Here is a 115343-nt window from a genome sequence, read left to right on the forward strand (position 1 = left end):
GCTGATCAATGCCATCAATTACAAATGTCAGCGGCCCGGCTGACTTGGCCAGCCGCCGAAGCCTTACAAGGAGTTGATTAAATTGTTGTTCTGACACAGTGGTTTGCTTAGGCAGGACAGCGTCCAAAAGAAATATGCCTTGCTCATACAATTGGTAGCGCACTGAATCGGGTGAGTATCCGTGTGGACTCGTCGCCACCAGAAACACGGCGAGGCACGATTTTGGATTTTTCTCGACGTACTGGCCGAGGAAAACAGTCGCGCCACTTCCACTTTGTTCACCCTCAACAATCACAACGGAATTGCCGACGCGGAACATGGCTTGAACCGAGTCGATACAGTTGTCGCGATTCACCTCTTTTTCCAAGGGAAGCGGAAAATTTGAAATGCAGTCTTTTGGAGTAGTAAGTGTCATTGGTGAGGGTTGAGAAATTGAATAGAATTAGACGGCGCTGACGCGCGTGTTTTTTGGCGCGTACCATGGCCCATCCTCAAAAAAGGGCGGCAACACTTTTTTCGAAGAGTCAAAGGGGTCGGCGTCATTTGATTTCGGTCGGAATTAAAGGGGCCACACAATGACTCGTCGTGCGCGTCTTCTTTTGGACCACTTCAAGCCTATTCTGCGGCGCGGTGTATTTCTCTTGCGCCAGCGCCGCCACCCCTCGATGCCGCGAATCAACAGTGTAGGTGGGCAATTAACAAATAGCAAAGTAATTGCGCGGCCTAGGAAAGCTGCATATTTCTAGCATAAAAAGAGAAAACTCTATCACCGGCGCGCCTTTCCGGCATGAAACGGCCTGAACGGCCCGCCAGTTATAGAGTTTCGCGGCTCCCTCAAACGGATACTGCGTCCCACCTCCCGCGAATCTGACTCATCTATGTCGGCGTATGCCTGGCTCTCCTTGCGGCATTACGTCGCTTCCTGAATGTCGCCTTTGAATGTATTTCACGCGCCACGGCCGCTCCGCCGTGACAGGGACGCCGCCTGCGCGGGATCAAACGGCCGTGCGGAGGGATCGAAGGGCGGCGAGTTCTGCGTGGAGGGGCACGCGTTTGACCGCCCGCGCGTCGTCGGCTACATTCAGGACACATAAAAAAGGGAGTTTGAAATTCATAACCCCAGGCGGCTACATCTCGCACTCCTGCTCTCCCTGCTGCTTCACACGCTGCTGTTGAGCCTGACTTTCGGTGGCCAGGAACTTGGGCTGCCGGGCTTCGGCTTGCCCTGGCGGGAGCGACGGATCGAGGCGCCCGATCTGCACGTCTTGCTGGTGCCGCCGCACATCACTGCCGCGGAGCCGGCGGGTCCACCGGTCAAGGAGCCGTTGGTCCCGGCATCGATTGCGCTGCCGGTTGCCGGCGGGCCGGCCCTGCCGCCAGCCGTGCCGCCTGCGCCGGCCGTGGGCTGGAAGGCGGAAGCGGTCGTGCTGAAGGCGAAGGCCGAAGCCGAGGCCAAGCCGGTCGCAGAGGCCAAGCCAGCGCCAGAGACCGCGCCCGTTGCGGCGCCAGCGGCCGTTCCTGCAAAAACGCCTGTGCGCACCGAACCATCCGGTGACGCGGCGCCCACACCGATCCCTGAGCCGGTCGTGATCGCCACGGAGAAACCAGACGAGGCGACATTCGTCGTGCCTGTCCCGCCACCGGTGCCGGCGCCTGTGATCGCCGCCGCGCCGAGTGCGCTCATTACGCCATTCCCGGAGACCGTGATGCCGGCGCCGCGAGATACCAGCGAGGTCGTGCAGAAGAAAGCCGAACCGGAGCTGCGCGAGCGAGCCGTTGAAGTGCCCAGGCCCGAACCTCCCGAGCGCGAGGTGGAACGGCAACAAAAGCGACAGGCGGAACAGTTGGAGGCGGCGCGGGTTGAAACCGCGCGAGCTGAGGCTGCGCAACGGGAAGCCGCGCAACGCGAGGCCGCTCGTCAGGAAGCGGCCCGCGCCGAGGTCGCGCGAGTGGAGGCGGCGCGATTGGAAACTCGGCGCCAGGAGGCCGCGCGACAGGAGGCGGCGCAACGGGAGGCGCAGGCGGAGGCACAGCGCAAGGAAGCTGCACGATTGGAGGCCGCGCGAGTGGCAGCAGCAAAGCTGGAGGCGGAACGCCAGGAGGGCGCTCGTCAGGAGGCACGCGTGTCGAGGCCACGCGACTGGAAACGGAACGTCAGGAAGCCGCGCGACAGGCAGCGGCACGGAGCCAGCGCACGGGGCATTGGAAGGCGGCACGAATGGAAGCCGCGCGATTGGCCGCGGCAAAGCTGGAAGCGCAGCGTCAGGAAGGTGCCCGTCAGGAAGCCGCTCGCGCCGAGGCGGTGCGATTGGAGTACGCGATTGGAAACTGCGCGATTGGAGACCGCGCGACTGGAAGCGGCACGACTTGAGATCGAGCGTCTGGCCGCGGCACAGAAAGAGGCCGCGCGGCTCCTGGCGGAAAAAGAGGAGGACGCCAGACGGGAAGCGCGGCGTCAGGCGATGGGACGTGTGCTCAATGAAGAAGCCGCCCGCCGTGAAGCCGAGGCTGCCGCGCGTTCGCAATCCACGCTGCCCTACTCATTGAGCACCGCGCGTCGAGGCAGGCTATGGGGGCGGTCCGATGCCAACGTCGAACTCGTCCAGTATGCGGAGGCATGGGCCCGGAAGATCCAGTTCAATACGTCTGTCGACACGGTCCGCGAATTGGCGAAGCGGCCTCACACCGATCCCATGGTGACGGTCGCCCTCCGCAGCGACGGGACCGTCGAGTCCGTGACCTTTGTGCTCTCCAGTGGCGTAGCGGAAGTCGATGAAGCGATACGCCGCATCGTGCAAAGCCAGGCGCCCTATCATGCGTTCCCCCCGGGACTGACCCGCGAGTACGACGTGATCGAAGTCCGCCGGACATGGCACTTCGATACGGCTATTCGGTTGTACTGATTGGGTGGGGGCGGGCGTCGGGCGATTCAGTGCTATCTGGGGGCAGGCGACGTCTTCTTTTTTTCCGCCAATGAAGTGCACGCCGTCTGTAGCCGCCTTTCGTTTGGCATCCGCCGATGCCTTCTTGAGCTCATCCAGAATACGGGCGTCTTCCGTCTACGGCGGTACGACGCTATTTGTGCGAGTCCGTTGAGCGTTTTGCATTTATGTTTCGGGAGAATCAATCTTCTGGTAACGGAACGACGTGTAAAAGAGCAAACTCTAGCGCTGGCGCCATCATCCGGCCAATAATGCCCGGAAAGCCGCACCAATGCTAGAGTTTGGCTTCTCCGTCAAAAGGAAACCGCACGTCCACCTCCTGCCGGATCTGATCCATCCACGCCAGCGTCTGCCGCGTCTCTTTATGCGGCATCACGTCGCTTTCGATCTTGCCGGCGGCGATGCAGCGCATCGCTTCCTCGATCTCGCCTTCAAAACCATTCACCCGCCAGGGCCGCTCCACCGTGACCGGGGCGGCGCCGGTCTGCGCCAGCGTCGCGGCGGTGCCGCCCCAGAAATGCCGGTGAAGGGTGATGGTGCCGCGCTCACCGAAGATGCGGAACGCATCATCGCCGCTGCTATCGAGGCTGCACACAAACTGCGACGTGACGCCTTCCGGAAAAACGATGGTGGCGGCCATGCGATGGTCCACTCCGGTCGGGCCGATGACGGCGGAGGCGTGAATCTGCGTGGCCGGTGGGCAGTGGCCCAGCGCGGCCTCCATCACCCATCGCGTGACGGTGAGGTTGTAGATGCCGATATCCAGCAGCGCGCCGCCGGCCTGCGCGGGATCGAACAGCCGCGAGGCGGAATTGAACGGCGCGTCGAAACAGAAGTTCGATTGCATCGCGCGCACGGCGCCAATCGCGTTGCTTTGCAGCCACTGCCGCACCTGCGCATAAATCGGCAGGAACCGCGTCCACACCGCTTCCATCAGGAACACTTTGCGTTGCCGGCTGAGGGCGATCAGCCTGGCCGCCGTCAGCGCATCGGTCACCAGCGGCTTTTCGCACAGGACCGGCTTGCCCGCTTCCAGGCAGCGCCGTATCGCGTCGGCATGAAAGGCGTGTGGCGTGGCGATGTAGACGGCGTCCACAGCGGCGTCGTTCAGCACCGCGTCGATGTGGTCGCTGGCGCGGGGGTTGGTGTGCCCGGGCACGGCGCTGTCGCGGCACCACCGGTCGGCGAAGGCGCTCGCGCGTGCGAGGTCGCGGCCTTGTATGCGCGCGAGCGTGGCGCCGTCGATGTGCGTGACAGCGTCCGCGAATTTGTGGGCGATGGGCCCGGGGCCGATGATGGCCCAGCCGAAATTATTCATATTGCGTTCATCCCCTACCGGGAAATGAACTGCCTCAGCGTAACCGCTTTCAACATGTCGCCATCCTTGCAAACGTAGCAGCAATTCTCACAGCTGCGGACGCCCTTCCTGCCCGCGCCCCAAACGGCTTTACGCGGCGTCCACGCGCCGAAACAAAGCCGCTCTTCCGCCTCGCATTCGATCTTGAATTGTTTGCCCTTGCTGCCGGCGGTCAGGGCGTACGCCCTGCCAAAGCTGGGCCAGTGATGATTGCGGTCCCGCGAATAGAATTTCAGGTCAACATCGTATTCGGTGGCGTTATTGAACTTGAACGTCATCGACTCCGCGCTTGACGCCGCCGGGGCAATGCAGGCCAGCGCAAGCAATACGCAAGCAAGGCAATTGCGGCACATCGATACGCCGCACTTTGTGGTCAGCGCTTTCGCTGGTGTTTGCTGCAATGGTCACCTCCGTGGTGTGAATGTAATGGATGGCGGGTTCAGATACGAGTCAATGAAATGATAGACACCAATTTGATCTCCAATGCGACCAGCCGCTGCACGTGCGGCATGGATATGTTCCACACTTGCCATGGATCGTATCGCATTCGCAGACCGAGCCGAAGGGGTTCATGGTTCAGCGCCGCCGCTTCGGGACATTCAGGTACCAGCTGCCTGATGACACCGGCAGTTGGGCCGACTTGCAACTGAATTTGGCGTAGAACAGTTCCGGGTGCTTGCCATTGCGTTCTTCGGCGTATTTTGCGGCCGGGGTGGCCAGCGAGACACCGGGCGCGCAGCTGGAGCCGGCCTGATCGTAGGGGTACCAGTACGCCGTTTGGCGAATGCCATATTCGTCAAACGTCGCGGCGCCGAAGGGGGCGGGCGGCTTGTTGTCGAAATTCTTGATTGGCCCGTTAATCGTCACGTTGACGGTTTTGTCGTTGAAGTTCAGCTCGGCGATGCGCGCATCCGGCGGCAGATGCCGCTCGAGGAGCGTAAATACCTCCATCGGATTTCTCACCCAGTTGGTGGCGGATGGCAGCGCCTTGAGTAACGGGTATGCCTCAATGGCGAGGCCGGTCGGGTGATATCGAAAGAGGATGGGGAAGTCCTCTGTGTCGGGCCAGTCGGATTGCACACCACCGGTGCTGGTCCAGCGGCGTTCGACGCGTTTCAGGGTAGCCGGATTCTCGGCGACTTCGATCGCGCGCAGGCCGGTATCCGGTAGCGACGCGAAGTAATCAAACAGGTTGATTTCGCTCTCGATGTTGGGCGCCTGGTGTGCGGAAGCTGGCACATGCTTCTTCATCGTGCGCTCAAACCGTTGGCCCGCCGACACCGTATCGCCGTCGCAGCCGAAGTGGCGCATGGAAGCCTTATCCACGCCCTCCAGCACATACCAGTCCACACCATCTTTGTGCCACGCCACGGCCAGTGGTGCCTGGTCGTAATGCCACGCTTTCCAAAGCATACGGCAGTGCGCGACGGCCTGTGCCATCGGCATGCGCGACAGGTCGGTGAGAATGGACTGCTCCGTGGGAACGGTTTGCTCCTTCGCTTCGTTCCTGGCGTCGTAATGCCAAGCGACAAAGCCGACGACGCACGCCATCAGCGCGAGAAAGAGCATGATTTGTTTAAGCGATGTTTTTTTTGCCATACCGGATTTTGCCTCGATGCTTCGTTCTCCAAGTCATGACGAAATTATTCGGAACCAATGCGGTCGTCACGCTAAGGATAGCGCCATGACGGCCAGCGTGACTCGCTTTCTGAAAACCCCACGTCAATTGCATACCCTGTGCGGTGAGCCGCTGCATGCCTGGCCCGACCGCAACTTCAAATAGTGTCAACTTCTCAGGCAGTCACTCTCGCATTGCTTCGCCGGGATGTGGGATGGGCGGGGAGGGTTGGGCACCTTGCGCATTGCGACATCGGTGACAATCCAGGTAGTCCACTAACTTTACATGCGTCAAGAACAAGAGCGCATTTCTTCGTGCGCCATCACGTTGCTATCGACCTTGCCGGCGGTGATGCGGCGCCGTTCTCCCCCGGCGCGCAAATCCCCGGTAAAATCCCGCGAACGGTCGGCAGTTCACCCAGGCGTTGCCGCGCATTCCGATGCGAGCTAAACCTGCCATTCACCTCTCCAGGCCATGAACTTTCGTGCGTCCTGCTGCAAGCCGGCAACCCCAGCACCTTGAGTGACGCATGGGAGTCCTGTCATGAATGCATCACGTGAAATTGTGCCGCTCGTCGCGGCCGATATGTCGGTTTTCTGCAAGAACCTGCGCCAGCAACTCGCCACCGCCGGGCACGAAGCGCCCGGCCATCTCGCACTGCTGAATATGCTGGCCAAAAGCGCCGGTTATCGCAATTACCAGACGCTGAAAGCGCAGCCACCGGCCGTCACCACCGTCGCGCCCATACCCATTGCGCCCATTGCGCCCGCGGCACCCACGCATGCTCCCGCCGCACCGGCCCCATCTCCCGCGATCATGCTGCCGCGCGGCTCGACCGTGCCGCTACCCTTGCGGCGTTTGCTGACGTGCTTCGACACGCAAGGCAGATTGATGCGCTGGCCGAACAAATACGCCGCGCAGCAGACGGCGATCTGGGCGCTATGGTCGCGCCTTCCCGCGCAACGCGAGCTGAGCGAAAAACAGATCAACGATTATCTCCTCGCGTACCACACCTATGGCGATCCCGCCACGCTGCGACGCGAGCTGGTCAACGCAAAGCTGCTCTGGCGCACGGTGGATTGCCGCGTTTACCGGAAGGAATCGCGGCGGCCGAACGAGGAGACGCGGGCGTTTCTGGAATTGCTGTTTAGTCACAGCGCGTCGGTGCGGAGTTGAGTGGCTTCCGGCCCGGGCCCCCCCCCCCCCGCGGCCGCCCCCGCGGCGGGGCCCCGCCCCCCCGCGGGCCAGGGCGGGCCCCCCCCCCGGGCCCCCCAAAAAGACCGCCCCCGCGCGCCCCCCGCCGCGCCCCCCGCCGCCCCCCCCCGCCCCCCCCGGGCCCCCCCCCCCCGGCGGCGCGCGCCGGGCGCGCCGCCCCCAAGCGGGGCCCCCGGCGGCCGGCGCCCCCCGACCCCCGCGGCCCCCGGGCGCCCGCCCAAGGGGGCCCGCCGCGGGGCGCCGGGCGGGCCCGGCCCGCGGGGCCCCGGCCCCCCCGCGGGGCCCCCCCCCCCCGGCGGCGCGGGCCCCCCCCCGCCCCCCCCCCCGGTATACGCGGCGCCTTGTTGGTGCGTCGCGACGCTTTCTTTGCAGCCACTACTCTTAAGCTGTCGCGCCGGACTAAATCCGGGGCGACAGGTAACAATATTGTCAGTCCGATTTGGTTATCCCAATGCGGGCGCCGCCCGAAGCTGTTCCTGCAATCCCGTCACCGTGCCGGCATCCCCCCGCACCCGCAAGAACGCCCCTTCATTATCAGCACGCTCATCCAGCACTTCGCAGCTCGCAAAGATCTTTCCGCGTAGTTGTTGCGCCGACCACGGCAGGAATAATTCCGCCTCCACCAGATCTTTCTGGAAGAAAGCGCGGATCGAGGCATGCAGTTTCGCGACATCGCCTTCGCGCTTCGCGCTCATCACGATGCAGTCCGGATACTGCGCGCGCAATGCCGCTTCACGTTCGGCCTGTTCGATGTCCGCGTTTTCCTTTTTCATTTCCTTATCCCGACCGACCATGTCAATCTTGTTAAACACCCGAATCCGCGGCACCGCGCCGGCGCCGATTTCATCGAGCACCTTGTCGGTCACCGCGAGCTGCCGTTCAAAGCCGGGATCGCTCGCGTCGATGACGTGCAGCAGCAGCGAGGATTCGGAGGCTTCCTCCAGCGTGGATTTGAACGACGCAACCAGATCGTGCGGCAGGTTCTTGATGAAGCCGACCGTATCGCTGACGAGGATGCGCGGCACGGATTCAGGGAAGAGGGCGCGCACGGTGGTATCGAGCGTGGCAAAAAGTTTGTTGGCCACCAGTACTTCGCTGCCGGTGAGGGCGCGCATCAGCGTGGATTTGCCGGCATTGGTGTAGCCCACCAGCGCCACGCGGGCCAGTTGTTGGCCTGCCTGGCCGCCTTGCCCGGATTGGGACTGTCGCCGCGCACGCTGGGTTTGGCGCTCCACGTCCATCGCCGCGATCTCCACTTCCAGCTCGGCGATGCGGTTGCGGATTTTCTGGCGATCGAGCGCGCTATGCGATTCGCCCGCGCCACGGCCGCCGGTGCCGCTGCGCTGCCGGCCCTGCGGCCCCGCGATCTTGGCCGCCTCACGCAGCCGCGGCGACATATAGCCGAGCCGCGCGATCTCCACCTGGGCGCGCGCCGCACGCGAGCTGGCGTGACGGTGGAAGATTTCAAGGATGACCATGGTGCGGTCCATCACTTCGCAACCAACCTCAATTTCAAGATTGCGCGCCTGCGAAGGCGATATCTCGTGGTCGACCAGGATGATGTCGGCACGGCGGGTTTCCGGGTCGGCCTCGGATTGCGCCGCTGCCTTGGCGCGTGCAGCACCGCTTCTCGCCGCGCGGCCTTGCTTCGCATCTTGCACGTTCACCGGCGCCGGGGACTCTTGCGCATCATCTTCGCGTGCATCTTCGTTCGCACCGTCGTCCGCATCCGGGCTTTCATCATCGCCGGCCTCGCTGGCCTCCTCAACGCCCTCCACGAAACGGCGCATTTCCTGCCGCTTGCCGATGCCCAGGTAAGCCGCCGAATCGAATCGGGCGCGCTTCTGGATGAACGTGCCGACAACCACATAGCCCAGCGTCTTTGCCAGCTCGCGCAGTTCGGTCAGCGACGCTTCAAATTCGACATCGCTGACGCCGGTCAGGTGTACGGCCGCGACGACCGCGCGGAGGGGATGATTCCTGGTTTCAGTTTGCATTCGGAGAATTTCTGGCTTTGTTGAGAGTACGGAACGCAATCTGGAAATGAAACGCGCAGTTGCTGCCGCTAAGGAGAACAGCTTGATATTAACAGCGCATCGTCGTGGAGCGGGCTTACGTTCACGGGACGCCAACGGTCACCGATCATCCTTGGGGAAAAGTCTAGCACTGGCGGGTGTTTCCGGGAGATTTCGCGCGGAAAAGCGCGCGGATGCTGGGGTTTATGCAGCGGGAACCTGCGCCAATCCTCAAGAACCTGTCGCCCCGGACTAAATCCGGGGCGACAGCGGTATTTGAACCTTCTCCACCATTGCGAGTAAATGTTCGTCCTTGCCCGCACAGATTCCCCCGCTGCACGCCAGTCGCGCTCCACCTCCACGCGCACCGTGAAGACGCGAGCCGTCCATTGCGGTATTGTTGCGTTTCGTTTCGTTTCGTTGGGAGGGAGGCCAGATGAAACAAAATCGATCGACCCCCGCCGCGAGGCAGGCCGCGTCCCGGCCCGCGCGCGGCGCGGTGACGGATGAGACGGGCTGGGGTTTTCGCTGGCACGCGGGCCATTTCCGCACCGCCTTGTGGCTGGCAGTGGCCGCGATTGGCTTCGTGCTTGCCTTCGCGCTCAACAATGGCGCGACCGAGCAGTGGTATCTGCGCGACGGTTACGTCGCGACGCGCGCCACCATCGTAAAGGCGCCGTACTGGGCAGATGCGCTGGAACCGCAGCCGCGGGGCGAAGACGCATTCGCGGGCTGGCATGTCGACTTACGCGTGGGCGAATACCCGTTCACGCTTGCCGTCGCGCTCACCGACTTTGACCCGGACAAGAATTACCTCGATCAAAAAACATTGCCCGATGCGAACCGGTTCGCCGAGGGTTCCGTGCACCCGGTGTGGTTCTACGCGGACAGCAGCAAGAAAGAACCGGCAACTGTCGCGCTCACGCAAGGCGCGCCAGCGTTGGTGATCGGCCGTGCCGCGTTTCCGCGATTTCCGTCGCTTAATGAGGCGATCGAAAACAGTATCGAACTGCTGATTGCGCCGGCGCTGATGCTCGCGCTTGCCGCAATATATTTGCTGTTTTCGTTCGTCGGCAAGCGCGGCGGTGTTGGTGGCGATACCGCCGGCTCGACGTTCATGGCGCGCCTGTGGCGGGCAACATTAGCCGTGGTGGTGGCGTACGTGGTGTACCTGGTCAACAACGAGCATCCGCTGGCGGTATACGACGAGCGATACGTTCCCGCCGCAATTGAGATCACGCGCGCACCCTTCCACTACGACCGGCTGACCTACTACAGCGGCTACCGCGTGCTGTGGCGCACCTGGCAGGTCGAGGCAAAGCGCGTCGCGGCCGATGCGCAGGTATTCACCATCGACGTCGATGGGCTGGACCCGCGACGCACAACGTGGGCTTCGCGCCATTCACCGGATTTTTCCGCACTGCAGCCCGGCACCAAACTCGCCGTCTGGCAATCGAACTGGCATGGCTCGGGCCTGGACAATCTCGGCTCCACCAAACCCGTGCTCCTGTGGGATACCTTCCTTTCGCGCGAACGCTGGCCGGACAAATACACCTGGCGCCACTTCATCAGGGATAGCCCCGTCGCGGCGGCAGTCATGGCCACCGCTTTGCTGATGGCGCTGGTCTGGCTGCTTCCGCTGGGTGGGCGGCGCGCGTGACGTTCCGGCGCAATCGATCCTGTGAAAAGGAAGGCTTGGTTTATGGGGAAACCCCGGCGCCTGCCCCTTGGATTCCCGGTGATCGACGCAATCGATGTGGCGCCACTTATGGCGCCAGCGTCCTGCCGATGCGCGCTTTGATGGTCGCGATGTCGGCGGCCGCAATGGTGCCGGACAGGTTCAAGTCGTACCAGAAGGTGTCGCTGGCGGCAGCTTTGCCGCTGCGGGTCTTCAGGGCGGAAAGGTCAAGCGACGTGACGCCGAGCGAATTATTGACGTCGCCCACCAGGAAGCCGATCGAGGCTGTTGCGTTGGCGGCGCCATTTACGCCGGTGAGCGAAACCTTGACCCGCTGATTATCAGGAATCGCCGTGAGCGCGACAATGACGCTGTTGCCCGATGCGCTCGCGTTCGCGCTGCCCACCGGCGCCCCGGCGGCATTCACAGCCGTGACCGCTCCGGGCACGCGGATAGCTGATTCGAAGTCGAACACGATGTTGTGCCCGTCGCCGATCACGCGTGGCTCGACCGTCACCGAGCCGGCGATTGGCGTCGTCGCGTTGACCGGAAAATCGAACGTCCCCGCCGTGCCATGCGTCTTCCGCGAGAGTACCGCATGCAGAGTCGGCGGCACTTGTCTTACGGTGAACACATAGGCCGCCATCCGTCCGATGAGGGGTGAGGCCGTCGCGCCGCCACCGACCGAGCTTGATTCCGTTCCGTCCACGGCAAAGGCATAAAGGATATGGGTACCGGTGGTCAGGTTCGCGAGCGGCGCGGTGAATGGCCCGGTTCCCGACGCCTTTTGCCACGCACCCTGCCAGGTGTCCAGTTGGTAGTACACGGCCTGCACCGGTGGCGCGGTGGGCGCGTAGCTGCTGGTCGTCGTGATCGTGAACGCCGGCGAGGCGAGCGAGGTTTGATTTCCGGGTAATGCGCTGATCGCGGCAACGAGTGGCACCGGCGCCATGGCCGATTCGGTGATGGCCGTGACCACGGCGTCGTAATTATTCGCGATGTAGGTTTTCTGGCGCACCCGGTCGATCGCAATGCTGCGTGGCTCGTTGCCGGCCGCGATGATGCTCAGGAATGCGCTCGCGCCTTCAAACACGCTGATGTTGTCGCTGCCGCCGTTCGCCACGTATACCTTGTTGGTGACCGGGTTCACCGCGACATCGTGCGGGCCGGTTCCTGAATAAAGCGCGGTGACCGCGTTAGTGGCGCCGTCGATCATGACGATGCTGCCGCCACTGTCTTTGCCTGCGTAGATGCGATTGGTCACGGGATTCACCGCGATGCTGACCATCGATGTAAAACTGGGCGTGACGATGGGAAAGGTGGTGACGGCGTTGTTGCCGTCGATCACCGAGACCGAATAATCGGAATAGCAGGCGACATAGGCGCGGTTGGTGCGTTCGTTGATGGCGATTCCTTCCGGCGAGAAGCAGGTGTCGACGTTGGTGATCGTGTTCGTCATGCCATCGACCACGGTCACCGTGGTGTTCCACCGGTTGCTGACGTACACCCGGTCGGTGGCCTCATTGATCACCACGACGTGCGGGCTGGGTCCAGTAGCCAGCGTGGCAATGACGTTCTGCGTCGCGTCGTCGATCACCGATAGTGTCGAGTCGGTGTAGTTGGCCACGTAGACCCGGCCGGTCGCGGTATTGACCGCCACGCCGTGCGGGTTGTTGCCCACCGTCAGCGTGCTCGCGGTCCTGGTCGCGCCGTCGATCACGCTCACGGTGTTGGCGTCCGAGTTGGTCACGTAGATCCGGTTGGTGAGGTGGCTCACTGCCGCCGCGAACGGCGCGCCGCCCACGGGAATCCTGGTAACCGCGCCGGTGGTGCCATCGACGGCCGCGACATCATTGCCAAAGTAGTTCGTTGCGTACGCGTCGCCGGTCACCTGATTCACCGCGACGTACTGCGGGTTCGACCCGCTCACAACGGCCGCGACCGTGTTGTTGGCCGTGTCGATGACCGACACGCTGTTGTCGGACTGGTTCATCACGTAGGCGCGGTTGGTCGCGGGATTGACGCCGACGGCCGCCGGATAGTAGCCCACGTAGAGCTGATGGGCCGCGTCGGTATTCCCGTCCAGCACTGTCAGCACCCGGTTGGCGTTGCCGCCGCTTACATAGATCTCGTTGGCGGAAATGTTAATCCCCAGCGTGGTCGAGGGGTGGCCGAGCGAGAGCGCGCTCAGCGCGTTGGTCGAACCGTTCATCACCACCACATAGTTGGCGGACGGGTTGCCCGAGGTAGATCCGGTTGGTGACCGGGTTCACCAGCACCGCGGTCGGACCGCCGCCGCCGGGGACGGTGGTGGCCGTGTTGGTCGCGCCGTTGATGACGGTGGTGCCGCCGGCGCCGCATGCCACATAGATTTTGTTGGTGACCGGGTTGACGGCGATCGCCTCCGGATAGCTGGCTACCGCAACATTGGTGAACGTACGCGTCGCGCCGTCGATCACGCTCACGGAGCTTGGAGAGAAGTTGGCGGCATAGATCTTGTTGGTAACCGGGTTGACGGCGATTGCGCGTGGAGAGCGGCCCGTCGCGATCGTCGTGGTGGTGTTCGTCGCACCGTCAATTTCGGTCACGCTGTTGCTCATGTTTCCCACGTAGATCTTGTTGGTGACGGAGTTCACCGCGAGCGAATAAGGTTGCGTCCCCACCGCGACATTCGTGACCGAATTGTCCGCGCCGTCGATCACCGTCACGGTGTTGCTCCCGTTGTTGGCCACGTAAATACGGTTGGTGACGACGTTGATGGCGATCGCCGACATCCCGGTCCCGGCGGTCACGTTTGTCTTCGCGTGGGTCAAGCCGTCGATGACGACAATCGTGGAATTGACGGCGGGCATTACATAGATCTTGTTGGTCAGCGGATTGACCGCCACGGATCGCGGGAAAGCGACCGACATTATCGTGGCCACGCTGGACGCGAGCGCGACGGCCGGACAAATGCAGCACAGCAGAAACCCGGCGGCCCGGCCAAGAATTGCAAGACAACCATGCGCGCGCGATTTCATGTTGGATCCTTCCCGGTGACGGCGGCGCGGGCGCTCGTGGCCGGCGCGGCACCACCATGTCCACCGGTTGCCGGGAAACGGCGACCGGAATTGCCGCGCTCAGGCGGATGCGTCGCGAACCACACAACGCTTTCGCCCGCAAACGGACGAACAATTTGATTTTAGTGGTGACGCATGCACGGCCTTTTGAGATTCGTCAAGCAGGGGCGAGATTGCGGTGCATGACCGGTCATGCGCGGGTGTTTTGGTGGTTGCCGTGTCGAATCAAAATGATGTCGTGGCAAAAAGTCGCGGAGGCCGCGTCCTGTGACCCTGAGCGGTATGGCGCCTCAAAGTCCGCCATCGGCGAGCACCGCCAGCCGAAATGTCGCCAGAAGCCGCACCAGTGCTTGAGTTTTGTGGCCGCCAGCGACTCGTTGGCAGGCCGATGCAATGTACTTTTTCATGCGCTAAAATTCGCGTCCCGCGCTTGAGAAAACGCAAGCCCGTGCGTACCACGCACCGTTAAGATCAATTGCATCTCACGTCCGTCATTCTCCCGGCCTGTGTCAATTGAGCGCGATGGCAGTATCCTTTTTCGTGCGGAAAGAATCTGGAAAAAATGAATAAGCGCCATATTGTTGTGCTCGCTGCTTTCCTGGTCGCCGCGATGTTCTTTTTCGCGTTGGCGGCAAGCGCCGCGGTGCCCGTTTCCACCAGCGCAAATGGGATCCGCCATATGACCGGCGGGTAAGGGACAAGCGTAACTGGTGTCACAAAACTGCTTCTCGATTTGCTTTTGCGGTTTGCTGAAATCTGCGCGGCGTTTCACGTTCCTCGCCTGGCCCGTTACGGCGACTACCACTACTACTCCTGCAACCGGTCCCGCTTGGCCAGTGCCGGAAACCACCGCATCCATAGCGCGGCGACCAGCAACGTCCCGAATCCCCCCACCACGACCGAGCCGACCGGACCCAGCAGCGCCGCCGTGGCGCCTGACTCAAATTCACCCAGCTGGTTTGACGCGCCGATGAAAATGGAATTGACCGCGCTGACGCGGCCGCGCATCTCGTTGGGCGTATCGAGTTGCACCAGCGATTGCCGCACCACCACGCTCACCATGTCCGCCGCGCCGCTGACCGCGAGGGCGAGAAACGAAATGGCGAACACGGTCGAATATCCGAACACGATCATTGATACGCCGAACACTGCCACGGCGATGAACATGCGGCGACCGGCATTGCGCTGAATCGGCCAGCGGGTGAGGGTGATGGACATGAGTAACGCGCCCACCGCAGGCGCGCTGCGCAATACGCCGAGGCCCCATGGCCCGACATGCAGCACATCCTTCGCGAACATCGGCAGCAGTGCGACGGCGCCGCCCAGCAGCACCGCGAACAGATCGAGCGAAATGGCGCCGAGGATTTGCGGCCGCTGCCAGATGAAATGAAAGCCGGCGAACACGGTGGCCCAGGTCACGGGTGCGTCCGGGGGCTTCACATGCGTGTGGCGCACGCTCATGAACAGTACCGCCGCGACCGCGAACAGTACCGCGCAGACGATATAGACCACATGCGCCCCGGCGACGTAGATCACGCCGCCCAGCGCCGGCCCGCCGATGATCGCGACCTGCATGCCGCCGGCGCTGAAGGCCATCGCGCGCGGCAGCATGGCCGGCGGCACCAGCAGCGGTACCAATGATTGCTGTGCGGGCATCTGAAAGGCCTTTGCCATTCCCAGACCGACTGACAGGTACAGCAGCAGGTTGCGATCGGTCCAATGCCCGAGTTCTGCCATCGTCAGTACCAGCGCGATCACCGCCTCGGTGGCCATGCAAAGCGCCAGGATGCGCCCGCGATGCCCGTGGTCAGCGGCGTGCCCTGCCGGGAGCGTCAGCACCAGCGCGGGCAGGAATTGACACAAGCCCACCAGCCCAAGATCCCACGCGCTGTTGGTCAAGGTGTACATGTGCCAGCCGATGGCCACCATCAGCATCTGGTTGCCGGCGGCGCTCGTCAGCCGGCCAGACCAGAAGCGCATGAAGGCGGGGATGTGGTGCGGGGAGGTGGCAGGAGTGGTCATGGGGGAGTTCAACAACGGGCGACAGGGACTTTGGGTTTCGCAAGAACAAGGGGCTAGCACTGGCGCGCCTCGCAGGCCAAAAAGTCCCGGAACGCCGCACCAGTGCTTGAGTTTTCTGCGGCCGCTACAAGCTATTCGGGTCCACCCGCACCGAAGCATTATCCCCCACCACCGTCGTCCACTCGCGCACGCGCCAGGATTTGATCAAGCCGTTCAGCACATACGGATCGGCTTTCGCGAAATCTTCCGCAGCCTTTGGGGTATCGCCCTGAAATACCAGCACCGCTCCGTCGGCCGGATTGGCCAACGCTCCCGCCAGGATCAATTCACCGCGTTGGTGAGCGGCGGTGGCGTGGAGCAAGTGCACTTTACGAAAAGGTGCGCGGGCCGTGACGTAGTCGTCGACGGCGTCGTATATCAAGAGATAGTGCATGTTGGTCTCCGGGCGGGGTCAGGATGGTTGCAGGGTCGGGCGGCAGAATGTTCGTCCATGCGACGGGCCCTCAATCAATTCCACGTCCACGCCATAGAGCGTCTTGAGGCTGGCCGCCGTCATGACCTCACTCGGCCTGCCCAATGCCAGCACGTTGCCGTGATGCAACAGCAGCGCGCGGTCAGCACACTGCAGCGCGTGATCGGGATCGTGGGTACAGAAAAGCACGCTCTTGCCACTCGCTTTCAATCGCATGATTTCGTTCAGGATCAGCGTCTGGTTGCCGAAGTCGAGGCTGGCGGTGGGCTCGTCCATGATCAGCAACGGGGATTCCTGCGCGAGCGCGCGGGCGATGAGCGCGAGCTGGCGTTCGCCGCCGCTGACTTGCGTGAAGGATTTGTCCGCCAGATGGGCGATGCGCAATTCTTCGAGTGATGCGTCGGCGGCGGCGAAGTCCTTCGCGCCCGGCGCGGCGAACAACCCGAGATGCGCGGTGCGGCCCATCAGCACCACATCGCGTACGGTGAAGGCGAAATAGCTGTTGCCGGCCTGTGGGACATAGGCGATGAGTTTGGCGCGCTCGGCGGGCGTGCGGGCCTCGAGTGGCTGGCCGCCGAGCGTGATCGCGCCTGCGTGTGTGGGGAGCAGGCCGAGCAGGGTGCGGAACAGCGTGGTCTTGCCGCCGCCGTTCGGGCCGAGCACGCAGAGGGCTTCGCCGGCCTTTACAGCGAGATTGATGTCGCGACCGAGCGTGCGTCCGGGGTAGCCGTAGGCGAGGTCGCGAGCGTCGAGCAGTGTTTGTGTCGCGGTCACGGAGCTTCCTTCGCCCGCGAATGCGTGACCGCGAGCAGCCACAGGAACAGGGGTGTACCGATCAGCGCGGTCAATACGCCCGGGGGAATCTCGATTGCGGCCATGGTGCGGGCCAGCGTATCGACCGCCAAGAGGTAGCATGCGCCGAGCAGCAACGACAGTGGCAGCAAGCGCGCGAACTGGGGGCCGACCAGCAGGCGTGCGGCGTGTGGGATCAGCAAACCGATCCAGCCGATGATGCCGGAGATTGCCACCGCCGCCGCGGTGATCAGCGTGGCGCAGGTGACGATCACCAACCGCAGCAGTGAAACATTCACACCCAGCGCACGCGCCTCGTCGTCCGACAATGACAACAAATTCATGCGCCAGCGCAGCAGGAAAACCGGCGCCAGTCCCAGCAGCACCATCGGTGCCGCCACCCACAGGTCGGCCGGTGAAATCGAACTCAGGCTGCCAAGCAGCCAAAAGGTAATGGCGGGTAACTGGTTGTACGGATCGGCCAGGGTTTTCATCAGTGCGATGAACGAGCCGAACAAGGTGCCAACGACGACACCGGTGAGGATCAGCGCGAGGATCGGGTCGTGGCCGCGCACTGCATTGCCGATGAAATACACCAGCGCCACCGCCACCAGCCCGCCCGCAAAGGCGAAGCCCTGGATAGCGAGGATCGGCAAGGCGAGATAGATCGCCAGCACCGCGCCCAGCGCCGCGCCGCTGGAAACGCCGAGTATGTCGGGCGACACCAATGGGTTGCGAAACATGTTCTGGTAAACCGCGCCAGCGCCGGACAATGCGGCGCCAATCAGGATGGCGGCAAGTACGCGCGGGCCACGGATCTGGAAGATAACGGCGTCGTAGCTGGCGGGCAGGTTGTGTGTGCCCCCAGTAAGTTTGGCCCACAGGATGGTGAGCAATTCAACTGGACTGATCGAAAAGCGGCCGATGGAAAAGGCGACGAGCGTGAGCGCGATCAACAGGATGAAGGTGGCGAGGAGGAGGGTGGGGTGGCGGCTTTTCATTGCCAAAGAGTTTAGTGCACATGGCGCTTCAGTTGATTCGATCGTCCGATTAAGTGTACCGCCTGCCAGGTGGCGGCTGGTACGACAGGAGCCCGCTAGAATTGGAATCAAGAATCAATTGTCTGCCATCCATTTCGGCCGCTCCCCGAGTGAATCACGCATTCCACATCACTTTGCCCAGATCGCCAATATCGTATCCCGCCAGCGTTTTCGCATAGCGCTGGAAGACCGGCTTGTTCGCGAACTCCATCAGCGTCTGCCACGGCGCATCGAAATAGCTCGGCCGCAGCACAGCAATATCCAGGCGCTCAATGGTGAGCGGTATGAAGTCGAGGTGGAATTGCCGGGCCACGGCGCGCACCGCGAGGCCGGCATCGGCGCGCCCATCGAGAATCGCGGAGGCGATATCGGTCTCCGTTTGCGCCGTCGGTTGCACATACTTGAGTTGATCGGGATTGATACCTGCTTCGCCCAGCAATTGCAGAAATAGCAGGTAACTGCCGGCGCCCTGCTGGCGCAGAATTACGCGGATTTTCGGTTTCCGGAGGTCCGCCAGCTTGCCGATTTTCAGAGGATTTCCCGCCGCCACGACCAGTCCCTGTTCGCGCTTGGCCCATTCGAGCAGCACGCAATCCAGGTGCGAGAAGCGGTCCCGCGCCAACGCGACATTGCGATCCTCGCGCCGGCCCTCGACGCCGCCCGGTGCGGCGGGGATATGCATTGCCGCGGCGCACGCGCTGCCCGCGATCAAGCGATCCACGCCATCCATGCTGCCGTAGGTCATGGTCGCCAATCCGCAACGCGACTCGCGCACGGCCCATTCGAGCAGCGGGTCGCTGCTGCCCGCGATGACGGCCGGCGCGTTGCGCTGTGCGTTCAGGGCGCGCCGGCGGTGCTTTGCCGCACCCATTCGTCGACCAGCGTGCGTGGAAAGAGCAGCTTGCCGGATATGCGTGAATGCGGGATCTCAGCTTGCGCAACCATATCGTAAATCTTGCGTTCTTTCAGCCGCAGGTAATCCGCGACTTCCTTGGTGCTCATCAATTGGCGTACGGACATGTGTGGCTTCCTGTGCGCGGGACTGCAAGATTATGCATTTATTCCGGATGCCGGAATTCCTGCAAGTATGCCGGTAAAGTGGCGCCTCTGTACACGCGCGCGCAGGCGCCGCGCGGTTGGTTATCGTTGGCTCTTTTCGATTTCACAAACCCCACCTATCGACATGCAGGAAATTCCTCAAAGCCTCTCCCTCGCCTTCACCCTGATTGCGTCCTTTGACAGCACCCTGCTATCGATTGCGGGACTGTCATTGCGCGTGTCCGGCACGGCGGTGCTGGCGGCCTCCCTGCTGGCGTTACCGTTCGGCGCGTGGCTGGCAATGGCGCGATTTTCCGGGCGGCAAGGCGTGATCGCGTTGCTCAATGGCATGATGGGTTTGCCGCCAGTGGTAGTCGGTTTGCTGGTCTATCTCCTGCTGTCCCGCGCCGGCCCACTGGGCCCGTTGGGCATCCTTTTCACGCCGGCGGCCATGATGGTTGCGCAAGCTGTACTGATTTTTCCCATCATCGCCGCGCTGGTGCGGCAGGTCATCGAAGATGCGTGGGGCGAATACCGCGAACAACTGGTGTCGCTCAACGCCAGCCGCCTGCAGTGCATGCGCGCACTCCTGTGGGATACGCGATTCACATTGACGACGGCAGTGCTCGCCGGTTTTGGCCGTGCCATTGCCGAGGTCGGCGCGGTGATGATCGTCGGTGGCAACATTGATGGTGTCACCCGCGTCATGACAACCGCGATTGCGCTGGAAACCAGCAAGGGTGACTTGCCGCTCGCTCTGGCGTTGGGGGTGGTGCTGATTGCGCTGGTGGTCTTCATTAATATGGCTGCGCAGTTGACCAAGGCAACGGCGATGAAGAAATATGGATAACTTGAATACGGCCGCGATCGTGCCGCGAGTGCTTCCCCTGACCGTGGAAGGCTTGGGCTTCAGCGTGGGTGATGTATCCGTGCTGCGCGCAGTGTCATTCACCATCGTGCGCGGCTCGCGCAACATCGTCATGGGCCCGAACGGTGCCGGCAAAAGTGTCCTGTTGCGATTGCTGCACGGCCTGCTGGTGCCGACTTCGGGCAGCATGCATTGGGCGGAGCGCGATGCAGCGGCGGTGCGTCGCGCGCAGGCAATGGTGTTTCAGCGGCCGGTGATGCTACGCCGGTCGGTGCGCGAAAACCTCGAATTCGCGCTGCGAATTGCGGGATCGCCCGATAGTCGCGCGGCAGCCGAAGTCGCGCTGGATCGCGTCGGATTGTCGGGCCTTGCCGATCGCCCGGCGCGGCTGTGTTCAGGGGGCGAACAGCAGCGCGTCGCGCTCGCCCGCGCGTGGGCACTGCAACCGGAAGTGCTGTTCCTCGACGAGCCCACCGCGAGCCTTGATCCGGCTGCCACGCGCGCCATCGAAGAGACGATCGAGGCGATGCACGCACATGGCACGACCATCGTCATGACCACCCATAACCGTGGTCAGGCGAAGCGCATCGGGGATCGCGTGTTGTTCTTGCATCACGGCCGGCTGGTCGAGGACACGTCGGCCGGCGAATTTTTTCAGCAACCCCGGTCGCCCGAAGCGGCGGCCTTTCTACGAGGAGAACTACTATGGTGAAGTCGGCATGTATGCGGGCATTGGTTCGCGCAATCGGTACGGCAGTATTGGCGGGAGCGATATCCCTGCCGGTAATGGCGCAGGATAAATTCATCGTGGTTGCGTCCACGACGTCAACGCAGGATTCAGGGCTGTTCGGTCACATCCTGCCGCTGTTCAAGGCGAAGACGGGCATCGACGTACGCGTCGTCGCGCAAGGGACGGGACAGGCTTTGGCCACGGCAAAGAAGGGTGATGCCGACGTCGTGTTTGTGCACGATAAGGTAGCCGAAGCAAAATTTGTGGAAGAGGGCTTCGGCGTCGACCGGCGTGAAGTGATGTACAACGATTTCGTCATCGTCGGGCCGAAGGCCGATCCGGCAAAGACTACCGGCAAGGATGTGATTTCGGCACTGAAAAAAATCGAGGCCGCAAAATCGCCATTTACCTCCCGCGGCGACAAGAGCGGTACGCACGCCGCGGAGTTGCGTTACTGGAAGGCGGCCGATGTCGATCCACAGGTTGGGAAGGGCGCGTGGTATCGCGAAACTGGTTCGGGTATGGGGCCGACGTTAAATACGGCGAGTGCGATGAATGCGTACGCGTTCACGGACCGCGGCACCTGGCTCTCATTCAAGAATCGCGGCGAGCTAACGGTACTGGTCGAGGGCGATACCAAGCTGTTCAATCAATATGGCGTCATGCTGGTCAATCCCAACAAGCATCCGCACGTGAAGAAAGAGTTGGGCATGCAATTTATCGACTGGATCACGTCGCCTGAAGGCCAGACGGCGATTGCTGCTTACAAGATTGAAGGGCAGCAGTTGTTCTTCCCAAACTATGTTGCGCTGAAGAAAGCGGCATGATGCGCACGCCGCTTCTCATCGCCATGGCGGTGAGCCTGTCCTCGCTGCTGGCTGTTTTACCCGTCACTTCCGCGGCCGGGCAAATCAGTGTCTACGCGGCGGGGAGCTTGCGTGGGCCATTGACGGAGGCTGCCCAGTCATACGAGCAGGCCAGTGGCGTGAAAGTCGCCCTGGTGTTTGGTGCGTCGGGGCTGCTGAAGGAGCGGATCGAGAAGGGTGAAACCGCTGACGTATTCGCGTCGGCGAATACCGAACATCCGCAAGCGTTGGCGGCAAGTGGCCGAATGGCAGCACCAGTGACCTTTACCCGCAATCGGATGTGCGCGCTGGCAGCGCCAACAATCGAAGTTACTTCCGCGACGCTTCTTGACCGAATGCTTCAGAGCGGTGTCAAGCTGGGCACCTCCACACCCAAGGCAGATCCCGCCGGCGATTATGCATGGAAGATATTTGAGAAGGCCGAAAAGGTTGTACCGGGCGCCTTTGCGAACCTCAGCACGAAGGCGCTGAAACTCACCGGCGGGCCGGACTCGCCGCCGCCCCCCAAAGACCGCAGCGGCTACGGAGAACTGGTGGCCACCGGCAAGGCCGATATCTTTTTGCTGTATTGCACCAGTGCGCTACAGGCCGTCAAGGAGCAACCACAACTCAGGCAGGTCGCATTGCCGCATTCGCTTGCTGTATCAGCCGACTACGGTGTCGCGATTGCCAAGAATGCCGGTTCCGGTGCACAAGGTTTTGTCGACTACCTCGTTTCAAACGCTGGCCAGAAATCTTTTGCACGATTCGGCTTTGCGCGCGTTGCGGGTTCGCACCTGACCATTCAGCTGCCATCCGGGCAGGCGCGCGAACTTTCGTACGCTGATATTCAAAAGCTGGAACCTTTCAACGTTTCCGCAAAGGCGCATGGCAAATCGCATGAATGGCAAGGGACCAAACTGATTACCTTGCTTGAAAGCGCCGGGTTCAAGTTCGAGAAGCCGTCCGGAGGCGGCGCATCGGTTCGCCAGTACCTCATTCTGGAAGCGGACGACGGCTATAAAGTGGTATTTGCGATGGGTGAACTCGATCCCATCATCACGACTTCACCACCGATGGTGGCATGGCGCCAGGATGGCAAGCCGCTGAGTGCGGATGAGGCGCCACTACGCCTGATCGTTGCCGGGGACCCGCGCGGGGCGCGACAGGTGCGAAAGATTTCCCGCATCACCGTTGGACAGACTGATTGACCGGCTGGTATTGAAACCAGTGAGTTAGCGGCGAGACGAAGGCCGAAAAAGCGTTGGCCTTCGTCGCGCTGCACTAAAGGTAGACCATGCCGATCAGTTTTCCTGCGGCGATGGTCATCACTAGCGCGAGCATCGCGATCAGCCAGCGATTGGTTAATTTGTTGAGACCCAGCCAGGTGCCGATCAAGGCGCCAACGACGGTTGCGACGATTAGCGGTGCGGCAGCATAGGGAATGGTCGCGAAAGAGAATGATCCATTGATCAATCCACCTGCCAGTCCAGCGACAGAATTCGCCATGATGAACGGGGCGGAAATACCCGCAGTGGCCTTGGGGCCCGCCCAACCCATCAGCAGCACGATTGGGCTTAGAAAAATGCCGCCTCCGGTCCCTGTAAGGCCGGATAGCATGCCAATGGCGGCGCCAATAAAAGGCGATACCCGAGGAGGAATCGCCACCGGAACTTCTCTGCTCTTTTCGGGATTCGTGAATGCCCGCCACCCCAGATAGGCGGCCGCGGACAACAGCACGATTCCAACCAGCGCTTGATAAACGTGCAACGGCAACTTGATGCCGCCGCCGAGAAACGCCAGCGGAATTGAGCCGAGCAGAAATGGCGCGACGACTTTCGCATCGACGTGACGCGCCTGGCGAAATCGCCAGGTCGTGAATGCTGCGACGACGATGTTCAACGTCAATGCCGTCGGCCGCATCGCCTCGGGCGCCACGCCCACCAGTGCCATTGCGGCCAGATAGCCGGATGCGCCAGCGTGACCGACTGAGCTGTATAGCATCGCAACCACGACGAAAATGGCAGCGAGTTGGAGAATCTGTAGTTCAGTCACAAGGAGGGCGACGACAAGCGGCGCGTTGAAATGGAAAGCGTAATATACCGGTGGCTATAACGCTCTGCAAATCTGTTCGCGCGTACGAATACTTCCGTTTTATTTGCGGGGTTTGTCGGCGAGCAGCGTGACGAGGGTCGTCAGTTCGCCGCGGATCGCGGCGTCAGTGCGCTTTTCCATTGAGCGAAAGTGCACCAATACCTTCGTGCCAAATTCTGTGAGGCGCGCGCCGCCGCCGCCGCCACCGCCCGTCGCCGTATCGACCAGCGGCTCCTTGAAGCAGCGGTTCATGGTATCAACCAGATTCCACGCCCGCTTGTAGGACATCTTCAATTGCCGGGCTGCGGCCGAGATTGAACCCGTCGCGCGAATGGCCTCCAGCAAGTCTGCCTTGCCGGGACCGATGGCGATCTCGTCGCCAAAATAGATACGAAATTTTGCGGACGCAATCTTGTGCGCCGCCATGGTGAATCTACTTCGCGGCGCCCAGCATCTGCTGCAGCTCGCCGGATTGATACATTTCTCTCATGATATCGGCACCACCGACAAATTCGCCGTTGATGTAGAGCTGTGGAATCGTCGGCCAGTTGGCGTATTCCTTGATGCCCTGGCGGACGTCGGCATCCTGCAGCACGTCGACGGTGAATGGCGCTTCTACCCCGCATGCTTTGAGCATTTGTGTCGCGGATGCGGAGAAGCCGCACATGGGAAATTGTGGCGAGCCCTTCATGTAAAGCACGACGGGGTGGGAAGTGACAGTTGCTTTTATTTGGTCTTGCACGTCCATGGGTTGCTCCAGTGAGAATTCGGTTATCGACATTCTAGCGAATTTGGCCGCCCGCCACGCGCGGAATACCTGCCAAATCCCTATATGAAATGAGGTTATCGAAGCCGGCTTTCAAGAGCAGGGTGCGGCATTCGTCGGCTTGGTCGTATCCGTGTTCCAGCAACAACCAGCCATAAGGAACAAGGTGGGCGGCAGCGCCGGCAATGATGGTGCGAATCGAATCGAGACCGTCCGTGCTTCCGTCCGTCAGGGCCGCTTGCGGTTCAAAACGCAGGTCACCTTGCACTAGGTGAATGTCGTTGCCGGCGACGTAGGGCGGATTTGATACGATGAGGTCGAACTTGCGGCCTGACAGTTCTGCGTACCAATTGCTTACGATGAAATCGACCATGGTGCCGAGTTTCTTCGCATTGAGGCGCGCCGTGTCCAACGCAGCAGGCGAAATATCTGTGGCGGTGACGGCAATGCCACCTTGACCATCTGGGAGTGTCAACGCCAGCGCAATCGAAATGGCGATCGCTCCGCTGCCGGTTCCCAAATCCAAAACGCCAGCACTGGGGCGGCTTTCCAGCCATTTATTCCCTGAAATGCGCGCCAGTGCTTGTTCTACGAGAAGTTCCGTTTCCGGACGGGGAATCAGTGTTTCAGGGGACACATGGAAATCTCGGCCATAGAATTCACGCGTGCCCAGCACGTATGCCATCGGTTCGCCGGACGCGCGGCGTGCGATCCATCCGCGCAGGATTTCTTCTTCGTCAACACTTAGCGTGCGCTCCGTATGCGCGATGACGTAGGCGCGTGTGGTACCAAGCGCTGCCGCGATGAGCATTTCCGCTTCGCGCTTGGCGATGGCGCGTTGCGCGAGAAACGTGCTGATGGACGTAGACAAGGTGAGTTGACCGGGCCGAGTCTGGATATGACCCGTCAAGCGCTCGTCGCCAGCGCCGCCAGCAGTTCTGCCTGATGTTCGGCGATCAACGCGTTGGTCAGTTCCGTCAAATCGCCATCCATGATGTTGTCGATCTTGTAGAGCGTCAGGTTGATGCGATGATCAGTGACGCGGCCCTGCGGAAAATTGTAGGTGCGGATGCGCTCGGAGCGGTCGCCTGAGCCAATCAGTAGTTTGCGTTCAGCTGCTTCCTTGGCGTTGGCTTCGCGAGTCTGTTTGTCCTTGATGCGCGCCGCCAGCACCCGCCACGCCTGTTCCTTGTTCTTGTGCTGCGAACGGCCGTCCTGGCATTCGACCACGATTCCGGTGGGGATGTGTGTGAGGCGCACCGCGGAATCGGTCTTGTTGATGTGCTGCCCGCCAGCGCCGGACGCGCGAAAGGTATCGACACGTACGTCGGAGGGATTGATCAGGATGTCGCTGACATCATCGGCTTCCGCCATGATCGCGACGGTCGCGGCCGAGGTATGAATGCGCCCCTGCGTTTCGGTGGCCGGCACCCGCTGCACGCGATGGCCGCCGGATTCGAATTTGAGGCGCGAATAGGCGCCCTGGCCGACGATGCGCGCGATGACTTCCTTGTATCCGCCGACTTCGCCCTGTGATTCCGATATGATTTCGACCTGCCAGCGCTGACGCTCGGCATAGCGGGTGTACATGCGAAACAGGTCGCCAGCGAACAAGGCCGACTCGTCGCCGCCGGTACCGCCACGAATTTCGATAAAGATGTTCTTGTCGTCGTTCGGGTCTTTCGGCAGCAATAGTTTCTGCAGTTCGACTTCCAGCGCGTCCAGCCGCGCCTTGCCGGCCTTGATTTCTTCGTCCGCAAACTCGCGCATTTCGGGATCGGCTGCCATTTCCTGGGCTGCGGCAATATCGGCCTCGGATTTCTGATAGTCCTTGAACAGTGCCACGACCGGTGACAGATCCGAGTGTTCGCGGGTGATCTTGCGATAGCTGTCCATGTCATTGACGACATTGGGGTCGGCCAGAAACCGGTCGAGTTCAATCAGGCGTTCGGCAAGTGAGGAAAGTTTTTTTTCGATGGATGGTTTCATGGGCGATACGGATTTGGTATTCGGACGCTTCAGGAGCGACGCACGCAAAAAATGTGGTCGACGGTGGAACGGGCGGCGTGGCGATTGGCAAGAAAACCAAGGTCACTGCAGATACCGGAGGATAGCTACGTCTCTTCCTGGTCCGGGTACAGTTTGCGCAAGGCGTCGGCGAGCGCCTCCCGTTCGGCACCGGTCGATCGATTCAGTGCCGCGAGTGGATGATGCAGGAATTTATTGGTCAGCCCGTGGGCCAGCATTTCGATGACCTTCGCAGGGTCTTCTCCGCGCGCCAGTAATTTGCCGGCACGTTCCAGTTCCAGCTTCCGGTATTGCTCAACCTTGCCGCGCAGTTGCTGGATCACCGGTACCGTTGCGCGTGAAGAGAGCCATGCCATGTATTCGGCCGTGCGGATTTCGATGATGGCGTCGGCTTCCTTGACCGCGCTCTCACGCTTCTCGCTGTTTTGCTGGATAACCTTGCCAAGGCTATCGAGCGTATAGAGAAACACATCGTCGAGGCCACCAACCTCGGCCTCAATGTCGCGAGGCACGGCCAAGTCAACCATGAACATCGGTTTGTGACGACGTTGCTTTAACGCACTTTCTATCATGCCCTTGCCGATAATCGGCAGTGTCGATGCCGTGGAACTGATGACCACATCGAATTCATGGATGCGCTCAGGCAACTGCTGGAGCGTGATTGCGGTGGCATTGAAGCGTCCGGCAAGTTCCCGGCCGCGGTCGAGTGAACGATTGGCGACCACCACCGAGCGTGGTGAGTGTGCAGTGAAGTGGGTGGCCGCAAGTTCGATCATTTCGCCGACGCCGATCAAGAGCAGCCTGGTGTCGCGCAGGTCACCAAATAATTGCTGCGCAAGCTTCAGTGCCGCCGCCGCCATGCTGACTGACGTCGCGCCGATTGCGGTATCCGTACGTACCTGCTTGGCGACTTTGAAGGTATCCTGGAACAACCGGTCCAATGCGCCGCCGAGCATGCCGGCTTCAGCGGCCACTTTCACCGCGAGCTTTACTTGGCCGAGAATTTGCGGTTCGCCCAATATCATGGAGTCCAGACCGCTTGCGACCCGAAACACGTGGCGCGCCACGTCCGCCTCGGCCAGATGATAGAGGTGGGGCCTGAGGTCGGTGCCCAACGCGCCGGGCAATGCGGCAAGCCACTCGCCGGCGCGTTCGGTCGCGGTGCCATTTGCCGCGCGGACATAGATTTCGGTGCGATTGCAAGTCGATACCATTGCAATTTCGTCGGCCGCCGTTTCGGCTTTCAGCGCCTCCAGTGCCGGACGTTGCGCTTCGAGCGGAAACGCAACGCGCTCGCGCACCTCGATGGGTGCGGTGCGGTGGTTGAGTCCGATAGCGTAAAGCGGCATGAACGAGGGCTTTGCAGTTAAATTGCAGGGGCAAAAGACCGCCGATTATAACAGCCACCCTTTTTGCATTCTGCGGGCAAGACCGAACTCGGGTTCGCCCGGTTTCGCGCAATTGTCGCCACTGCCTTCTTGCGACGACAATAAATTCTCTCCCTGTTCCACCATGAATATTTGTGTTGGTCCATCGCATCACCAACATGTGCGCATGTATCCATGGCAAGTGGGATTTGCTACTCTTATGACCCGCTGTTGCCATGTCGCAAATTTTCGGAGTTGACCATGCGAAATATTCAAATTGCCCGTGCATTGATGGCGGTTTTAGGGGTTCTGTCCACAAACCCGGCGGCTGCGGTGACGGAGTGCTCCCCGTTACTCGATCATCGTTTTCAGAGTCTTCAGGGTAAGCCCGTGGATTTATGCCAGTACCGAGGCAAGGTCCTGTTAGTGGTCAATACCGCGAGTTATTGCGGCTATACCGATCAATACAAGGGACTTCAAGCCCTGCACGACCGATATCAGGAGCGTGGATTGGTTGTCCTGGGCTTTCCGGCAAACGACTTTGGGAAACAGGAACCTGGCACCAATGTCGATGTAGCGGATTTTTGTGAACGCACCTACAAGGTGAAGTTTCCGATGATTGAGAAGACATCTGTCGTGGGGGCGCAGGCGAATCCCTTTTATGAAGCGCTATTCAAGGCGACAGGTGAGCGGCCGAAATGGAATTTTCACAAATATCTGGTGGCGGCTGACGGCAAGACCGTGAAAAGCTTTGCCAGCAACGTGGCTCCCGAATCTCCCCAAATTCAGGTGGAAATGGACAAGCTTATTTCGGCAAAATAGCTGATTCTTTACAAAGCGTTAGCGTACGTGCATGATGTAGTTTCTTGAAATCAATGTTAGGCTGTTTCAGATCATGTCCGCTGTTGCCGCAACATCATCCAGTCCACTGAGCCGCGCATTGGTGCAACAGGGTCGGCTCGTCCAGGGTGACGCGAATTCGATCCAAGCAGAAGCCACTAGAGCGGGCGTCACGTTTATCGAACAACTGGCCGCGTCGAAGAAGATTTCAGCCCGGGACGTTGCATTGTTCGCCGCCCAGACTTTCGGGGTGCCATTGCTGGATTTGAGCGCAGTCGACCAGGATCTATTGCCGGTCACGCTGGTGGACAACAAACTCGTTGGCAGCAAACGGGTGATTCCGTTGCAAAAACGCGGCCATCGCCTGTTTCTGGGCATGTCGGATCCCACGAATGAACAACTGCTTTCCGAGCTGAAGTTTGCAACAGGGTTGACGGTTGAGCCGGTCGTCGTTGAAGAAGACAAACTCGCGGCGCTCATCAAGAGATTCGGTGAAAGTGCCGCCAAGTCGCTGGATATGATGATGGGCGACGATATGTCGCTCGACAATATTGACCTGGGCGCGGGAGACGAGGCTCAGGGTGACTCGACGGCCGGTGCGCCCGATGAAATTGATGACGCGCCGGTGGTCAAGTACGTACATAAGGTTTTGATTGATGCCATAAACGGGGGCGCATCCGACATACATTTTGAGCCCTACGAGAAGTTCTACCGCATTCGCTATCGTACAGATGGCATTCTTGCTGATGTCGCGCAGCCGCCACTAGCGATCAAGGAGAAAATTGCTTCCCGCATCAAGGTGATTTCCAGGCTCGATATCGCGGAAAAGCGCGTGCCGCAGGATGGCAGGATGAAACTCCGGCTGTCCCCCACGCGCGCAATCGATTTCCGGGTGTCGACCCTACCGACGATTTACGGCGAGAAGATTTGCATGCGGATTCTCGATCCGTCGAGCGCGACGCTCGGCATCGAAGCGCTGGGCTATGAGCCTGAGCAGAAGGCCGCGCTTATGCAAGCCATCAGCCGGCCCTACGGAATGGTGCTGGTGACGGGTCCAACCGGGTCGGGTAAGACAGTCTCGCTCTACACTTGCCTCAATATCTTAAACAAACCAGGAATTAACATCTCGACGGCAGAAGATCCCTGTGAAATCAATTTGCCGGGCATCAACCAGGTGAATATAAACGACCGTGCCGGACTAACCTTTGCCGCCGCGTTGAAGGCGTTTTTGCGCCAGGATCCGGACATCATCATGGTTGGCGAAATTCGCGATCTTGAGACCGGTGAAATTGCGATCAAGGCCGCCCAGACCGGCCACATGGTACTGTCAACGCTGCACACCAACGACGCGCCTTCAACGCTCACTCGGCTGATGAACATGGGGGTTGCCCCATTCAATATTGCGACGAGCGTGATTCTGATCACTGCCCAGCGCTTGGCGAGGCGGCTCTGCTCTTGCAAGCGGCCTATCGAAATACCGAGGGAGGCACTGTTGCGGGCGGGTTATCTGGAAAGTGAGTTGGATGGCACTTGGCAGCCATACGGCCATGTAGGGTGTGACATATGCAAGAATACCGGGTACAAGGGGCGGGTCGGCATCTACGAGGTCATGCCGATTACTGACGAAATGCAGCGAATCATCATGAAGAATGGCACTGCAATCGATATCGCCGATCAGGCCAGGAAGGAAGGCGTGTATGACTTGCGCCGGTCAGGTTTGCGGAAAGTAAGGGCAGGCCTGACTTCGCTGGAAGAAATCGAAGCGGTCACAAATGAGTAGCGCCGTTGATGTTCATGTTTGAATTTAAGGAGTAGCTCATGGCTACCACAGCAGCTTCAGCGAAAGAATCCCGGGACGTCAAAGTCTACATTTTTACCTGGGAAGGCAAGGATCGGTCCGGGAAAAATATCAAGGGCGAAATGCGGGCATCGGGTGAGAATATCGTCATCGCAACCCTGCGCCGGCAGGGTATTGCCAATCCAAGGGTCAAGAAACAGTCCCGCGGTGGCGGCAAGAAAATCACCGATCAGGACATCACTTTTTTCTCGCGGCAGCTGGCGACAATGATGAAGGCGGGCGTGCCGCTTCTGCAGTCTTTCGATATCGTGGCCAAAGGCCACAGCAATCCATCGGTCACGCGACTGTTGTTGGACATCAAGACGGAAGTCGAGACCGGCAGCAGCCTGGCCCAGGCGTTCCGCAAATATCCGTTGTACTTTGACAATCTGTTCTGCAACCTGGTTGCGGCGGGCGAACAGGCCGGTATTCTTGATACCTTGCTTGATCGGCTGGCCACCTACAAGGAAAAAATCCTCGCCATCAAGGGCAAGATCAAGAAGGCACTCTTCTACCCCATGGCGATCCTGGTGGTGGCGTTCATTGTCACCGCGGTCATCATGATTTTTGTGATTCCGCAGTTCAAGTTGCTCTTCACCAGTTTCGGCGCCGACCTTCCTGCACCGACGCAGATAGTGATGAAAATGTCCGAAGGATTCGTCAAGTATTGGTACATTATTTTTGGCGGGCTGGGTGGTGGAATATGGTTGTTTTTCAACACTTGGCGGCGCTCCGAAAAAATGCAATTCTTCATGGACCGATTGATGCTGAAAATACCGGTTTTTGGCGATCTGATCCGAAAGGCAACTATTGCCCGTTGGACGCGTACCCTCTCGACGATGTTTGCCGCGGGCGTTCCACTGGTTGAAGCGCTGGATTCCGTTGCGGGGGCGGCGGGCAACAGGGTGTACTACAACGCAACCAAGAAGATTCAACAGGAAGTGTCCACCGGTTCCAGTTTGACGGTGTCGATGCAGAATAGCGGCGTGTTTCCGAACATGGTGCTGCAGATGTGCGCGATCGGCGAGGAATCAGGGTCGCTGGATGGCATGTTAAGCAAGGTTGCCGATTTTTTCGAACGTGAAGTCGATGATGCGGTGGACGCGCTGTCGAGTTTGATGGAACCCATGATCATGGTTGTGCTGGGTGTGGTAATCGGCGGCCTTGTTATCGCGATGTACCTGCCGATCTTTAAAATGGGTCAAGCTGTCGCCTGACGAATCCAATCTTTTTCTGAGAAGAACAACAATAGATGGATGTTATTGACGCGTTTCGTGCGCAGCCGTGGTTCTTTGTTGGCACAGTGCTGGTCATCGGCATGATGGTAGGGAGTTTCCTGAATGTCGTGATTCATCGCTTGCCAAAGATGATGGAGAACGACTGGCGCCAGCAATGTGTCGAGTTCCTTCATCCCGAGGCCGCCGAAACGGCGGCCGAAGCTCCCAAGCCGCGATACAACCTGGTCATCCCACGATCAGCCTGCCCATCATGCGGCCACCAGATTTCGGCGATCGAAAACGTGCCGATCTTCAGTTATATGTTCCTGCGCGGCAAGTGCTCGGCCTGCAAAGCCCCGATTAGTATCCGTTACCCGGTCGTCGAACTGTTGACAGGGCTCGCGACTGCTTACGCCGCGTGGCGCTTCGGCGTCACGTGGACGACTGCATTTGCCATCTTGTACATTTGGGCGCTGGTGGCTTTGACTTTCATCGATGCAGACACAACCCTCCTGCCGGACGACATTACGCTGCCGCTACTTTGGCTCGGATTGCTCGTCAATCTTGGCGGCATGTTCGCTGACGCACAGTCGGCGGTAGTCGGTGCGGTCGCTGGCTATCTCATTCTCTGGATTGTCTATTGGGGTTTCAAGCTGCTGACAGGCAAGGAGGGGATGGGTTATGGCGATTTCAAATTATTGGCGGCGATCGGCGCATGGCTGGGATGGCAGATGTTGCCATTGGTTATTTTGCTCTCGGCGGTTGTTGGCACGGTTGTCGGTATCGCCGGAATACTGCTGCGCGGCCGCGAACGAGGGGCGAAATTGCCATTTGGGCCCTATCTCGCCGCCGCTGGGTTCATTGCGCTCTTCTGGGGCCAGAAACTGAATATGTGGTATCTGGGGCGCATGCCGACATGAACTCATGCCGACACCAAGTTACATCGTCGCGTTGACCGGGGGTATCGGATCGGGCAAATCCGTCGTTGCGGAACTGTTCGGCCAGCGTGGCGTGCATTGTGTGGACACTGATGCCATTGCCCATGCACTCACGGGGCCAGGTGGCCGCGCGCTGACGCCAATACGCAAGTCATTCGGCAGCTCGGTATTCACCGCCGCCGGTGCGTTTGACAGGGCGCTCATGCGTACTCGTGTCTTTGAAGATGCCGGCGCCCGCTCGGCGCTTGAAGAACTTCTTCACCCGATGATCCGTGAAGAAGTTGGCATGGCGCTGGTGTCGGAGGCAGCGTCGCGCGCGCCATACGTAATACTCGAAGTGCCATTGCTGTTTGAAACGATGGCCTATCGGCGCCTGGTCCGGCTGGCGCTGGCGGTGGATTGTCCGGTCGAGTTGCAGCGGATACGGGTGATGCAGCGCTCTGGTCTGGCGCGGCCAATGGTGGACCAAATAATCGCTTCGCAAGTTTCCCGATCATTGCGCCTGCAACTTGCGGATAACGTGATCTCGAATTCCGGAGACCCGTCGAAACTACCCCGCCAGGTGGAGTTCCTGCATGAGCACTACGAAAAGAGGGCAAGAATGGAAAGGTAGCCAGTGGCGAAAGCGGTGAGATTTGTAAACTCGCCGTCAATCGGTCACAATTCGCCGAGCCCATTGACCCACCCAGCGCGTGATTACATACGAATATCCACTCAATGAAAGAGTCCGCACCTTGTTGCGGCTGGAGGATTTGTTTGATCGCGTGGATTTTTTTGTGGCGCAAGAATCGCCACTGGACCATCAGGCGGGCTTGCTAAGTATTTTCGAGATCCTGGAAGTAGCCAGCCGTGGCGACTTGAAATCGGATTTGCTCCAGGAGCTGGACAGGCAGCGGCTGTTTCTCGAAGCATTGAGGAACAATCCGGCAATTTCCGAAGAAAAACTCGACTCGGTTGTGGGAGAAATTGAGCGCACTTTCGCGGATCTGCTGGCGTCATCGGGAAAGACCGGACAACATTTGCGCGAAAATGAATGGCTGATGACGATCAAACAGCGCGCCTCGATTCCAGGTGGCACCTGTGAATTTGATCTGCCGTCGTATCATCACTGGCTGCACCGGGCCAACTCTGAGCGGCGTGCAGACTTGGAGGCTTGGCTTGGCCCGTTGAATCCCATTGCGGCAGCGCTGAGAATTGTATTGCGGGTGTTGCGGGAAAGCGGCAAATCCGTGCCCCTCATTGCGTACAGCGGCGCGTTTCAGCAAATGCCGATGGAGCGTTCCGCGCACATGTTGCGGGTAACGCTGGTGCGTGATATGCCATGTGTACCGGAAATCAGCGCCAACAAATATGCGCTGAACATTCGCTTCATTCTTCCGGGCAGCGTCCAGCGTACCAAGCTGTATGAGTCAGACGTCGAATTCAACCTTACCTACTGTAATCTCTAGTCATGCTCCCTAAACGAGTGCGTTGTCCCCAGTGCGGGGCGATGGCGGAATACAAGTTGGATAATCCGTCCCGCCCATTCTGTAGCGAGCGATGCAAGCTCATAGACCTGGGCGCTTGGGCTGAAGAGCGATATTCGATTCCTGGCGCCGGGGCGCTGGCCGACGCGAGCGACCCTTTTCGAGCCGCCGATATTGACAAACCAGCCGACGATCCGCCCCTGTCGGTCGCTTTGAATCAGCGACTCGATTCGTAAATGCGGCAATGCGGATGTCTGCAGACGGGACTTTTCTTGTCACACCCAACCGGACTGCGATAAAATCGGCGTTTTGCCAAATCCGCCCTTGACCCTGGGAAGCGTTGTCTGTATTTGTGGGCGGCCAAGAAACCAATTGCAATCCTGTTGAAGAAATCCCGCTTCTTTTGAAGTGGAAAGGTTGCCGTTGGTTGCAAGATTGATGCCGAATGGTTGTTGGATGAGCAACCAATGGTGCAGTCTCGCGAGTTACCGAGGGCATTTGGGGTCAGGCAGGTCGGGGTGATTGCGTGGTAATTTGGGTACCACGGGTCGAACAATGCATGGGACGCTGCAAACAGAAATGTGGGCAGACTTTTGATATAAATCGCGGGCGATAAGCATGCAAAAAACTAGAATTTCACCGTTGCAACAACTCATGTCCATAGGCAACGCGCTATTGCTTTTGGTTCTGGCGCTTCCCGCATGGGCGAGTTATGACGTGAATATACCGCCGCCAGCAACGCCAGTTGCTTCGCAGATCTATGGATTGCACATGTACATTCTGTGGATTTGTGCGGTCATTTTTGTGATTGTGTTTAGCGCGATGTTTTATTCGATTTTCAAATTCCGTAAATCGAAGGGAGCGAAACCAGACGTCAATTTTCATGAAAGTACACTGATCGAGATCATCTGGACGATTATTCCATTCGTGATTCTGATCGCGATTGCAATTCCGGCGACTCGAACGGTGCTGGACATGAAAGATACGTCAAATCCCGATATGACGATCAAGATCACCGGCTTTCAGTGGGGCTGGCGCTATGACTACAGCGCCGATGACATGGGTTTTTACTCCAATCTTCTAACCCCATGGAGCCAGATTGGGCAGCCGAATGTCGAGGCAACTGAAAAGAAGGGCGACGACTACCTGGTGGAAGTCGATAACCCACTCGTAGTTCCAGTTGGCAAACGCATTCGCTTGCTCGTGACCTCAAACGATGTGATTCATGGCTGGTATGTTCCGCAACTCGGCGTTAATCAATACGGTATTCCCGGTTTTATCAAGGACGTGTGGTTCACCGCAGAAAAGGTTGGTACTTATCGTGGTCAGTGTAGCCAGATATGTGGGAAGCTCCATGGATACATGCCGATTGCCGTCGTCGTGAAGTCCGAGGCGGACTACGCAAAATGGGTTGAGGAAGCCAAAGGTAAGTGGAGTAACAAGGCGGCTGCGCCGGTCGTGGCGGTGGCCCCCGTGGAAGATGTGAGCAAGAAGTTCACGATGGCTGAACTGAAGTCCCAGGGCGAAAAAGTCTATGCTGCAAACTGTGTGGCTTGTCACCAGCCGAGCGGCAAAGGTATGCCGCCTGCATTTCCACCACTAGCGGGCTCCAAGGTGGTACTGGCATCCGCCGATCAGCAGATCAATATTGTGCTGAATGGAAGGCCGAATACCGCGATGGTGTCATTTGCGCGGCTTTCAAACACGGAACTGGCATCGGTAATTACGTACACCAAGAATTCGTTTGGCAACAGTACCGGAACACTCGTGCAGCCAGCTGATGTCAAGGCCGCGCGAAAATAAATTGTTGGCCACAAAACCACACATCATCCCATTTCTTAAAACGGCATAGCCGCTTAGAGATAGATTAGTCAGGAGATCGCCATGGCGAACGCAGCGATACACGCACCAGGAAGCGCCCCGATGCACGGGGACGATCACGCGCATGAACATCACGATCATAAAGGGCCGTGGACGCGCATTTTCACCACTACAAACCACAAAGATATTGGGAGTATGTATCTGTGGTTCGGGTTCCTGATGTTTTTCGTCGGTGGCGCGATGGCGCTCGGCATTCGAGCGGAATTATTTCGTCCCGGACTCCAATGGATGCAGCCAGAGTTGTTTAATTCGCTTACAACCGTCCATGCGCTGGTAATGATTTTCGGCGGCGTAATGCCGGCATTTGTTGGGTTTGCAAATTGGCTGATACCGATGCAGATCGGTGCGGCGGACATGGCGTTTCCGCGAATGAACAACTGGAGTTTCTGGATCATGATTCCGGCCGCCGTGCTTCTTATGGCGTCCTTCTTTGTGCCTGGCGGCGCTGCGGCATCCGGTTGGACGCTCTACCCGCCATTGGTTACGCAGGGCGGCATGGGTACCGACATGACGATTCTGGCCATACATCTGCTTGGCGCTTCGTCGATCATGGGTTCGATCAACATTATTACGACCATCCTCAACCTTCGCGCGCCCGGTATGACATTGATGAAAATGCCATTGTTCTGCTGGACATGGCTCATTACCGCGTATTTGCTGATCGCAACCATGCCTGTGTTGGCGGGCGCGGTCACCATGCTCCTTACTGACCGTCATTTCGGCACTAGCTTTTTCAATGCGGCCGGCGGCGGCGACCCGACCATGTTCATGCACATTTTCTGGTTTTTCGGGCACCCCGAAGTGTATATCCTGATCCTGCCGGCGTTTGGCATCGTCTCGCAGATCATCCCCGCGTTTTCGCGCAAGCCGCTATTTGGCTATGCGTCGATGGTGTATGCAACTGCTGCGATCGCGATTCTGTCGTTCATCGTATGGGGACATCACATGTTCACGGTGGGGATGCCGGCTGCGGGCCAGCTTTTCTTCATGTTTGCAACGATGCTGATCGCGGTGCCGACAGGCGTGAAAATTTTCAACTGGATTTCGACCATGTGGCGCGGATCGCTGACGTTTGAAACGCCCATGCTGTTCTGCATTGGTTTCCTGTGCATGTTCACGCTGGGCGGATTCTCCGGGTTGGTGCTAGCGATTGCCGCGGTCGATATCACCTTGCATAACACCTACTACGTGGTAGCGCATTTTCATTACGTGTTGTTTCCCGGGGCCATCTGGGGCCTTACCGCGGGCGTTTATTTCTGGCTGCCAAAATTCACCGGCAAGATGTACAACGAGACCCTGGGAAAATGGCATTTCTGGATATCGGCGATCGCCTTCAACATTACCTTTTTTCCCCAACACTTCCTGGGATTGGCTGGAATGCCACGGCGCATCCCTGACTACGCATTGCAATATGCCGAATGGAACATGATTTCGACTATTGGCGCATTTCTCCTTGGCTTCAGCCAGCTGATTTTCCTGTACAACGTGGTGACCACTATCCGTTCGGGCGAGAAGGCGAAAGACAAGCAGTGGGAGGGGGCGGATTCACTGGAATGGACGCATCTTCCCAGTCCAGTGCCCTACCACACGTTTGAAACGGCGCCCGTCATCAAGTAGCTATCATACGAACATGACCGAAGACAAATTTTCAGCAGGTGACGTGCCGGCGCGAAATACGCGGGGGAAATATGTCACGCTGGTCGTGTTGCTGCTATGGGTGGCTGCTGTATTGACGTTTACGTTTCTGAAGTTTTCCGGTGCCGTCAAATGAGCGAACATGCCATTGAAAGTCCGTTGCGCCGGGAGCAGCGTGAAAATGCGCGCGTAACGCTGAAAAAATTGCTGTTGATCGTTCCCGTGATGCTGGTGTTTTGTGCATCGATGGTGCCGCTGTATCGCCAGATTTGCGAGGTGTTGGGAATTACCGCGACGAAGGCGGTTGCGCAGAATACGCAGGTGGATACGGGGCGGACTGTTATGGTTGAGTTTGACTCGAATGTGAACCAGCATTTCGGCTGGCGCTTCGAGGCGGTCGAGAAGCGATTGGAGATTCATCCGGGCGCGGTGGTGACGATAAATTATCGCGTGACCAACACACTTCCGCATGCAACCACAGGGCGAGCCGTCCCCAGTTTTGGTCCATTGGAGGCGGGACTGTATTTCAACAAGATTGCTTGCTTCTGTTTCAGCAACCAGACGTTGCAGGCGGGTGAGACGCGCGATATGCCGGTGACATTTTTTGTTGACCCGAAGTTACCAAAGGATATTGGAGCGATCGCGCTTTCATATACATTTTTTGATGTGACCGACGAGCAGAAGAAATCCTGATGTGGGATACGCTCAAGGCGGTGATGTGGGGTTTTTTGGGCATTCGTAGCAGCAAGGGCTATGAGAACGATCAAAAGAAACTGAAAATTCATCATGTGATCGCAGCCGGTTTTTTTGCGCGTTAATTTTTGTGGTGAGTTTGTTTTTCCTGGTGAGAATGCTCACCGCCAAGTAAAGGGAGTTTCAATTGAGCACTGTGACTGGCGGATATTATTTTGCCCCACCCTCTAAATGGCCCGTAGTCGGTTCGACGGCGCTGTTTTTTTTCGCCTCCGGGTTGGTACTCTGGATGAACCAGATACAGCCTTGGGGAAATATCTCACTTCTGGTGGGGTTCTCTATCCTCGTGTACATGCTGTTTGGATGGTTCGGGGTCGTCATTCACGAAAGTGAAGGCGGCCTGTATAACAAGCAGGTGGATACCTCCTATCGCTGGAGCATGAGCTGGTTCATCTTTTCAGAGGTCATGTTTTTCGCGGCGTTCTTTGGCGCTTTGTTTTATGCCCGGACATTTTCAGTGCCATGGCTGGGTGAGATCGATAATTCGTTGATCTGGCAAGGCTATGATGGAAAATGGCCGACTGTCGGTCCCTACCTGGAAAGGGATCCCGCCTTTGCATTCGCCTCGATGAGTGCCTGGGGCATACCGCTGCTGAACACGGCGCTGCTACTGTCTTCAGGCGCCACGGTCACTTGGGCGCACCACGCATTGAAGGCCGGTCATCGTGGACAGTTGATTCTGGGATTATTCCTGACGGTGGCACTTGGGTTCACCTTCCTGGGTTTCCAGATTTACGAGTATGTTCACGCTTACAGTGAATTGAATCTTAAGCTTACGTCGGGCGTGTTTGGGTCGACATTTTTCATGTTGACTGGATTCCATGGGTTCCACGTGACTTTGGGCGCCGTCATGCTGACGGTCATTTTGTTCCGTTGCATGAAAGGGCATTTCAAGCCGGACCATCATTTCGGTTTTGAGGCGGTGGCTTGGTATTGGCATTTTGTGGACGTGGTTTGGCTGGGGTTGTTTCTCTTCGTTTACGTGCTCGTCTAGAGCGATCCAGAATTGATCGTGAAAAAGGCCGCACAAATTGTGCGGCCTTTTTTGTTTGGCAGGACTTTGGCCGCTACTTCCCGGGTATCCATCCCATGAAATAACCGGCAATCACGATCAGAAAGATAGTGACGGAGAGCGCGACGCGAATCGTCAGCGCAATCACGGTGCGTCGCGATTGCCCCTTGTCCCGATACATGAAATAGAGGCCGCTGAACAGGCTCAGAACGACCAGAAACAGCAGTATCACCAGAGTTATTTTCATTGCTTTACTTGCGCAAGAGCGGAATCACCCCTGTGCAGAACGGTCAAAGTTGTCCAATCAGTAGTCTACTGCGTCTGCCCTTCATTACCGATGAATTTCTCCTTTCCAAGGCTGCGCTTCAAGCCAACTCTCGTGCCGACGCTGGCTGCGTTGGCAATGGTCTTTGTGACGGGATATCTGGGACATTGGCAGCAGGAGCGAGCCGCCGAGAAGCGTGCGTTGCAGCGTGAATATGACATCCGCAACGCTCAGCCTCCGCTAAGGCTTGATACCCGCACGCGTGACCGGGCAATGCGCTACCGCCAGGCGGTGGCAGAGGGCGAGTGGCATGCGCCAGGGCAAATTTATGTCGACAATCAGGTAAAGCATGAAGTGGCTGGCTTCCACGTGATCACACCCCTGAAACTGCAGGGCGTTGAAGGCTACGTTCTGGTCAATCGAGGCTGGATCGCGCGTGGGCCGAATTACCCATTGCCACCTGTTGCGGCTGTTCCTGCCGGGCGCGTCGCGGTCATCGGGCAGTTGACCATACCTTCCGATCGCTTCATGGAGTTGTCAACGAATTCCATCCAGGGGCCGGTATGGCAGAATCTGACCATTGAACGTTACCGCGCCGCGACGGAGCTTGATGTATTGCCTTTCGTCCTGCTTGCCCACGATGCGCCCCCGCCAATGGAGCCAATTGTCGAGCGTCCTGATGCGCGAGCAGACAAGCACGTCGAGTACATGTTGACCTGGTATTCGCTTGCCGCAACAGTCGTTGTCCTTTGGCTGGTACTGAATACAAAGCGTGCGGCGTCCAATATTGCGGGGGCATTTGAAGATGCGGTAAGCCCCAGCGCATCGTCGAACTGGAAAGAACACAACCCATGACCCAACGCACAAAATTTCTGTTGCTTGTCGCTCTGTTCATCGTCCCGACAATTGCGTCGTTTATTGCGTTCTATTTTTTTCCGCCAAGCAAGACGACAAACTACGGCACGCTGATATCGCCTGTCATCGTCTTTCCGCAGGCGCCAACGATCAGACTGGATGCAGGCAAGGATCCGCTCGTACCCAGTCTTCGCGGGAAATGGCTGATGATTACCCGCGATAGCGGGCTTTGCCAGGCGGCATGCCAGAAAAAACTCTACGCGATGCGACAGGCTCGGCTGATTCTCGGTCGCGATCAGGATCGTGTGTTGCGCGTTGTGCTGGTAGATGACGATGTACCACCAGCTTTGTCGCTACAGAATACTTACGAAGGAACGCTCTGGATATCTGCCAAGTCGCACCCCTGGCTTGTTGCATTGCCAAGTTCACCGGAGGATGCGTCGGGCAGAGGTTCCATTTACGCGGTTGACACGCTGGGCAATTTATTTATGCGCTACACCGGCGACCCAGATATCAAGCGATTGTCAAATGACATACAGCGTGTGCTCAAGGCATCACAGATTGGCTGACCATGACGTAAGCAGGCAACTGGCCCAACGGTATAATGGTGCCGCCGATGCATTGACGATGCGCAAGTGTTGTCTATCAATTCACAAACGACCAAGTACGGACCCGTCATCAAATGTCTCAACAAATAGCCTCCCTTCCTCAGCGTGGTGTGATGGTTCAGTTTCTCGAGCTGACGAAACCGCGTGTCAATGCGCTCATTGTTTTTACGGCGATCATTGGAATGATGCTTGCCCACCCGGTAGGAATAGAGTGGGACTTGCCGCTGATGCTCATCGCAACGGTTGGCATCTCATTGGTTGCTGGCGCGGCGGCGGCGTTTAACTGCCTGGTCGAGCAACAGATTGACCAGAAGATGGCGCGTACGCGCGCACGGCCAACAGCAGCCGGTTCGATTTCAACTTGGCAGGTTTTGGCGCTTGCCGGTATTGTTGGTGGCGCCGGACTTCTCGTCCTGTACCGATATGTGAATCCGCTCACCATGTGGTTGACCCTTGCCACATTCGTCGGATATGCGATCGTTTACACCGTCATTCTCAAACCGGCAACGCCGCAAAATATCGTCATCGGTGGTGCATCCGGTGCCATGCCGCCAATTCTGGGCTGGGCTGCGGTGGCGGGCGTCGTGGATCCACATGCGCTCTTGCTGTTCCTGATAATTTTCGCGTGGACGCCGCCGCACTTCTGGGCCCTGGCGTTATATCGCAAGAATGAATACGCCAAGGCGGGCGTGCCAATGCTTCCGGTGACACACGGTGATGACTTTACCAAGTTGCACCTGTTGCTCTACACGTTTTTGCTGGCAGCAGTCACTTTGCTGCCGTTTGCGGTAGGCATGAGCGGCTGGATCTATCTGGTGTCCATCGTGATCCTCAATGGATACTTTCTCAATTTCGCCATCAAGCTCTATCGTGATTACAGTGATGCGCTGGCGAGGAGAACGTTTGCTTTTTCGATACTCTATTTGTCACTCCTGTTTGCCGCGCTGCTCATCGATCATTACGCCGCGCTGGTACTGCAATGAAACTTCTTCACGGTGCGCTTGCCGCCTTGCTAGTGGCGCTTTTGCTGGCCGCCTGCGAAAGCAAGCCGGTATTCAATTCTCTTGACGTTGCCGGCATTCAAGGCTACGGCAGCGATTTCCGGTTGATCGACCACACCGGAAAGCCGCGCACCATGGCGGATTTTCGCGGCAAGGTCGTGGTGATGTTTTTTGGCTATACGCAATGCCCGGATGTGTGTCCCACCACATTGTCGGATATGCGTCAGGTGATGGAAAAACTGGGGAAAGATGCGGCGCACATGCAGGTGCTGTTCGTGACGGTGGACCCAAAGCGCGATACGCAAGAATTGCTTTCGAAGTATGTGCCCGCGTTCAATCCAACATTTATCGGGCTGTACGGAGATCAAGCGGCGACCGACAAAGTCGCCAAGGATTTCAAAATCGTGCATCAGATTCAGGAGGGCAAGACGCCCGAAAGTTACACGATTGCACACACCGCGGCATCGCTGGTCTTCGATCCAAAGGGGCAGCTTCGGCTCTTTGTCAGTTATGGCATGGATGTCAACAAGCTGACCGCGGATATCAAGCTTCTGATGAAAGGAACTACCTAATGGCGATTCAGCGTTTTCACGTCGGTGCGCGGTTGTCGGAAATGGCGATCCACAATGGCACTATTTATCTGGCGGGTCAGGTTGCGGGCGATCCTTCGCAGGACATTACGGGACAAACCCGGCAAGTTCTGGCGGCCATCGACAAGTTGCTAGCGGAAGCCGGCAGTGACAAAACAAACATACTGTCGACGACAATTTATATCACCGACATGGACGATTTTCCCGCGATGAACGCCATATGGGATACATGGGTTGTTCCCGGTGCGACACCGCCGCGCGCAACCGTCAAGGCGCAACTCGCCAAGCCGGCTTACAAGGTCGAGATTCAGGTTATCGCGGCTCAGCCTTGATCAGCATCAGCCGGTTAACGGGAGGCGGAAAGCGCCGCGTTGTTGGCCTGGCCCACAATCGATGCCGTTGCCATCAGGTCATCCAATAATGCCATGGAGGCCTTGCCGGAGACTTTGTAGGGATCAAGCGACGCACATTCCGAGTACTTGAGCAGCAGCGACGGATTGATGCGCTCGAGGTTCACCAGACCCATGGACCAGCAGGCGAATTTTCGTTCGCTGATTTCTTCATAGGAAAGTACCACCACGTCTTTGTGGCGGGTATCAGCGGAGATATGGTTGTAGAGCGCGTTGACCTGCATGCGTCCGCCCTCCAGCGCCTGCAGGAAAATGCGTCCACTTGAGCAGAGGACGCCGGTGATGCCGCTCTCCGGATTATTGACCTTGGACTGCGACAGGATCTTGTGCAGTTCTTCCTGCGAGACATCGTCGGTTGCCCGGCTTGCATACAACAAACGCACCAGCATGTTGTTCTCCATTTTCCAGGTAATGAATTAATCATTCTTCTTGCTGAGCAGTGACAAGAACTCGCGCCGCAGATTGGGGTCCTTGAGGAACGAGCCGCGCATCATGCTATTGGTCATGCGCGAGTCGGCATCTTTCACGCCACGCCAGTGCATGCAAAAGTGGTCCGCCTCGATCACAATCGCCAGGCCATCCGGCTTGACCTTGTCTTGCAGAATATTGGCAAGCTGGGATACCGCCTCTTCCTGAATCTGTGGCCGGCTCATCACCCAGTCACAGATGCGCGCGTATTTGGACAGGCCGATCAGATTGGAATGTCCGTTGGGCATGATGCCAATCCACACTTTGCCGATAATGGGGCAAAGGTGATGCGAACAGGCGCTGCGCACGGTGATGGGGCCGACGATCATTAGTTCATTGAGTTGCTCGACATTCGGAAACTCGGTCACGGCGGGCATCGGCTGATAACGGCCCTTGAAGACTTCGGTCAGATACATCTTCGCCACCCGGCGGGCGGTTTCCTGGGTGTTGTGATCGCTTTCGGTGTCAATGACCAAACTCTTCAGCACTTCGGCCATTTTTGCCTCGACCTCGGCATGAAGCGCATCGACTTCGCCTTCCTTAAGATAGGCGGAAATATTGTCATTGGCGTGATAGCGTTGGTTGGCGCGTATCAGGCGCGAGCGAATGCGCGTCGATACGGGATGAATGCTGTCGTCCTCGTCACTTCGAAACAAAGGGGTGGGAATGGTGGACATGTTGTTCCTTTTGGCATTGAGCGGTGTCGCGGCCATCTCTGATATCAGTTTAGTCGCCATGGGTTAAGTCCGCCAGCGCTGCGTCAGTCCACCAAACACGAAGGGCCGCGATGTTTCCACATGGCGGCCCTCGCAATTGGCATGGATGAATCAGCGGAGCGTGTCGTAGTCCTTCAACGCGAGCTTCATCTTTTGCATCGCCTTTGCTTCAATTTGACGGATACGCTCGGCGGAAACACCGAATTCGTCGGCGAGTTCGTGCAATGTCTTCTCTTCACCCTCATTGAGCCAGCGTGTCTGGATGATCCGACGGCTGCGATCATCGAGACTTTCCAGTGCGGCATGCATGCCATCGGTCGCGGCAGCCTGCTTTTGCATTACCACGAGCTGTTCGGAAGGATCAACGGTGGCATCCTGAAGATACGCAATCGGGCTGACCCAGTTGCTTTCTTCATCATCGTTGCCAGGTTCAAGTGAAATTTCCTGACCGGACAAACGTTTTTCCATCTCGGTGACGTCGGTCTCTTTCACGTTCAGCACCCGCGCGACTTCCTTGACCTCTTTCGGCGAAAGCGTGCCGAAATTGGGCTTCATGCTGCGCAGGTTGAAAAACAGTTTGCGTTGCGCTTTGGTGGTCGCTACTTTCACGATGCGCCAGTTTTTCAGAATGTACTCGTGAATTTCAGCCTTGATCCAGTGCACCGCGAACGACACCAGGCGCACGCCGCGATCCGGGTCGAAGCGCTTCACGGCCTTCATCAGCCCGATGTTGCCTTCCTGGATCAGGTCCGCGTGCGGCAAGCCGTAGCCGGTGTAATTGCGTGCGATGGAAACGACCAGGCGCAAATGCGACATCACCATCTCGGAGGCAGCCGATAAATCCCCGCGCGTTGCCAGCGCGACGCCGAGCTCATGCTCGCGTTCCGGCGTGAGCAGGGGAATGCGATTGACGGTGGAAATGTAGTTCTCAATACTTCCGACCGAAAGCACGGGCAAATTCATCGTCATTGTTGCAGTGTTCATCAGATCCTCCACCAATCCCGAGTATACGGGTCAAGTTAATTTTAGCACTCCTGATCTCAGAGTGCCAATGCGAAAAAAGGTTCCAATGCTCCCGTCTCGGCGAGCAGGGAATTCGCAAGAATTCTTTTAACTTATTGAATAGTATTGATTTTTATAAAAACTCAACGTGCCCTTCTTAAACGCCATAAATATGGGGCTGAAAAGACAAATTCCAAACACAAGCACTGGCGCGGCCTTCTGGCCAATAATCCCTGAAAAGGCGCGTCAGTATTAGACTTTACCGAATTTTTGTAACCTGCTGCGCAAGAAGAATGTGCCCGCATTTCGGCGACCACCGCACAACCCCGCTTCCTCCACGCCGCCGGCGCATTGGCGTTCGGGGGCATCATTCGCATGGTGTCGCTACCGGGAAGTCGCTCCCGTCGTGCCGCGCGAGCGGTATAGTGAAGCACCAAATTGCGCACTGGCCTGCTCGGTCGAGCAAGCCATTGGAAATCGATTCTGAGGCGGCCACGCGGAAAAATAGCGCCCTACAAAAATAAGCGGAGATATTCATGATTCTTCTCAATCCACAACACCTCGCTCGCCATTATCCCGATCAACGCTCCCGCGAAATCATGGAGAAAACCGTCGCGTTCTTTGAAAAACGCGGGCTGACCAAATTAAAGGCGGATTTTCATGCCGCCACCTGGTACGACGATTTCCTGAATTTCGTGAAGGACGAACGCATCTTCGCCTCAATGATGACGCCCGCCGAGCAAGGCGCTGAGGGTGAACAGGCCGTGTGGGATACGTGGCGGGTATGTGGCTTTGCCGAGATTCTGGGGTTCTACGGGCTTCCCTACTGGTATGCGTATCAGGTCTCGGTGCTCGGCATTGGCCCGATCTGGATGAGCAAGAACAAGGTCGCGCAGGCAAAGGCCAAGCGATTGCTCGACGAAGGCAATATCTTTGCCTTTGGCCTTTCCGAAAAAGAACATGGCGCCGATATCTATTCCTCCGACATGATTGTCACGCCGGTCGGCGACGGCACCTATACCGCCACGGGCGGCAAGTATTACATCGGCAACGGCAACAAGGCCCGCATGGTTTCTACATTCGGCAAGATGGCCGGTAGCGGCGAGTATGTTTTCTTCGTCGCCGATTCGCAGCACCCGAAGTATGAGCTCATCAAAAACGTCGTCCATAGCCAGAACTACGTCGCCGAGTACCGCTTGAATGCGTATCCCTTGGGCGAAGATGACATCCTGCACCGCGGTGACGACGCCTGGAACGCCGCGCTCAACACGGTCAATCTGGGCAAGTACAACCTGGGCTGGGCCTCCATCGGGATCTGTACGCACGCCTTCTATGAGGCCTTCGATCACGCCGCCAATCGCCGCTTGTACAACATGACAGTGACCGATTTTCCCCACGTGCGGCAACTTTTTACCGATGCCTATGCGCGCCTTGTCGCCATGAAGCTGTTCGCGTTGCGGGCAGCCGATTACATGAAATCCGCCTCGGCGGAAGACCGGCGCTACCTGCTGTTCAATCCGATCGTCAAAATGAAAGTCACCACGCAGGGCGAGGAAGTCATCAATCTTCTCTGGGATGTCATCGCCGCCAAAGGGTTCGAGAAAGACCAGTACTTTGCGATGGCCGCCGTTGAAATACGCGGCCTGCCCAAGCTCGAAGGCACGGTGCACGTCAACATGGCCCTGATCATCAAGTTCATGGCGAACTATTTCTTTTCCCCTGCCGCGTATCCGGAAATACCGAAACGCGACGATGGCGCAAACGACAGCTTCATGTTTGATCAAGGTCCCACAAAGGGGCTGGGCGGCATCAAGTTCCACGATTACCGGATCGCGTATGACAGCGTTGAATTGGCCAATCTGACCGTCTTCAAGGAACAGATCGCGCTGTTCAAGGAAATGTCGATGCAGGCGCCACCGACAAAGGAACAGGCCAAGGACATCGACTTCCTGCTCACCGCAGGCGAAATGTTCACGCTCGTCGTATATGGCCAGCTGATCCTGGAAAACGCGAAAATTTATGGCGTCGAAAGTGAGTTGCTCGACCAGATATTCGATTTCATGGTGCGCGACTTTTCCAAGTTCGCCTTGCAGCTTTACTCGAAGCCCAGCAGCACCGAGGCGCAGATGGCGCACTGCATGAAGATGATCAAGAAGCCCGTCGTCAACAACGCGCGCTACGAAAAGGTATGGTCCGCGCATGTCGGCAAGATGAAAGCGCAATACAAGATGCCCGATTAGCCGGGCGTCCGATAGAGCACTAGCATTGGCGGGCATTTCGGGGCCCTTTATGCCTGAAAGGCCCGCCAAATGGCGATCTGCGCGTCAATGTGCTGGGAAATTCATCATTCAATTGCGGATACGATAGTGACGCTGCCCAGCGTCGCGATCACACGACGTCTGCGAAATATTCGACCACGGCCCATTTGATTTTCGATGACGCATCCCAGACCACCGAATGAAAAACCGGATCCCGTACAAATAAGCTTCTTTCGTAGGCAGGCTGTAATGCAATTCGCGAACTCGCTCCCGCACCTGCTCCAGAGTTTTTGTCGATTGCCGCGAGCGAAGGACGTTGCTAGACTGCCGCTTGTTAACGACGTACGGTCGAAATGCAGAATTTGCGTGACTGACGGAAATCGGGAAAGTGTTATGGCCGTACATAGATACGGCTTACGGGCGGAAGCAGTTGATTGCAAGTGTATTTTCCGCATTTTTTTGGGAATGATAGGGAGCAGCGCGGAACGGTATGCGGACGCGGTGCTCCCTAGATTGAGCAACAATGGAGACCCAAAGCGTCACTGTGGTCTGGTGGTTCTTGCTGATGCCGGTGGCGGCATATTTATTGGTCATTGAGCTTTGCTTGGCTTGCCGGGCGGTTGAACGGTATTGACCTGAGAAGCACGGTTCGCACAGCCTCGGCGCTACCAATGCAGGTCGCGTGCTAGGCCGCCCATGGTTCGTTTTCGTTTTCGCCCTCGACGTGGCAAAGGGATGGGGGCCCGTGTTTATTGTTGATCGGGCGCTTGGCTCCGGCGGCGACACGTTACTTATTTTGTTCGTCGGTGCGTCGGCGGTTCTCGGCCACGTATTCACTTGCTTCCACCGGTTTAGGGGCGGTAAGGCAGTGGCGACATCACTTGGTGTGCTGATCGCATTATTGCCATTGGTTGCTGCCATCAGCTTTGCGCTCTGGCTGGTAGTTTTGGTGGCTCAGTGGGCCGTGCCTGGCCGTAGCCGCAGCGATTCTGTCGGTCCGGCCTCAGTGGTCGCCGCTGTCGCAGCGCCCATCATCCACCTTGGGGTCGCCGAGAGTCCGTGGGACAGTCCAGCGCTGCCGTTCACGGTCTTCGTCTTTCTTCTCTCGATATTGGTCGTGCTAAAGCATCGAAGCAATATCGCCAAGCTGCTCGGGCGGACTTAGTTTCAACCTTCAAGTACAACACACATAGTGAATAAACCGCCTAACAATTCGGTCAAACGGACAGCCGTAAGCTTCGCTATGGGTTCCTCGCCTGCGGCTCGGCTGCCGCTTACCTCAAACGTCAGTCGTCAGCATTTGCCATATGCATACATAATATATACAATGGCTCATGCGGTTTCAATTTGATCCAACCAAGGCAGCATCGAACCTCAAGAAACACGGCGTCTCATTGCCCGATGCTGAAGGTGTTCGCCGATCCGCTTGCTGCACCGCGCTGATCCGGACTCTGAGGGCGAAGAACGATTTATCGCCTTGGGCCTCGGTAACGCCGGGCACGTGTTGGTTATGAACTACACGTTACGAGGCAATGAGATTCGTCCCATTTCCGCGCGACGTGCCACCCGCCGAGAGGTGAAAGCATATGCGAGCTGAATACGACTTTTCAAAGGCAGAGCGGAAAGCGCTCATTCCCAGTAAAGGCAAGACACGAATTTCAATCTTCATCGATAACGCAGTGCTTGACGCGTTTCGCTCGAAGGCTGAAAACGCTGGGGTTGGCTATCAAACGATGATGAACGACGCGTTGAAACAATTTCTTTCTGAGTCGGGTCGTCCATTACCGAGACATCGCTTCGTCAGATACTGCAAGAGGTGTTGCCTACTTCTCAAAAACGGCTCACAACTCGTTCAGCGGGGACGCCGCAAAAGCGCGCCGCCCGTTAGCTCGGACGTCAGTCGTCTCAAACACGGACCACGCGGAGGAGCGCAATGACAATCGACACACTTTCCACTTGGCATGAGCTGGTGGAATCACGAAACGCGAAGGGCCTCACCACGCTGCTCGCTGACGATGTCGTCTTCCACTCGCCCGTCGTCCATACGCCGCAGGTCGGAAAGGCAATCACCGTTCAGTACCTTTCTGCCGCGTTCCACGTGTTTTTCAACGAGTCCTTCAAGTACATCAGAGAAGTTGTCGGTCCTGCCGATGCCGTGCTGGAGTTCCAGGTAGAAATTGATGGCATCACCGTCAACGGTGTTGACATGCTCAAGTGGGACGGCGACGGAAGAATCGTTGATTTCAAGGTGCTGATTCGGCCACTCAAGGCAATTAATTTGATCCATCAAAAGATGGCGGCAATGCTTCAAGCCAGGCAGTGAGGAAGATCCAGACGCCTAGCCCTTCCGTCGAGAGAACGTCATAAGCAACTTCGCTTGCTTGCGGCCGCGCCAAAGGTCAAATGTTGAGGCTGTTGGAAACCTTGAAATGCCAAAATCACCAGGAATTAAATCAATGCGTTGCGAAGCATTTTTTCTGGACAAAAGACTTTTCCTGCAGTCTCGTTAGGCATGAATGGAAACATACGCCGCCAGACTCTTGAAACTAGTGGTCGACAAGTGCCAAAAGGGCCCTTTCAGCGAAATTCGATTCATCTCGGGGATGAGCCCCGCCTTCGTAGACAAGGAGGGCCCTCATTTTCTCGAATTCGCATACCTGTCCAGGGAACTGGTCAGCGAGATTCATCTGTTGTGCCTTTTGCTGGCGGATGAGACGGTGCCGGATTCCGAAGCGTCGAGCACGTACACCTTCGCATTGCGGCGCCTGGGTCGAGTTCTATGCAAATACCAACGTCGTGGCAACGTCGCGAGCCTAATCCTGGTGCGCGACGCGGATGCCAGCCGAAACTGTCGAGGCGATCCGCCCGACAAAGCGCCCTTCGCTCCGAGCCGAGGCGAAGCCGGATTTGAAGCGGAAGCGGGATTGATGCTTACACGTGGCTAAAGACTGCTCGCTCCGGTCGTGGGCCGTGCCAATAGTGGTGCGCCCCAAATTTTGGGCGTTAGATGCTATCTGGAGCTGCGAGCCATGAGATTGTTGATCCCTATTACTTTCCTTCTGATGGCTATCGCGGCATGCACTTCTGTTTGGTTCGTGAGCGTACTCAAGCCGACCAGTATCGGTGCGTTCGTGTTTTTCGCCGCCTGGCTAATTTCTCCTTACGCAATGATGAGTGCGGCGCTGAGTTTTTTGCGGCCGAGAGGCAAACCATCTTTTCATTGGTATGTTGTCGCAGGCATAGTTTCCATTGGTGGCGTTCTCTTTCTGGCGGACGTCATTCTTTGGCACCCCGATGCGCAGGGCGCGATTGCCGTGTTGATGACGCCAATACTCCAGGGTGGCGCGTTGATTCTTCTGTTACCTGTTGTCTGGTGGGCGACGCGAAACTCGCGCCGGTAACCCGTCAATCGGGCGGATAGTTTCCGGCCTACGGCGCCCTGTGGCCGCGCATGTCCATTGCAAGGCGTCACATACTTAAGTTTCGATCCATCAACGCAGTACGGAGATTCATATGCGATCTGTCACCCTCTTCCTGTTCCTCATGCTCCCGGCAATCGCACTGTCCGCAGGCCGCGCAACGGATCCGGCGGTGCAAAAACTGCGAGACGACGCAAGTGCCACTTCTTCAAGGCACTAACGGGTCTGGCCGCCTCGAATTCGCGCAACGGGACTTTCCAGCCGCGGAAAAGGGCTTTGGCGATAGAGAGTTCGGCTGCTGATCAGAGGCTACGCGCGGACTTCGCCTCAGCAGGGCGTCCTCAACGCCAGACGGGGAGGGGTTACAAGCAGTAAATCTGGCCCAAAACTCCAGCACTGGCGCGCCTCAACAAGCATTTATCGCCTGGAAGCCGCGCCAGTGCTGGAGTTTCGGCGGGATTTGGATCCGCATGCGGATCGCATGCGAGATGGCCGCCGCATGCAGGGGGCAGTGCGACGCGCAAGGCTCGCTGTGTATTCGCTAGCGGCGCGTTCGGCGCAAATACAGCCACACCGAGAGAAATGAGCCCAGCCAACCCATTGCCGCCGACATCAGGACGACGCCCGTGGCCTGCTCGAGCGTGGGTGACTGTAGCGCGAATTCGGAGCCGTACGATGCCGTCAGGGCGTGCACCTCAGTGCCCGCCCACACGATGAAACCCATCACAACCGCGACCGCCACCAATCCCGCGAACAGGCCTTGCAGCGCGCCAAAGTAGAGAAATGGACGCCGGATAAATCGACGCGTCGCACCGATCAACTGGCTGACTTCGATCTCATCTTTTTGGGTGAGTATCTGAAGGCGAATGGTATTGCCCGTTACAAAAACGACCGCCAGGGCAAGTATCAATCCGAGCAACATCATCAGCCGTTCGGCGAACGAGGCAAAGCGTTTCAGTTTTTGCGCCCACTCGAAATCCATCACGACGTGCTCGACCTTGGGCATGACGGATATCTCGCGCCGCATTTCCGCCAGCGCTTCCGGCTCGCTGGACTTTGGCTGGATGCTGAACGCGTGCGGCAACGGATTGGTTTCGAGATTGGTGAGCAGCTCGGCAAAACTGGCAATGCGTTTCATTTCCGCCAGCGCGGCGTCCCGCGAGATAAAGCGGACGGAACGCACGTTTGGGCCAGCTCGGAGCCGTTGTTCCACGTCGCGCGCGTTGGCTTCCGTGGCCCCAAGGACAAGATAGACATTCACATTGGGGTCGGTGTTGACGCGGCTGGCGGCGGCGGTGACATTGGTGAATACGGTGTACAGGCCCAGCGGCAGCGTGATGGCAATGGCGATGACGAATACCGACAACAGGGTGCCGATCGGATGCGAAATCAAGCGCTTCACGGCGCGTTCGCAGGCATGCGCATGCGCGATGATCCAGGCGTTCATGACGCCAGCTTTCCCGCATCCAGCAAGATGCGCCGGCAATCGAGTCGCGCGAGCCCAAGTTCATCGTGCGTTGAAAGCAACACGGTGACGCCGACCTGATTGAATGACTTGAAAAGATCGATGATGGTTTCCGCATAGTCATGATCAAGGTTGCCGGTCGGTTCATCGGCAATCAGGATTGAGGGCCGGTTGACGATGGCGCGGGCAATACACAGACGCTGTTGTTCGCCGCCGGAAAGTGTGATCGGATTGGATTTTTCGCGATTGAGCAGGCTCACTTTGTCCAGTGCCGCGCGCACCCGCTTGCCAATCTCGACGCGCGGAAATGCGGCGATGGAAAGCGGCAGCGCGACGTTTTCAAACACGCTGCGGTCGAACAACAATTTGTGATCCTGGAATACCAGGCCAAGGCTTCGACGCATGACGGCAAGTCCGGCATCCCGCAGTTGGCTGACATTCTGGCCGTTCACCATCACGCTTCCCTGCGATGCGTATTCAATCCCCGCCACCAGTTTCAGCAATGTGGATTTTCCCGCGCCTGAGCGGCCGGTCACGGCGACCATTTCGCCTTTTTCGATCGTGAGTGAAATTCCCTTCAGGGCCTCAAACCCGTTCGGATAGCGCTTGACCGTGTTCGAAAAAGAAATCATTTGAACAGGGCGCCGACGAATTCATCCGCGCGAAACGGCTGCAGATCATCGATGCCCTCGCCAACACCGATAAACCGTACCGGGATCGGACGCGACGCGCGCTCGGCGGCGAGTGCGGCGATCATGCCGCCTTTCGCGGTTCCATCCAGCTTTGTCACCACGAGGCCCGTAAGCTGCAATGCGTCGTCGAAGGCTTTTACTTGCTGCAATGCGTTTTGCCCGGTATTGGCATCCAGTACCAGCAATGACTCGTGTGGAGCACTCGGGATCAGCTTTGGCGATAACTCGCTTCACTTTCCGGATTTCTTCCATCAAATGTAATTGCGTGGGCAATCGCCCGGCGGTGTCGGCGATGATGATATCGATTCCCCGCGCCTTGGCCGACTGGATCGCGTCAAAAATGACCGCCGCGGCATCGCCGCCTTCCTGTGCCACAACGCTGATGTTGTTGCGCTCGCCCCAGGCCAGCAACTGTTCGCGGGCGGCAGCGCGAAAAGTGTCACCCGCCGCCAGCAGGACGCTCTTGCCCTCCGCCTGAAAATATTTCGCGAGTTTGCCAATGGTGGTGGTCTTTCCCGCGCCGTTGACACCGGTGATCATGATGACAAACGGTTTCGCGATGGTTGTGTCAAGCGCGGCTTCAAGTGGTCGCACGAGCCTGACCAGCGCCCTTTCGAATTCGGCTTTCAGTACTGCGCCGTCAGTAATCTTCTTTGCTTTGGCCGCCTGCCGTAAATCGCCAATAAGTTGACTGGCGGCGCGTACACCGACATCGGCGCTGATCAGGGCGCTTTCCAGTTCCTCAAACAGCGACTCGTCCACCTGGCTGTGACGCGAAAACAGGTCGGCAACATCAGTATTCAGCACCGCGCGGGTCTTGGACAGACCCGATTTGAGCCGCGATAGCCAGCCCGACTGTTTTTCGCTGTCCGGCGTTGGCTTGGGAGTTGGCTGACTTTTTGAACCGAAAATGCTGAACAAGTGAAAACTCTGGGAGAATTTGAGGATGACTCTGCATTTTAAGCCAAGCCATGGGCGCAAACCGGACAAGCGCAAGCCGAATGATGCGAACCGTATTCGCATTATTGGCGGTGAGTGGCGCAGTCGCGTGATCGAATTTCCCGACGCCGAAGGTTTGCGCCCGACGGCGAACCGGGTGCGCGAAACGCTTTTCAACTGGCTGGGCCAGACACTGCACGGCAAGCGTTGTCTCGATCTTTTCTCCGGCAGTGGTGCGCTCGGTTTTGAGGCGGCCTCACGAGGCGCTTCCGAGGTGGTAATGGTTGAGAACAATCGCGTCGCAATACTGGCGCTGAAAAAAAACCAGGAGAAGCTGGGTGCGTTGCAGTGCCATGTAATTCCGCAAGGCGCATCGGAATTCCTGGCGAGGAATCAGGGGAAGTTCGACATCGTTTTCCTGGATCCCCCATTTGATTCCGGCCTGATGGCGGCCTTGCTGGGAAAGCTTGAAGTGCATCTTTCCGAACGGGCAGTCGTTTATGCGGAATGGGGCGAGTCGATCGCGGGCGTGCTATCGGCCATCCCGGCCTGCACATGGCAACTCGTCAAACACGGCAAAGCCGGTGCTGTACACTTTGGTTTACTGTCCATCGTCAAAGGCGCCCCATGATCAGAGCGGTTTATCCCGGAACGTTCGACCCCCTCACCAACGGACATGAGGATCTGGTTGCGCGTGCGGCCAAGATATTTGGTGAAGTGGTCGTCGGTGTCGCCCACAGCCCGGGGAAGCGGCCTTTTTTCACATTGGAGGAGCGGGTTGGCCTTGCAAGGGAAATACTCGCCCATTATCCAAACGTGCGTGTGATGGGCTTTTCAGGATTGCTATCAGAGTTTCTGAAAAACCAGGATGCGAGCGTTATTTTGCGCGGACTTCGCGCGGTCTCTGATTTCGAGTACGAGTTTCAAATGGCCGGCATGAACCGGCGGCTGCTACCCGGTGTCGAAACCATGTTCCTGACACCGTCCGACAAATACATGTTCATCTCAGCGACCATCGTCCGCGAAATCGCGACGCTGGGTGGTGATGTGAGTGAATTTGTGCACCCGCTGACCGCCAGGGCGCTGCAAGGCAAGGTCGGGAATTAGGTCGTGGCGCTAAAGATCACTGACCAGTGCATCAATTGCGATGTATGCGAGCCGGAGTGTCCAAACGAGGCCATTTCGCAGGGCACCGAGATCTATGAAATTGATCCCCTGAAATGTACCGAATGCGTCGGACATTTCGATACACCGCAGTGCCGTGAAGTGTGCCCGGTGGATTGCATTCCGCTGGATGCCGATCATGTTGAGACAAAAGACCAGCTCCTCGCAAAATTCATCAAACTCACGCAACAAAAGGCGGCTTAACCCTTTTGGTCCGCCGCGTCCTGGGCACGGCTTTTTCCCGTGAAACGCTCAAGTCCCGCGCGGGCGTCGGCCAGTGCAGCGTGCTTGCGTTTTGCGACGTCGAGATGTGCCTGGATCTCGGCAATCCTTTCGGCCAGATCGAGTTCCGCCGACTTGAATTTTTCCACATTTGCCGAGTGCCCAAGGGTCTGATTCTTTAGCGCTTCCAGGGGCCTTTCGACCGAAACATACAAGCCGCGCACCCATGTCGCGGATTCGCGGCTGGCGATCTCGAATATGTGCAACACGCGGCTAGCGATCAGTTCATCGAACTGCTCGGCGAGAGCGCTGCCACGTCGCAGAAGGAGATTGCTGGTCTTGGTGAACTCGGCCTCCGCCTTGTCCTGCGCCTTCTGCAATTCAGAGTAGAAGCGCTGGGTGGCAAAAGGATGAACGTCATAAAGCATCAAATGAAAATCCTGGCGCATGCGCTCGCCAATTCGACTGTACAGACTGCGAACTTCATCGATCTTGGATTCCAGCGCAACCAGCTTTGCGCGGGTGACGGAGAAGTACTGCTTGATAATGTCGTACGTTTTGCCAGGCGACACATTTGATACAAGTGCCCGCCGCGTGCTGGCTGCGTCCAGCTTGGCGGACGTCACGTCGACAATCGTCGACAAATTTTCCGCCAGCATCGAATGCACACTCTTGATGCTCTTCAGTTCGCGCATTGCCGCTTCAAGGTGGTCGTGTTTCAAATTCGTTTGTGAACTGACCGACGCCGCAAGCTTTTCATTCTTTTCGCGCAGGAGGGAAAGGTTTTGCAGGTTCTCGAGCGTCTCGAAACGATCACTGTCGAGCGTTTCCTGCGCTGTTTCGAGCGCAGCCGAAAGCATGGCCACGATATCGGAATACATTCCCACCTGACGGTCCCTGGGCAGATTCGTTGCCAGACCACGCTCAAGTTGATACAGACGACTGCGGATGGCCATGTCGGTATCGTTGGCGAGCTTTCCATGAAGCGCCAGGCGCGCGGAAACAGGAATGACGCGAATTGGATCGATGCGCAGCAGGTCCGCCACATCGCGAACGCGGTGATCGAGTTCGAGCAGCCGGGCATGGTTGGCCTCAACCGGTCCAAGGGTTTCGTCAATCCTGAGCTCGTCGATCTTGTTCAGGACAATAATCCGCAATTGTGTTGACCCTTCCTTTTCGCGATCGCGAAAATGGCGCGCATTGCCAAGGTGATCGCGCCAGATTTCGAGGTCAGGCTTCGTCACACCCGCAGTAACGTCCAGTACAAGAATCAGCGCATCGGCGCTGGGGACGCGCTGGCGAGCCAGCTCCGGCTCCGAAATGAGTGCCGCAAGACCCGGCGTATCGATGATCACCAGGCCGGCATCGAGCAACGGGTGTGGGTAATTGATGATCGCATGGCGCCACCGTGGGACATCCACCAGGGTCGCGTTGTTGTCCCCGGCGGGAACCGCGACGCCTTCGCCGTGCAGGCCCCACGCAACCGCGTCCGACAGGGAAATACGCTTGGTTTCCGACAGCGCCGCTAACGCCCGCGCGGTCGAATCCGGACTGTCCGCATCGAAAGGGACCGAGTGCCACAGGTCATTGTCTTTTAGCAGGTCGTCAAAGCGCTTGGGACTTTCGCGGGTCTCGATGGGTAGCAGCCTCACGCTGGTTTGCATGTCGCGATCAAATCGCAGCTCCGTTACGCAGCGCGTTCCTTTGCCGGGTCCCGAAGGCAGGAGCTGGCGCCCGAGGTCGGTGAAGAAAAGGCTATTGATTAACTCGGATTTTCCTCGCGCAACTTCGGCGATAAACGCGACGGTCACTTTCTGACTGGCAACTTGCGCGAGTGCACCGCTCAATGCCGCCTCCGTGTCCTGCGTCAGAAAGTCATGCATGCGCAGGAAATCGGTCACGGCGACGATTTGGGATGAAAGCCGCGCCCGCCACGACTGCAATTCGGCAAGTCTTTCAGTGATGGCGTGCATATGATCCACGATGATCGAGATTGGCGCCGGGCTGGGTCAGTCCACTGCGGAAAACCCTGCCTGCAGGTGCAGCCGTTGTGGATGGCGGCGAGACATTTTTCTGCCTGACAATGTGGATAGCCGCGTTGCGCATTCGACTATTCTACGTCTGACAGGCGGGGCAATAATAGGTCGAACGCTGCCCTTGGCGAATCGCGCGTATTGGCGTCTTGCATATGCGGCACGGCTGTCCCTCGCGGTCGTACACAAATGCGTTGACCTGAAAGTAACCTAGCTCCCCGTTGGCCTGCACATAGTCGCGCAAGGAGGAGCCACCCGCGCGGATCGCTTTGGCAAGAGTCTGCTTGACGGCATCAACAAGTCGTTCTGCGCGAGCCATTGAAATCTTTCCCGCCGCGCGTCTGGGGTGAATGCCGGCGAGGAAAAGCGATTCGGAAGCATAAATATTGCCGACGCCGACGACAACGTGACTATTCATAATGAATTCCTTGATGCTTACCGAGCGACCACGCGCAGCACTCCACAGTTGGGTTGCGTTGAACTCTGGTGCAAGCGGTTCGGGCCCCAGCGAGTCCAGCAGAGGGTGTGTGACATTTCTGCCAGGAATCCAAATCATTGCACCAAAACGCCGCGGGTCGGTATAGCGGATTGCGATTCCGCTGTCGAAGTTGAAGTCGACGTGATCGTGTTTTTCAGGCAATTGAAGCGCTGCCACCACTCGCAATGAGCCAGACATGCTCAGGTGACTCAGCACGTAACCGGATCCGCAATCCCAAATGAGATATTTGCCGCGTCGCAAGACGTCCTGCACCGTGCATCCCTTGAGCCGTCTGGCAAAGTCGGCCGGCACCGGCCAGCGCAGCCGCCGGTCGCGGACAACAACCCTGGAAATTCGCTGGCCCAGCACATAAGGGAGCAGGCCGAGACGGGTGGTTTCGACTTCTGGCAGTTCTGGCATGGACTGTTTTTTGTGAATGTCGTCGCGGAAAGCTCGATTGTAGGGGCAGCCCAGGTAATGTTGAAAGTCAGCGAACTTGTGCGCGACATTCCCATCATAGTGATTGTCGCGATGACCCGCTCGCACATCGGGTTACGCGCCAATTGAACATCCGCTCAATGCAGTGGGTTCCTCGCCGCAAGACCCAAGTCAAAAGGCAAGTGAAAATCCGGCGTTATACAGTTACGTGACGGATCAATATCGGATTATGATGATCGGTCGGAAGCGGGAGCGAAATGTCGTTGCGAAGCGAAGGCCATCTGGCGCATTTTGAAGGCAAGGAAATGAAAGAGGAAACAAAGAAGCGCCGTACATCTATATCGGGGATGGCCGGCATGTTTTTGGCGGCCGGCCTGCATTCAAGCGTCGGCTGGGCGCAACCGGTCACGTCTGATCCGTCAAAAAAGCAGGACGCACCCACGGCAAAAGTCGTTTTAGATTCGGGGTTGACCGATCAAATTCTTTATCAGTACCTGATTTCCGAGATTGCCGGTCAGCGCGGGCGCCCTGGACTGGCATTGCGCGGCTTGACCGACCTTGCCCAAAAAACGCGCGATCCCCGGCTTGCGCGGCGCGCGGTGGAAGTCGCATTCCAGTCGCGGGAGCTGGCGTTGGCACTCGATGCAACCACGCTCTGGCTTGAGCTGGAACCGAGTTCACCGGTGGCACGACAGGCGTTGGCGGCGCTTGTCGGCTCGCAGGGTACGCTTGATTCCGCCAAAACCAGTATTGCGGCGCTGCTCGCTCAACCGGGGAAGACGGCGGCTGTTTTGATGCAACTGAATCCACTGCTCGCTCGCTTCGCGGACAAGTCTGCCGTTGCGGAAGCGGTGACAGCTTTATCCGCTCCCCATCTGAAAATGCCCGAGGCGCATTTCTCGATTGCATTGTCGCGGCTTGCGGCAAAGGACAATGTCAGGGCGCTGGTTTCGATTGACGAGGCATTGCAGGGTCGAGCGGATTGGGCGCAGGCAGCCATATTGAAGTCGCACATTCTTCGCGAAAATTCAGAAGAAAAGTCAGTTGAGTATCTGGCGCAATTCCTGGCGACGTATCCAGACGCGAATGATGTTCGCCTCACCTATGCCCGATCGCTCGTCGCCCAGAAAAGCTACTTGACGGCACGCGAACAGTTTCGCATTGCGGCGAAGAAACAGCCCGCCGACGCCGAGATTCCATATGCCATCGGCCTGCTTTCACAGCAGATTGAAGATTTCGCCGACGCGGAGCTTCAGTTCAAGCGCGTGCTGGAGCTCATGCCGCGTGATGTCAACCCGGTTTATTTCAATCTCGGCGCCGTTGCCGAAGGGCAGAAACGTCCGGATGCCGCCCTTGAGTGGTATCGCAAGATTGCCATGGGTGAGTACTTTGTTACCGGGCAGCTCAAGATTTCCCATATTCTTGCCAAGCGCGACGGCATGGACGCAGGACGCAAGCATTTGCACGATGCGCAAGTGACACAAGGTGACTCGCCGGAGATACGCATTCAGTTGATCCTTGCGGAGGCACAATTGCTGCGGGACTCAAAGGCATTGCCGGCAGCGTTCAAGCTGCTGTCGGAAGCGATTGAGAAAAATCCAGGCACTGCCGACCTTTTGTATGACCGTGCCATGGTCGCTGAAAAAATTGACAAGCTTGATGTAATGGAAGCTGATTTGCGGCAAGTGATCGAATTGAAACCTGAACATGCCCACGCATACAACGCATTAGGCTATACGTTTGCCGAACGCAACCATCGGCTCGCGGAGGCATACGAATTGGTGCAGAAAGCGCTAACTTTTGCGCCTGACGATCCATTTATTCAGGATAGCCTGGGATGGGTGCAATTTCGTCTTGGCAAACTGGACGACGCGCTGAAAACACTTAAAGCCGCGTACCAGGTGCGCCGCGATCCGGAAATTGCCGCGCATCTGGGGGAGATACTGTGGGCCAATGGAGATCGCGAAGAGGCATTGAAAATCTGGCGTGCATCGCTACTGGAAAATCCGGATAACGAAATGCTGGTCTCGGTGATGAAGAAATTCAGGCCGTGAGCCAGGAACAGGAGCTCGTTGCGTATATGCGGCGCCTCGAATTTCTTCGGCGCCGTTTTTGTGTGGGCATGCTGCCTGCGATCATCGTGGCGTCGTTGTTACCCGGCTGCGCGGCAATTGATCCAATGCCCGCGACATCGGCGGCACCCGCACTGGCAACAGGCCTGTTGCCAGCCAAGTACTTCACTTTGCGTGGACGCATCAGCGTACGGGTGGGAGACAAAATCGAATCCGCGCAAATCCGCTGGACGAAGACGCCCGACGAGGAGCGCCTGGAAGTGTTTACGCCCTTTGGGAGCCAGGTTGCGGAGCTGGTTAGAAGCGACGGCGGCGGCGTAACGCTAAGGCGAGAACACGAGATCACGACAGCTGAATCGATTGCGGAACTGACCTCCTCCTTGTTGGGTGTGGCGCTGGATATGGATGCGATTGCCATCTGGACGCAAGGTATTGGGCTAAAAGAAAACGAGTCGATCGAGCGACGATTCGGCAACGGGGCGGCGTGGCAGGTAACGGTTGAACGTTTACAAAATCGTGGGATTCACCGGTATGCGTCACGCCTGTCCGCGATAAGTGGTGACACCGTCGTCCGGTTGGTGATTGACGAGTGGCGGTCCGAATGAAGCAACGTGCATTTAGCACATTGGCCCCGGCCAAATTGAATCTTTTCTTGCACGTTGTCGGGCGGCGCGCTGACGGCTATCACCTGCTTCAATCGGCGTTCACCTTGCTCGATTTTGGAGACACGCTGCAATTCGATCCGCGTGAAGACGGTCTGATTCGCCGCGTTTCCATGCTTCCTGGCGTCGCGGAAGACGAGGATTTGGTTGTTCGTGCGGCAAGATTGCTCCAGCGCGAGTCAGGCACCCGCTTCGGCGCGGATATATCCGTCAAGAAGCTGATCCCCATGGGCGGTGGGCTCGGTGGAGGCAGTTCTAATGCCGCCTCAACACTTTTGGCGTTGAACCAGCTTTGGCGCTTGAACTTGCCTCGCAAGCGTTTGCAGGATATGGCGTTATCGCTTGGGGCGGATGTGCCGTTCTTTGTCTTTGGACGCAACGCCTGGGTAGAGGGTATTGGCGAATCACTGCAGGCGTTGGAATTACCGGTGTGGTGGTACGTCGTTTTGACACCGAATACGCAGGTACCGACCTCTTTTGTCTTTGGCCGTCCGGAATTGACAAGAAACACGATTCCGCTCAAAATAGCGGACTTTTCGGCGAGTGGGCTTGCGGATATGCGTAATGATCTGCAACCCATTGTTATGAAAGCATTTCCAGCAGTTTCAACCAGTGTTCAGGCACTGGCGGCGGTCAGCCAAAAATCGATTTTTGGCGCCCGCATGACAGGTTCAGGGGCGTGTGTGTTTGCCGCTTTCGAACGGGAGTTGGATGCGAGGGACGCGTTTCAGCAGTTGCAGCCGGAATACCAAGGATTTGTTGCGCAGGGATTGAGGAAGCATCCACTGGGTGACTAATGTTTTTGGGGAGTCGCCAAGTGGTAAGGCACCGGATTTTGATTCCGGCATTCGTAGGTTCGATCCCTACCTCCCCAGCCAGTACACACTTGTCGTGGCGGTCGACGATGTAATTCGATCAGGGTTTGGCCGAAACGATTCGTGTAGTGACCTTTGTTCCAATCGTGAGGATGAGGCGCTACCGTGGCTTTAGACAATTTAACGATTTTTACCGGCAGTGCGAATCCGAAGCTCGCGAAAGAGGTCGCGCGCCAAATGGGCGCGCAACTGGGCCGGGCCAAAATTGGCAAGTTCAGTGATGGCGAGGTAATGGTCGAAATCATGGAGAACGTTCGTGGCAAGGACGTTTTCATATTGCAATCAACTTGTGCGCCGACCAACGACCACTTGATGGAAATCATGGTGATGGCCGATGCCTTGAAGCGCGCCTCGGCGGCACGAATTACCGCCGCGATGCCGTATTTTGGATATGCCAGGCAGGACCGGCGTCCGCGCAGTGCGCGGGTCGCGATTACGGCCAAAGTCGTGGCGAACATGTTGGTGGGTGTCGGTGTTGACCGCGTGTTGACCATGGATCTGCATGCGGACCAGATCCAGGGATTCTTCGATATTCCGGTCGATAATATTTATGCGACGCCGATATTGCTGGGGGACATCTGGAAGCTCGATTATCCGGATCTCATCGTGGTGTCGCCGGATGTGGGCGGTGTGGTGCGGGCAAGAGCCATTGCCAAGCAGTTGGACGCGGAACTGGCGATTATCGACAAACGGCGCCCACGGGCAAACGTGTCGATGGTGATGAATATCATCGGAGATGTGGAAGGGCGCTCATGCGTCATCATGGACGACATTGTGGATACGGCCGGTACATTGACCGAGGCGGCGAAAGCCCTGAAGGAGCGCGGCGCGGCGCGGGTCATTTCCTACTGTACGCACCCGGTGCTGTCGGGTCCGGCCATTGATCGTATCGAGAATTCGGTGATCGATGAGCTGGTGGTGACGGATACGATCCCGTTGAAGCCGGAAGCGCTTGCATGCAAGAAGATCAGGCAGATTGGCACGGCGGAGTTGATTGCCGAGACGATTAGAAGGATTACAGAGGGCAGCTCGGTAAGTTCTCTGTTTACGGAGTAGGTATGTGTGTCATCGGATTCCCGCACATGGGGGAGTCCTTGGGCACTTTTGAAACAAACCATCTGGTCGCGGGTGGTTTATGACTTGGAGTACAACATGAAAATCGCAATCAAAGCAGAAACGCGCAAAGTACAGGGCACGGGTGCGAGCCGCCGCCTGCGTCGCGCGGACAAGGTGCCGGGAATCGTATACGGCGGCGGCAAGGATGCCACCGTGATCGAACTCGACCACAACAATCTTTATCACAAGCTGAAGCTAGAAGCGTTCCATGCATCCATTCTGGAGATGGACCTTGATGGCAAGACCGAGCAGGTGTTGCTCCGTGACGTGCAAATGCACGCGTGGAAGCAAAACGTGCTGCACGTGGACTTCCAGCGCGTCGCCGCCGACAAGAAGATCCAGATGAAAGTGCCGCTGCACTTCGTCAACGCCGACATCGCGCCTGGCGTGAAGGTCTCCGGCGGCATCGTGTCGCACATCCTTAACGATCTCAATATTTCCTGCCTGCCGAAAGACCTGCCGGAATTTATTGAGGTCGATTTGAAAGACCTGGCGGCGGGGCACTCGCTTCACCTTTCCAACATCAAAATGCCGGCGGGCGTGGAATCGGTTGCACTGATTCGTGGCGATGATCCATCGGTTGCAACCATTATTATTCCGCGCGCTGTTGCGGCAGAGGAAGTGTCCGTCGCAGCAGTATCGGCAGCTGAAGTACCGGCCGCCAACCAAAAAGCTAAAGAGGAGGAGGCTCCCAAGAAAGACGACAAGGCTGGCGGAAAAGACAAGAAATAGTCCCCACATTGTCGCGTTGTATATTCGAATGCCCGCGATCCCTGATTGCGGGCATTTTTATTTTCACTGCGACGAAAGCAAAAATCTGCTTTCGTCAACGTTAGTCAGGTATCAATCGGTGGCGGAGCCACGCAATTGATGTCGGAAACTCCCGAAACATGAGCGTACCGATCAAACTGGTCGTCGGTCTTGGCAATCCCGGCCGCGAATATGTAGAGACCCGCCATAACGCCGGTTTTTGGTGGGTGGAGGCGCTTGCACGCGAGTACGGTGCAGCATTCAAGAAAGAGGGCAAGTTTTATGGTGAAGTCGCCAAACTTGGCACAGTCTGGCTGTTGAAACCACTTACCTTCATGAACAGGTCTGGACAGGCCGTTGGAGCGCTGGCCAAGTTTTATCAGATTCAACCGGAAGAAATTCTCGTCGCCCACGATGAAATGGATCTGCCGCCGGGCGGGCTGAAAATAAAGACCGGTGGCGCCGCCGGCAGTAATGGCGTGAAGGACATCGTTTCTCACTTGGGTACACGTGATTTCTGGCGCCTGCGCATCGGTATCGGCCATCCGCGTGAGTTGGCTTTAAGGCTGGGCGGCGACATGTCGCAGGCGGAGGTCGTCGATTACGTACTGCATCGCCCCGACAAAGACGATGCCCGTGCCATTGAAGACGCCATGCAACGCGCCACCGGCGCATGGACAATGATCGCCGATGGCGATATGGAGGGTGCAATGCTGAAACTGCACACCAAAGAAAAACCCGCGAAGGCGGAAAAAATTCCTGACATGAAAGAATCGAAATGAAGTGTGGAATAGTAGGACTACCCAACGTTGGCAAATCGACCACGTTTAACGCGCTGACCAAAGCCGGCATTGCTGCCGAGAACTATCCGTTCTGCACCATCGAGCCAAACATTGGTATCGTCGAAGTGCCTGACCTCCGTTTGGGCCAACTGTCCGGGTTGGTGAAACCCTTGAAGGAAATCCCGGCGATTGTCGAGTTCGTCGACATTGCTGGCCTGGTCGCCGGTGCTTCAAAAGGCGAAGGGCTTGGCAACCAGTTTCTGGCCAATATTCGTGAAACCGACGCGATTTCACATGTCGTACGTTGTTTTGATGATCCGAACGTGATTCACGTTTCCGGCAAGGTAGATCCATTGTCAGATATCGGTGTCATCGACACCGAGTTAGCGCTCGCGGACATGGCATCCGTTGAGAAGGCATTGCACAAAGCGCAGAAAAATTCCCGCGCCGGCGACAAGGAGGCGATCAAGCTGGTCGCACTGCTCGAGCCGATGATGAAGCACCTTAATCAGGGCGAAGCGGTGCGCAGCATGGGACTCGACGCCGACCAGATGGCGCTGATCAAGCCGCTAAGCCTGATCACGGCAAAGCCAGTCTTGTACGTCGCAAACGTCATCGAAGGCGGCTTCGAGAACAATCCCATGCTCAACGCCGTAAAGGCGCATGCGGCCAAGGAAAATTCGCCGGTGGTCGCCATCTGCGCGAAGATTGAAGCCGAGATTGCCGATATGCCGGATGAGGACAAGAAAGTATTCCTTGAAGACATCGGCATGACCGAGCCGGGCCTAGACCGGATGATTCGCGCCGCATACACCTTGCTCGGGCTGGAAACCTACTTCACGGCGGGCGAAAAGGAAGTGCGCGCCTGGACCATCCACAAAGGTTCCACCGCGCCGCAGGCGGCGGGTGTGATTCACACCGATTTTGAAAAAGGCTTCATCCGCGCCGAAGTCATCGCGTTTGACGACTACGTGAAATTGGGTGGCGAAGCGAAAGCGAAGGAAGCGGGGAAGATGCGCGTGGAAGGAAAAGACTACATCGTCAAGGACGGCGATGTGATGCATTTTCGGTTTAACGTCTAGCCCGCATATCAACATGTAAACCGCCATTTGGCGCGGTGTTACAAGGCAAAACGGCCTGTAAGCCTCGCCAGCGCTAGAGATTGCTTATCAGATCTCGACTTGCGTTCCCAGCTCCACCACCCGATTGGTCGGAATCCGGAAGTAGTCCGATGCCTTGGTGGCAAGGTGGGTCATCCATACAAACAGATGTTCGCGCCACAAGGCCATGCTGCCCTTGGGGGTGGCGATCAGTGTTTCACGGTTGACGAAGAAGCTGGTTTCCATCATGTCGAATTCCATATGTTGCAGGCAGCAATCGTTCAACATTACGGGGATGTTCGGCGTTTCCTTGAAGCCATAGTGCGCGCTGATGGTGTAAAAACCGTGCCCAAGATTTTCAATCCAGATGTAGTCTTCGTGCGGAACGCGCGGAATATCTTCGATGACGATCGCCAAAACCACCACGCGCCCGTGCAGAACTTTGTTGTGCTTCAGGTTGTGTAGCAGGGCGTTTGGCACGCCGCTCGGATTGGTTGTCATGAAGATGCCCGTCCCTTCCACGCGTGGGGTGTCGGATATAGCCATGGAGTCAACGAACAGCTTCATCGGCATGGCGCCATCGTTGACCTTGCGGCGCACGATTTCGCGTCCGCGCCGCCATGTGCTCATGATGGTGAACATGGCGACGCCAATCACCAGTGGGAACCAGCCGCCCTCAGCGATCTTGGTAAGGGTTGCGGACAGGAACATGAAGTCGTTGGCGAGAATGCCGATGACCAGTGCGCCCGCAAACCATCGGTTCCATTTCCAGATATAGATCATCACGACCCAAAGCAGCAAGGTGTCGATGGTCATGGTGAGCATGACGGCAATACCGTATGCGGCGGCGAGATTGGTGGAGTTCTTGAAGATAAGCACCAGCGCGATGATACCAAGCAGGAGACCCCAATTGATGAAGGGAACATAGATCTGTCCCGCTTCTCTCTCGTTGGTGTACTCGATCCTGAACCGCGGCAAGTAGCCCAGCAGGATCGCCTGCTTGGTGAGGCTGAACGCACCGGAAATGACTGCCTGCGACGCAATGATGGCGGCGGCGGTGGCGAGCACGATCATCGGAATGAGCGCCCAGTTCGGGGCCATCAGGTAGAGCGGGTTCCTGATGGCGGTCGGGTCCGCCAAGATCAGTGCTCCTTGTCCAAGATAGTTGAGCAGCAAGGCGGGCCATACCAGTGTGAACCAGGCGAGACGTATCGGTTTACGGCCAAAGTGTCCCATGTCGGCGTACAGCGCCTCGCCACCCGTCACACAGAGGACAACGGCGCCCAGCGTAATCCACGCCGCAACTTTGTGGTCAATAAAAAATTGCCAGCTATACCAGGGGTTCAGCGCAGTGAGAATTGACGGGTTCTTGACGATCTGCAGAATACCGAGAAGGGCCAGCACGGCGAACCAAAGCGCCATCGTGGGGCCAAAAAAACGCCCCACCGCCGCGGTACCATGACGCTGGATGGCGAACAATCCGAACATGATGCCGATGGAAATCGGCATCACAAATTTATCCAGCGCCGGCGTGACAATATGCAATCCCTCGACGGCGGAAAGGACCGACATTGCTGGAGTGATGATGGCGTCGCCATAGAACATCGACGCCCCAAACATGCCCAGTGCAACCACCCACCAATGCCGGCGTGTTCCCTTGCGAAAGCTGCGTTGCGCTAATGCGGTCAAGGCAAGAATTCCGCCTTCGCCTTTGTTATCGGCGCGCATCATGAAGGCCAGATACTTGACCGTCACCAGCGCCATCATCGCCCAGAACATCACGGACAGAATCCCGAAAACAGTTGCCTGTGTGAGAGGAATGCCGTGGTTGGGATGAAACGATTCCTTTAGCGCGTAGAGCGGACTGGTGCCGATATCGCCAAACACGACGCCAATGGCGCCAATAGTCAGCGCACCGAGTTTTTTATTGGGGTTGTCCATGGGGAAATTGCCGAGACATGCACGCTTGCGGCTGCGTGGCATTGTTAGCGCGGAACGCGCGGTCGGCAGGAATTTTTTCTCTGGTCGCTAGGGGGCGGGCAGGGCTTGATTGCGTTGGGGTAGTGGATGCCTTTGACCCACCGTTATTTGCTGGCGGGAAGCATAACCCTATTTTTGCTGCACCGCAACGTAATGGAGGGGCATACACACAACTCATTGTTTTTAAATGGTTAGTGTGAAAGTTAACCCTTCGAAAAGGCTGGCACCTCGCCCGGCGTTTGCGGATTGTGCAGCAGCTTCTGAATGTCCACCTGAGGCGCCTGCCGTCGCAGTAACGCCTCAAATTCGTCAATGTTCCTGTCGCTCACCCGGTAGCCCGCGTCGTTGTTGCATACCGCACCAAGCATGTGCCGGTTGATTGCGGGATTGAAGTGGTAAATATCCGTGTACAAATCGAGATTTTCAACGATCTTGCGATCCCATTGCAGATCGAAAACGCGTGCATTCGGCAAAGCGGCCACTCGCTGAAAAACAAAGCGCTTGAACTCCAGCGACACGTCAAGTTGTCCGCGCTGGGCGAAATCCGCCCAAACCACAATCGAGTAGGGTGGGAAGACAAGATTGAACTCGGTGCCAGGGTGCTTTTCAATGAGTGTCGCGATGTTGCGATCAAAGCTTGCATGCATCCGCTCGATCGTTCGAGGGCCTTGTTTGAAGCGCTTGTTGATATTGGCGGGATCAATGTCCTTTAGCGCGCGCGTCCGTGAAAACGTCACCTCCTCATCCCAGCTCCACGCGCGATTCGGATTCGTTGAGTAATTGCCGATGCGCACACCCTGCAGAATGGATAGCGTGCGCATCGTGACCTGCCCGCTGATCAGATAACGGAAATCATTCAGCGGATTCTGGTCGTATAAATAGAGCGGCAACGGGTCCGTGATCTCGGGCAGACTGGATTCGATGGGCGGCGCAAAGGAGTTGAAATCAAGGGTCATCACGACGCGCTTCGGGGCGCGATGCCGAAGCGCAACTTCAAGCATCTTGCGTTGTTCAAATCCCGAAATGGCAGAGGTCGCGAGGTTGATTGATTTCGCGCCGCACAGGCGGTTGACCTCGACGAGGTCGTAGTTTTCCATGAGAGACGAGCCCGTGATGACGAAATCGTAGTCTGCATTCTTGGCAAGGCCGGGATTGATGTAGCGCTGCAGTGCGCGCGGAAAACGCGCCTGTTCGGCGGTCGCCAGACGATACTGCTGAAAGGGATCGACCTTCCAGTTCAGGAATGCGACCGCCGCCAATGAGGTAATTGCCAACGCAAGCGTGCCCAGGATGAAAGTGACTGAACGCCGGGAATCGACCATGGTGCTAGAAATTGAAGTAAAGAAACTGGGTGACCTGTCCGAGCGTCAACATTCCCAGTGTCAGGAGCAATCCGGCCCAAATCAAGTCACGCTTGGTGGCAGCGAATTGCGTCGAAAGCTGATCACTATTTCTTGGTAACAACGCCAGACACGCCGCCGCTACCAGGAAAATACTGATTGACGGCGATGCGTAGGGCAGGCCGATCGAGGTCGTCGACGGCCACAGGCCACTCAGTAGCTCATTCCAGTTCACGCCAACCGGCAATAGTTTGTGCAGCATGTGCAACGCATCGGTCAGCGATGGCGCGCGAAAAAAAACCCAGGTGACATGTACGAAAGCAAAAGTGAGCAATATCGCCGGAAATCTGTGAAGGCGAAATCCGGCGCGTTGCCACCAGCGGAAACCCACGAGCGCCGCGCCATGCAGTCCGCCCCAAACGACAAACGTCCAACCTGCCCCATGCCACAAGCCTCCGAGCAGGAATGTTGCCATGACATTCATGGCAATACGCGTGTCGCTCGCCTTGTTGCCGCCCAGGGGAATATAGAGATAGTCACGCAGGAATCGCGACAGCGTGATGTGCCAGCGCCGCCAGAAATCCTGGATATCCGTGGCGAGATACGGGGAACTGAAATTAACCGGCAAGCGGATGTTGAACATGAGCGCCGCGCCTAACGCCATGTCCGTGTACCCGGAGAAATCGAAGTAAATTTGAAACGTGTAGGCAAGCGTGGTTATCCAGGCATCGGCGAATCCGAGCGCATCGATATTTGCGTAGCCTGCGCTCGCAGACGCGCCGAGCGGGTCGGCGAGCAAAACTTTTTTGCCGAATCCCAGGGCAAGCAGGAATAGTCCGCGAGCGAAATTTTTGGCATTGAAGAATCGATTCGACGCTTCCGCAAACTGCGGCATCATTTCCTTGTGATGCAGGATGGGGCCGGCCAGCAGATGCGGAAAGAAGGTAACGAACAGCGCGTAGTGAACAGGATTGGTTTCACGCACCTCGCCACGCGCGGTATCGACCAGATATGCGATCTGTGTGAAGGTAAAGAAACTGATGCCCAGCGGCAGCGCGATTTGCGGAACCGCAAATGTCCAGCCGGATACATCCGCTACGAGACCCAGCGCAAAGTGTGTGTACTTGAAAGCCGCAAGCAGCAACAAATTGCCGGCGATCCCCAGCCACAGCAAGCGATTTTTGTTCTTGGATGAAGCCATAATCCGGCGCCCCACCCAAAAATTGAACGCCATGCTGCCCAGCACGACAGGCAGATGCCACGGGTTCCACCAGGCATAGAAAAACAGCGACATGGCGACCAGCCACGCAAGTGCGATATTCGAAGATCGACGCAGCGCGAAATAGCCGGCAAGCGCAAGCGGCAGGAACGCGAACAAATATCCGTAGCTATTGAAAAGCATGCGCAATTTTCCGGTTCAGCCCTTGTTGAGTCAACGCCTCGCCGCGGCGCAATGCGGAATCGGCGATGCGGCATTTAGTGAACATTTGTGACAAGGTTAGATGAAAAAGCCGCCTGAGCGTATCATCTCGGGTTGTCCATCGCCTGTTTTCCCATATGAATGTTTGTGGCCTGTTGCGACGCATCTCCCCGATAACGGCACTCACGATCCTTGTGTCGCTGGCAACGGGCGTACTTGCGCTGGAATCGCCCCGTTACCAGCAGCCACCACAAGCGGTGATTGAGATGGTCGATGCGCCACTCATCCCGCAAACCCTGCTGGCGCCCAACCGGGAGTGGCTGATGCTTCTTGAACGGCCTGCGCTGCCGTCGGTTGCCGATCTTGCACAACCGGAGCTGCGTTTGGCCGGCCTGCGCATCAATCCGCGCACCAACGATCAGAGCCGTTCCGCACATGCAATCGCCATCAAGCTGATCAAGCTGGCCGACCGTAGTGAAAAAATAGTGAGTGGTTTGCCGCTTGGCGCACGCATCGGCGATGCGCTTTGGTCGCCGGATGCAAAGCGGGTTGCTTTTACGGTGGTGCGTGACAACGGCATTGAGTTGATGGTAGCCGATGTCGGCAATGGCGCAGTCGCCAGACGGGTAACCGACCGGATGCTAAACGGCGTCCTCGGACGGCCGATGGGTTGGCATAGCGATTCAAAGTCGCTTATCGTAAATCTGCTGCCGGTTGCACGCGGCGCCCCGCCCAAACTTGCTGCCGTGCCATCCGGTCCGGCCGTCCAGGAGAATATCGGCAGGCGCAACCCTGTACGCACTTATCAGGACTTGCTTCGTTCGCGGCACGATGAGGCACTGTTCGAGTATTACGCGACAGGCGAGCTCGTCAATGTCACGCTCGATGGAAAGATCACGTCCCTGGCGTCCGGGATGATTCGGTCGTTCCAGCCGTCGCCCGACGCGGAATATGTGCTGGTGCAGACTGTCCGGCGGCCATTTTCGTATGTTGTTCCCGTATCCCAGTTTCCGCTGAGAACCGAAATCCGCGATGCGCGCGAAACCGATGCGGGGAAGTCCGTCAAAGTGATGTCCGATCTGGCGCTTTCCGAAGAGGAAGAACCGGACGCCGATGCGGTTCGCAAAGGGCCGCGCCAATACATTTGGCGCGGCGATGCGCCTGCCACCATTGCCTGGGTTCAACCAATCGATGGACGCAAGGGCGCCCTGGGTGACCAATTGCTGGCGCTGGCGGCGCCATTCGATGGAGACTCGCAATTGCTTGCGCGCATGGAGCTGCGATTCCAGACCATCTATTGGGGTCGGGACGATGTGGCGATCGTCGTCGAATCAGCCCGCAAGACCCGCCGCACGATGGTGTGGCGCGTATTTCCCGGCGACGCCGCGCGCGCACCGGTGAAATTGTTTGATCGCCTGTCGGAGGATCGATATGGTGACCCGGGTACTCCATTAACCGAAGTCAACGAGCGAGGCAGTCGGGTCCTGAATTTCACGCCGGGCGGCAAAGCGATCTATCTGACGGGAAATGGCGCGTCTCCGGAAGGTGATCGTCCGTTTATCGATCGATTTGATCTGGATAGTCGTGAGGCAAAGCGGCTCTACCGATCGGAGGCGCCAAACTATGATGTGCCAATGGCGCTATTTGATACCGATGGCGGGACGCGGCTGCTGATGCAGCGGGAAAGCCTGACCGAGGCACCCAATATCTATTTGCGAGATCTGGCGAATGGTGCAATGCAGCCGGTTACACGTTTTGCGACGCCGAGGAATCCCATCGCCAACGTCAGCAAGGAACTTATCCGTTACAAGCGCAAGGATGGCGTTGAACTATCCGGCACGCTCTATCTCCCGCAAAACCACAAGAAAGGCGACGATCCCTTGCCGCTGGTCATGTGGGCCTATCCGCGTGAATTCCGCTCGTTCGAGGCGGCGGGGCAACTCGCCACGTCTCCGCATCGCTTCCTGCGTCCCGGCTTCAGCGGACCCTTGCCGTTCCTCGCGCTCGGCTATGCGGTGCTGGACAATCCGCAAATGTCCATCATCGGCGAGAATGGCAAAGAGCCCAATGACGCCTATTTGCCGCAGTTGATCGCCAGCGCCGAAGCTGCCATCGATGAAGTGGTGCGCCGCGGAGTGGCAGATCGTAGCCGGATTGCCATCGGCGGACATTCCTATGGCGCATTCATGGTCGCCAATCTTCTGGCACACACCCGGCTATTCGCGGCGGGCATCGCCGAAAGCGGCGCCTACAACCGTACGCTGACACCGTTTGGATTCCAGAACGAAGATCGAAATTTCTGGAAGGCGCGCGATGTGTACAACCAAATGTCACCGTTCAATTTTGCCGACCGGATCAAAACACCGCTGCTGTTGATCCACGGTGAAGCTGATTCGGATGCAGGAACCTTTCCGCTGCAAAGCGAACGACTTTTTCAGGCGATTCGCGGGCTGGGCGGCACCGTACGATTGGTGATGTTGCCCTATGAAGACCATGGCTACCGCGCGCGCGAATCGGTACTGCATCGATTGTGGGAGTCGCAGAGGTGGTTGGACAAATATGTGAAGAATGGTGGCAAGCCGGGATAGTCAAGATGCCAAACACAAGCACTGGCGCGCATTTCGGCGGTATTTTGCCTGAAGAAGCGCTACCATGCTGGAGTTTACCTTTTTTGTGCATGGCGAAACTTGACGGAATACCCGCTTCAAGCCATAATTCGCGCCCCTTCAGAGCGATATTTGCGTCTAGGGGAAAAAGGCCAATTAGCTCAGCCGGTTAGAGCAACGGAATCATAATCCGCAGGTCCCCCGTTCGAATCGGGGATTGGCCACCAGGACACTCCAAAGGGCCGCTGAACGCGGCCCTTTGTTCGTTTGTCTATTTCGGTTTCAACAACCTGCCCGGGTTATTCCCCGCCTCCAGGAGAAGATGATGTCCGTACCCAATACTCCCAAGAAGGTTTTCATCAAGACTTTCGGCTGCCAGATGAACGAGTACGACTCGGACAAGATGGCCGATGTGCTCAACGCATTTGAGGGGTATGAAAAGACCCTGACGCCGGACGATGCGGACGTGATTCTCTACAACTCCTGCTCCGTGCGCGAAAAGGCCTCGGAAAAACTGTTCAGTGACCTTGGGCGTATTCGAGAATTGAAGGCTGTTAATCCGGATCTGCTGATCGGGGTCGGCGGCTGCGTGGCCTCGCAGGAAGGGGATGCGATCGTCAAGCGTGCGCCCTACGTCGATCTGGTGTTTGGCCCGCAGACCCTGCACCGATTGCCGGCGATGATTCAGGCCAGACGGCAAGGCGGGCAATCGCAGGTGGATATCTCGTTTCCGGAAGTTGAAAAATTTGATCACATGCCGCCTTCGCGCGTGGAAGGCGTGACCGCATTTGTATCCATCATGGAAGGTTGCTCCAAGTACTGCAGTTTTTGCGTGGTGCCCTACACGCGCGGCGAGGAGATTTCGCGATCGTTCGAAAGCGTCATGGCAGACATTCACGAACTTACCGGAAAGGGTGTTAAGGAAGTCACGCTGCTGGGACAAAATGTGAATGCATACGCCGGTGAAATGCCGGATGGCGAACGAGCAGATTTCGCGTTGCTTCTCTCCGCCGTGCACGCCATTCCGGAAATCGAACGTATTCGCTATACGACCTCGCACCCGCTGGAATTCACCCAGCGTCTGATCGACGCCTACGCAAAATTGCCAAAATTGGTGTCCCAAGTCCATCTGCCGGTGCAGTCGGGATCGGACAAAGTGCTGGCGGCGATGAAACGAAATTACACGGTGATGGAATACAAGTCGATCATCCGGCGCTTGCGTGCGGTGCGTCCGGATATTTCCATCTCAAGCGATTTCATTGTCGGTTTCCCCGGTGAAACCGATGACGATTTTGAGCGCACAATAAAGCTGATCGAAGAGGTGCAGTTCGATGGCTCCTTTTCGTTCATATATTCACGTCGCCCGGGAACGCCTGCCGCCAGCCTGCTCGACGAGACGCCTTACGAAGTCAAACTGAAGCGATTGCATCGCATGCAAAAACTGCTGGACAGCCAGTTGCACGGTATTTCAAACGCCATGATCGGCACGACCCAGCGCGTGTTGGTCGAAGGTGCTTCACGCAAGGATGCGGATGAGTTGATGGGGCGTACGGACAATAACCGCGTGGTGAATTTTCCGGTTAGTGGCAAGAATGCTGAACGCCTGATCGGACGATTTGTCGAGGTGACGATTGCCGGCGTGAGTCATTACACGTTGCGTGGCGACATGGTTACAACCGAAACGGTCCCGGCCTGACACGATGAAGAAGACCCCATCGCTGGAGTTTTCATTCACGCCGGTCGACAACCGGCGCCTCGCCTCACTATGCGGTGCGCTCGACGCAAATATCCGGCAGATTGAAGCGGCACTGGACGTGACGGTCGCACGGCGCGGTGAGAGATTCTTGCTAAGTGGTGAGCGGGAGCGAATCGAACTGGCCGCCAAAGTACTCAATCGTTTCTACGCCAAGGCGCACAACGATCTGACCGTGGAGGAAATCCAGTTGGGCATTGTCGAAATGAGCCATGCCCGCGACAGCAAGGCGGTCAAGGTTGCCGTTGCCCTGCCTGACGAAGAGATTGCCTTGCACACCCGCCGTGCAGATTTGCGCGCGCGAACCGACCATCAGGCGCAATACATCAAGCTGATACAAACGCACGACATCACCTTCGGCGTTGGCCCCGCCGGAACCGGCAAGACTTATCTTGCCGTGGCATGCGCCGTGGATGCGTTTGAACGCGACCTGGTGAAGCGCATTGTGCTCACGCGACCAGCGGTGGAGGCGGGCGAAAAGCTGGGGTTCTTGCCCGGCGACTTGTCGCAAAAGGTCGACCCATACCTTCGCCCGCTGTACGACGCGCTGTATGAACTGCTTGGGTTCGACAAGGTCAATCGAATGTTTGAGCGCCAGCAGATCGAGGTCGCGCCACTCGCGTTCATGCGAGGCCGCACGCTCAATCATTCTTTCATTATTCTTGACGAAGCGCAGAATACGACGCCCGAACAGATGAAAATGTTTTTGACACGCATCGGCTTCGGCACCAAGGCTGTCATTACCGGCGATGTCACGCAAGTTGACCTCAAGCACGGCACAACAAGCGGGCTGATCGATGCGCGCAATGTGCTTTACGGCATTCGCGGCATCGGCTTCACCATCTTTCAGGCCAACGATGTTGTACGGCATCCGCTGGTGCAGTCGATCGTGACCGCGTACGAAGCGCATCACCGCAATATTCGTTGAGTTTGCCGACGCACGCCACGCCCGAGTGAGTTCCCGCATCAAAATCGATGTGCAAATCGTGAGCCGGCTTCGCGGCATACCTGTTGCCCCGCATTTCCGCAAATGGCTGAAAGTGGCTATACCGGCTTCCGCCGAGTTGACGCTACGCGTGGTAAATGCCGCTGAAGGTCGGCGCCTCAACAACACTTTTCGCGGCAAGGATTATGCGACCAACGTGCTGACATTCGTCTATCACGAGGCAGATGCGAAAACACTGTTAGGCGATATTGTTCTGTGCGCGCCAGTGGTCGCCCGCGAAGCACGCGAACAAGGCAAATTGCTCGACGCACACTACGCGCATATGTCCGTGCACGGTGCATTGCATCTGGCGGGTATGGATCATGAAACCGCGCGCGATGCCAAGATCATGGAAGCTAGGGAAATCGGGATTCTGAAGAAACTCAGCTTTGGCAACCCCTATGCCTGACCCGGGCTTCATGAGGGGGTCGCACGATTGTGTTAAATTGAAATTCTCGCGACAACCCCACCAGCTAAATGGATGATTCCCCCAAACGCTCATTGCTTGAGCGCCTTTCTTCAATGCTCCTGAGAGAGCCGGAAGACCGCGGCCAGTTGGTCGAACTGCTTCACGGCGCGTTTGAAAATAACCTGCTCGATGCCGAAGCACTGTCAATGATCGAAGGCGTGATGCAGGTGTCGGAAATGCATGCACGCGATGTCATGATTCCCCGATCGCAGATGGACATGATCGATGTGGAAGAGAGCCCGGCAGCATTCATTCCGTTTGTGATTGAAACGGCCCACTCGCGCTTTCCCGTATATGAAAACGGCAAAGACAATGTGATCGGTATCCTGCTTGCAAAAGATCTGTTGCGATACTACGCGAACGCCGAAGAATTTGACGTGCGTGACATGTTGCGGCCGGCGGTGTTCGCGCCTGAATCGAAACGCCTGAACATACTTTTGCGCGACTTCAAAGCGAATCGCAATCACATCGCAATGGTGGTGGATGAGTATGGCGGCGTGGCCGGATTAGTGACGATCGAAGACGTTCTGGAGCAGATCGTCGGCGACATCGAGGACGAGTTTGATTTCGACGAAACCGAAGACAATATCCTGCCCGACAAGTCGGGCCGCTTTCGCGTCAAGGCGGTCACTGAAATTGCCGATTTCAATGAGGCGTTTGACACCAAGTTTTCAGATGAGGATTTCGATACGGTCGGTGGCCTGGTGATAAACCGCTTCGGCCGCGTACCCAAGCGCGGCGAGTCAGTCACGTTTGACGGTTTCAAGTTCGCCGTGTTACGTGCGGACAGTCGAAAGGTCCATTCCTTGCTGATCGAGCGCCTGGGCGCGTCGGTCCCCGGAACAGAAGAGGCCGACGCGGACAAAAAGGTCGCATGACGGTTCGTGGCAATCCGGCAGAGTGGTTTCCGTCTGGCGTCGTCTTTCAACTCTTGTTGGCACTGGTGAGCGGCGCCGTTGGCGTACTCGCGTTTGCGCCTTTTTATTTGTGGCCATTGGCGCTGTTGTCGCTCTGGGTGCTGTTCGCGATGTGGTATCGCAATTCAACCGTGTGGCGTGCCTTTTTACTGGGTTTTTACTGGGGCCTTGGTTTATTCGCGGCCGGCGTCTCGTGGATATACGTGAGTCTGCACGTATACGGCAACATGCCCGCCTTCCTGGCGGGATTGGCGACGCTGCTCTTTTGCGCTTATCTTGCGCTGTATCCCGCGCTGGCGGGCGCCCTGTATCGTTGGCTGGTGTCGCGCCTTAATCTGACTGCGCCCGTTGCGTTGCTGATCCTGATGCCCGCGTGCTTTGTTATGCTCGAATACCTTCGCGGCTGGGTGGTGTCCGGATTTCCGTGGCTCTCGATCGGATATTCGCAAACCCCCGGGGGGGGCATTCCGGCGCCATTGGCGGGTTTTGCGGCGATAGTTGGCGTGTATGGCATTTCGTGGTTGCTGGCAGTTTCGGTATCCGCATTATTGCTGGCAGGTAGGTTCTGCGCGTCGCGGTCTAAATCGGCACACATTGCTGTCGCGGTATCACTGCTAGGCGCTTGGGGTGCCGGATTCCTGTTGCTGGAAATTTCGTGGAGTGCGCCATCAGGCGCGCCTTTGAAAGTGGCTCTGTTACAGGGAAATATCGAGCAGAACCTGAAATGGCGCGATGATCAGCGCTCGCCGACGTTGGCAAGCTACCATCAACTAGTTACGGGATCTCAGGCAAAGCTGATTGTGATGCCGGAAACGGCGTTGCCGGATTTGCTCGACAGAATTCCGGCGGAGTATGTTGAGTCCCTCCGGCAACATGCGGTACAAGGCGGCGCCGATGTTTTGATGGGCGTGCCGATTGTCGAGCGTCCCGCCGGAGACGGCGCGCAATATCATCTGGCAAATAGCGCGGTATCCATCGGCACATCACCTTCACAGCGCTACGACAAACAGCATCTTGTCGCCTTCGGTGAGTTTGTGCCGCCGTACTTTGCGTGGGTATACCGTTGGTTGCAGATACCGCTTTCCGACTTCAGCCCAAGGACGGGCGATTCCCGGCCAATGCAGATTGCCGGCCACAAGGTCGCCATCAATATCTGCTACGAGGACACATTCGGTCGCGAGATTGCCAGGCAGTTGCCCGAGGCCGAATTGTTGCTGAATATCTCCAACATGGCCTGGTTTGGTGCATCGCTTGCCGCGGATCAGCACGCCCAGATGTCGCAGATGCGGTCACTGGAGACAGCGCGCTGGATGCTGCGCGCCACGAACACCGGGGCAACGGCAGCCATCAATGAAAAAGGGCGAATCGTGCGGGCGCTGCCGCCTTTCACGCGGGGCGCACTTGAAGTTGATGCGCAGCCGTTTACGGGAACGACACCGTACAGCCGGTGGCGCGACACGCCCGTCCTGCTAATCCTCGCGACTTGTTTGCTAATGACAAGTCTGTTTCGCCGGCGCAGTTCCGTCCTCGAAAGATAGTCGAATCAGATTGGACGCGCGCGAATAAAGAATTGCCAAGTGCACAACTCCGCCAGCTCTTTCTGAGTGAGGCGTTCCAGTGATATTCGTCCCAGGCGAACGTTGATTTCCGATTTGCCCTGGTGCTGCGCATAGAACGGCTCAAATCTCGGATCGAGAAAATAGTTGACATGTTCCAGGCGATAGCCAGTCTGCTTGAGAAACGCGTCGATTTCGCGTAGCGTGAAAAACCGGATATGGGTGATGTCCAGCAGGCCCTTTTCCGCATAGGTCCATAAACCGTCGTCGAGCAATTCTTTCAAGAGGCCAAGGTTGCGGGTATTGGGGAGGCTGAGAATGATTTGCGCATCCTTTGACAGATAAGGCTTCAGGCCAGTCATCACATGCCACGGGTCGTACATGTGCTCAAGTACGTCCGCGGCCACAACGGTATCCACGCTGCCCGGTGCAATGCCTTCCACTTCGAGATTGAAATCCTCAAATTTGCCGCACAGCACCTGGTCGAGATTTTGCAAGGCCAGCTTGGCGGTGGCTTCGTTGGGTTCAATACCGATGGTTCGACATGCGGGATTTCTTGCCTTGACCGCGTGGCCAAGCAACCCCGACGCGCAGCCAACATCCAGTAATGTACGAGGTGGATGCGCGAGGACCTCCAGCAACGCAGGATTGAAATGATGCTGATAGATGTGCCCGTCGGTATGTTTGACATCCAGACAGGTCTGCCACGCAAACTGGGGCTCGGACGAGGCGGGCGTTACCGGTGATGCAGGAGGAGCGATGGATGACATGGGATCAAAAGGAAATTCTGGCGTTGAATTGAGTTGCCCACTCTTTGTTTAAGAGAGGTGAACCACGTAAAATCGGGTCTTTAGCTTAACATTCCCGGCAGTTTTCATGATCACCTTTCAAGAAGTTATCCTTAAGCTTCAGGACTACTGGAATCAGCAGGGCTGTGCCTTGTTGCAACCGTACGACATGGAAGTCGGTGCTGGCACCTCGCATACCGCTACTTTCCTGCGCTCCCTCGGCCCTGAACCGTGGCGCGCCGCGTATGTGCAGCCATCACGGCGCCCCAAGGATGGCCGTTACGGCGAGAATCCCAATCGGCTCCAGCACTATTATCAGTATCAGGTGGTGTTGAAGCCCTCTCCACCAAATATTCTTGATCTCTACTTGGGCTCCTTGTCTGCGCTGGGTCTGGATCTGCAAAAAAACGACGTGCGCTTTGTCGAGGATGATTGGGAAAATCCGACGTTGGGCGCCTGGGGACTAGGCTGGGAAGTGTGGCTGAACGGCATGGAAGTCACGCAATTCACTTACTTCCAGCAGGTTGGCGGCATTGAATGCAAGCCCATCACCGGCGAAATCACGTATGGCCTGGAGCGCCTGGCGATGTATTTGCAGAATAAAGAAAATGTCTACGACCTGATATGGACCACGTGGAAAGAGCATGGAGTTGAGCGCGTGCTCACATACGGCGATGTCTATCACCAGAACGAGGTCGAACAATCGACCTACAACTTCGAACATGCCGATGCGGTGTCTTTGCTGCGTCATTTTGACGACTACGAAGCTAACGCGAAGCGCCTGATGGACGCGCAGTTGGCGTTGCCTGCTTACGAACAGGTACTGAAAGCCGCGCATACGTTCAACATGCTTGATGCACGCGGCGCCATCTCTGTCACCGAACGCGCAGCCTACATCGGACGCATCCGCAATCTGGCGAGGAGCGTCGCGCAGAGCTATTACGAATCGCGCGAGCGGTTGGGATTTCCGATGCTGCATGTACCCAAGCAGGGGGCCGCATGAGTACCGCAACCCTGTTGGTGGAGTTGTTCACCGAGGAGCTTCCGCCCAAAGTGTTGAAGAGGCTGGGTGATGCATTCGCGTCCGTCATTCAACTTGGTCTGGCTAAACGCGGCATGCTGGAAGCCGACGCGATTGCGACCATGTTTGCGACACCGCGTCGTCTCGCCGTGCGGATTACCGGCGTGCATGATGTTGGTGCTGATCAAGTCTTTACCGAAAAGCTCATGCCGGTAGCCGTCGGCGTGGATAGGGACGGCAATGCCACGCCCGCGTTACTGAAAAAGCTTGCGGCAAAATCGCTGGGACATGTTCCGCCCGAGGATTTGCTGCGCGAAAGTGACGGCAAGGTCGATCAACTGGTTTATCGCGGCAAGGCAAAAGGGCAATCGCTGCAGGCGGCGCTGCAAAACGCGCTGGAAGAGGCCATCACGGCATTGCCCGTGCCGAAGGTGATGAGCTATCAGCTCGCCGATGGTGTTACCACGGTGCAATTCGTGCGGCCCGCGCATGGACTGGTCGCGCTGCATGGTGCTGAGGTGATTCCCGTACACGCTCTCGGTCTTGACGCGGGTCGAACGACCCATGGTCACCGCTTCCAGGGGGCAGCCGATATTGAGCTGCAGCACGCGGACGAATATGAATCGCGTCTGGAGACTGAAGGTGGCGTGATCGCCGGTTTCGATCAACGGCGCAAAGAAATCCATCGCATGCTGCGCGAACGCGCCGACCAGCAACTCACCACGTTGGGCGACTACGACGACTATCAAGCGCTGCTCGACGAAGTGTCCGCGCTGGTGGAAATGCCGACCGTGTACGTCGGCGAATTCGAACGCGAGTTTCTTGACGTGCCGGCCGAGTGCCTGATCCTCACCATGAAACTCAACCAGAAGTACTTTCCGCTGTTTCTTAACGAAGGTGGGCTATCCAGCCGATTCCTGATTGTCTCCAACATGCGGCTCGACGATCCGCATACCGTTATCGAAGGCAACCAGCGCGTGGTGCGACCGAGGTTGGCGGATGCGCGATTCTTTTTTGAAACAGATAAGAAAACAAAACTCATCGATCGCATGCCAAAGCTTGCGAGCGTGGTGTATCACAATAGATTGGGATCACAAGGCGAGCGTGTCGAACATGTGCGGGCCATTGCCAAGGCAATTGCTCTATTGATAAGCAATGACCATGTATTCATCAATCACGTCGATCATGCCGCTCACCTTGCCAAGTCCGACCTTGTGTCAGATATGGTTGGGGAATTCCCTGAGCTGCAAGGCACGATGGGCAAGTACTACGCATTAAATGAAGGTTTTTCGCCCGAAGTCGCCGAGGCGATTGAAGATCACTACAAACCCCGCTTTGCGGGAGACTCATTACCGCGAAGCGATGTCGGTGTAATTGTCGCGCTTGCGGACAAATTTGCGACGCTCGCGGGCATGTTTAGTATTGGGCAATTTCCAAGTGGCGACAAGGACCCATTTGCACTGCGACGCCATGCAATTGGAGCGGTCCGAATTTTGGTGGAAAAGCAATTGCCAATAGATATCTCTAAATTGGTAGGTGTCGTGGTTCAGCAGTTTGGATCGGCAATATTTACACAAGGTGTGATGCCAACCGTCACTCCTATGAATTCGGCTATGGCCGCGTCTGGCATGCGAGTACAACCAGACACAGCAGCAAATTTGACCGAGTTTATTTTCGAGCGCTTTGCAGTCATGCTGAAAGAGCAAGGCTATACCTCGTTGGAAGTCGAAGCAGTGTTGTCACTAAAGCCAGAGCGCCTCGCGAATGTGCCAAGTTGTCTGGAGGCTGTCCGAGCATTCACTGCATTGCCCGAAGCGACGTCGCTCGCCGCCGCCAACAAGCGCATCGGCAATATCCTAAAAAAATCTGACCTGCAATTGTGACGTGGACGCAAACTTGTTTGGTGGAGCCGGCCCAGCGCGTGCCTTTTCGACGCCATTCAGGGAGGTGCAGTTTGCAATGTATTTCGCCGCAGGCGACTACACCAGTGCATTGAAATCACTGGCGCCCTTGAAAGGCCCTGTCGATGCGTTCTTTGACGGCGTGATGGTTAATGTCGTTGAAGACGTTCGTGAAATTGGCGCGCTGGGGAAATCGCCTCGCACTGCTGAATGACTTGCATGTACTGATGAACAAAGTCGCCGATTTGTCCAAACTCGCTGCATGAGTAGTTCACGTAGAATAAAACCATGAACGCGCCCGTCAAACTGGTAATTCTGGATCGCGATGGCGTTATTAATGTCGACAGCGACCATTTCATCAAATCGCCCGCCGAATGGAAGCCGATTGCCGGTGCCATCGAGGCGATCGCGCGCCTGAACCAGAACGGCTACCGGGTAGTTGTTGCCACCAATCAATCCGGTATCGGTCGTGGCCTGTTTGATATGGCGACACTCAATGCCATCAATGACAAGATGATGGGGCTGGTATTTCGGGCCGGCGGGCGCATCGATGCGATCTTCTTTTGTCCCTGTACCGCGGAACAGCACTGTCATTGCCGGAAGCCGGATACCGGCATGTTTGAAGACATTGCCGCCCGTTACCAGATGGGCCTTAGCGGCGCGCCATGCATAGGCGACTCGCTACGTGATCTCGAGGCGGGGGCAAAGGCTGGATGCGCCCCGGTGCTGGTGCTCACGGGCAAGGGAAAAAAAACCCGTGACAAGGGCGATTTACCACCCGGTACCCGCGTGTTTGCCGACCTCTCCGCCGCCGCGGACGCACTCATCGCGGACTCGTTTCGCGCCACGGGCTGATCCGTTATTGATCAATCAAACAATCATGATATTTCTCCGCTCGCTATCTTTCTTTATCCTGGTCGTACTCAACACCATTGCCTTTGGCATTTACGTGGTGCCGATGATATTCATCAACTACAACGCCGGTTACGATGGCGCCAAAGCTTGGGGCTCCGCCGTGTTGTGGCTGGCAAAGAATGTCTGCGGCATCGACTACACGGTGCGTGGCGCTGAGAACATTCCGAGTCAACCGTGCGTATCCATGGCCAAGCATCAGTCTGCATGGGAAACCGTGTTCATTCTCTCGTTTCTGCCGCGCGCCGTCTGGATCATCAAGCGCGAGCTGGTGTGGCTGCCGGTCGTGGGTTGGGTGCTCTATGCCTTGCAGTCGATCGCGATCGATCGAAAAAGCGGCAAGCGCGCGGTTGACCAGATTGAGGAACAAGGACGCGAACGCATCAGCCGGGGCTTATGGGTTTCGTTGTTCCCGGAAGGCACCCGAATCGCGCCAGGGAAGCGTGGAAAATACGGCATTGGCGGCGCGTGGCTGGCTGCGAAGACCGGAACTCCCGTCCTGCCGATTGCGCACAATGCCGGCGAATGCTGGCGACGCTACGCCTTCCTGAAGTATCCCGGCAAGGTCACCGTCAGCATTGGGCCGCCGATCATCACGGTGGACCGCACGCCGGGAGAGGTGATTGCCGACGTGGAGAATTGGATCGAAGCGGAAATGCTCACGTTACCACCCGCATGTTCCAGTTAAAGGATGGCAGGCGACCGTGCGCATTTTCTTCAAGCTAAAAAAAGCGCCGATCGTGCTACCTGAAGAATCAGAGCGCAGCATTGCGCTGGCCGGTCATCGCGTCGACTACAAACTGGTGCGCCGGCGTGGACGGCGTGGTGTTGGTCTCAAGGTAGACGGCACCGGTATGACGGTCGCGGCATCACTGACGACGCCAATTGGCAGCATCGAAGAGATGATCGGCAAGAATTCGCATTGGGTGCTGAAAAAACTCGACGAGTGGTCGCATCGCAGAATTCAGCCGCAACGTTGGGAAACCGGCGCAAAAGTATATTTTATTGGCGAATCGCTGACTTTGATGATCGATGAAGGGGCGACGCGATCAAGTGTTGAACAATCGATGGGTCATCTTTTTGTCAGATTGGCAAAGGCCGATCCGGCGGCAATCGAGAAGGCCGCCTTGGCATGGTACAAAAGGCAGGCCTTACCGCATCTTGCGCAACGCGCATTCTTCTTCTCCAAGCTGCACGGCCTCACGCCGCCGCGCGTGTTCCTTTCCGGCGCCAACAGCCGCTGGGGTAGTTGCAATTCGCGGCGCGAAGTGCGCTTCTCATGGCGTTTGATCAAGGCGCGACCGGCGCTCATCGACTATGTCGTTTGTCACGAGCTGGCGCACCTGCGACACATGGATCATTCGTCTGCATTCTGGACGGAAGTGGAACGGATGTGCCCCGACTATCGGGTCCTGAAGTCTGAGCTGGATTCGAGCGATCACAAGTTTCGAGCGTTCTGAGGGAACTACCATGCAACTACTGCACACCATGATTCGCGTGGTCAATCTCGACAAATCGATTGACTTCTACACCAATGTGCTCGGCATGAAATTGCTGCGCCGCAGAGATTACCCAGACGGAAAATTCACGCTTGCGTTTGTGGGATATGGTGATGAATCGCAGGGCGCGGTGATCGAGCTTACCCACAACTGGGACACGAAAAGTTATGAACTCGGCAATGCGTTCGGGCACATCGCCATTGGTCTGCCTGATGTGTACAAGGCGTGCGATGCCGTGAAAGCCAAGGGTGGCAAAGTTACCCGCGAGCCGGGTCCGATGAAATTTGGTGGTAGCGTGATTGCGTTTGTGGAAGATCCGGACGGCTACAAAATCGAGTTCATCCAAAAAACAACCTAGGGCGCCAGTCCGGCAAGCTGTTTTTCTTGTAACAAATGCGTCGGAATGCGCGCGCCGCGCAGCCGCTTCTGCTCAAAGCAGCCGACGATTGTAAATAGTTGTGTCTTTGATTCTTCCCTCAAGGTATTTGTGCTTGACGTCACAGAGGGGTGCTCTGGTTCACCGTAGGATAGGGTTACTTGGTGAATCAGGGGCGGCAAATGAATCTGATCCAGAACGTGTCGGGAAAAGTTGACCTCTTCAAGCAAGGAGGGGCAAAACTTCAAATGCCATTGCTGAACGCGGTCGTGCGTGAACGCGCGGCATACGCAATGAATGAACCGCGATTCAGGGAAATATCGACCGGCCGCAATGCATCCCCATCGATGGCCCCAATTGTTGATTCCTTGCATGCAAGGATTGTGAGGCGCCTGCAATTCATATTGGTGGCGTTGTGTGCCTTGTGTGCGGGTGCGCTCATTACGTTCGTCTATCTAGGCGGGCATCGGGATGCCGGCTTGAATACGACCGAATTAAAACCTATCGAACAGTTATCCTTTTCGCGCAACGCCAGTCGCGATGCAGAAGTGATGTCGCCAACGCAGGGCGTCGTTCCTGAAATTGATGTGAGGACAGAAGCGGCTGAGTTGGTCGAAAAGTGGGCAGCCGCATGGTCGAAGCGCGATGTCGATCGCTATCTCAAGTTCTATTCAAAGAGCTTTGTGCCGCCGGACAACAACTCGCTGGAAGCATGGGAACAGACACGACGGAACCGCATTCTCGGCAAGCGGCACATTTCTGTAACCATACGCGACCTCAACGTGGAGTTGCTTGACGACAATCGAGCCATCGCGCAATTTGCGCAGACTTACGCGGCGGACAATTACCGCGAATCGCCTGCGACCAAAGTCCTGATCCTGGCTCGCGAGGGGAATGCGTGGCGCATTGCTGCCGAAACGAATTCACGCGACGCAGCTTCGCAAGTATCGCGATAAGAAGCGTCGACAACCCGGCATGCTTCCGTGGTCGGTTGCGTTTCAGCGTATGTTTTGGATCGATGTAATGTAAATGCATAAGCACATGCATTTGCGCGGCGCCGGTACCCTGCAAGTTGATGGCCGCAATCCTTAAGCCGGCTTGCGCAATAAATTCACCCGCATCGGGCGCACAAATCGCGCGCCCTGCAGACTCATGTGCTTCCCGAAGCGCTCGCGAACTTCAGCCAGCTTGTCGCCGACCAGCACCAGTTCGGAGTGGGTGACCCGCACGACCTTATTGAAGAAGTCGTCGAAATCGATAAACGCAAGCGGCATTTCAAAGGTGATCTCAGCAGCATCTTCCAAGAATCCGCCGGCTACCGCCCGCTTCAGCGCGTCGTACGCGGCTGTGCGCACCACGCCTTCATCGTGGAATATGCGGATGATCTCGTTGAAGTCACCAGCAAAGACGGGCTCTGACACATACAGATTTCCCCCCGGCTTCAAGACGCGGTGAATTTCGCGCAAGGAGCGGTCCATCCGATCGATTGGTACATGGTGCAGAGATTTCAGCATGATGACGAGATCGCAGCTGGCGTCTTGTAGTGGAATATCATCAGCGCTGCCGTACAGGAACTCGAGCCCAGGTAAAGGGGCGCTGGCGCAATTGTGGGCGTGCTGGATGGAGTCGACCTCAAGCGCCTTCACGCTCCTCACAAGCTTGCGTTCAATCAGTTTGCGCGCCATTTCCGCTTTGCCGCAGCCCAGTTCGGCGATATCGGCGTCCGCCAGCGCGACAACCGTGCGCAGGAACTCGACTTCATCGATGACCGGTTCGCCAAGTTGCGTTGTTTGCATCAAGCAGCGCCTTCGAGTGTTGTGTCAGTAGACTTTTTTGTAAACGCCAGCGATGCGTCGGCCAGCGCGATGAAGTCGGTGACAGAGAGCGTTTCGCCGCGGCGCCTGGGATCGATACCCTGCGCGAGAATCGCCTCCGCGGGCATGAAAAGCTTGAGTGTATTGGCCAAGGTCTTTCGCCGCTGTCCGAAACCCGCCGTCACCAATGCGGCGAATCGGCTATCGTCGCGCGCCGCCGGTCGACCCGCTGGCAGCGGTACCAAATGCACGATGGCGGAATCCACTTTCGGCGGCGGTGTAAACGCGCCCGGCGGCACGTCGAACAATCGCTTCATCTGAAAGCGATATTGCAGCATGACCGACAGGCGTCCATACGCTTTCGTATCAGGTGCCGCGACCATGCGATCGACTACCTCCTTTTGCAGCATGAACGTCGCATCGATCAGTTGCTCCGCGAATCCCGCCAGATGAAACAGGAATGGCGTCGAGATGTTGTAAGGCAGATTACCCACGCACCGGAAACGCGATGTGAGTTTGCCGAAGTCGAATTCCAGCACATTCTCTTCATGCAACGTGAATTGGTCCGCCGGAAAACGCGCACGCAATACGGCGGCGAGATCGCGGTCGATTTCCACTGCGTGCAGATGATGCAGCTTTGCTATAAGCGGCGCGGTCATCGCACCGGGGCCGGGGCCGATTTCGATCATTACATCTTCGGGTTTTGGCGCAATGGCGTTGACGATGCGGTCGATATAGTGGCGATCAGTCAGGAAGTGTTGTCCAAACCTCTTCTTTGCCTTGGGCAGCATCGCAGTGATTGCGCCTATTTGCGCTTTACGGCGAGTTCAATCGCCAAGTCAATTGCGGCTTTCATGCTGCCGGTATCGATGCGTCCGGTTCCTGCCAGATCCAGGGCCGTGCCATGATCCACGGAGGTACGGATGATCGGCAACCCGAGAGTGATGTTGACACCCTGGCCAAAGCTGGCGTACTTCAGTACAGGCAAACCCTGATCGTGGTACATCGCCAGCACCGCGTCCGCCTGCGTGAGATGGCGTGGCGTGAAGAGTGTGTCAGCCGGCAGCGGACCGGTGAGTTGCATGCCTTCATGTTTGAGCTGCTCGATGACCGGGCCGATGATGTCGATTTCTTCGCGGCCGAGATAACCGCCTTCGCCTGCGTGAGGATTCAATCCTGTCACCAGAATCCGTGGCGCGGCAATCCCGAACTTGCCGATCAAATCTGCATGCAGGATTCTGAGCGTGGTCGTCAGACTATCTCGCGTGATGGCGGCGGGCACGTCGGCGAGCGCCAGATGTGTCGTCGCAAGTGCTACGCGCAGTCCGCCGCCGGTGAGCATCATGACGACGCGCGCGGTTCCGGACTTTTCTGCAAGATACTCAGTATGGCCGCTGAAATTGATACCTGGAATATTCGCGTCGTTGATGATGCCTTTGTGTACCGGCGCGGTGACCATCGCGGCGAACTCGCCGGAACGGCAGCCTTCGATGGCGCGGTCAAGTAGCTTCAGTACGTACCGGCTGTTGGTGGCGTTGAGTTTCCCTGCGATTGCCGGCGCGGCAGCGGGAGTTGCATCGATTGGCAAGGCACTGATGTCGACGCCCAGTATTGTCGCGCGTGACGCAAGCAAATCGCGATCACCAAGCACAACGAGGTTTGCCGCGAACTTTTCCTTTGCGAGCAGCACGCAAAGATCCGGTCCGATGCCCGCTGGCTCGCCAGATGTAATGGCGATGGTGGGTTTGTCGTCGGCGGTGTTCAAGGTCATGCGACCAGACCTTTCGTCTGGCTCATAATCCACCGCGAACTTGATTCCGTGCGCGCTAACCAGAGGTCAATATGCGTTTTTGCAATGTTTGCAGTGTAGACATCTTGTGCCTCCTTCCCCCGAGGAAACGGGGGAAGGGTGGGATGGGGATGTCTCTGCAGGTGGTATCGCCCCCTTCCCAGCCTTCCCCCGTCGCCGGGGGCAGGAGTCAGCCGGTCGAGCACAGGCAACTCAGAAAAGACTCCAATTTGCTTGAACCCAAGGTCCGGATCGTGCTGCGCTAAATCGCGCCAATTTAGATGCCTTGCACTCATGAGACCCTATCCGGGGATGACGATTGTCCGCGTGTGCGGACAATCGCCACTACTATTCCGCCCGAAATTCGACAAACGCCCGATCCCGTGTCTGGCGCAGCCAGTCCTGAAAAGCTTCGTCGGCCTTACGCGCGCGAATTGTGTTGCGCGCACCGGCGCGCTTTCTCTCTTCCGTCACGCCTTCGGTGCGCCGCTCGATAACCTGTACCAGATGCCAGCCAAACGTACTTTGCACCGGTGCGGAAATTTCATTGTCGCGCAGTTGATTCATTGCGCGTTCGAATTCCGGCACCGTGTCGCCAGGCGAAATCCAACCCAGGTCACCGCCTTTCGAGTTCGATGGATCGTCGGAATGCACTTTGGCCAGTTCGGCAAAATCGGCTCCGCCGATCACGCGTTCGCGCAGGCGCGCCAGGCGCTCTTTCGCATCGGTGTCGGTCACGCCTTCCTTGCCCTTGATCAGGATGTGGCGCACGTGGGTCTGCTGAATCGTCGGCTGCGCGCTGACGCCACGTTTGTCCAGCAGCTTGACGATATGAAAGCCATTCGCGCTACGCAGAATATCGGTAATCTCGCCAGCTTTCAGGGGAGTCAGTGCATCCAGGAATATGGCGGGCAAGCGGCCTGATGGTCGCCAGCCCAGATTGCCGCCTTGCAAGGCATCTGGCGCGTCGGAGTATTGCGCGGAAATTTGCGCAAACTCCGCACCCTTCCGCAATTCGCCCAGCGCCTGCAAGGCACGTTTGCGGCGAGTCTCGATCTGCGCGCTGGTGGCTTGCTCGGGAACAAGTACCAAAATGTGGGCGAGGCGAAATTCGCGATCAGTTGTTGCTTCACGCGCTTCGAGCGAGAGCTGTGTATCCACCTCTGCTTCCGTTACATTGATGCCGCTCTCCACTTCACGCTCACGCAGCCGCGACATAATCACTTCACCGCGGACTTCCTCGCGAAATTTTTGCCACGATACGCCATCTTGTTCAAGACGCCGCCGGAATTCGGTCATCGACAGGTTGTTTTCGTCGGCGATGCGCTGCAAGGCTTTGTCGAGCGTGGCGTCGTCCACGCGAATGCCGGTTTCCTTTGCTTCCTGCAGTTGCACCATGTCGTTGATCATGCGTTCAAGCAATTGTTTCCTGAGCGCGTCCTGTGGCGGCAACTGTGTACTTTGCGCCTGCAACTGTTTAACCACGATGGCCATGCGGTTATTCAGGTCGTTGAGTGTGATCACTTCGTTGTTGACGATGGCAACGATGCGATCGAGTTCAACCACGCCTGCCGCTTTAGCGGGCGCGGTGAGACGCGTGTCGATTTTGGCCGCGGCCGCCGGGACGGGCGCCAGGGTCGTAATGGAATTCACAGGTGGCGATGCGGGCGACGACGGTGCCGGTGTGGCAAGCTGTGCCACGGAAGGCAATGGCACAGCTGACAGCAACATGGCAGTGAAAGCAACGGTCAGGCGATATTTCATGGTGCAGATTCCAAAGGGAAGCGACGCGGTAAAGAGACAAAGGCTAGAAACATGGCGGGTTGTTTGACGGGCTGAACGGCGGGTTTAACGATCCACTAGCGATCATCAGACCGACGATAGCCTGGAATGTTCTGTCTGAGGGTCTCCAGCGGGTTAATGCCCAGTTTGGAGAGGCCTTTTAACTCCAGTTGGAACTGGAAAGAGTTTGAATATTGTTGCGTGGCAGTCGCAAAACGGTGTGCGACCAACCGGAATTCCCAGCATCCCTGATTATACTCGACGCCCAAGAGGCCCTCGATCAGGCGCTTATCCTGAAACGAGTGGTTGGCGCGGGCGAGCAACGTCCATGCGGGAGCAGCTTTGCCAAACGGCCATTGGGCAGAGATATCAACCTGCTTCAGGGAATCGCGTGTGTAGCGATAGCTGAAGTTGAGTATCCGTCCGCTGTCTGCGTTGTAGCGGGCGGCGATATTGGCGCGCTGGAATTCTGTCTTGGATGTGGAGTACTGAAAGCCCGAATCCAGAAACCAGGAATCCGATAGTTGCCCCGACAAGGCCGTCAACAAGTCCGAGCGACTCAGGTTGCCCTGCTGTTCGCCGGACAGACCGAGCGCGCTGTCGGAAAGTGTGACCCGTTGCGGACGAAAATAGTAGCGCTGTCCTATCGCCGCGCGCAGGCGCTCGATGCCGGTCAGGTTCTCGATGAATCGGGTCGTGATGGCAGCCGTCATTTGTTTCGCATCCGAAATACGGTCCCCACCGACAAAAAGGTTCTCGTTGAAAATCTGCGCGAAACTGAAATCGGTCGCGGCGGTCGAGAAGGAAGGCAGGCGGCTTTGATCGCGAAACGGCACATACAGAAAGAACAGACGTGGTTCCAGCGTCTGTGAAACAGATTCGCCCCACAGCGTGAGCGGTCGTTCAAATGACAACCCGCTATCGACACTGATGATCGGCAGGCTGCGCGTGCCGCTCTCAAATCCCGTCTCGTTTCTGGTCAACTGGTAATGCGTGGTGTGGAACCCGACTTTGGGCGTGATGAAACCGTAGGGTGCGGTAAATGGCATCGACGCCGATGGATAGAAAAGCAGCCGCTGGCCGTTCACCAGTGTCGGGTGTTGAAAATCCGTAAACTCTCCGAGTGCATTCAATTCCACGCCATTCCAGCGGTTGGGGTGCGCATTGAACGAGATTTGCGGCGCCAGCCGGTACGGCGGCGTGACCAGCGCCGCCGGGTCCTGCAACGTCTGATAGCCGAGATAACGCATGGACCAATCGCCAACGATACTGGCGTACGACAAACTGGCGTCGCGCGGTAGATTGGTCTGCGCGGTATTGGCGATACGCGTGGACAGATCGCGGAAATAGTTGTCGTCCGAAACCTTCTGTGCATAGACGGAAGCACTCCAGCCCGGCGCCAGCCAAGGCGCCAGATTCTGATAATGCCGCAACGACACCAGATAGCGGTTGTTGTCGATTACGCGGTCGTGCGGCAGGTATTCCGTATCAAGCTCGCCCAGATAGTCGCGACCGAGATAACGAAACTCCGTGCCGATCTGTACACCGCGGCGCGTGAACATTTTCGGGGTAATGGTGGCGTCGTGATTGGGCGCGATATTCCAGTAGTAAGGCACAGCCAGCTCGAAACCGCTGCTGGTCGATGAACCAAATGACGGCGGCAGGAAACCCGACTTGCGATCGCTGTTCAGCGGAAAGGTCATGTAGGGCATGTATAGAATCGGGACGCCTTTGAATTCAACGACGCCGTTAATTCCCGTACCGATGTTGCGCTCGCGGTCGAGCGCCAATTCGGAGACTTTCAGATACCAGTCGTCCTGATCGGGCTTGCAGGTCGTGTAGCGCGCGCCGAACAGGCGTTCCTGATCGGGCCCCTCGAGATTCATGCGCGCCGCCGATCCGCGTGCCTCATAGCGCTGCCCAGGCCGAGTTGGATTCTTCGAGAAAAAGAAACTCGGTTGTTCGAGTGTGCCGATTTCCGTCGCGACCGTCAGCTTGAGCCCCAGTCCGCTGACAATATCGCCACCACGATCCAACCGCACCTTGCCGGGGATCGATGCCAGATCGGTCAGCATGTCGTAATCGACGCGATTGGCGGTTAGCTCCATGTCGCCCCGCTTGACGGAAACGTGCCCGCTGGCCGACACGCTTATCTGATTGATACCGTCAATCTCGTCGGCAGAAATCAACAGCGGCCCGGTTTTCGCCGGACGTTGCAGCAGGCCACCCGGTGTCGGCATCGACCTTTCCGCTTTCAGGCCGTCCTGAATGGCGGCGTCGAGATCAGCCTGGCCAGGGGCGGACGCCACCTGTTGCGCAAAGATTGGCGGCGCGCCGGCGCATAGCCACAGACCGGCAAGCACTAAAGCGGCGCACGTGCGAGTGGACGCAAGGGCGGGCGAGCGGCGGGACGAGTGCAGGGTCAAGGTACGGGAAGGCACGAGGAAGGGAGTCGTCGAATCAGTGGGGCGATGGATGGAAAATAGGGGAAGGCGGCGTGACGGTGAATGATAAAATTCAGTTTGTTTCTACAAGAAAAATAGCATGCCTGAAACCTTGTTGTCCCCGTCGTCACCAAGCCCGCGCATCGACGCACTCCATGCATGGCTTGTTCCCGAACTCAAACGCGAAGGCATCACCGAATACACACTGGAACCCGCCTCGACCGACGCGAGTTTTCGCCGCTATTTTCGCATAACCTCCTCTGCGGTAACGTACATCGTCATGGACGCGCCGCCCGAGCAGGAAGATTGCCGCCCATTCGTCAAGGTCGCGGCCCTCATGCGCGAAGCCGGTGTCAACGCGCCCGCGGTGCTCGCGCAGGATCTGTTGCAAGGCTTCCTGCTGCTCACTGATCTCGGCCGCCAGACCTATCTCGATGTCATCAACGACGATAACGCCGATAAACTTTTCCGCGAAGCCAACGCATCGTTGATCAAATGGCAGCTCGCCTCGAAGCCGGGCGTGTTGCCGGTATACGGCGAAGCGCAGATTGCACAAGAACTCGCGCTATTCCCGGATTGGTATATTGCCCAACATGTCGGCGCCACCTTGAACGACAAGCAGCGCAACACCTTGCAGTCAGTGTTCGCTGCCATCGCCCAGCATGCCATCAGCCAGGCCAAAGTCTATGTGCACAGCGACTACATGCCGCGCAACCTGATGATCTCCGATCCACCGCTGGAAAATGCGCCCGGCGTGCTCGATTTTCAGGACGCCGTGTACGGGCCAATCAGCTACGACATCGCCTCACTCTACCGTGATGCCTTCATTTCCTGGGACGAAGAACGCGTCCTCGATGGCACCATCCGTTACTGGGAGAACGCGCGCAAGGCAGGACTACCGATGCCCGCGCATTTCGGCGATTTCTATCGCGACGTGGAGTGGATGGGCTTGCAACGGCACCTGCGAATCCTCGGCATCTTCGCGCGATTGAATTATCGTGACGGCAAGCCCATGTACCTTGCCGATACGCCGCGCTTTGTGAATTACGTGCGCAAGACCAGTGAGCGCTATGGCGTGTTGAGGCCGTTGTTGAGGCTGTTTGATGAGATGAAAATTGGGGATGCAGCGGTGGAGGGGTATCGGTTTTGAATGGAAAAGTCTAGGGCTGGTGCGGCGTTTGGGGATAAAATGGCTGGAAATGCGCGCCAGGGCTAGAGTTTTTACCGGTCACGCTTCGCCGAACATCAAGTCGCTGTCACGGATCGCCACAAAATGCACAAGTCGACCAGCGTACAATGACGCCTTTCATTCACACCCATTCCCCCACCCATGAAACGCGAAAGCTTCCCCTTCCCCGTCGTCGTTCCCAACGTCAAAATCCATGCCGAGCGTCGCAAGCGTCTCGCGAAAAATCTGAAAGAAGGCATTGTGCTGCTGGCGACTTCGCCGGAAGTGGCGCGCAATGCCGATGCGCATTACGACTATCGTTGGGACAGTCATTTCTATTACCTCACCGGGTTCCGCGAACCGGAAGCGGTGCTGGTCATTTTGCTGGGAAAGAAGCCTCGGCACATTCTGTTTTGCCGCGACAAGAATCTGGAACGTGAAATCTGGGATGGGTTTCGCTTTGGTCCGGAGGTGGCCAAGGAAGTGTTCAGTTTCGATGAGTCGTATTCGATTGCCGAGCTGGAAACGCGCATCCCGGATCTGATGACGAATCAGGATGTGATTCACACGCCAATCGGTGCCTCGTCCACGTGGGATCAATCGATCACCCGCTGGCTGAATGCGGTGCGCGCCAAGGTGCGAACCGGTACGACGGCGCCTTCGGAGGTGCGCGACCTGCGCACGCCGGTGGGGCAGATGCGGCTCATCAAGGACAAGACCGAGATCGACATCATGGCGCGTGCGGGCAAGATTTCCTCCGATGCACACGCACGGGCGATGCGCTTCGCCAAACCGGGGATGTTTGAGTATCAGGTCGAAGCGGAAATTCTCCACGAGTTTGTGATGAACGGCGCGCGGCAGCCTGCTTACGGCAGTATCGTCGCGGCCGGCGGCAACGCCTGCGTGTTGCACTACCGGGAGAATTCCGCGCAGTTGAAGAGAGGTCAATTGATGCTGATCGACGCGGGGTGCGAGCTGGAAAGCTACGCGGCCGACATCACCCGCACGTTCCCGATCGCGGGCAAATTCAGCGGGCCACAACGCGATATTTACGAGCTGGTGCTGGAATCGCAGCTCGCGTGTATCAAGGCGGTCAAGCCGGGCGCGCCGTTCGGCAAGTATCACGACGTTGCCAACCAGGTGCTGGCGCAGGGCCTGATCGATCTCAAGCTGTGCAAGGGCTCGCTCGCGAGCGTGCTGGAACAGGAAACATACAAACAGTTCTACATGCACCGCGCCGGTCACTGGCTGGGGCTGGATGTGCATGACGCCGGCGAATACAAACGCGATGGCAAATGGGTGACGATGCAGCCGGGCATGGTGTTGACGGTGGAACCGGGGTTGTATATCCGTCCGGCCGACAATGTGCCCAAGCATTTCTGGGATATCGGCGTGCGGATCGAGGATGATATCCTGGTGACGGCCAAGGGAAATATCAACCTGACGGCGAGCTGTCCGAAATCGGTGAAGGATATTGAGGCGCTGACCTGCGGGTAGTGGGTGACAGTCCATTCCCATTCGTCATTCCCGGTTCCGCGGGAATGACATTGCATATTTAGCGTTATGCCCAAAGTAATCATCATTGGTGCTGGCCCCGTTGGCGCCACGTTTGCACTTTTGGCCGCACGGCAGGGTTTAAACGTCACGGTACTTGAAGCGCGTGAAGGTCCGTCGCGCGAATCGCGTTCGTTGGCGCTGTCGTATGGCAGCCGCGAGATTCTCAGCGTGGCGGGTGTCTGGAAAGACAATCTGCGGGCGACGGAAATTTTGACCATCCATACCTCGCAGCGCGGCGGTTTTGGCCGCATGCGGCTGTCACATCTCGACGCGAATGTGCCGGCATTGGGCTATGTGCTGTCTTACGCCGATTTGCAGCTGCAGCTTGACCGCATGCTCGAAGAGCAAGGCATAACCGTGATGCGCGGCGCCTTGTTATCCGCGATTGACGACGCGACTGGCGAAGTGAAGGTGAATTTCTCGCAGGACGGCGCAGACCGGACGATGGTCGCCGACGCGGTGGTGCTTGCGGATGGCGGCGCCAATCTCGGCAAGGTGCCTGCTCTTCATGCTGACGAAAAAGGTTATGGGCAAAGCGCGCTACTGGGGCACGTGATCACGGATGCCGCGCATCGTGGTACCGCCTATGAACGCTTCACGCCCAAAGGTCCGGCCGCATTGCTGCCGCATGGGGGCGAGCGGGAATACTCGATGGTGTGGGTGTCCTCGACGGCGCGCATTGAGGCATTGAAGTTGCTGAGTGACGCGGAGTATATCGCGGCGTTCCAGCAGCATTTCGGTTTTCGCGCCGGAAAATTCCTGTCCATTTCGAATCGGCGAAGTTTTCCACTGAAGTTGCGTACCGTTTCGTCGCGCGTCGCGGGCCGGATTGCGGTCATCGGCAATGCCGCGCAGGCGCTGCATCCGGTGGCCGGACAGGGATTCAATCTCGGCTTGCGCGATGCGGATGAGCTTTCGCGGCGCCTGAGCGCCGACCCGGATCCGCGCCGTGTTACGCAGGCTCTGCGGGAATACGAGGCGTTGCGCGATCGTGATGTCGAGCGCAGCGTGGGGTTCACGGACTTTCTGGTGGGCGCGTTTTCCAATGACCACATGTTATCGCGTGTGCCGCGTGGTATCGGGCTTGCCGCGATCGATATCCTGCCATTCGCGCGACGGGCGCTGGCGAAACGCATGTTGTTCGGCGCGCGCAAATGAGTGAGCGGATCGTCATTGTTGGCGGTGGCCCGGTGGGACTTGCGCTGGCGCTCGCGACGTCGGTATTGCCGGGTGTGGAAGTGACGGTGATTGAACGTGGACCTGCTGTGGATGACACGTTGCCCCCGCCGTTTGATCATCGCGTCTATGCCCTGTCACTGGCATCGCTTGCCATGCTGCAGGAGTTGGGTGTGGTGCTTCCCGCCACGCGCATCGCCAAGGTGTGCGCGATGCAAGTACACGGCGATGGCGGTCAAAGCGGCCCCAGCCGGCTCGATCTCAATGAGGGGCAGCTGCTTGCCGCGATTGTCGAACATGCCGCTGTGATGTGCGCGCTGCAAAGCAGATTGTTGCAGGACGGGCGCGTAAAGATTTTGCGTGGAGTGTCTCCAATTGAAGTGCAATCGCTCGGCGAAAATCGGCGCGAACTCATGTTGTCCGATAGTAGCAAAATACAGTCGGATTTGCTGGTTGCCGCGGATGGCAGCCGTTCGCAAATTCGTGAATGGGCCGGCATATCCACGGCGGTGAAAGACTACGAGAGCGATGGCGTGGTCGGTAATTTCAAAGCCGAACGTCCGCACGGCGATATCGCACGGCAATGGTTTACGCATGACGCGGTGCTGGCGTTTTTACCCTTGCCGGACAATCACATCTCGATCGTCTGGTCTGTCGGGAAAGAGGCATCGAAAGCGCTGCCGACGAATGATCCGGATGCCTTTTCCCGCGCCGTGGAAGAAGCGGGACATAAATCACTCGGCGCGCTCTCGCTGGTATCGCAGATTGCACGCTTTCCACTTTTGCGCATCATGGCCAATGAATGGGTGCAACCCGGATTGGCACTGATAGGCGATGCGGCCCATGCCGTTCATCCATTGGCCGGTCAGGGCGTGAACCTCGGTTTCGCGGACGTGCGAAACATGGCAGCGGTTTTGCGCGCACGCTCGAAGTATTCGGCCATTGGCGACCTGGCGCTGCTACGCCGGTACGAACGCGGTGGTCGCGAGGCAGCATGGGCAGTGGGTGAGATGACCGAGCAGCTGCGTTCGCTCTACCGGAGCGATGTGTCGGCAGCGCGCTGGTTGCGTAACGATGGCATTGCGCTACTGAATCGGATGCCGGCGGCGAAGTCACAACTGATAGACTATGCATCTCGCTGAATGCCAGGTGTTGAGTGCAGGGTGCCAAGTAATGGCGTCCACGACGGCATTGTTGCGGAACCAATGAACCCGTAGCGACTCGAAATACATTGAATTCAAGGACTCTTTTGTGAAACTACTTAAATCTGCGCTATATCTCGCCCTCGCGATATTTTCCTTGTCAGCGATGGCGGAGTCCGACCTGGAGACTGTCAAGAAAGAACTGACAAAGAAATATCCGGATATTGTCGTTGATCGCATCACCAAGGCGGGCTATGGTGAGTTGTACGAAGTGTTCAGCAAGGGTGAAATCATCTATACCGATATGAAAGTCACGTACCTGATGTTGGGGACGTTGGTGGATGCCGCAACGCGGGCAAACATTTCCGAGGAACGGTTGCAGAAGCTCACCGCCATCAACTTCAACGATCTGCCGTTCAGCCAGGCCATCAAGCTGGTTCGCGGCAATGGGTCGCGGCGGATGGCAATATTCGAAGATCCCAATTGCGGCTATTGCAAGAAATTCGAGCAGGATGTCAACTCGCTGGAAAATATAACGGCGTATATCTTTCCGTATCCAATCCTGGCCCAGGATTCCGTGGATAAATCGAAATCCATCTGGTGTTCGCCGGATCGCCTGAAGGCATGGCAGGATTTGATGCTACGCGAGCGGCCACCGACGGCAAAGGGCGCTTGTGAAAACCCAATTGAGAAAAATGTCGCGCTCGGCCGGACACTTCGGGTGAATGGCACACCGATGACGATATTTGAGGATGGTGAGCGCATTTCTGGCGCGCTGCCCAAGGCGCGTATTGAGGCCAAGTTGGTGGCGGCCGCGAAAGTCGGCATTACGGCGGACGCGAAGAGATAGTCCAGTCTCATCAAAAAAACGGCTGCCGCGGCAGCCGTTTTTTTGTGCCGGTTTTTCTAGCGGACCGACGCTGCGATAAAGTACAACGCTATGCTCAAACCCATCCCCACCATCCAGACGAGGCTGCGCAATGTGGCCAGATTGCCAACGTAGCAGGCGATGTAGGCGAGGCGCGCGACGATGAATCCGATGGCGATGCCATCGACGGTTGCTTGCGGTGCTTTGCAGGCGGCCGCAATCAGCACGCCAGCAGCAAACAGCGGAAATGCTTCAAAACCGTTGAGATGCGCGGCGTGCGCGCGCGACTGCGCGCCTTGCAGCTTCGCTTCCCATTCGCGTGGCGCGGCGTTGCCCCGCAGATAAGTTTTATCCCACTTGGCAATGGTGATTGCAAGGTACGGAAGCAGTCCGGCAGCCAGCACGCACCAATAGGCGATGGTCATGGTGATTCCTTTTTTGTTGTGGTTAATGTCGTTACAGGCGGTGCAGGTTGCGGTTCCGCGGATGGCGGTGCGGCCGATCGGGGTCCGGCGAAATGCGATGCTACTGCGACCGCATTGGGATCATAACCTTTCGGCAGCAGGACCCACATTTTCCCCTGCTGCTTCATTTTGCCCGCCTGTGCGCCGGCATCGTCTCCAAAACCCCAGTAGAAATCCGCGCGCACTGCGCCGTTGATCGCGCCGCCGGTGTCCTGCGCGACCATCAGCCGATTCAACTCCTGCCGGGTACCCGGAAACGTGGTCGAAAGGAAAACCGGAACACCCAACGGAATCACCCGTGGATCGATCGCAATGGAACGCTCTGCCGTCAACGGTACGCCAAGTGTTCCAATCGGGCCGCTGAGGTCGCCGGGCAGTTCCTTGAAAAACACAAAGCTGGGATTTGCGTTCATGAATTGCTGAACCCTGGCGGGGTGGCGCCGCGCCCATTCCTTGATGCCTTGCATCGAGGCGCGCTCCGCTTTTATTTCGCCACGCCGGATCAGCAAGCCGGCCAGCGATCGAAACGGGTGACCATTCTGGTTGGCGTAACCGACACGCAGGCGGCTGCCGTCCGTAAGCTGGATTTGTCCGGAACCCTGGATTTCCAGGAAGAACAACTCCACGGCATTGTCAACATAGGCGATTTCCAGCCCTTTGAGGGGTGACGAGTCAGCGGAAATCTCGCTGCGCTCCAGATAGGGCACCAACTTGTTGCCCACAAGGCGACCGCGCAATCGCCGAAACTTGAGATCCGGGTACACGTCGCTCAAATCAATGGTGATCAGATCCTGTGGGGAAGCGTAGACCGGATATTTATAGACCGCCGTCTGTACCCTTGAACCATGCACAAGCGGCTCGTAATAGCCGGTGACGAGACCTGTCTCCGACTCGTCAGCATTGACGACGCGGAAAGGATCGAAGGATTCGCGAAAAAACTGCAGGATCGCATCTGTCTTCGCATTGGCCGCCAGTGGAATGGAAAGTGACTGTGCGCGATTGCACGCGGCTTGCCACTCTGTTTTCGCCTTCAGGACAGCACAGCTTTGCAGGAATGCGCCTAGCGCATCCGTCGGGTTGTCAGTATTGAAGCGGGGCAGCGCATCCCACTGCGCCCTTTCCAGGCGTCCGCGGGCGGCCTCCGAGGGCGGCGGTGTGATTGGTTCTGCGATCAGTGGCAACGTTGTTGGCGGGGAGCACACCGTGCAGATATTGCAGACGGGGCATTGGGTCACGGTAATCAGCGCCGGCGGCGCCGCGCAGCCCGCGAGAATTGTGATTGAAGCGAGAAATAGCCTTGGAAATGTTGAGGACTTCTGGACGTGCGGGGAGGTCAATGTCATAGTGCCGGCAGTATATCAATGGCTGGTAACAACCACTTGGAGCAGATTAGATGGCGTGGGTATTTTTGCAGGTTTTCCTGGCGTTCGGCGTGGCAGTTTTCATTGTGTGGTGGACGTTTCCGAAGAAGAAAAAGGAAAAGCCGGCCGACCCACCTTCAAACGATCCGCGTGTCTGAAATCTGACGCACTGCTAGTGCAGCACTCTAGGCACGGAGAGTGTGAATTCCGGAATCACCGCCTCAAACCTGGTGCCGTCTTCGGCAGTCAATTGATAAGTACCACGCATGGTGCCAACCATGGTGCCAAGCGATGAACCGCTGGTGTACTCAAACGACGCACCGGGTTTGATCGTTGGCTGTTCGCCGACCACACCGACGCCGCGTACTTCCTGAACCTGGCTGTCCGCATCGGTGATGATCCAGTGGCGGCTGATCACTTTGGCGGCGACTTCGCCAGTGTTGGTAATGCGGATGGTGTACGCAAATACGTACTGGTCGTTTTCTTCATCCGATTGGTCGGGAAGATAAAACGCCTGCGCGGTCACATCGACTGCGTATTTTTTGCCTGAAATTGATTCAGTGTTCATGCGTGGAATCGTATCATGCGCACGGGAGCAGGAGATTCGAAAACAATAATTCGCACCGCCATCGGCGTGCCTGCAAAGTGATATCACCTTGTGCCACGCAGGGCTTTCCCATCGTAATTCGCGTAAAATTCTGGTCCATGAACTACCGGATTGCTCCTTCTATTCTCTCCGCCGATTTTGCCTGTCTGGGTAAAGAAATTCGCGCCGTCATTGCCGCGGGCGCGGATGTCATTCACTTTGACGTCATGGACAATCATTACGTTCCCAATCTCACGATCGGGCCGTTGGTTTGCGAGGCGGTGCGACCTTATGCGCTGACGGAGGACGGCGCTCCTGTTCCGATTGACGTCCACCTGATGGTCAAGCCGGTGGATCGGATCGTACCGGATTTTGCCAAGGCGGGTGCCTCTATCATCAGTTTTCACCCGGAAGCATCGGATCATGTTGATCGCACGCTGTCGATGATTCGTGATTGCGGTTGCAAAGCAGGGCTGGTGTTCAATCCGGCCACGTCGCTTTCGTACCTGGACCATGTGATGGACAAGGTGGATCTCATACTCATCATGTCGGTCAACCCTGGGTTCGGCGGCCAGAAATTCATCCCGGAGGCGTTGCAAAAACTGCGCGAGGCAAGAAAAAGAATCCAGCAATCGGGCCGCGACATCTGGCTGGAAGTCGATGGCGGAGTGAAAGCGGACAATATTGAAGAAATTGCCCGCGCAGGTGCGGATACATTTGTGGCCGGCTCGGCAATTTTTGGGCAGAAGGACTACGTGATGGCAATCAGTGAAATGCGCGCAGCGCTCGCAAAGGTGGCAACATGAATTCGCTGCCGCCGACGGATGAATCGGTTCCGCAATCTGTCGCCCCTCTGAACTCCAGCGCTGGCGCGCCTTCTGGGGCGGATGCCTTGGAAACCCCCGTGGATATTGGCTCTCAGCCCGATGTCCTTGTGGAGAATGCAGCTGTCGTCAAGAAGCCGCGTTTGCGCGCGAAACCAAAATTTGCCTTTCCTCTGCCGCTCAAGGCGGTGCTGCTTGATCTCGATGGCACCTTGCTTGATACGGTGAGCGATATTGCGACCGCCGCCAACATGATGCGTGCATCGCTCGGTTTTGCGCCGCTGGATGCCGCGCTGATCAGGACTTTCGTCGGTAAGGGAATCGCCAATCTGGTGGCGAAAACACTCAAGGAAGCCGTGGGTGAAGTCGGGCCGACCGCGCTGAAAGTGGCTGTTGCCAACTTCGAGCGTCAATATGAAAAGTGTTTTGGCGATTCGTCGGCACCATTTGCGGGTGTCATTGATGGTCTGGAGGCGCTAAGGGATAAGGGTCTCCGCCTGGGTTGCGTAACCAACAAGGCGGAAAAATTCACCTTGCCGCTTTTGGCAAAGACCGGTCTCGCCGGCTATTTTGAAATCACGCTCTCGGGGGATTCGCTTCCGGAAAAAAAGCCGCATCCGTTGCCCTTGATTCATGCGGCGGAGTTCTTTGCCTGCACGACCGCGGAGATGTTGCTGATCGGCGATTCGGTCAACGATGCCGAGGCCGCGCGCGCGGCGGGCTCACCGGTGTTCATCGTTCCCTACGGCTACAATGAAGGCCAGGAATTGCGGGGGTTGGACTGTGACGCGTTTATCGACGACGTGCCGTCTGCCCTGAAATTTGTTAAGCTGGCAACCTGACTCAATTTTCCATTCTTCTCAAATGACTTTCAGCAAACAAGTGTGGACGTGGCGATGGCATAACTGGCGCTAATAGCGGCCATCTGCCTTCTTGCCTTACCCTGCTTGTTCGTCTTTGTTTCTGTTACACGGCTGAAAGATCATGACTGAATCCGAATTTACCGCGCTCGCGGCGCAAGGATACAACCGAGTTCCCGTCACCCTTGAGACTTTCGCGGATCTGGATACGCCGCTATCGATTTATCTCAAGTTGGCGAACAAACCGTTTTCCTACCTTCTTGAGTCGGTAATCGGCGGCGAGCGTTTTGGCCGCTATTCGATCATCGGTCTGCCTGCGCGCGAGTGGTTGCGCGTCAAAGGCAAGGAATGCGCGGTGGTACGTGCCAAACCCGGTGGACAGACCGAGACGATTGAGCATGTATTCGTTGCCGACCCGCTGGCGTTTGTCGAAAAATACCGCAAGCGTTTCAACGCCGCGCCAATCGACGGCGCATTGCGTTTTGCGGGTGGCCTTGCAGGCTACTTCAGCTATGACACGGTTCGTTATATCGAGCACAAGCTTGAACTCGAAGACCACCAGCTGAAGAAGGACATTATCGGCGCTCCGGATATTGTGCTGATGCTGTCCGACGAGTTGGCGGTGGTCGACAATCTTTCCGGCAAGCTGCACCTGATCGTATATGTTGATGTTGCCGCGCACGGCAGCGCGGCGCATGGGTTTGCCTTTGCGCAACGGCGTTTGGCTGAATTGCGCCTCGGCTTGCGGCAACACGCATCGCTGCCCGTATATGTGCCGTCGAACATCGCAAGTGCGCCGGTAAACAAACCCAAATCAGAAATTGGCAAGGATGCTTTTCTCAAGGCTGTTGCCAAATGCAAGCAGTACATTGTGGACGGCGACATCATGCAGGTACAGATTTCGCAGCGCATCTCGCAGCCGTTCGACGCGCCGCCTATCAATCTCTACAGGGCGCTACGTTCCATTAACCCCTCGCCATACATGTTCTATTTCGATATGGGAGATTTCCATATTGTTGGCGCGTCGCCGGAAATTCTGGTGCGGCAGGAAGGTAGCAAAGTAACCGTACGACCCATCGCCGGCACCCGCAGGCGAGGCGAGACGCCCGAGCATGATCGCGAACTTGAACAGGAGTTGCGCAATGATCCGAAGGAACTGGCGGAACATTTGATGCTGATCGATCTCGGGCGAAACGATATCGGCCGCATCGCCAAAACGGGCAGCGTAAAAGTTACTGAACAATTTGTCGTTGAGCGCTATTCGCATGTGATGCATCTGGTCTCGAATGTCGATGGAGAAATTCGCGAAGATGTTGGCCCTATCGATTTGCTGCGGGCGACGTTTCCTGCCGGTACGGTTACGGGCACGCCGAAAGTGCGCGCGATGGAAATCATCGACGAGCTGGAGCCCAGCAAGCGCGGCGTGTACGCGGGTGCAGCCGGGTATCTGGGTTTCAATGGCAACATGGATCTGGCCATTGCGATTCGCACCGGCGTCGTCAAGGACGGCATACTCTACGTGCAGGCGGCGGCGGGGATTGTCGCGGATTCGGTGGCCGAGCTTGAATGGCAGGAAACCGAAAGCAAGGCGCGGGCGCTGTTGCGCGCTGCGGAGATGGTGTCCGCCGGCATCGATACCAATCCATCGTGAGGAGATAAATCATGCTGCTCATGATCGACAATTACGATAGTTTCACTTTCAACCTCGTGCAGTATTTCGGCGAGTTGGGCGAAGACGTGCTGGTCAAGCGCAACGACGAAATCACGCTGGCGGACATCGAAAAACTCGCGCCGCAACGAATCGTGATTTCGCCTGGTCCCTGCTCGCCAATCCAGGCGGGAATATCCGTGCCCGCCATTGAAAAATTCGCGGGCAAAATGCCCATCCTCGGCGTCTGTCTCGGCCATCAAGCCATCGGACAGGCGTTCGGCGGGCGAATCATTCATGCCAAGACGCTGATGCATGGCAAGACTTCACAGATGACGCATACAGGGAAGGGCGTTTTCGACGGCTTGCCATCTCCTTACCGCATCACCCGCTATCACTCGCTGGTGATCGAACGTGAAACCAGTCCGGATTGCCTCGAAATCACCGCATGGACCGATGACGGTGAAATCATGGGCGTGCGCCATAAGACCATGCCTGTTGAAGGCGTGCAGTTCCATCCCGAGTCGATCATGACCGAACACGGCCATGCGCTTTTGAAGAATTTCCTGAATGTGAAAGTGTGACTATGTTCAGCCCGCAAGAAGCGATCAACCGGCTATCCGACAAACGCGAAATCTTCTTCGATGAAATGGTGGATCTGTTTCGCCAGGTCATGGAAGGCAAGGTGACGCCGGTACAACTGTCCGCGATCCTCATGGGCCTGCACGTGAAGACCGAATCGGTATCGGAAATTGCCGCCGCAGCGCAGGTCATGCGCGAATTCTCGACCAAGGTGGAAGTGGGCGATCTACCGTATCTCGTCGACACCTGCGGAACCGGCGGCGACAAAGCGCACACCTTCAACATTTCCACGGCGGCGGCATTCGTTGCGGCTGCGGCAGGCGCCAAGGTTGCGAAGCATGGCGGCCGCTCAGTGTCATCTCAATCCGGCAGCGCCGACGTGCTGGAATCACTGGGAGTGAAACTGCATCTTACGCCAGCGCAGGTGGCGGACTGCATTATCGAGGTCGGGCTGGGTTTCATGTTTGCCCCCAATCATCATCCTGCAATGAAATACGCTGCGCCGGTTCGCAAAGAATTGGGCATGCGGACAATACTGAATATCCTCGGTCCACTGACCAACCCTGCTGGCGCGCCCAATCAGGTCATGGGTGTGTTTCACGGCGATCTGGTCGGTATCCAGGCGCGGGTGCTGAAAGAACTGGGGTCGACGCATGTCATGGTGGTTCACGGCGAAGACGGCCTGGATGAAATTACGCTGAGCGGTCCAACACAGGTGGCCGAACTGAAGCGGGGCTTCATTACTGAATTCAAGATTGAGCCGAAGCAATTCGGCCTGGACATTGCGCCGATCGACGCAATCGCCGCCGTCGACAAGGATGCCTCGCGCAGAATGGTTGAGGAGGTGCTTGACAATCAACCTGGTCCGGCAAAGGACATCGTGATGCTCAATGCGGGGGCCGCGATCTACGTCTCCGGCATCGCGAGCGATCTATGGGGTGGCGTGGCAAAGGCGCGCGAGATGATCGAGTCCGGGCATGCGCGTGCAAAACTGGATCAATTGGTCAAGTTCACGTCGGCGATCAACAACTGATGGCCGATATTCTGCAAGAAATTCTGGCGACAAAATATCGCGAAGTCGCTGATGCGCGCCGACAATTTCCGTTGGAAATGATGCGCGAGCGTGCGATTTCAGCCCCGCCGCCGCGCGATTTTGTCGGCGCCATTCGGGCGAAGCACGCCGCGAACAAGGTCGCGGTTATCGCGGAAATCAAGAAGGCCAGCCCCAGTGCCGGCGCGTTTCGTGCGAAATTTGGTGGCGATTTTGACCCAGGTGCGTTCGCAAAGAGATATGAAACGCACGGTGCAGCGTGCCTGTCGGTCCTCACCGACCGCGAGTACTTTCAGGGTTCAACCGCCGATCTTGTCGCGGCACGCACGTCGTGCAACCTGCCCGTACTTCGGAAGGATTTCATTATTGATCCCTACCAGATTTTTGAAGCGCGAGCGATGGGCGCGGATGCCGTACTGTTTATCATGGGGGCTGTGGATATTTCGGTGTTTCAGGAGTGGGAAAAGTTGGCCGCCTCGCTTGGGTTGGCGGTTCTCGCCGAATCTCACAATGAAGTCGAACTTCAGCAAGCGCTTTCGCTTGAGACTCCTTTGATTGGCATCAATAACCGTGACTTGACGAAATTCACGACGGAAGTGAACACCACCTTGCGGCTAAAGGAACAGGTGCCCGCCAACAGGTTGCTGGTAACAGAAAGTGGCATCGATAGCGCCGATATTGCCGGGCGGCTAACAGAAAGGGGAATTCGCACCTTTCTCGTGGGTGGTGCATTGATGAGTCTGGAGGATCCTGGCGCGGGTTTGCAGGCACTCTTCCCCTTTGGGCTACTGTGACCGGACGATGACGGGCCGCTCGTGTGTTGCGAAAACGCAACATGCCGCGCTGGCTGTGGCGAATTTCACAGCGAGCACTTGAGCTAACGGTTCAAGTTTGGCAATATGGCACAAGCTTCTCGAAAGTTTCGGCAATTTTCTGTAAGTGTATGTGGGAGAAGTTGTTGCGAGGTGAGTTTTCAAACAACCGGTCAGTTGATGGCCGCTGACAGTAGAGTTTGCCTCTCGAGGTTTCCTGCACCATAGAATTAAAAAGCCTCAATTAACCTAAGGAGATTTTGATGAACAAGAAATTGATCGCCCTCGCAGTCGTCGGTGCAACGTTTGCCCCGGCTGTCATGGCGCAATCGGCCAATCCCGTGACGCTTTATGGTCGCGTTTGGGTCATGGCCAACAGCTTAAAAGCCGATGGCGGCGCAACGCCTCTGTCATCCCGTACCACGGTCGCTGACAATTCATCGTTGATTGGGTTTCGCGGAACGGAAGATCTCGGCGGTGGACTGAAGGCGTTTTTCCAGATTGAGTCCGCAGCAGGACCGGATGCTGGTGGCGGCTCGTTTGCAAGCCGTAACAGCGGTGTAGGTCTCCAGGGTGGCTTCGGTAGCGTCGTTCTTGGCCGCTGGGACAGCCCGATGAAACTTTCCGCTATTTTTGTCGATCCGTTCGGCCAAAACACCATCGGCGCTCAAAACACCTTGATCAATTCGGGTGATTTCAATCGCCGCGAAATCAACTCTGTCCAGTATTGGTCGCCGAATATTGCGGGCTTTTCCGCACGCGTGATGTATGGCGCGAATGAAGGAAAAACAGCTACCGCCAATCCGCATTCCCTGGGCTTCAGCTTGGACTACGCGACCGGCCCTTTCCGCATCAACTATGCCAACCAGAAACACACGGACTATCGTGGTGCGACGGTAACGGCTGGTGTGGTTGAGAAGCAGCAAAACCTTTCGGCCAGCGCTGTCTTTGGCCCGATCAAGATTGCTGCATTGACCCAGAAAGCCAAGCTGTCCGGTCTGACGGATCGCAAAGCCAGCGAAGTATCCGCGACCTATACCGTCGGCAAGAACCAGTTCCACGTCAACGTGGCGCGCTTGAAGAATGGCCTCATCTCCACCGCCGCGCTTCAGCCAGAAGCCAAACTTTCGGCTCTGGGGTATGACTATAATTTCTCCAAGAGAACGACATTGATGGCCCGTTATGCGGTAATCAAGAACAATGGCGCATCGGCCGTGAATTTGGTCGATTCGAACCTGCCAACTTTTGCGGTCAACAATGATCCCAAAGGCTTCGGCGCCGGTATCCGTCACACGTTCTAAAACACTGCGGTTGCAATGCATAAACGGGCACCTTCGGGTGCCCGTTTTGTTTCTATAATCTTCCTATGAACCTGGTCGACCGATTGATCTGCGAACTGGATACCGGCTTGCGAACGGTATTCGCGAAAGTCCATGCCGATCGTCGCATGCCCAGGTCCACTCGGACGACGGAAAGCAACCCTGCGACACTGGAACCGGTGGCGCGCGAAGAGTCGATACGCCTGATGCGTGTCAATCATTGCGGCGAAGTCTGCGCGCAAGCGCTTTATCAGGGGCAAGCGCTTGTGGCAGAAGATGAAACGGTTCAAAGACTCCTGCTGACTGCCGCCAATGAAGAGCATGATCATTTGGCGTGGTGCGATGCCCGGCTAACGGAATTGGGAGGGCGAAGCAGCTACCTCAGCCCGGCGTTTTATGCAGGCTCTTTCGCGCTGGGAGTTGTCTCAGGACTATTGGGTGACAGGTGGAGCATGGGTTTCCTGGTGGAAACGGAGCGACAGGTCGAGGCGCATTTGCGCGATCATCTTGGGCGCATTTCTTTCGCGGACGCCGATAGCCGCGCAATCCTGGAAGCAATGCGAAATGACGAGATCCGCCATGGTCAGACTGGCCTTGAACACGGTGCCGAACCCCTGCCACGACCGGTGAAAATGGCAATGCGCGGCATTTCAAAAGTCATGACGGGCACGACATACTGGGTTTGACTGCGGCCGTTGCGAGTCAGTAATGCTGCGCCGCCGGCTTGATCTCAAAATCATGAGTCACGCGAGCTGTTTTTGCCATCATCGCCGACGCCGAACAATAGACATCTGCTGATAGCTTGATGGCACGTTCAACTTTGCTGACGTTCAGTACATTTCCGGTAATAATGAAATGGAAATGAATAGCAGTAAAGACTTTGGGGTCAGTAGGCGCTCGCTCTGCCAAGAGTTCAACGACGCAGTCGACGACTGGCTCACGTCCTTTCTTGAGAATGCTAATCACGTCAAAGGCGCTGCATGCGCCAGTCCCGATCAGCACGGTTTCCATGGGGCGCGGACCAAGATTGCGACCACCCGCTTCGGGCGAGCCATCCATTACCAACGCATGGCCACTTTCAGTTTCACCCAGAAACGCGACATTCTCTATCCACTTGATGCGTGCTTTCAAATTTCTCTCCAGAGGTTTCGCCAAGTATATCGAACGCGCATGGCCCAATGTGCCACTGCACTGTCACTTGCATTGGAATTGACAGGGAGTGCTTGAATTTATTATAATTTCGAGTTCTGCCAAGTACTCCCCGTTTGCTTGGCGTTTAGTGACGATTGGCATTGTTGCCGTGGTGTCCCCGAAAGGGTGTCCGAACAACACGGATTCCGACAAGTCCATTACAAGCATCCGGTCCGCTGCCCGCAGGTCGCAACAAACAAGGCAGCAACATTCATGGCAGCAAAATACAAGCGAGTACAGCAATGAAAACCTTTTCAGCAAAACCACACGAAGTCGTACACGCGTGGCTCCACGTCGACGCCACCGACAAGATTCTCGGTCGCCTTGCCTCTGAAGTCGCCCTGCGCTTGCGCGGCAAGCACAAACCGGAATACACGCCCCATGTTGATACCGGCGATTTTATCGTCGTCACCAATGTGGAAAAACTGCGCGTAACCGGCAACAAAGCCGAAGACAAGAAGTATTTTCGTCATACCGGTTATCCAGGCGGCATCTACGAAACCAATTTCACCAAGTTGCAGGCAAAACATCCCGAGCGCGTGCTTGAAAAAGCCGTCAAGGGAATGCTGCCAAAGGGCCCGTTGGGCTATGCAATGATCAAGAAGCTGAAGGTTTATGCGGGTAGCTCGCATCCCCACAGCGCCCAGCAACCCCAAGAACTCAAGATCTAAGGAACCGAGAACATGGTCGGTAAATATCATTACGGAACGGGCCGTCGCAAAAGCTCGGTCGCGCGCGTATTCATGAAGCCCGGCAAGGGCGACATCGTTGTCAACGACAAGCCGGTCGACGTTTATTTCTCCCGCGAAACCGGGCGCATGGTCGTTCGCCAGCCGCTGGAGTTGGTTGGTAGCGTCGACAAATTCGACATCATGGTCAATGTGTTCGGCGGTGGCGAATCCGGGCAGGCCGGCGCCGTACGCCATGGCATCACTCGTGCGTTGCTGGATTACGACGCGACCCTGAAGCCCATTCTGTCGAAGGCGGGTTTTGTCACACGCGATGCACGCGAAGTCGAGCGCAAAAAAGTCGGCCTTCACAAAGCGCGCCGCCGCAAGCAATTCTCCAAGCGTTAACGGCTACAATCGGGCGCTTACGATCGAGCGGTCACAGTTGCCAAATGGAAAAAGCCGCACTTTGCGGCTTTTTCCTCTTTTGGTACCGTCACCAAACATGGAATACCTTCAAAAGGTTCCCACCATCCGATGCTGAGCGAGATGAAACTTCGCGGTCTGTGGCGAAAAATCCGGTCGAAGATCGGTATTCGCTCGGAAAAAGTCGCGATCAGGACGCACATGCCCTGGTACCTGAAGTTCGGTGGATACGGGCTGATGATGGGTGTCGCCGCCGCGGTTGCATGGTATCTGGTCGACAACAGCTACAAGATTACCGGTTTCAATCGTGAAGAGGCAAAAGCTGAAATTGCCAAACTGACTGCAGACAATGAGCGGCTAATGCGCGAATTCGCGCTCACGAAAACCCTACTGAATGAACGGGAAAGCCAGTTGAGCGTCGAAAAGGCGTCGCAGGCGGAATTCACCCGAAATCTTGCGCAGTTGCAGGAGGAAAATGCCGGCCTGAAGGAGGATCTTGGGTTCCTGAGAAACATTATGTCCACAGGAAGCGTTCCAGAAGGCATGACTATCGCCAACCTGAAAGTGGAAGCCGATGCGCTTCCGAACGAGTACCGCTATCGGTTGCTGATTACCCAAGGCGGCCAGCGCAAGCAGGATTTCAAGGGCAAGACTCAGGTTATCGTGAAGGTTCAGGCTGGCACACAGCAGAATACCTTGAGTTTTCCAACCGACGCGGATTTGCGATTGCCCGGTGGAACACTTGAGTTTCGCTATTACCAAAAAGTTGACGGGCGGTTTAAAATCCCGGAAGGTTCTCAACTGAAAAGTGTGCAGGTACGCGTGCTCGGGCTGCCGGGGTATGATGTACGCAGCCAACGCAGCGTCAATTTCTAGGAGTTCTCACATGTTTGGCAATAAATCCAACAAGCCCAGTCCCATCGATAGCCTGATCGGCTCGGGCTCTACAATCACCGGGGATGTACATTTCACCGGTGGGCTGCGGGTAGATGGCTGCGTCAAGGGCAATATTAAAGCCGTTGGCGAAAAGCCGGGTACACTGGTGCTTTCCGAAATGGCGAAGGTCGAAGGTGAAATTGATGTCGGCCACGTGGTCATCAACGGCACGGTCGCAGGGCCGGTTCGCGCCAAGGAATACCTCGAACTCCTGCCCAAGGCGCGCGTGACAGGCGATGTGTGTTACAAAACTATTGAAATCCATGTCGGCGCCATTGTCATGGGTCGCATGATGCATGAGGGTAGTATCAAGCAGGTTGACAAAGTAATTGAATTCAAGCCAGCGGTGACCAATTAGGTGTCTGGTGGGTTGTTATTTTGTCAAGCACCCCGATTTTCAACGTACTTTATTCAGTATTCCGGAGATAGACCATGAATGACATGTCCATGATGCCCTCGCCGCTGTTGTTTACCGACAATGCCGCAGACAAAGTGAAAGCATTAATCATCGAGGAGGGTAACGACGACCTGAAGCTGCGGGTATTTGTCACCGGCGGCGGTTGCTCTGGTCTCCAGTACGGCTTCACGTTTGATGAAATCGCCAACGATGATGACACCGTAATGGAAAAAAATGGCGTCAAGTTGCTGATCGACCCGATGAGTTATCAGTATCTGGTCGGCGCCGAAATCGATTACACCGAAGGCTTGGAAGGCGCGCAATTTGTTATCAAGAATCCAAGTGCGTCGAGCACTTGCGGTTGCGGCTCGTCTTTTTCAGTCTGACCGCGCAGGCTTCTCGGCGACAAAAGGGCTGTTTTCACTACCCTTCTTCGCTATAATCACTTGTTTCGCAAATCATTTCGCAGGGGTAAATCATGGCTGGAGAAAAAAAACGCACCCGTCGCAACACGCTTGAGCGTCGTTGCCTGGGCAAGGAATACAAGCGTCTTTTCATGGGCTCAAGCAAGTCCATTTTCAAGATGATGGAAAAGATCAAGAAAATCTGATTCCGATCCGAGCAAGAAAAGCCGCTGGAGAAATCCAGCGGCTTTTTTGTTTTTGTGGCACTGGAAAGTGCTTCGTCGATCACAGCTATGTTGCGATGCACCATCGAAAGTGATTGACACCTCTATGGCCCAGTAATACGCTCAATTCAAACAAGCGTTTGAATTTTTGCGGATTTCCCCGCAACTACCTGATATTAAATAATATATATGGCCTCTGGCACGATGCAGAAATTGTCCCGTTCGTCGGAAAATGCCGGCGACAGACCGACAGAAACCGTCGATACGAAGTCGCGGATTCTCGACACGGCTGAAGAGCTATTCATGGAACACGGCTTTGAAGCCACATCGCTTCGCCTCATAACGACGGCGGCGGGAGTTAATCTGGCTGCAGTCAATTACCATTTTGGTTCAAAGGAAGAACTGTTTCAGGCTGTGCTCACACGGCGACTGGATCCGATGAATCAGGATCGCATGCGTTTGTTATCAGCGTATGAAACGGCGGCAGGCAACAAGCCGCTCACGTGCGAAAAAATAATTTCGGCCATGTTCATTCCTGCGCTAAAACTGGCGCGCGACCATCAGACTGGCGGCAAGAACTTCCTTCGGTTGCTGGGGCGCGCGTATGCAGATCCGGCGCCGTTCATTCGGGAATTCCTGTCCTCGCAGTACGCGGAAATGATCGCACGCTTTCGTGCTGCCTTCGCGCATGCGCTGCCGCACATTCCCCGGGAGGAGTTGTCGTGGCGGCTGCATTTTGTCATGGGCGCACTTTCCTACACGTTGGCGGGCACGGACGCGCTAAAGATGATTGCGCAGTTCCAGCCAGGCGAAACCGGGAACGATGAAAAGGTCTTGAGGCGTCTGGCGCCGTTCCTTGCGGCCGGTTTACGCACGCCAGTGGACACGGCATCGGATGCGCACCAATGGTTTTTGGAAGCCTGATTTTGGATTCAACAGTAGTCATAGAAAAGGAGACGTCATCATGTTGACGATTTTACTCATCGTTGCACTCACCATCGGTCTGGTTTGGACGTTGGCGTATCACGTCGCCAGCGCGGCGGTTTGGGCGCTCGTCGCGGGTTTGGGCCTCATCGGCCTGACGGCGACCGGCATACTGACAGGGGCCGCTGCGGGACTCGTCTGGCTGGTCTTTATCGCGCTCGCCGTACTGGCAAGCATCAAATCGGTCAGGCAGGGTCTGCTGAGTGGGCCGATCTTCAGAATCTACAAGAAATTGCTGCCACAGATGTCGCAGACCGAACAGGAGGCGCTGGAGGCAGGTACCGTCTGGTGGGACGGGGATTTGTTCAGCGGCAAGCCCGACTGGAACAAGTTGCTCGATTATCCGGCACCCAGATTGACCGCGGAAGAGCAGGCATTCATCGACGGCCCAACCGAGGAACTATGCGGAATGGTCAACGAGTGGCAAATCATCCAGGAGCTTTACGACTTACCCCGAATGTCTGGCAGTTCATCAAGGACAAGGGCTTCCTGGGCATGATTATCCCGAAAGAATACGGTGGACTGGGATTCTCCGCCTACGCGCACTCGCAGGTGGTGATGAAAATCTCCACGCGAAGCGGAACAGCCGCGATCTCTGTGATGGTGCCAAACTCGCTCGGACCGGGCGAGCTGTTGCTGCACTATGGCACGCCGGACCAGAAGAACTACTATCTGCCGCGCCTGGCCAAGGGCCTGGAGATTCCCTGCTTCGCGCTGACCGCACCCGATGCCGGTTCAGACGCCGCATCAATGCCGGACGCGGGCATCGTCTGCAAGCAACTTTGGGAAGGCAAGGAGACGCTGGGCGTGCGCGTAACGTGGGACAAGCGTTACATCACGCTCGGACCTGTCGCCACGATCCTCGGGTTGGCATTCAAGTGCTTTGATCCGGACAAGTTAATCGGCGACAAAGCAGATCTCGGCATCACATGCGCGCTGATACCAACTTCGCACAAGGGTGTGAATATCGGGCGTCGCCACTTTCCGCTGAATGGCGCGTTCATGAATGGGCCGAATTCGGGCAAGGATGTATTCATTCCGATGAACTGGATCATCGGCGGCCAGCCAATGCTCGGCGAAGGCTGGCGCATGCTGATGGAATGCCTGGCGGCCGGCCGTTCAATCTCGCTGCCGGCACAATCGATCGCCGCCGGAAAACTGGCTTCAATGGCCACCGGTGCGTACTCGCGTGTGCGTCAACAGTTCAAGATGCCGATCGGAAAATTCGAAGGCATCGAAGAGCCGCTGGCACGCATCGGCGGCTACACCTACCTGATGGATGCCTGCCGTACGGTCACCGCCGGCGCGCTGGATATGGGTGAGAAGCCGTCGGTCCTTTCCGCAATTTCCAAGTACCACATGACAGAACGCATGCGTATCGTCATCAACGATGCAATGGATATTCATGGAGGCAAGGGCATTTGCCTGGGGCCAAACA

112 protein-coding genes, 2 tRNA genes and 6 pseudogenes (1 of these 120 running past the window's edge) are annotated in these 115343 nt (G+C 57.2%); 77 read left to right on the forward strand and 43 right to left on the reverse strand.

What is annotated here, in order from left to right; translation table 11 throughout:
* Positions 1-415, reverse strand: a 415-nt coding sequence (locus IPP88_00005; GenBank protein ID MBL0121162.1) for a hypothetical protein, incomplete at its 3' end; no start/stop codon positions are given.
* Positions 416-1172: 757 nt separating this feature from the next.
* Here IPP88_00005 and IPP88_00010 point away from each other — a divergent pair.
* Complete coding sequence (locus IPP88_00010; GenBank protein ID MBL0121163.1) at positions 1173-2903, forward strand: TonB C-terminal domain-containing protein; 1731 nt, start codon at positions 1173-1175, stop codon at positions 2901-2903.
* A 313-nt stretch (positions 2904-3216) separates the two neighbouring features.
* On the opposite strand, the gene IPP88_00015 is transcribed toward IPP88_00010, so the two are convergent.
* From IPP88_00015 to IPP88_00025, 3 genes are all read right to left on the reverse strand, one after another.
* Positions 3217-4260 carry a Gfo/Idh/MocA family oxidoreductase gene (locus IPP88_00015; GenBank protein MBL0121164.1) on the reverse strand — a complete coding sequence of 348 codons (1044 nt, stop codon included), beginning with the start codon at positions 4258-4260 and terminating at the stop codon, positions 3217-3219.
* 14 nt (positions 4261-4274) lie between these two features.
* A complete protein-coding gene (locus IPP88_00020; protein ID MBL0121165.1) occupies positions 4275-4700 on the reverse strand; it encodes a hypothetical protein in 426 nt (141 codons plus the stop codon).
* Between the two features lie 175 nt (positions 4701-4875).
* Positions 4876-5898: a hypothetical protein gene (locus IPP88_00025; GenBank protein ID MBL0121166.1), complete on the reverse strand. Its 1023-nt coding sequence runs from the start codon at positions 5896-5898 to the stop codon at positions 4876-4878.
* A gap of 562 nt (positions 5899-6460) precedes the next feature.
* Here IPP88_00025 and IPP88_00030 point away from each other — a divergent pair.
* Entirely contained in the window at positions 6461-7093 is a 633-nt protein-coding gene (locus IPP88_00030; protein ID MBL0121167.1) for a DUF2087 domain-containing protein, read from the forward strand.
* Positions 7094-7575: 482 nt separating this feature from the next.
* Here IPP88_00030 and hflX read toward each other — a convergent pair whose 3' ends face one another.
* Positions 7576-9129, reverse strand: a complete 1554-nt coding sequence (hflX, locus tag IPP88_00035) for a GTPase HflX (protein ID MBL0121168.1) — start codon at positions 9127-9129, stop codon at positions 7576-7578.
* Between the two features lie 454 nt (positions 9130-9583).
* Between hflX and IPP88_00040 the strand changes: the two genes are divergently transcribed.
* Positions 9584-10807 carry a hypothetical protein gene (locus IPP88_00040; protein ID MBL0121169.1) on the forward strand — a complete coding sequence of 408 codons (1224 nt, stop codon included), beginning with the start codon at positions 9584-9586 and terminating at the stop codon, positions 10805-10807.
* A 106-nt stretch (positions 10808-10913) separates the two neighbouring features.
* Here IPP88_00040 and IPP88_00045 read toward each other — a convergent pair whose 3' ends face one another.
* The 9 genes from IPP88_00045 to IPP88_00085 form a co-directional block, all read right to left on the reverse strand.
* Positions 10914-13037 (reverse strand): hypothetical protein, encoded by a 2124-nt coding sequence (locus IPP88_00045; GenBank protein MBL0121170.1) that lies wholly within the window; start codon positions 13035-13037, stop codon positions 10914-10916.
* Positions 12970-13845: a YncE family protein gene (locus tag IPP88_00050; protein ID MBL0121171.1), complete on the reverse strand. Its 876-nt coding sequence runs from the start codon at positions 13843-13845 to the stop codon at positions 12970-12972. Before IPP88_00050 ends, IPP88_00045 begins: the two co-directional genes overlap by 68 nt.
* Positions 13846-14287: 442 nt before the next feature.
* Positions 14288-14656 (reverse strand): hypothetical protein, encoded by a 369-nt coding sequence (locus tag IPP88_00055; protein MBL0121172.1) that lies wholly within the window; start codon positions 14654-14656, stop codon positions 14288-14290.
* Positions 14657-14691: 35 nt separating this feature from the next.
* Positions 14692-15906 (reverse strand): MFS transporter, encoded by a 1215-nt coding sequence (locus IPP88_00060; protein MBL0121173.1) that lies wholly within the window; start codon positions 15904-15906, stop codon positions 14692-14694.
* A 124-nt stretch (positions 15907-16030) separates the two neighbouring features.
* The gene (locus IPP88_00065) at positions 16031-16339 is read right to left on the reverse strand and encodes a YciI family protein (protein ID MBL0121174.1); all 309 of its coding nucleotides are present in this window, start codon (positions 16337-16339) and stop codon (positions 16031-16033) included.
* Positions 16340-16357: 18 nt separating this feature from the next.
* A complete protein-coding gene (locus tag IPP88_00070) occupies positions 16358-17152 on the reverse strand; it encodes an ABC transporter ATP-binding protein (GenBank protein ID MBL0121175.1) in 795 nt (264 codons plus the stop codon).
* Positions 17149-18171 carry an iron ABC transporter permease gene (locus IPP88_00075; GenBank protein MBL0121176.1) on the reverse strand — a complete coding sequence of 341 codons (1023 nt, stop codon included), beginning with the start codon at positions 18169-18171 and terminating at the stop codon, positions 17149-17151. Before IPP88_00075 ends, IPP88_00070 begins: the two co-directional genes overlap by 4 nt.
* A gap of 154 nt (positions 18172-18325) precedes the next feature.
* On the reverse strand, positions 18326-19081 hold the full coding sequence (locus tag IPP88_00080) for a substrate-binding domain-containing protein (protein ID MBL0121177.1): 756 nt from the start codon (positions 19079-19081) through the stop codon (positions 18326-18328).
* A complete protein-coding gene (locus tag IPP88_00085) occupies positions 19048-19230 on the reverse strand; it encodes a helix-turn-helix domain-containing protein (GenBank protein ID MBL0121178.1) in 183 nt (60 codons plus the stop codon). The genes IPP88_00080 and IPP88_00085 overlap by 34 nt, the downstream gene beginning before the upstream one ends.
* Before the next feature lie 163 nt (positions 19231-19393).
* On the opposite strand from IPP88_00085, the gene IPP88_00090 reads away from it, so the two are divergent.
* The 4 genes from IPP88_00090 to IPP88_00105 are packed head-to-tail and all read left to right on the forward strand — an operon-like array spanning position 19394 to position 22902.
* Positions 19394-20098 carry an ABC transporter permease gene (locus IPP88_00090; protein MBL0121179.1) on the forward strand — a complete coding sequence of 235 codons (705 nt, stop codon included), beginning with the start codon at positions 19394-19396 and terminating at the stop codon, positions 20096-20098.
* Positions 20091-20828 (forward strand): phosphate ABC transporter ATP-binding protein, encoded by a 738-nt coding sequence (locus tag IPP88_00095; protein ID MBL0121180.1) that lies wholly within the window; start codon positions 20091-20093, stop codon positions 20826-20828. Before IPP88_00090 ends, IPP88_00095 begins: the two co-directional genes overlap by 8 nt.
* A gap of 11 nt (positions 20829-20839) precedes the next feature.
* Positions 20840-21673: an extracellular solute-binding protein gene (locus IPP88_00100; GenBank protein MBL0121181.1), complete on the forward strand. Its 834-nt coding sequence runs from the start codon at positions 20840-20842 to the stop codon at positions 21671-21673.
* Positions 21673-22902 carry a molybdate ABC transporter substrate-binding protein gene (locus IPP88_00105; protein MBL0121182.1) on the forward strand — a complete coding sequence of 410 codons (1230 nt, stop codon included), beginning with the start codon at positions 21673-21675 and terminating at the stop codon, positions 22900-22902. The genes IPP88_00100 and IPP88_00105 overlap by 1 nt, the downstream gene beginning before the upstream one ends.
* A gap of 73 nt (positions 22903-22975) precedes the next feature.
* Here the strand turns inward: IPP88_00105 and IPP88_00110 are convergent, their stop codons facing one another.
* From IPP88_00110 to IPP88_00135, 6 genes are all read right to left on the reverse strand, one after another.
* Positions 22976-23695, reverse strand: coding sequence for a sulfite exporter TauE/SafE family protein (locus IPP88_00110; protein ID MBL0121183.1), 720 nt, complete (start codon positions 23693-23695; stop codon positions 22976-22978).
* Positions 23696-23845: 150 nt separating this feature from the next.
* Positions 23846-24211, reverse strand: coding sequence for a LysR family transcriptional regulator (locus tag IPP88_00115; protein MBL0121184.1), 366 nt, complete (start codon positions 24209-24211; stop codon positions 23846-23848).
* 7 nt (positions 24212-24218) lie between these two features.
* On the reverse strand, positions 24219-24533 hold the full coding sequence (grxD, locus tag IPP88_00120; protein MBL0121185.1) for a Grx4 family monothiol glutaredoxin: 315 nt from the start codon (positions 24531-24533) through the stop codon (positions 24219-24221).
* A 34-nt stretch (positions 24534-24567) separates the two neighbouring features.
* Positions 24568-25461 carry a peptide chain release factor N(5)-glutamine methyltransferase gene (prmC, locus tag IPP88_00125; GenBank protein MBL0121186.1) on the reverse strand — a complete coding sequence of 298 codons (894 nt, stop codon included), beginning with the start codon at positions 25459-25461 and terminating at the stop codon, positions 24568-24570.
* Positions 25458-26540, reverse strand: coding sequence for a peptide chain release factor 1 (gene prfA, locus IPP88_00130; protein ID MBL0121187.1), 1083 nt, complete (start codon positions 26538-26540; stop codon positions 25458-25460). The genes prmC and prfA overlap by 4 nt, the downstream gene beginning before the upstream one ends.
* A 125-nt stretch (positions 26541-26665) precedes the next feature.
* Positions 26666-27928 carry a glutamyl-tRNA reductase gene (locus IPP88_00135; GenBank protein ID MBL0121188.1) on the reverse strand — a complete coding sequence of 421 codons (1263 nt, stop codon included), beginning with the start codon at positions 27926-27928 and terminating at the stop codon, positions 26666-26668.
* 279 nt (positions 27929-28207) lie between these two features.
* On the opposite strand from IPP88_00135, the gene IPP88_00140 reads away from it, so the two are divergent.
* The 13 genes and pseudogenes from IPP88_00140 to IPP88_00200 all read left to right on the forward strand — a co-directional run bounded on the left by IPP88_00140 (position 28208) and on the right by IPP88_00200 (position 39507).
* Positions 28208-28768, forward strand: a complete 561-nt coding sequence (locus tag IPP88_00140; protein ID MBL0121189.1) for a glutathione peroxidase — start codon at positions 28208-28210, stop codon at positions 28766-28768.
* 73 nt (positions 28769-28841) lie between these two features.
* Positions 28842-30566 (forward strand): type IV-A pilus assembly ATPase PilB, encoded by a 1725-nt coding sequence (gene pilB, locus IPP88_00145; protein ID MBL0121190.1) that lies wholly within the window; start codon positions 28842-28844, stop codon positions 30564-30566.
* A 38-nt stretch (positions 30567-30604) separates the two neighbouring features.
* On the forward strand, positions 30605-31840 hold the full coding sequence (locus IPP88_00150) for a type II secretion system F family protein (protein ID MBL0121191.1): 1236 nt from the start codon (positions 30605-30607) through the stop codon (positions 31838-31840).
* Between the two features lie 35 nt (positions 31841-31875).
* Entirely contained in the window at positions 31876-32760 is an 885-nt protein-coding gene (locus IPP88_00155) for a prepilin peptidase (GenBank protein MBL0121192.1), read from the forward strand.
* Between the two features lie 4 nt (positions 32761-32764).
* Complete coding sequence (locus IPP88_00160; protein MBL0121193.1) at positions 32765-33391, forward strand: dephospho-CoA kinase; 627 nt, start codon at positions 32765-32767, stop codon at positions 33389-33391.
* Between the two features lie 79 nt (positions 33392-33470).
* Positions 33471-34226 carry a cell division protein ZapD gene (zapD, locus tag IPP88_00165; GenBank protein MBL0121194.1) on the forward strand — a complete coding sequence of 252 codons (756 nt, stop codon included), beginning with the start codon at positions 33471-33473 and terminating at the stop codon, positions 34224-34226.
* A 2-nt stretch (positions 34227-34228) separates the two neighbouring features.
* Positions 34229-34480, forward strand: a complete 252-nt coding sequence (locus tag IPP88_00170; GenBank protein MBL0121195.1) for a DNA gyrase inhibitor YacG — start codon at positions 34229-34231, stop codon at positions 34478-34480.
* Between the two features lie 418 nt (positions 34481-34898).
* The gene (gene coxB, locus IPP88_00175; GenBank protein MBL0121196.1) at positions 34899-36047 is read left to right on the forward strand and encodes a cytochrome c oxidase subunit II; all 1149 of its coding nucleotides are present in this window, start codon (positions 34899-34901) and stop codon (positions 36045-36047) included.
* A 120-nt stretch (positions 36048-36167) separates the two neighbouring features.
* Positions 36168-37742, forward strand: coding sequence for a cytochrome c oxidase subunit I (gene ctaD / locus IPP88_00180; GenBank protein ID MBL0121197.1), 1575 nt, complete (start codon positions 36168-36170; stop codon positions 37740-37742).
* Positions 37743-37755: 13 nt separating this feature from the next.
* A complete protein-coding gene (locus IPP88_00185; protein ID MBL0121198.1) occupies positions 37756-37896 on the forward strand; it encodes a hypothetical protein in 141 nt (46 codons plus the stop codon).
* Positions 37893-38453: a cytochrome c oxidase assembly protein gene (locus IPP88_00190; GenBank protein ID MBL0121199.1), complete on the forward strand. Its 561-nt coding sequence runs from the start codon at positions 37893-37895 to the stop codon at positions 38451-38453. The genes IPP88_00185 and IPP88_00190 overlap by 4 nt, the downstream gene beginning before the upstream one ends.
* Positions 38453-38628, forward strand: a pseudogene (locus IPP88_00195) (DUF2970 domain-containing protein). Before IPP88_00190 ends, IPP88_00195 begins: the two are co-directional and overlap by 1 nt.
* A gap of 12 nt (positions 38629-38640) precedes the next feature.
* Complete coding sequence (locus IPP88_00200) at positions 38641-39507, forward strand: cytochrome c oxidase subunit 3 (protein ID MBL0121200.1); 867 nt, start codon at positions 38641-38643, stop codon at positions 39505-39507.
* A gap of 73 nt (positions 39508-39580) precedes the next feature.
* Here the strand turns inward: IPP88_00200 and IPP88_00205 are convergent, their stop codons facing one another.
* Entirely contained in the window at positions 39581-39772 is a 192-nt protein-coding gene (locus IPP88_00205) for a twin transmembrane helix small protein (protein ID MBL0121201.1), read from the reverse strand.
* Positions 39773-39862: 90 nt separating this feature from the next.
* On the opposite strand from IPP88_00205, the gene IPP88_00210 reads away from it, so the two are divergent.
* The 5 genes from IPP88_00210 to IPP88_00230 all read left to right on the forward strand — a co-directional run bounded on the left by IPP88_00210 (position 39863) and on the right by IPP88_00230 (position 43176).
* Positions 39863-40645, forward strand: a complete 783-nt coding sequence (locus tag IPP88_00210) for an SURF1 family protein (GenBank protein MBL0121202.1) — start codon at positions 39863-39865, stop codon at positions 40643-40645.
* Complete coding sequence (locus tag IPP88_00215; GenBank protein ID MBL0121203.1) at positions 40642-41214, forward strand: cytochrome C oxidase subunit I; 573 nt, start codon at positions 40642-40644, stop codon at positions 41212-41214. The genes IPP88_00210 and IPP88_00215 overlap by 4 nt, the downstream gene beginning before the upstream one ends.
* A gap of 113 nt (positions 41215-41327) precedes the next feature.
* Positions 41328-42236, forward strand: coding sequence for a protoheme IX farnesyltransferase (locus IPP88_00220; protein MBL0121204.1), 909 nt, complete (start codon positions 41328-41330; stop codon positions 42234-42236).
* Positions 42233-42826, forward strand: coding sequence for an SCO family protein (locus IPP88_00225; GenBank protein MBL0121205.1), 594 nt, complete (start codon positions 42233-42235; stop codon positions 42824-42826). Before IPP88_00220 ends, IPP88_00225 begins: the two co-directional genes overlap by 4 nt.
* Positions 42826-43176 carry a RidA family protein gene (locus IPP88_00230; protein MBL0121206.1) on the forward strand — a complete coding sequence of 117 codons (351 nt, stop codon included), beginning with the start codon at positions 42826-42828 and terminating at the stop codon, positions 43174-43176. The genes IPP88_00225 and IPP88_00230 overlap by 1 nt, the downstream gene beginning before the upstream one ends.
* A gap of 14 nt (positions 43177-43190) precedes the next feature.
* Here IPP88_00230 and IPP88_00235 read toward each other — a convergent pair whose 3' ends face one another.
* The 3 genes from IPP88_00235 to rpoH form a co-directional block, all read right to left on the reverse strand.
* Positions 43191-43643: a BLUF domain-containing protein gene (locus IPP88_00235; protein MBL0121207.1), complete on the reverse strand. Its 453-nt coding sequence runs from the start codon at positions 43641-43643 to the stop codon at positions 43191-43193.
* A 27-nt stretch (positions 43644-43670) separates the two neighbouring features.
* Positions 43671-44399: a GTP cyclohydrolase I gene (locus IPP88_00240; GenBank protein MBL0121208.1), complete on the reverse strand. Its 729-nt coding sequence runs from the start codon at positions 44397-44399 to the stop codon at positions 43671-43673.
* A gap of 150 nt (positions 44400-44549) precedes the next feature.
* Entirely contained in the window at positions 44550-45422 is an 873-nt protein-coding gene (rpoH, locus tag IPP88_00245) for an RNA polymerase sigma factor RpoH (GenBank protein ID MBL0121209.1), read from the reverse strand.
* Between the two features lie 554 nt (positions 45423-45976).
* Between rpoH and IPP88_00250 the strand changes: the two genes are divergently transcribed.
* Positions 45977-47680, forward strand: a complete 1704-nt coding sequence (locus IPP88_00250) for an acyl-CoA dehydrogenase (GenBank protein ID MBL0121210.1) — start codon at positions 45977-45979, stop codon at positions 47678-47680.
* 432 nt (positions 47681-48112) lie between these two features.
* Here the strand turns inward: IPP88_00250 and IPP88_00255 are convergent, their stop codons facing one another.
* Positions 48113-48292 (reverse strand): hypothetical protein, encoded by a 180-nt coding sequence (locus IPP88_00255; protein MBL0121211.1) that lies wholly within the window; start codon positions 48290-48292, stop codon positions 48113-48115.
* An 88-nt stretch (positions 48293-48380) separates the two neighbouring features.
* On the opposite strand from IPP88_00255, the gene IPP88_00260 reads away from it, so the two are divergent.
* From IPP88_00260 to IPP88_00285, 6 genes and pseudogenes are all read left to right on the forward strand, one after another.
* Complete coding sequence (locus IPP88_00260; GenBank protein ID MBL0121212.1) at positions 48381-48863, forward strand: glycerol-3-phosphate acyltransferase; 483 nt, start codon at positions 48381-48383, stop codon at positions 48861-48863.
* Positions 48864-49032: 169 nt separating this feature from the next.
* A pseudogene (locus tag IPP88_00265) lies at positions 49033-49295 on the forward strand (BrnT family toxin).
* Positions 49285-49586, forward strand: a pseudogene (locus IPP88_00270) (BrnA antitoxin family protein). The pseudogenes IPP88_00265 and IPP88_00270 overlap by 11 nt, the downstream one beginning before the upstream one ends.
* Positions 49587-49631: 45 nt before the next feature.
* Entirely contained in the window at positions 49632-50021 is a 390-nt protein-coding gene (locus IPP88_00275) for a nuclear transport factor 2 family protein (protein MBL0121213.1), read from the forward strand.
* 280 nt (positions 50022-50301) lie between these two features.
* Positions 50302-50643 (forward strand): hypothetical protein, encoded by a 342-nt coding sequence (locus tag IPP88_00280; protein ID MBL0121214.1) that lies wholly within the window; start codon positions 50302-50304, stop codon positions 50641-50643.
* 84 nt (positions 50644-50727) lie between these two features.
* A complete protein-coding gene (locus tag IPP88_00285; GenBank protein ID MBL0121215.1) occupies positions 50728-51099 on the forward strand; it encodes a hypothetical protein in 372 nt (123 codons plus the stop codon).
* Positions 51100-51658: 559 nt separating this feature from the next.
* Here the strand turns inward: IPP88_00285 and IPP88_00290 are convergent.
* The 3 genes and pseudogenes from IPP88_00290 to ftsY all read right to left on the reverse strand — a co-directional run bounded on the left by IPP88_00290 (position 51659) and on the right by ftsY (position 54297).
* Positions 51659-52564 carry an ABC transporter permease gene (locus IPP88_00290; GenBank protein MBL0121216.1) on the reverse strand — a complete coding sequence of 302 codons (906 nt, stop codon included), beginning with the start codon at positions 52562-52564 and terminating at the stop codon, positions 51659-51661.
* Complete coding sequence (locus IPP88_00295; GenBank protein MBL0121217.1) at positions 52561-53214, reverse strand: ATP-binding cassette domain-containing protein; 654 nt, start codon at positions 53212-53214, stop codon at positions 52561-52563. The genes IPP88_00290 and IPP88_00295 overlap by 4 nt, the downstream gene beginning before the upstream one ends.
* Positions 53211-54297 (reverse strand): annotated as a pseudogene (gene ftsY / locus IPP88_00300) (signal recognition particle-docking protein FtsY). The gene IPP88_00295 and the pseudogene ftsY overlap by 4 nt, the downstream one beginning before the upstream one ends.
* Between ftsY and rsmD the strand changes: the two are divergent.
* Genes rsmD through IPP88_00315 form a run of 3 tightly spaced genes read left to right on the forward strand, consistent with a single transcriptional unit; the run spans position 54221 to position 55581 of the window.
* The gene (gene rsmD / locus IPP88_00305; GenBank protein MBL0121218.1) at positions 54221-54844 is read left to right on the forward strand and encodes a 16S rRNA (guanine(966)-N(2))-methyltransferase RsmD; all 624 of its coding nucleotides are present in this window, start codon (positions 54221-54223) and stop codon (positions 54842-54844) included. The pseudogene ftsY and the gene rsmD sit on opposite strands and share 77 nt — an antisense overlap.
* Positions 54841-55320: a pantetheine-phosphate adenylyltransferase gene (gene coaD / locus IPP88_00310; GenBank protein MBL0121219.1), complete on the forward strand. Its 480-nt coding sequence runs from the start codon at positions 54841-54843 to the stop codon at positions 55318-55320. Before rsmD ends, coaD begins: the two co-directional genes overlap by 4 nt.
* A gap of 3 nt (positions 55321-55323) precedes the next feature.
* The gene (locus tag IPP88_00315; protein MBL0121220.1) at positions 55324-55581 is read left to right on the forward strand and encodes a YfhL family 4Fe-4S dicluster ferredoxin; all 258 of its coding nucleotides are present in this window, start codon (positions 55324-55326) and stop codon (positions 55579-55581) included.
* Here IPP88_00315 and IPP88_00320 read toward each other — a convergent pair.
* Positions 55578-57572 carry a dynamin family protein gene (locus IPP88_00320; protein MBL0121221.1) on the reverse strand — a complete coding sequence of 665 codons (1995 nt, stop codon included), beginning with the start codon at positions 57570-57572 and terminating at the stop codon, positions 55578-55580. The genes IPP88_00315 and IPP88_00320 overlap by 4 nt on opposite strands.
* A gap of 142 nt (positions 57573-57714) precedes the next feature.
* On the reverse strand, positions 57715-58530 hold the full coding sequence (gene mutM, locus IPP88_00325) for a bifunctional DNA-formamidopyrimidine glycosylase/DNA-(apurinic or apyrimidinic site) lyase (protein ID MBL0121222.1): 816 nt from the start codon (positions 58528-58530) through the stop codon (positions 57715-57717).
* 323 nt (positions 58531-58853) lie between these two features.
* Between mutM and IPP88_00330 the strand changes: the two genes are divergently transcribed.
* The 8 genes from IPP88_00330 to ychF all read left to right on the forward strand — a co-directional run bounded on the left by IPP88_00330 (position 58854) and on the right by ychF (position 65887).
* Entirely contained in the window at positions 58854-60602 is a 1749-nt protein-coding gene (locus IPP88_00330; GenBank protein ID MBL0121223.1) for a tetratricopeptide repeat protein, read from the forward strand.
* Positions 60599-61225 carry an outer membrane lipoprotein LolB gene (locus IPP88_00335; protein ID MBL0121224.1) on the forward strand — a complete coding sequence of 209 codons (627 nt, stop codon included), beginning with the start codon at positions 60599-60601 and terminating at the stop codon, positions 61223-61225. Before IPP88_00330 ends, IPP88_00335 begins: the two co-directional genes overlap by 4 nt.
* On the forward strand, positions 61222-62079 hold the full coding sequence (gene ispE / locus IPP88_00340; protein MBL0121225.1) for a 4-(cytidine 5'-diphospho)-2-C-methyl-D-erythritol kinase: 858 nt from the start codon (positions 61222-61224) through the stop codon (positions 62077-62079). Before IPP88_00335 ends, ispE begins: the two co-directional genes overlap by 4 nt.
* Before the next feature lie 6 nt (positions 62080-62085).
* A tRNA-Gln gene (locus IPP88_00345) sits at positions 62086-62160 on the forward strand.
* A gap of 102 nt (positions 62161-62262) precedes the next feature.
* Positions 62263-63213, forward strand: a complete 951-nt coding sequence (locus IPP88_00350) for a ribose-phosphate pyrophosphokinase (GenBank protein ID MBL0121226.1) — start codon at positions 62263-62265, stop codon at positions 63211-63213.
* 96 nt (positions 63214-63309) lie between these two features.
* Positions 63310-64005 (forward strand): 50S ribosomal protein L25/general stress protein Ctc, encoded by a 696-nt coding sequence (locus IPP88_00355; protein ID MBL0121227.1) that lies wholly within the window; start codon positions 63310-63312, stop codon positions 64003-64005.
* Between the two features lie 158 nt (positions 64006-64163).
* Positions 64164-64805, forward strand: a complete 642-nt coding sequence (pth, locus tag IPP88_00360; GenBank protein ID MBL0121228.1) for an aminoacyl-tRNA hydrolase — start codon at positions 64164-64166, stop codon at positions 64803-64805.
* The gene (gene ychF / locus IPP88_00365) at positions 64796-65887 is read left to right on the forward strand and encodes a redox-regulated ATPase YchF (GenBank protein MBL0121229.1); all 1092 of its coding nucleotides are present in this window, start codon (positions 64796-64798) and stop codon (positions 65885-65887) included. The genes pth and ychF overlap by 10 nt, the downstream gene beginning before the upstream one ends.
* A gap of 87 nt (positions 65888-65974) precedes the next feature.
* Here the strand turns inward: ychF and IPP88_00370 are convergent, their stop codons facing one another.
* The 3 genes from IPP88_00370 to IPP88_00380 form a co-directional block, all read right to left on the reverse strand.
* Entirely contained in the window at positions 65975-67846 is a 1872-nt protein-coding gene (locus IPP88_00370) for a potassium transporter Kup (GenBank protein MBL0121230.1), read from the reverse strand.
* A gap of 242 nt (positions 67847-68088) precedes the next feature.
* Complete coding sequence (locus IPP88_00375; GenBank protein MBL0121231.1) at positions 68089-69207, reverse strand: hypothetical protein; 1119 nt, start codon at positions 69205-69207, stop codon at positions 68089-68091.
* Between the two features lie 4 nt (positions 69208-69211).
* Positions 69212-70627 (reverse strand): MBOAT family protein, encoded by a 1416-nt coding sequence (locus IPP88_00380; protein MBL0121232.1) that lies wholly within the window; start codon positions 70625-70627, stop codon positions 69212-69214.
* 317 nt (positions 70628-70944) lie between these two features.
* Here IPP88_00380 and IPP88_00385 point away from each other — a divergent pair, with 317 nt between their 5' ends.
* From IPP88_00385 to lnt, 7 genes are all read left to right on the forward strand, one after another.
* The gene (locus tag IPP88_00385; protein MBL0121233.1) at positions 70945-73233 is read left to right on the forward strand and encodes a S9 family peptidase; all 2289 of its coding nucleotides are present in this window, start codon (positions 70945-70947) and stop codon (positions 73231-73233) included.
* Between the two features lie 168 nt (positions 73234-73401).
* Positions 73402-73478 (forward strand) — tRNA-Met (locus IPP88_00390).
* A 98-nt stretch (positions 73479-73576) separates the two neighbouring features.
* Positions 73577-74947, forward strand: a complete 1371-nt coding sequence (miaB, locus tag IPP88_00395) for a tRNA (N6-isopentenyl adenosine(37)-C2)-methylthiotransferase MiaB (protein ID MBL0121234.1) — start codon at positions 73577-73579, stop codon at positions 74945-74947.
* Between the two features lie 4 nt (positions 74948-74951).
* A complete protein-coding gene (locus tag IPP88_00400; GenBank protein ID MBL0121235.1) occupies positions 74952-75932 on the forward strand; it encodes a PhoH family protein in 981 nt (326 codons plus the stop codon).
* Positions 75933-75975: 43 nt separating this feature from the next.
* Positions 75976-76398: an rRNA maturation RNase YbeY gene (gene ybeY, locus IPP88_00405; GenBank protein MBL0121236.1), complete on the forward strand. Its 423-nt coding sequence runs from the start codon at positions 75976-75978 to the stop codon at positions 76396-76398.
* A 68-nt stretch (positions 76399-76466) separates the two neighbouring features.
* Positions 76467-77336, forward strand: a complete 870-nt coding sequence (locus IPP88_00410; GenBank protein MBL0121237.1) for a CBS domain-containing protein — start codon at positions 76467-76469, stop codon at positions 77334-77336.
* Positions 77333-78913, forward strand: coding sequence for an apolipoprotein N-acyltransferase (gene lnt, locus IPP88_00415; GenBank protein MBL0121238.1), 1581 nt, complete (start codon positions 77333-77335; stop codon positions 78911-78913). The genes IPP88_00410 and lnt overlap by 4 nt, the downstream gene beginning before the upstream one ends.
* Before the next feature lie 5 nt (positions 78914-78918).
* Here the strand turns inward: lnt and IPP88_00420 are convergent, their stop codons facing one another.
* Complete coding sequence (locus tag IPP88_00420) at positions 78919-79701, reverse strand: class I SAM-dependent methyltransferase (protein MBL0121239.1); 783 nt, start codon at positions 79699-79701, stop codon at positions 78919-78921.
* Positions 79702-79807: 106 nt separating this feature from the next.
* Between IPP88_00420 and glyQ the strand changes: the two genes are divergently transcribed.
* The 7 genes and pseudogenes from glyQ (at position 79808) to IPP88_00455 (ending at position 86384) form a co-directional block, all read left to right on the forward strand.
* Positions 79808-80722 carry a glycine--tRNA ligase subunit alpha gene (glyQ, locus tag IPP88_00425; GenBank protein MBL0121240.1) on the forward strand — a complete coding sequence of 305 codons (915 nt, stop codon included), beginning with the start codon at positions 79808-79810 and terminating at the stop codon, positions 80720-80722.
* Positions 80719-82907 (forward strand): annotated as a pseudogene (locus IPP88_00430) (glycine--tRNA ligase subunit beta). Before glyQ ends, IPP88_00430 begins: the two are co-directional and overlap by 4 nt.
* A 22-nt stretch (positions 82908-82929) precedes the next feature.
* Positions 82930-83496, forward strand: a complete 567-nt coding sequence (gmhB, locus tag IPP88_00435; protein ID MBL0121241.1) for a D-glycero-beta-D-manno-heptose 1,7-bisphosphate 7-phosphatase — start codon at positions 82930-82932, stop codon at positions 83494-83496.
* 25 nt (positions 83497-83521) lie between these two features.
* A complete protein-coding gene (locus IPP88_00440) occupies positions 83522-84241 on the forward strand; it encodes a 1-acyl-sn-glycerol-3-phosphate acyltransferase (GenBank protein ID MBL0121242.1) in 720 nt (239 codons plus the stop codon).
* A gap of 16 nt (positions 84242-84257) precedes the next feature.
* Entirely contained in the window at positions 84258-85013 is a 756-nt protein-coding gene (locus tag IPP88_00445) for a M48 family metallopeptidase (protein MBL0121243.1), read from the forward strand.
* Between the two features lie 10 nt (positions 85014-85023).
* Complete coding sequence (gene gloA / locus IPP88_00450) at positions 85024-85410, forward strand: lactoylglutathione lyase (GenBank protein MBL0121244.1); 387 nt, start codon at positions 85024-85026, stop codon at positions 85408-85410.
* Positions 85411-85610: 200 nt separating this feature from the next.
* Complete coding sequence (locus IPP88_00455; GenBank protein MBL0121245.1) at positions 85611-86384, forward strand: nuclear transport factor 2 family protein; 774 nt, start codon at positions 85611-85613, stop codon at positions 86382-86384.
* Positions 86385-86516: 132 nt separating this feature from the next.
* Here IPP88_00455 and IPP88_00460 read toward each other — a convergent pair whose 3' ends face one another.
* From IPP88_00460 to IPP88_00480, 5 genes are all read right to left on the reverse strand, one after another.
* The gene (locus IPP88_00460) at positions 86517-87224 is read right to left on the reverse strand and encodes a class I SAM-dependent methyltransferase (GenBank protein MBL0121246.1); all 708 of its coding nucleotides are present in this window, start codon (positions 87222-87224) and stop codon (positions 86517-86519) included.
* Positions 87224-88033: a 16S rRNA (adenine(1518)-N(6)/adenine(1519)-N(6))-dimethyltransferase RsmA gene (rsmA, locus tag IPP88_00465; protein ID MBL0121247.1), complete on the reverse strand. Its 810-nt coding sequence runs from the start codon at positions 88031-88033 to the stop codon at positions 87224-87226. The genes IPP88_00460 and rsmA overlap by 1 nt, the downstream gene beginning before the upstream one ends.
* Positions 88034-88047: 14 nt before the next feature.
* A complete protein-coding gene (gene pdxA / locus IPP88_00470; GenBank protein ID MBL0121248.1) occupies positions 88048-89013 on the reverse strand; it encodes a 4-hydroxythreonine-4-phosphate dehydrogenase PdxA in 966 nt (321 codons plus the stop codon).
* A gap of 366 nt (positions 89014-89379) precedes the next feature.
* Positions 89380-90762, reverse strand: a complete 1383-nt coding sequence (locus tag IPP88_00475) for a peptidylprolyl isomerase (GenBank protein ID MBL0121249.1) — start codon at positions 90760-90762, stop codon at positions 89380-89382.
* 128 nt (positions 90763-90890) lie between these two features.
* Entirely contained in the window at positions 90891-93122 is a 2232-nt protein-coding gene (locus IPP88_00480; GenBank protein ID MBL0121250.1) for an LPS-assembly protein LptD, read from the reverse strand.
* 235 nt (positions 93123-93357) lie between these two features.
* Here IPP88_00480 and IPP88_00485 point away from each other — a divergent pair, with 235 nt between their 5' ends.
* The 5 genes from IPP88_00485 (at position 93358) to IPP88_00505 (ending at position 99150) form a co-directional block, all read left to right on the forward strand.
* Positions 93358-94407 (forward strand): phosphotransferase, encoded by a 1050-nt coding sequence (locus IPP88_00485; protein MBL0121251.1) that lies wholly within the window; start codon positions 93358-93360, stop codon positions 94405-94407.
* A gap of 180 nt (positions 94408-94587) precedes the next feature.
* Entirely contained in the window at positions 94588-95922 is a 1335-nt protein-coding gene (locus tag IPP88_00490) for an aminopeptidase P N-terminal domain-containing protein (protein MBL0121252.1), read from the forward strand.
* A gap of 66 nt (positions 95923-95988) precedes the next feature.
* On the forward strand, positions 95989-97140 hold the full coding sequence (locus tag IPP88_00495; protein MBL0121253.1) for an FAD-dependent monooxygenase: 1152 nt from the start codon (positions 95989-95991) through the stop codon (positions 97138-97140).
* Positions 97137-98300 (forward strand): FAD-dependent monooxygenase, encoded by a 1164-nt coding sequence (locus tag IPP88_00500; GenBank protein MBL0121254.1) that lies wholly within the window; start codon positions 97137-97139, stop codon positions 98298-98300. Before IPP88_00495 ends, IPP88_00500 begins: the two co-directional genes overlap by 4 nt.
* Before the next feature lie 166 nt (positions 98301-98466).
* A complete protein-coding gene (locus IPP88_00505; GenBank protein ID MBL0121255.1) occupies positions 98467-99150 on the forward strand; it encodes a DsbC family protein in 684 nt (227 codons plus the stop codon).
* Between the two features lie 56 nt (positions 99151-99206).
* On the opposite strand, the gene IPP88_00510 is transcribed toward IPP88_00505, so the two are convergent.
* The 3 genes from IPP88_00510 to apaG all read right to left on the reverse strand — a co-directional run bounded on the left by IPP88_00510 (position 99207) and on the right by apaG (position 101561).
* Positions 99207-99593, reverse strand: coding sequence for an MAPEG family protein (locus tag IPP88_00510; GenBank protein MBL0121256.1), 387 nt, complete (start codon positions 99591-99593; stop codon positions 99207-99209).
* A complete protein-coding gene (locus tag IPP88_00515; GenBank protein ID MBL0121257.1) occupies positions 99590-100975 on the reverse strand; it encodes an MltA domain-containing protein in 1386 nt (461 codons plus the stop codon). The genes IPP88_00510 and IPP88_00515 overlap by 4 nt, the downstream gene beginning before the upstream one ends.
* 190 nt (positions 100976-101165) lie before the next feature.
* Positions 101166-101561: a Co2+/Mg2+ efflux protein ApaG gene (gene apaG, locus IPP88_00520; GenBank protein MBL0121258.1), complete on the reverse strand. Its 396-nt coding sequence runs from the start codon at positions 101559-101561 to the stop codon at positions 101166-101168.
* A gap of 137 nt (positions 101562-101698) precedes the next feature.
* On the opposite strand from apaG, the gene rpe reads away from it, so the two are divergent.
* The 8 genes from rpe (at position 101699) to coq7 (ending at position 109361) form a co-directional block, all read left to right on the forward strand.
* Positions 101699-102385: a ribulose-phosphate 3-epimerase gene (rpe, locus tag IPP88_00525; GenBank protein MBL0121259.1), complete on the forward strand. Its 687-nt coding sequence runs from the start codon at positions 101699-101701 to the stop codon at positions 102383-102385.
* Positions 102382-103245: a phosphoglycolate phosphatase gene (locus IPP88_00530; GenBank protein MBL0121260.1), complete on the forward strand. Its 864-nt coding sequence runs from the start codon at positions 102382-102384 to the stop codon at positions 103243-103245. Before rpe ends, IPP88_00530 begins: the two co-directional genes overlap by 4 nt.
* A 142-nt stretch (positions 103246-103387) precedes the next feature.
* The gene (locus IPP88_00535) at positions 103388-104914 is read left to right on the forward strand and encodes an anthranilate synthase component I (GenBank protein ID MBL0121261.1); all 1527 of its coding nucleotides are present in this window, start codon (positions 103388-103390) and stop codon (positions 104912-104914) included.
* 11 nt (positions 104915-104925) lie between these two features.
* Positions 104926-105495, forward strand: coding sequence for an aminodeoxychorismate/anthranilate synthase component II (locus IPP88_00540; protein MBL0121262.1), 570 nt, complete (start codon positions 104926-104928; stop codon positions 105493-105495).
* 2 nt (positions 105496-105497) lie between these two features.
* Positions 105498-106526, forward strand: coding sequence for an anthranilate phosphoribosyltransferase (gene trpD, locus IPP88_00545; GenBank protein ID MBL0121263.1), 1029 nt, complete (start codon positions 105498-105500; stop codon positions 106524-106526).
* Entirely contained in the window at positions 106526-107338 is an 813-nt protein-coding gene (gene trpC, locus IPP88_00550) for an indole-3-glycerol phosphate synthase TrpC (GenBank protein ID MBL0121264.1), read from the forward strand. The genes trpD and trpC overlap by 1 nt, the downstream gene beginning before the upstream one ends.
* Before the next feature lie 281 nt (positions 107339-107619).
* Entirely contained in the window at positions 107620-108657 is a 1038-nt protein-coding gene (locus IPP88_00555; GenBank protein ID MBL0121265.1) for a porin, read from the forward strand.
* A 65-nt stretch (positions 108658-108722) separates the two neighbouring features.
* Positions 108723-109361 (forward strand): 2-polyprenyl-3-methyl-6-methoxy-1,4-benzoquinone monooxygenase, encoded by a 639-nt coding sequence (gene coq7 / locus IPP88_00560; protein MBL0121266.1) that lies wholly within the window; start codon positions 108723-108725, stop codon positions 109359-109361.
* Between the two features lie 16 nt (positions 109362-109377).
* Here coq7 and IPP88_00565 read toward each other — a convergent pair whose 3' ends face one another.
* Positions 109378-109806, reverse strand: coding sequence for an OsmC family protein (locus IPP88_00565; protein MBL0121267.1), 429 nt, complete (start codon positions 109804-109806; stop codon positions 109378-109380).
* A 302-nt stretch (positions 109807-110108) separates the two neighbouring features.
* Here IPP88_00565 and rplM point away from each other — a divergent pair, with 302 nt between their 5' ends.
* From rplM to IPP88_00600, 7 genes and pseudogenes are all read left to right on the forward strand, one after another.
* Positions 110109-110537, forward strand: a complete 429-nt coding sequence (gene rplM, locus IPP88_00570) for a 50S ribosomal protein L13 (protein ID MBL0121268.1) — start codon at positions 110109-110111, stop codon at positions 110535-110537.
* A gap of 12 nt (positions 110538-110549) precedes the next feature.
* Positions 110550-110942: a 30S ribosomal protein S9 gene (rpsI, locus tag IPP88_00575; GenBank protein MBL0121269.1), complete on the forward strand. Its 393-nt coding sequence runs from the start codon at positions 110550-110552 to the stop codon at positions 110940-110942.
* 141 nt (positions 110943-111083) lie between these two features.
* Entirely contained in the window at positions 111084-111836 is a 753-nt protein-coding gene (locus IPP88_00580; protein MBL0121270.1) for a hypothetical protein, read from the forward strand.
* A gap of 10 nt (positions 111837-111846) precedes the next feature.
* Positions 111847-112254, forward strand: a complete 408-nt coding sequence (locus IPP88_00585) for a polymer-forming cytoskeletal protein (protein ID MBL0121271.1) — start codon at positions 111847-111849, stop codon at positions 112252-112254.
* A 74-nt stretch (positions 112255-112328) separates the two neighbouring features.
* On the forward strand, positions 112329-112679 hold the full coding sequence (erpA, locus tag IPP88_00590) for an iron-sulfur cluster insertion protein ErpA (GenBank protein MBL0121272.1): 351 nt from the start codon (positions 112329-112331) through the stop codon (positions 112677-112679).
* A 431-nt stretch (positions 112680-113110) separates the two neighbouring features.
* Positions 113111-113845 (forward strand): TetR family transcriptional regulator, encoded by a 735-nt coding sequence (locus tag IPP88_00595; GenBank protein MBL0121273.1) that lies wholly within the window; start codon positions 113111-113113, stop codon positions 113843-113845.
* A gap of 40 nt (positions 113846-113885) precedes the next feature.
* A pseudogene (locus IPP88_00600) lies at positions 113886-115343 on the forward strand (acyl-CoA dehydrogenase) (it continues 1001 nt past the right edge of the window).

This window comes from Betaproteobacteria bacterium (genome assembly GCA_016720925.1).
Taxonomy (GTDB): domain Bacteria; phylum Pseudomonadota; class Gammaproteobacteria; order Burkholderiales; family Usitatibacteraceae; genus UKL13-2.

Coding starts and splice junctions, on each gene's coding strand:
- IPP88_00015 (MBL0121164.1), bottom strand. CDS start 4,260: ATGAATAATTTCGGCTGGGCCATCATCGGCCCCGGGCCCATCGCCCAC.
- IPP88_00025 (MBL0121166.1), bottom strand. CDS start 5,898: ATGGCAAAAAAAACATCGCTTAAACAAATCATGCTCTTTCTCGCGCTG.
- IPP88_00030 (MBL0121167.1), top strand. CDS start 6,461: ATGAATGCATCACGTGAAATTGTGCCGCTCGTCGCGGCCGATATGTCG.
- hflX (MBL0121168.1), bottom strand. CDS start 9,129: ATGCAAACTGAAACCAGGAATCATCCCCTCCGCGCGGTCGTCGCGGCC.
- IPP88_00040 (MBL0121169.1), top strand. CDS start 9,584: ATGAAACAAAATCGATCGACCCCCGCCGCGAGGCAGGCCGCGTCCCGG.
- IPP88_00045 (MBL0121170.1), bottom strand. CDS start 13,037: ATGAACGGTTCGACCAACGCGCTGAGCGCGCTCTCGCTCGGCCACCCC.
- IPP88_00050 (MBL0121171.1), bottom strand. CDS start 13,845: ATGAAATCGCGCGCGCATGGTTGTCTTGCAATTCTTGGCCGGGCCGCC.
- IPP88_00060 (MBL0121173.1), bottom strand. CDS start 15,906: ATGACCACTCCTGCCACCTCCCCGCACCACATCCCCGCCTTCATGCGC.
- IPP88_00065 (MBL0121174.1), bottom strand. CDS start 16,339: ATGCACTATCTCTTGATATACGACGCCGTCGACGACTACGTCACGGCC.
- IPP88_00075 (MBL0121176.1), bottom strand. CDS start 18,171: ATGAAAAGCCGCCACCCCACCCTCCTCCTCGCCACCTTCATCCTGTTG.
- IPP88_00080 (MBL0121177.1), bottom strand. CDS start 19,081: ATGGGTGCGGCAAAGCACCGCCGGCGCGCCCTGAACGCACAGCGCAAC.
- IPP88_00085 (MBL0121178.1), bottom strand. CDS start 19,230: ATGTCCGTACGCCAATTGATGAGCACCAAGGAAGTCGCGGATTACCTG.
- IPP88_00090 (MBL0121179.1), top strand. CDS start 19,394: ATGCAGGAAATTCCTCAAAGCCTCTCCCTCGCCTTCACCCTGATTGCG.
- IPP88_00095 (MBL0121180.1), top strand. CDS start 20,091: ATGGATAACTTGAATACGGCCGCGATCGTGCCGCGAGTGCTTCCCCTG.
- IPP88_00100 (MBL0121181.1), top strand. CDS start 20,840: ATGCGGGCATTGGTTCGCGCAATCGGTACGGCAGTATTGGCGGGAGCG.
- IPP88_00105 (MBL0121182.1), top strand. CDS start 21,673: ATGCGCACGCCGCTTCTCATCGCCATGGCGGTGAGCCTGTCCTCGCTG.
- IPP88_00110 (MBL0121183.1), bottom strand. CDS start 23,695: ATGCTATACAGCTCAGTCGGTCACGCTGGCGCATCCGGCTATCTGGCC.
- IPP88_00115 (MBL0121184.1), bottom strand. CDS start 24,211: ATGGCGGCGCACAAGATTGCGTCCGCAAAATTTCGTATCTATTTTGGC.
- grxD (MBL0121185.1), bottom strand. CDS start 24,533: ATGGACGTGCAAGACCAAATAAAAGCAACTGTCACTTCCCACCCCGTC.
- prfA (MBL0121187.1), bottom strand. CDS start 26,540: ATGAAACCATCCATCGAAAAAAAACTTTCCTCACTTGCCGAACGCCTG.
- IPP88_00135 (MBL0121188.1), bottom strand. CDS start 27,928: ATGCCGCTTTACGCTATCGGACTCAACCACCGCACCGCACCCATCGAG.
- IPP88_00140 (MBL0121189.1), top strand. CDS start 28,208: ATGCGAAATATTCAAATTGCCCGTGCATTGATGGCGGTTTTAGGGGTT.
- pilB (MBL0121190.1), top strand. CDS start 28,842: ATGTCCGCTGTTGCCGCAACATCATCCAGTCCACTGAGCCGCGCATTG.
- IPP88_00150 (MBL0121191.1), top strand. CDS start 30,605: ATGGCTACCACAGCAGCTTCAGCGAAAGAATCCCGGGACGTCAAAGTC.
- IPP88_00155 (MBL0121192.1), top strand. CDS start 31,876: ATGGATGTTATTGACGCGTTTCGTGCGCAGCCGTGGTTCTTTGTTGGC.
- IPP88_00160 (MBL0121193.1), top strand. CDS start 32,765: ATGCCGACACCAAGTTACATCGTCGCGTTGACCGGGGGTATCGGATCG.
- IPP88_00170 (MBL0121195.1), top strand. CDS start 34,229: ATGCTCCCTAAACGAGTGCGTTGTCCCCAGTGCGGGGCGATGGCGGAA.
- coxB (MBL0121196.1), top strand. CDS start 34,899: ATGTCCATAGGCAACGCGCTATTGCTTTTGGTTCTGGCGCTTCCCGCA.
- ctaD (MBL0121197.1), top strand. CDS start 36,168: ATGCACGGGGACGATCACGCGCATGAACATCACGATCATAAAGGGCCG.
- IPP88_00185 (MBL0121198.1), top strand. CDS start 37,756: ATGACCGAAGACAAATTTTCAGCAGGTGACGTGCCGGCGCGAAATACG.
- IPP88_00190 (MBL0121199.1), top strand. CDS start 37,893: ATGAGCGAACATGCCATTGAAAGTCCGTTGCGCCGGGAGCAGCGTGAA.
- IPP88_00205 (MBL0121201.1), bottom strand. CDS start 39,772: ATGAAAATAACTCTGGTGATACTGCTGTTTCTGGTCGTTCTGAGCCTG.
- IPP88_00210 (MBL0121202.1), top strand. CDS start 39,863: ATGAATTTCTCCTTTCCAAGGCTGCGCTTCAAGCCAACTCTCGTGCCG.
- IPP88_00215 (MBL0121203.1), top strand. CDS start 40,642: ATGACCCAACGCACAAAATTTCTGTTGCTTGTCGCTCTGTTCATCGTC.
- IPP88_00220 (MBL0121204.1), top strand. CDS start 41,328: ATGTCTCAACAAATAGCCTCCCTTCCTCAGCGTGGTGTGATGGTTCAG.
- IPP88_00225 (MBL0121205.1), top strand. CDS start 42,233: ATGAAACTTCTTCACGGTGCGCTTGCCGCCTTGCTAGTGGCGCTTTTG.
- IPP88_00230 (MBL0121206.1), top strand. CDS start 42,826: ATGGCGATTCAGCGTTTTCACGTCGGTGCGCGGTTGTCGGAAATGGCG.
- IPP88_00235 (MBL0121207.1), bottom strand. CDS start 43,643: ATGCTGGTGCGTTTGTTGTATGCAAGCCGGGCAACCGACGATGTCTCG.
- IPP88_00240 (MBL0121208.1), bottom strand. CDS start 44,399: ATGTCCACCATTCCCACCCCTTTGTTTCGAAGTGACGAGGACGACAGC.
- rpoH (MBL0121209.1), bottom strand. CDS start 45,422: ATGAACACTGCAACAATGACGATGAATTTGCCCGTGCTTTCGGTCGGA.
- IPP88_00250 (MBL0121210.1), top strand. CDS start 45,977: ATGATTCTTCTCAATCCACAACACCTCGCTCGCCATTATCCCGATCAA.
- IPP88_00255 (MBL0121211.1), bottom strand. CDS start 48,292: ATGACCAATAAATATGCCGCCACCGGCATCAGCAAGAACCACCAGACC.
- IPP88_00275 (MBL0121213.1), top strand. CDS start 49,632: ATGACAATCGACACACTTTCCACTTGGCATGAGCTGGTGGAATCACGA.
- IPP88_00280 (MBL0121214.1), top strand. CDS start 50,302: ATGAGCCCCGCCTTCGTAGACAAGGAGGGCCCTCATTTTCTCGAATTC.
- IPP88_00285 (MBL0121215.1), top strand. CDS start 50,728: ATGAGATTGTTGATCCCTATTACTTTCCTTCTGATGGCTATCGCGGCA.
- IPP88_00290 (MBL0121216.1), bottom strand. CDS start 52,564: ATGAACGCCTGGATCATCGCGCATGCGCATGCCTGCGAACGCGCCGTG.
- IPP88_00295 (MBL0121217.1), bottom strand. CDS start 53,214: ATGATTTCTTTTTCGAACACGGTCAAGCGCTATCCGAACGGGTTTGAG.
- rsmD (MBL0121218.1), top strand. CDS start 54,221: ATGACTCTGCATTTTAAGCCAAGCCATGGGCGCAAACCGGACAAGCGC.
- coaD (MBL0121219.1), top strand. CDS start 54,841: ATGATCAGAGCGGTTTATCCCGGAACGTTCGACCCCCTCACCAACGGA.
- IPP88_00320 (MBL0121221.1), bottom strand. CDS start 57,572: ATGCACGCCATCACTGAAAGACTTGCCGAATTGCAGTCGTGGCGGGCG.
- mutM (MBL0121222.1), bottom strand. CDS start 58,530: ATGCCAGAACTGCCAGAAGTCGAAACCACCCGTCTCGGCCTGCTCCCT.
- IPP88_00330 (MBL0121223.1), top strand. CDS start 58,854: ATGAAAGAGGAAACAAAGAAGCGCCGTACATCTATATCGGGGATGGCC.
- ispE (MBL0121225.1), top strand. CDS start 61,222: ATGAAGCAACGTGCATTTAGCACATTGGCCCCGGCCAAATTGAATCTT.
- IPP88_00355 (MBL0121227.1), top strand. CDS start 63,310: ATGAAAATCGCAATCAAAGCAGAAACGCGCAAAGTACAGGGCACGGGT.
- pth (MBL0121228.1), top strand. CDS start 64,164: ATGAGCGTACCGATCAAACTGGTCGTCGGTCTTGGCAATCCCGGCCGC.
- IPP88_00370 (MBL0121230.1), bottom strand. CDS start 67,846: ATGGACAACCCCAATAAAAAACTCGGTGCGCTGACTATTGGCGCCATT.
- IPP88_00375 (MBL0121231.1), bottom strand. CDS start 69,207: ATGGTCGATTCCCGGCGTTCAGTCACTTTCATCCTGGGCACGCTTGCG.
- IPP88_00380 (MBL0121232.1), bottom strand. CDS start 70,627: ATGCTTTTCAATAGCTACGGATATTTGTTCGCGTTCCTGCCGCTTGCG.
- miaB (MBL0121234.1), top strand. CDS start 73,577: ATGTCCGTACCCAATACTCCCAAGAAGGTTTTCATCAAGACTTTCGGC.
- IPP88_00400 (MBL0121235.1), top strand. CDS start 74,952: ATGAAGAAGACCCCATCGCTGGAGTTTTCATTCACGCCGGTCGACAAC.
- IPP88_00410 (MBL0121237.1), top strand. CDS start 76,467: ATGGATGATTCCCCCAAACGCTCATTGCTTGAGCGCCTTTCTTCAATG.
- lnt (MBL0121238.1), top strand. CDS start 77,333: ATGACGGTTCGTGGCAATCCGGCAGAGTGGTTTCCGTCTGGCGTCGTC.
- IPP88_00420 (MBL0121239.1), bottom strand. CDS start 79,701: ATGTCATCCATCGCTCCTCCTGCATCACCGGTAACGCCCGCCTCGTCC.
- glyQ (MBL0121240.1), top strand. CDS start 79,808: ATGATCACCTTTCAAGAAGTTATCCTTAAGCTTCAGGACTACTGGAAT.
- gmhB (MBL0121241.1), top strand. CDS start 82,930: ATGAACGCGCCCGTCAAACTGGTAATTCTGGATCGCGATGGCGTTATT.
- IPP88_00440 (MBL0121242.1), top strand. CDS start 83,522: ATGATATTTCTCCGCTCGCTATCTTTCTTTATCCTGGTCGTACTCAAC.
- gloA (MBL0121244.1), top strand. CDS start 85,024: ATGCAACTACTGCACACCATGATTCGCGTGGTCAATCTCGACAAATCG.
- IPP88_00455 (MBL0121245.1), top strand. CDS start 85,611: ATGAATCTGATCCAGAACGTGTCGGGAAAAGTTGACCTCTTCAAGCAA.
- IPP88_00460 (MBL0121246.1), bottom strand. CDS start 87,224: ATGCAAACAACGCAACTTGGCGAACCGGTCATCGATGAAGTCGAGTTC.
- rsmA (MBL0121247.1), bottom strand. CDS start 88,033: ATGCTGCCCAAGGCAAAGAAGAGGTTTGGACAACACTTCCTGACTGAT.
- pdxA (MBL0121248.1), bottom strand. CDS start 89,013: ATGACCTTGAACACCGCCGACGACAAACCCACCATCGCCATTACATCT.
- IPP88_00475 (MBL0121249.1), bottom strand. CDS start 90,762: ATGTTGCTGTCAGCTGTGCCATTGCCTTCCGTGGCACAGCTTGCCACA.
- IPP88_00485 (MBL0121251.1), top strand. CDS start 93,358: ATGCCTGAAACCTTGTTGTCCCCGTCGTCACCAAGCCCGCGCATCGAC.
- IPP88_00490 (MBL0121252.1), top strand. CDS start 94,588: ATGAAACGCGAAAGCTTCCCCTTCCCCGTCGTCGTTCCCAACGTCAAA.
- IPP88_00495 (MBL0121253.1), top strand. CDS start 95,989: ATGCCCAAAGTAATCATCATTGGTGCTGGCCCCGTTGGCGCCACGTTT.
- IPP88_00500 (MBL0121254.1), top strand. CDS start 97,137: ATGAGTGAGCGGATCGTCATTGTTGGCGGTGGCCCGGTGGGACTTGCG.
- IPP88_00505 (MBL0121255.1), top strand. CDS start 98,467: ATGGCGGAGTCCGACCTGGAGACTGTCAAGAAAGAACTGACAAAGAAA.
- IPP88_00510 (MBL0121256.1), bottom strand. CDS start 99,593: ATGACCATCGCCTATTGGTGCGTGCTGGCTGCCGGACTGCTTCCGTAC.
- IPP88_00515 (MBL0121257.1), bottom strand. CDS start 100,975: ATGACATTGACCTCCCCGCACGTCCAGAAGTCCTCAACATTTCCAAGG.
- apaG (MBL0121258.1), bottom strand. CDS start 101,561: ATGAACACTGAATCAATTTCAGGCAAAAAATACGCAGTCGATGTGACC.
- rpe (MBL0121259.1), top strand. CDS start 101,699: ATGAACTACCGGATTGCTCCTTCTATTCTCTCCGCCGATTTTGCCTGT.
- IPP88_00530 (MBL0121260.1), top strand. CDS start 102,382: ATGAATTCGCTGCCGCCGACGGATGAATCGGTTCCGCAATCTGTCGCC.
- IPP88_00535 (MBL0121261.1), top strand. CDS start 103,388: ATGACTGAATCCGAATTTACCGCGCTCGCGGCGCAAGGATACAACCGA.
- IPP88_00540 (MBL0121262.1), top strand. CDS start 104,926: ATGCTGCTCATGATCGACAATTACGATAGTTTCACTTTCAACCTCGTG.
- trpD (MBL0121263.1), top strand. CDS start 105,498: ATGTTCAGCCCGCAAGAAGCGATCAACCGGCTATCCGACAAACGCGAA.
- trpC (MBL0121264.1), top strand. CDS start 106,526: ATGGCCGATATTCTGCAAGAAATTCTGGCGACAAAATATCGCGAAGTC.
- IPP88_00555 (MBL0121265.1), top strand. CDS start 107,620: ATGAACAAGAAATTGATCGCCCTCGCAGTCGTCGGTGCAACGTTTGCC.
- coq7 (MBL0121266.1), top strand. CDS start 108,723: ATGAACCTGGTCGACCGATTGATCTGCGAACTGGATACCGGCTTGCGA.
- rplM (MBL0121268.1), top strand. CDS start 110,109: ATGAAAACCTTTTCAGCAAAACCACACGAAGTCGTACACGCGTGGCTC.
- rpsI (MBL0121269.1), top strand. CDS start 110,550: ATGGTCGGTAAATATCATTACGGAACGGGCCGTCGCAAAAGCTCGGTC.
- IPP88_00580 (MBL0121270.1), top strand. CDS start 111,084: ATGAAACTTCGCGGTCTGTGGCGAAAAATCCGGTCGAAGATCGGTATT.
- IPP88_00585 (MBL0121271.1), top strand. CDS start 111,847: ATGTTTGGCAATAAATCCAACAAGCCCAGTCCCATCGATAGCCTGATC.
- erpA (MBL0121272.1), top strand. CDS start 112,329: ATGAATGACATGTCCATGATGCCCTCGCCGCTGTTGTTTACCGACAAT.
- IPP88_00595 (MBL0121273.1), top strand. CDS start 113,111: ATGGCCTCTGGCACGATGCAGAAATTGTCCCGTTCGTCGGAAAATGCC.